General features: G+C 46.0%; 56 protein-coding genes and 4 pseudogenes. 42 read left to right on the forward strand and 18 right to left on the reverse strand.

Annotated elements, in window-relative coordinates; genetic code table 11:
* The first annotated feature begins 241 nt into the window (after nucleotides 1-241).
* The 4 genes from QZ331_RS06805 to QZ331_RS06820 all read left to right on the forward strand — a co-directional run bounded on the left by QZ331_RS06805 (nucleotide 242) and on the right by QZ331_RS06820 (nucleotide 7,908).
* On the forward strand, nucleotides 242-3,244 hold the full coding sequence (locus QZ331_RS06805; protein ID WP_294629252.1) for a TonB-dependent receptor: 3,003 nt from the start codon (nucleotides 242-244) through the stop codon (nucleotides 3,242-3,244).
* Between the two features lie 26 nt (nucleotides 3,245-3,270).
* Nucleotides 3,271-4,899, forward strand: a complete 1,629-nt coding sequence (locus QZ331_RS06810; protein ID WP_294629201.1) for a RagB/SusD family nutrient uptake outer membrane protein — start codon at nucleotides 3,271-3,273, stop codon at nucleotides 4,897-4,899.
* Between the two features lie 97 nt (nucleotides 4,900-4,996).
* Nucleotides 4,997-6,472: a DUF6057 family protein gene (locus tag QZ331_RS06815; RefSeq protein ID WP_294629202.1), complete on the forward strand. Its 1,476-nt coding sequence runs from the start codon at nucleotides 4,997-4,999 to the stop codon at nucleotides 6,470-6,472.
* A gap of 11 nt (nucleotides 6,473-6,483) precedes the next feature.
* Nucleotides 6,484-7,908: a cytochrome C biosynthesis protein gene (locus tag QZ331_RS06820; RefSeq protein WP_294629203.1), complete on the forward strand. Its 1,425-nt coding sequence runs from the start codon at nucleotides 6,484-6,486 to the stop codon at nucleotides 7,906-7,908.
* A 3-nt stretch (nucleotides 7,909-7,911) separates the two neighbouring features.
* On the opposite strand, the gene QZ331_RS06825 is transcribed toward QZ331_RS06820, so the two are convergent.
* Nucleotides 7,912-8,781, reverse strand: a complete 870-nt coding sequence (locus QZ331_RS06825) for an NAD kinase (RefSeq protein WP_294629204.1) — start codon at nucleotides 8,779-8,781, stop codon at nucleotides 7,912-7,914.
* 149 nt (nucleotides 8,782-8,930) lie between these two features.
* On the opposite strand from QZ331_RS06825, the gene QZ331_RS06830 reads away from it, so the two are divergent.
* The 14 genes from QZ331_RS06830 (at nucleotide 8,931) to folE (ending at nucleotide 20,583) form a co-directional block, all read left to right on the forward strand.
* Nucleotides 8,931-9,644 carry a pyridoxine 5'-phosphate synthase gene (locus QZ331_RS06830; protein ID WP_294629205.1) on the forward strand — a complete coding sequence of 238 codons (714 nt, stop codon included), beginning with the start codon at nucleotides 8,931-8,933 and terminating at the stop codon, nucleotides 9,642-9,644.
* Nucleotides 9,644-10,357 carry a MotA/TolQ/ExbB proton channel family protein gene (locus tag QZ331_RS06835; RefSeq protein ID WP_294629206.1) on the forward strand — a complete coding sequence of 238 codons (714 nt, stop codon included), beginning with the start codon at nucleotides 9,644-9,646 and terminating at the stop codon, nucleotides 10,355-10,357. The genes QZ331_RS06830 and QZ331_RS06835 overlap by 1 nt, the downstream gene beginning before the upstream one ends.
* A gap of 60 nt (nucleotides 10,358-10,417) precedes the next feature.
* Nucleotides 10,418-10,834, forward strand: a complete 417-nt coding sequence (locus tag QZ331_RS06840) for a biopolymer transporter ExbD (protein ID WP_294629207.1) — start codon at nucleotides 10,418-10,420, stop codon at nucleotides 10,832-10,834.
* 7 nt (nucleotides 10,835-10,841) lie between these two features.
* Nucleotides 10,842-11,714: a TonB family protein gene (locus QZ331_RS06845; RefSeq protein WP_294629208.1), complete on the forward strand. Its 873-nt coding sequence runs from the start codon at nucleotides 10,842-10,844 to the stop codon at nucleotides 11,712-11,714.
* 29 nt (nucleotides 11,715-11,743) lie between these two features.
* Nucleotides 11,744-12,295, forward strand: a complete 552-nt coding sequence (locus QZ331_RS06850; protein WP_294629209.1) for a DJ-1 family glyoxalase III — start codon at nucleotides 11,744-11,746, stop codon at nucleotides 12,293-12,295.
* A gap of 11 nt (nucleotides 12,296-12,306) precedes the next feature.
* A complete protein-coding gene (locus QZ331_RS06855; protein WP_294629210.1) occupies nucleotides 12,307-12,966 on the forward strand; it encodes a 2-C-methyl-D-erythritol 4-phosphate cytidylyltransferase in 660 nt (219 codons plus the stop codon).
* Nucleotides 12,967-15,063 (forward strand): ATP-dependent DNA helicase RecG, encoded by a 2,097-nt coding sequence (gene recG, locus QZ331_RS06860; protein ID WP_294629211.1) that lies wholly within the window; start codon nucleotides 12,967-12,969, stop codon nucleotides 15,061-15,063.
* Nucleotides 15,064-15,286: 223 nt separating this feature from the next.
* A complete protein-coding gene (ndk, locus tag QZ331_RS06865) occupies nucleotides 15,287-15,751 on the forward strand; it encodes a nucleoside-diphosphate kinase (RefSeq protein WP_294629212.1) in 465 nt (154 codons plus the stop codon).
* A 19-nt stretch (nucleotides 15,752-15,770) separates the two neighbouring features.
* Nucleotides 15,771-16,643, forward strand: coding sequence for a M23 family metallopeptidase (locus QZ331_RS06870; protein WP_294629213.1), 873 nt, complete (start codon nucleotides 15,771-15,773; stop codon nucleotides 16,641-16,643).
* 125 nt (nucleotides 16,644-16,768) lie between these two features.
* Entirely contained in the window at nucleotides 16,769-17,311 is a 543-nt protein-coding gene (locus QZ331_RS06875; protein ID WP_294629214.1) for a DUF1599 domain-containing protein, read from the forward strand.
* Nucleotides 17,301-18,626 carry a BT_3928 family protein gene (locus QZ331_RS06880; RefSeq protein WP_294629215.1) on the forward strand — a complete coding sequence of 442 codons (1,326 nt, stop codon included), beginning with the start codon at nucleotides 17,301-17,303 and terminating at the stop codon, nucleotides 18,624-18,626. The genes QZ331_RS06875 and QZ331_RS06880 overlap by 11 nt, the downstream gene beginning before the upstream one ends.
* A 31-nt stretch (nucleotides 18,627-18,657) precedes the next feature.
* Entirely contained in the window at nucleotides 18,658-19,416 is a 759-nt protein-coding gene (tpiA, locus tag QZ331_RS06885; protein ID WP_294629216.1) for a triose-phosphate isomerase, read from the forward strand.
* Between the two features lie 116 nt (nucleotides 19,417-19,532).
* A complete protein-coding gene (locus tag QZ331_RS06890; protein ID WP_294629217.1) occupies nucleotides 19,533-19,985 on the forward strand; it encodes an SPOR domain-containing protein in 453 nt (150 codons plus the stop codon).
* A 7-nt stretch (nucleotides 19,986-19,992) separates the two neighbouring features.
* Nucleotides 19,993-20,583 carry a GTP cyclohydrolase I FolE gene (gene folE, locus QZ331_RS06895; protein WP_294629218.1) on the forward strand — a complete coding sequence of 197 codons (591 nt, stop codon included), beginning with the start codon at nucleotides 19,993-19,995 and terminating at the stop codon, nucleotides 20,581-20,583.
* A 27-nt stretch (nucleotides 20,584-20,610) separates the two neighbouring features.
* Here folE and dnaG read toward each other — a convergent pair whose 3' ends face one another.
* The 9 genes from dnaG to QZ331_RS06940 all read right to left on the reverse strand — a co-directional run bounded on the left by dnaG (nucleotide 20,611) and on the right by QZ331_RS06940 (nucleotide 32,649).
* Complete coding sequence (gene dnaG, locus QZ331_RS06900; protein WP_294629219.1) at nucleotides 20,611-22,704, reverse strand: DNA primase; 2,094 nt, start codon at nucleotides 22,702-22,704, stop codon at nucleotides 20,611-20,613.
* 123 nt (nucleotides 22,705-22,827) lie between these two features.
* Entirely contained in the window at nucleotides 22,828-23,601 is a 774-nt protein-coding gene (locus tag QZ331_RS06905) for a prephenate dehydrogenase/arogenate dehydrogenase family protein (RefSeq protein ID WP_294629220.1), read from the reverse strand.
* 52 nt (nucleotides 23,602-23,653) lie between these two features.
* A complete protein-coding gene (locus tag QZ331_RS06910) occupies nucleotides 23,654-24,715 on the reverse strand; it encodes a bifunctional 3-deoxy-7-phosphoheptulonate synthase/chorismate mutase type II (protein WP_294629221.1) in 1,062 nt (353 codons plus the stop codon).
* A 55-nt stretch (nucleotides 24,716-24,770) separates the two neighbouring features.
* On the reverse strand, nucleotides 24,771-25,949 hold the full coding sequence (locus QZ331_RS06915) for an aminotransferase class I/II-fold pyridoxal phosphate-dependent enzyme (RefSeq protein WP_294629222.1): 1,179 nt from the start codon (nucleotides 25,947-25,949) through the stop codon (nucleotides 24,771-24,773).
* Nucleotides 25,924-26,772: a prephenate dehydratase gene (locus tag QZ331_RS06920; protein WP_294629223.1), complete on the reverse strand. Its 849-nt coding sequence runs from the start codon at nucleotides 26,770-26,772 to the stop codon at nucleotides 25,924-25,926. The genes QZ331_RS06915 and QZ331_RS06920 overlap by 26 nt, the downstream gene beginning before the upstream one ends.
* Nucleotides 26,773-27,408: 636 nt before the next feature.
* Entirely contained in the window at nucleotides 27,409-28,371 is a 963-nt protein-coding gene (locus tag QZ331_RS06925; protein ID WP_294629224.1) for a tetratricopeptide repeat protein, read from the reverse strand.
* Between the two features lie 38 nt (nucleotides 28,372-28,409).
* The gene (locus QZ331_RS06930) at nucleotides 28,410-30,314 is read right to left on the reverse strand and encodes an ATP-dependent DNA helicase RecQ (protein ID WP_294629225.1); all 1,905 of its coding nucleotides are present in this window, start codon (nucleotides 30,312-30,314) and stop codon (nucleotides 28,410-28,412) included.
* Nucleotides 30,307-32,025: a single-stranded-DNA-specific exonuclease RecJ gene (gene recJ / locus QZ331_RS06935; RefSeq protein WP_294629226.1), complete on the reverse strand. Its 1,719-nt coding sequence runs from the start codon at nucleotides 32,023-32,025 to the stop codon at nucleotides 30,307-30,309. Before recJ ends, QZ331_RS06930 begins: the two co-directional genes overlap by 8 nt.
* Nucleotides 32,026-32,223: 198 nt before the next feature.
* Entirely contained in the window at nucleotides 32,224-32,649 is a 426-nt protein-coding gene (locus tag QZ331_RS06940; RefSeq protein WP_294629227.1) for an acyl-CoA thioesterase, read from the reverse strand.
* A gap of 78 nt (nucleotides 32,650-32,727) precedes the next feature.
* Between QZ331_RS06940 and QZ331_RS06945 the strand changes: the two genes are divergently transcribed.
* From QZ331_RS06945 to QZ331_RS07030, 18 genes and pseudogenes are all read left to right on the forward strand, one after another.
* Nucleotides 32,728-33,291 (forward strand): L-threonylcarbamoyladenylate synthase, encoded by a 564-nt coding sequence (locus QZ331_RS06945; RefSeq protein ID WP_135038072.1) that lies wholly within the window; start codon nucleotides 32,728-32,730, stop codon nucleotides 33,289-33,291.
* Nucleotides 33,291-35,084, forward strand: a complete 1,794-nt coding sequence (locus QZ331_RS06950; protein WP_294629228.1) for a chloride channel protein — start codon at nucleotides 33,291-33,293, stop codon at nucleotides 35,082-35,084. The genes QZ331_RS06945 and QZ331_RS06950 overlap by 1 nt, the downstream gene beginning before the upstream one ends.
* A 26-nt stretch (nucleotides 35,085-35,110) precedes the next feature.
* The gene (gene fmt, locus QZ331_RS06955; protein ID WP_294629229.1) at nucleotides 35,111-36,079 is read left to right on the forward strand and encodes a methionyl-tRNA formyltransferase; all 969 of its coding nucleotides are present in this window, start codon (nucleotides 35,111-35,113) and stop codon (nucleotides 36,077-36,079) included.
* A 23-nt stretch (nucleotides 36,080-36,102) separates the two neighbouring features.
* Nucleotides 36,103-36,753 (forward strand): ribulose-phosphate 3-epimerase, encoded by a 651-nt coding sequence (gene rpe, locus QZ331_RS06960; protein ID WP_294629230.1) that lies wholly within the window; start codon nucleotides 36,103-36,105, stop codon nucleotides 36,751-36,753.
* Nucleotides 36,754-36,796: 43 nt separating this feature from the next.
* Complete coding sequence (locus QZ331_RS06965) at nucleotides 36,797-38,956, forward strand: ComEC/Rec2 family competence protein (RefSeq protein WP_294629231.1); 2,160 nt, start codon at nucleotides 36,797-36,799, stop codon at nucleotides 38,954-38,956.
* 46 nt (nucleotides 38,957-39,002) lie between these two features.
* The gene (locus QZ331_RS06970) at nucleotides 39,003-40,040 is read left to right on the forward strand and encodes a DHH family phosphoesterase (RefSeq protein WP_294629232.1); all 1,038 of its coding nucleotides are present in this window, start codon (nucleotides 39,003-39,005) and stop codon (nucleotides 40,038-40,040) included.
* A 118-nt stretch (nucleotides 40,041-40,158) separates the two neighbouring features.
* Nucleotides 40,159-40,845 carry a DUF4827 domain-containing protein gene (locus QZ331_RS06975; RefSeq protein ID WP_294629233.1) on the forward strand — a complete coding sequence of 229 codons (687 nt, stop codon included), beginning with the start codon at nucleotides 40,159-40,161 and terminating at the stop codon, nucleotides 40,843-40,845.
* Between the two features lie 39 nt (nucleotides 40,846-40,884).
* Nucleotides 40,885-42,273: a phosphoglucosamine mutase gene (glmM, locus tag QZ331_RS06980; RefSeq protein WP_294629234.1), complete on the forward strand. Its 1,389-nt coding sequence runs from the start codon at nucleotides 40,885-40,887 to the stop codon at nucleotides 42,271-42,273.
* A gap of 195 nt (nucleotides 42,274-42,468) precedes the next feature.
* Nucleotides 42,469-46,416 carry a helix-turn-helix domain-containing protein gene (locus tag QZ331_RS06985; protein ID WP_294629235.1) on the forward strand — a complete coding sequence of 1,316 codons (3,948 nt, stop codon included), beginning with the start codon at nucleotides 42,469-42,471 and terminating at the stop codon, nucleotides 46,414-46,416.
* A 630-nt stretch (nucleotides 46,417-47,046) separates the two neighbouring features.
* On the forward strand, nucleotides 47,047-50,199 hold the full coding sequence (locus tag QZ331_RS06990) for a TonB-dependent receptor (protein WP_294629236.1): 3,153 nt from the start codon (nucleotides 47,047-47,049) through the stop codon (nucleotides 50,197-50,199).
* Nucleotides 50,200-50,223: 24 nt separating this feature from the next.
* Nucleotides 50,224-52,188 carry a RagB/SusD family nutrient uptake outer membrane protein gene (locus QZ331_RS06995; protein ID WP_294629237.1) on the forward strand — a complete coding sequence of 655 codons (1,965 nt, stop codon included), beginning with the start codon at nucleotides 50,224-50,226 and terminating at the stop codon, nucleotides 52,186-52,188.
* A 96-nt stretch (nucleotides 52,189-52,284) separates the two neighbouring features.
* A complete protein-coding gene (locus tag QZ331_RS07000) occupies nucleotides 52,285-53,775 on the forward strand; it encodes a C2 family cysteine protease (RefSeq protein WP_294629238.1) in 1,491 nt (496 codons plus the stop codon).
* A gap of 26 nt (nucleotides 53,776-53,801) precedes the next feature.
* Nucleotides 53,802-55,031, forward strand: coding sequence for a hypothetical protein (locus QZ331_RS07005; protein ID WP_294629239.1), 1,230 nt, complete (start codon nucleotides 53,802-53,804; stop codon nucleotides 55,029-55,031).
* A gap of 283 nt (nucleotides 55,032-55,314) precedes the next feature.
* Nucleotides 55,315-57,600: a GH92 family glycosyl hydrolase gene (locus QZ331_RS07010; protein ID WP_121765431.1), complete on the forward strand. Its 2,286-nt coding sequence runs from the start codon at nucleotides 55,315-55,317 to the stop codon at nucleotides 57,598-57,600.
* Nucleotides 57,601-57,605: 5 nt separating this feature from the next.
* Nucleotides 57,606-59,954 carry a GH92 family glycosyl hydrolase gene (locus QZ331_RS07015; protein WP_294629240.1) on the forward strand — a complete coding sequence of 783 codons (2,349 nt, stop codon included), beginning with the start codon at nucleotides 57,606-57,608 and terminating at the stop codon, nucleotides 59,952-59,954.
* Nucleotides 59,955-59,977: 23 nt separating this feature from the next.
* The gene (locus tag QZ331_RS07020) at nucleotides 59,978-60,772 is read left to right on the forward strand and encodes a basic secretory family protein (RefSeq protein ID WP_294629241.1); all 795 of its coding nucleotides are present in this window, start codon (nucleotides 59,978-59,980) and stop codon (nucleotides 60,770-60,772) included.
* A gap of 232 nt (nucleotides 60,773-61,004) precedes the next feature.
* Nucleotides 61,005-63,326, forward strand: a pseudogene (locus QZ331_RS07025) (GH92 family glycosyl hydrolase); the annotation flags it as partial.
* Entirely contained in the window at nucleotides 63,315-64,262 is a 948-nt protein-coding gene (locus QZ331_RS07030; protein WP_294629253.1) for a glycoside hydrolase family 43 protein, read from the forward strand. The pseudogene QZ331_RS07025 and the gene QZ331_RS07030, both read left to right, overlap by 12 nt.
* Here the strand turns inward: QZ331_RS07030 and QZ331_RS07035 are convergent.
* The 8 genes and pseudogenes from QZ331_RS07035 to QZ331_RS07070 form a co-directional block, all read right to left on the reverse strand.
* A complete protein-coding gene (locus QZ331_RS07035) occupies nucleotides 64,246-64,761 on the reverse strand; it encodes an NUDIX domain-containing protein (protein WP_294629242.1) in 516 nt (171 codons plus the stop codon). The two genes, QZ331_RS07030 and QZ331_RS07035, sit on opposite strands and share 17 nt — an antisense overlap.
* A gap of 23 nt (nucleotides 64,762-64,784) precedes the next feature.
* Entirely contained in the window at nucleotides 64,785-66,005 is a 1,221-nt protein-coding gene (locus QZ331_RS07040; protein WP_294629243.1) for an S-adenosylmethionine:tRNA ribosyltransferase-isomerase, read from the reverse strand.
* Between the two features lie 274 nt (nucleotides 66,006-66,279).
* Complete coding sequence (locus QZ331_RS07045) at nucleotides 66,280-67,821, reverse strand: arylsulfatase (protein ID WP_294629244.1); 1,542 nt, start codon at nucleotides 67,819-67,821, stop codon at nucleotides 66,280-66,282.
* Between the two features lie 18 nt (nucleotides 67,822-67,839).
* Nucleotides 67,840-68,745 carry a DUF4959 domain-containing protein gene (locus QZ331_RS07050; RefSeq protein WP_294629245.1) on the reverse strand — a complete coding sequence of 302 codons (906 nt, stop codon included), beginning with the start codon at nucleotides 68,743-68,745 and terminating at the stop codon, nucleotides 67,840-67,842.
* Nucleotides 68,746-68,758: 13 nt separating this feature from the next.
* On the reverse strand, nucleotides 68,759-70,678 hold the full coding sequence (locus QZ331_RS07055) for a RagB/SusD family nutrient uptake outer membrane protein (RefSeq protein WP_294629246.1): 1,920 nt from the start codon (nucleotides 70,676-70,678) through the stop codon (nucleotides 68,759-68,761).
* Between the two features lie 12 nt (nucleotides 70,679-70,690).
* Nucleotides 70,691-74,091 (reverse strand): annotated as a pseudogene (locus QZ331_RS07060) (TonB-dependent receptor).
* 153 nt (nucleotides 74,092-74,244) lie between these two features.
* Nucleotides 74,245-75,324: a FecR domain-containing protein gene (locus QZ331_RS07065; protein ID WP_294629247.1), complete on the reverse strand. Its 1,080-nt coding sequence runs from the start codon at nucleotides 75,322-75,324 to the stop codon at nucleotides 74,245-74,247.
* A 161-nt stretch (nucleotides 75,325-75,485) separates the two neighbouring features.
* Entirely contained in the window at nucleotides 75,486-76,070 is a 585-nt protein-coding gene (locus tag QZ331_RS07070; protein WP_294629248.1) for a sigma-70 family RNA polymerase sigma factor, read from the reverse strand.
* A 681-nt stretch (nucleotides 76,071-76,751) separates the two neighbouring features.
* Here QZ331_RS07070 and QZ331_RS07075 point away from each other — a divergent pair.
* The 6 genes and pseudogenes from QZ331_RS07075 to QZ331_RS07100 all read left to right on the forward strand — a co-directional run bounded on the left by QZ331_RS07075 (nucleotide 76,752) and on the right by QZ331_RS07100 (nucleotide 84,091).
* Nucleotides 76,752-77,876, forward strand: a complete 1,125-nt coding sequence (locus QZ331_RS07075) for a hypothetical protein (protein WP_294629249.1) — start codon at nucleotides 76,752-76,754, stop codon at nucleotides 77,874-77,876.
* On the forward strand, nucleotides 77,873-79,123 hold the full coding sequence (locus QZ331_RS07080) for a hypothetical protein (protein ID WP_294629250.1): 1,251 nt from the start codon (nucleotides 77,873-77,875) through the stop codon (nucleotides 79,121-79,123). The genes QZ331_RS07075 and QZ331_RS07080 overlap by 4 nt, the downstream gene beginning before the upstream one ends.
* Before the next feature lie 646 nt (nucleotides 79,124-79,769).
* Nucleotides 79,770-80,900 (forward strand): annotated as a pseudogene (locus QZ331_RS07085) (SusC/RagA family TonB-linked outer membrane protein); the annotation flags it as partial.
* 8 nt (nucleotides 80,901-80,908) lie between these two features.
* Nucleotides 80,909-82,537 (forward strand): annotated as a pseudogene (locus tag QZ331_RS07090) (glycoside hydrolase family 2 TIM barrel-domain containing protein); the annotation flags it as partial.
* Between the two features lie 29 nt (nucleotides 82,538-82,566).
* A complete protein-coding gene (locus QZ331_RS07095; protein WP_294629251.1) occupies nucleotides 82,567-82,770 on the forward strand; it encodes a hypothetical protein in 204 nt (67 codons plus the stop codon).
* Entirely contained in the window at nucleotides 82,733-84,091 is a 1,359-nt protein-coding gene (locus QZ331_RS07100) for a C2 family cysteine protease (protein WP_294629254.1), read from the forward strand. The genes QZ331_RS07095 and QZ331_RS07100 overlap by 38 nt, the downstream gene beginning before the upstream one ends.
* The last annotated feature ends 277 nt before the right edge of the window (nucleotides 84,092-84,368 follow it).

Genomic DNA, 84,368 nt, shown 5'->3' on the forward strand with positions numbered 1-84,368 from the left:
GTGTGCAACTTTTTCATTTGTAAATATTTAGATTCTTAATTCAACCAACGAGTATTAGATTATCATTTTTTTAAATATATATGTATATTTGCGCCGCTATTATAACTATTCATTCAAAGAGGCGTCTTAGAATGATTGCTTGATAGTAGCTTATTTATTATCTTTAAATTAATACTTTATGTTGAAAAAAGTCAAGTCGGTCAGTATGTTGCTTTTTCTCATGGTAGCATCTACCGGAAGCATGAGCGCTGCTTCATTCCCGGCAAAAGCGAATGCAAAAGCCATCGAGCAGCAGACCGAAACCTGTAAGGGAATTGTTAAAGATGCTACGGGCGAAACTGTGATAGGTGCATCTGTAGTAGTGAAGGGCACAACAAACGGTACGATAACCGGGGTCAATGGTGATTTTACGTTGAACGGGGTATCCAAAGGAAGTACACTTGTTGTTTCCTACGTGGGCTATGTCACTCAAGAGGTAAAATTCAACGGACAACCCATTACTGTCACCCTAAAGGAAGATAGCCAGGCGTTGGACGAAGTCGTTGTAGTAGGTTACGGTGTCCAGAAAAAAGCCAACCTGACAGGTTCGGTTGCCACCGTGAATGCCAAAGCGCTGGAAACCCGTCCTGTGTCCAGTGTTTCTGCTGCCATAGCAGGACAAATGCCGGGCGTCACTGCCATTCAGAATTCCGGTGCACCGGGTGGTCAGGCTGCATCTATCACCATTCGCGGTAAGAACTCCATCAATGCTGCAAGTCCGTTGGTCATCGTAGACGGAGTGCCGGGCAGCATGAATACCATCGACCCGAATGACATCGAATCGTTCACAGTACTGAAAGATGCGGCTTCTGCTGCCATCTATGGTGTGCAGGCTGCCAATGGTGTCATTCTGATTACCACCAAGCAGGGGCAGAAGGGAGAGAAAACACGCGTAAACTACTCGGGCAATGTCTCTTGGTCGTCGCCGGTGGCAAAACGCGACTTGGTGAATGCATACGAATATGCCGTTCTGTATAATGAAGCGACTCTGAATGAAAACCCCAATGCAACGGTGATGTTCTCGCCCGAAGAGATAGAAGGCTATCGCACGGGAGCGTTGTCAAGCACCGATTGGTATAAAGAAGCGATTAAACGCAGTGCCATCGAAACCATGCACAATATCTCTATCAACGGGGGAACTGACAAGACAACCTACAACGCTTCTTTGGGTTATATCTATCAGGACGGTCTGACAGCCGACAATGATTACTCCCGGTTCAATGCCCGTATGAATTTGAATTCGGAAATCAACAAATACATCAAAGTAGGTGTCAATGCTTCCGGCTACAGAGGAGTCGCCAAAGATGCATGGAATGGCTTTGTTTCCGTTTTCCAGGGGGTGACCCGTGAAAAGCCGACCAATAAGGTGTATAACGAAGACGGTTCTTACGCCTATTCCGGTGTCGACAATCCGGTCGCTATTCAGGGCGACAAATCGGGCTTTACGCGTAATACGTCGCAAGAGATAAATCTTACCGGCCATGCAACCGTACAGATTTTGCCCGAATTGAGCGTGAAAGGTGTATACTCCGTGCGCAATTATACCAGCAATCAAGACGGATTTAAAAAGAATTTCACTTATGGCAGTGGTAGCAACGCTTACGACTCCGGCCTGCGTGAAGGATATGACAGATACTACAACCACAATTATTATACCGGCCAGGTCTTGATTAATTTCAATAAGAATTTCGGAAAACATAATGTGGGAGCACTGGCCGGACTCGAATCTTACGAACACATCTATAAATATACAGAAGCAAGCCGTCAGGGCGGCGGTAGCAATGAATTGACGGAATCTTTGAATACTTTGGACCAGTCTTCGCAAAAGAACAAAGACGGAGGATACGAAATGGCCCGTATGTCATACTTCGGACGTGTCCAGTACGATTATGCAGGCAAGTATCTGTTTGAGGCAAACTTGCGTGGTGATGCTTCCTCACGTTTCCCCAAGAATAACCGTTGGGGCGTATTCCCGGCCTTCTCAGCAGGATGGCGTATTTCGGAAGAGACTTTCGTCAAAGACAACCTTACATGGCTGAGCAACTTGAAGCTGCGTTTGGGTTATGGTAAAACCGGTAACGAGGAATTGAAATCCGACGATATCTATCCGGCAGTGCCGACATATACCTACAATATCGCCGACAACGCGACGAAATATCTGTTCAATAACACATTGTATTCGGCAATATACGAAGCCCGTTATGTGAACGACCAATTGAAATGGGCCACGGTGACCAACTATGAATTGGGTCTGGAAGCCGGTTTCCTGAACAATCTGATTAATTTCGAACTGTCCGTATATAAGAAGAAAACCAACGATATGTTGCTGTATCTCCCCATTCAGGGAGTAATCGGTATGTCGGCTCCGGCACAGAACGTAGGTAGTGTGCAGAATACCGGTTTCGACTTCCTGATTAATCACAGCAAGCAGATTAATAAAGATTGGAACTACTCGGTGTCTTTCAATGTCTCTTATGTGAAAAATGAGATTACAGATATGGCAGATACGGACGGGCCTACAAGCGACAGTAAAATCTGGAACCTGGAAGGATATCCTATCAATTCTTATTACGGTTATGTGGCTGATGGCTATTTCAACACGGAAAAAGACCTTGCCGAATGTCCGAAACGTTTGGCTGCCGGTCAGGAAAAGTTAGGCGACATCAAGTATAAAGACCTCAATGGCGACGGTCGAATCACAGATGAAGACCGTGCGGTGATTGGCAAGAACTTCCCCAGTTGGACGGGAGGATTGAATTTGAGTGTAGGTTATAAGAATTTCGACCTTTCTGCTTTGTTCCAGGGAGCATTCGATGTAGACGGATATTATACAGCTGAGGCTGCCTATGCATTCTATAATGGTGCGACTGCGTTGAAGAGACACATGGACCGTTGGACACCGGAACACCACAATGCTTCTTATCCCCGCGTGACGCGTTCCAGTCAAACAAACTTTGTGACCTCTTCTTTCTGGATTCAGGATGCATCGTACGTTCGTCTGAAAAACCTCACTATCGGTTATTCATTGCCCCAGGCCTGGTTGTCCCGCGCAGGAATATCCAGTGCGAAATTCTTCCTGACCGGTGAGAATCTCCTTACCTTCACAGGACTTGACGGCGGCATCGACCCGGAAGAAGGAAATTCCCGCGGATGGTCTTATGGAAACGTTAAGAAACTGTCTCTCGGAGTAAAACTGTCATTCTAATATTCATATCATATAGCATAAATCACATGAAGAGAAATATTTTACATATAGTAATCGCTTTGTTATTTACGGGATTCGCTTCTTCGTGTAGCGATTTCTTAGACCGTTATCCGTTGGATGAATTGTCCGATAAAAGTTTCTGGAAAACGGAAGACGACGCAATCAAGGCCGTAACCGATATTTATGGCTGTCTCCCTACTTGGGACCAGGACTTGGATATCAATTCGGACAATGCGGTAATGGGTATCAAATGGGCTGCCGGCAATATGTCCAGAGGGGTGTACGACCCTGCCGACCAAAGTTGGTCGGGCAGTTATTCCGCTATTCGCCAGTGCAACCTCGTGTTGGAAAAAACAAAGGATATCGAGATGGGAGACGAAGCGCGTAAAAAAATTGAAGGACAGGCCTATTTCTTCCGTGCATATCTGTATTTCGATTTGATTCGTTCGTATGGCGACGTTCCTTACATCAAGAAACCTCTCAACTTGTCGGATGTGGAAGATATCACCCGTACGCCGCGCGACGAAGTATATGGTAACGTTATGGCGGATTTCGACAAGGCGATAGAGTACTTGCCTGTAGAATGGGATGCTGCCAACACACCTCGTATCACCAAAGGCGCTGCATTGGCGATGAAAGCGAGAGCAGCTTTGTATTATGGCAATTGGCAAACGGCGGCAGATGCTTCGAAAGCCGTGATTGATTTGGGCGAATATGCGCTTTACGATGCCGAAAATACCGGTAAGTATCAAGAGTTGTTTTGGGAAAAGGCCGACGGCTGTGACGAGAACATTTTGTATGTGCAATTCAATTATCCCGATAAAACCCACTATCTGATTGGTTGGGAGTGTTTCCCCACAAAGGGCTGGGGAGGTATGAACCCCACTCAGAGTTTGGTCGACGCATTTGAAGACAAAGATGGTGCTCCCATCAGCAAATCTGTCATTTACGATGAAAAAGACCCGTTCAAAAACCGCGACCCGCGTCTGGAAGTCAACGTTCTGCACGACGGCGAAGAGATGTATGGTGTAACCATCAAAGTCAAACCGTTGAAATCGAGCGGAAATACCGGTATCGAACAACACGGTGATGCTACTGCTACCGGATATTATGGTCAGAAGTGGTTGGACCCGAGCATCGACCCTCAGAGCACAGGCTGGAATATGGGTAAAGACTGGGTGATAATTCGTTATGCCGAAGTCTTGCTGACGTATGCCGAAGCGATGAACGAACTCCATCCCTTGAGCGCGGACGCTTTTGATGCCGTCAACCAGGTGCGTGGACGTGTAGGTATGCCTGCTCTGCAAAATTCCGATGCAACGAAACCGACCTATTGCGCCACTCAGGACGAACTTCGCAAACGCATTCAAAACGAATGGCGTGTGGAATTTGCAATGGAAGGTGGAAAACGTATGTGGGACATTCGTCGTTGGGGTATTGCCAAAGAGGTGTTGAACGCACCGTTCTTAGGATTGAAGATGAGGCCGGTAAAAGGCGTTGAAGACGGCAAAGAGGTCATCGTGGATTATGTTCTTTATGAAGGTGAGAACGTGCAATTGGCAGGCAGCCATTATGAAGATCACAACTATCTGCTGCCCGTTCCGCAGGAAGAAATAGACTTGAATATTAAATTGACCCAGAACCCCGGATATTAACAGCTTGATAGCTGTAAACGGTAATTTAAGTGAGGACATTCCCTATGGATAGCAGGTGTCCTCACTTGCTTTTTATCATCACAAAAGAATATAGAATATGAAGCGACTGGTCTATGCCTTATTCGGATTTTTGTTTATCCTTTATTATATATGTTATCAAGGAGTATTGTCGCACGTGCTTTACTATAATGAGCAACATCATCTTTTTCTCTTCTCCAAGTCTTATTTTCAGCAATGTATCCGCTCCGAAGGGTGGCTGGAGTATGTTACTGATTTTATGATTCAATTTTTCTATTATCCGGCTTTGGGAAGTGCCCTGCTGGCGTTACTGTTGGCCTCCGTCTATTTGCTGGCAAGCGGTATCATAAAAATAATAACCGGAAGGTATGACCTGTTGCAATTGTCCGTTATTCCTTCTCTTTCGCTTTTTTTCTATACAATGGAGGTCGGTCATTCTCTGTCCGTAGTGCCGGGCAGTGTATTATGTCTGTCAGCGCTCTATGTCCTGTTGTTTCTTGTCAGGCGTTCGGGGCGGTTGTTCCCTCTTTTTGAACTTCCGGCGATAGGGGGGAAGAAACGGCGTATCTGGCTGGTTGCCGTCTTTCTGACGGGATACATTGGTGGTGGTAGTTACTATTTTTTTCGGAACTACAACAGAAGTGAACGTATGATGTTGAAAACCGAACAGTTTGTGAAAAACAAGGAGTGGGAGAAAGTTTTGGATTATACGAAAAGATATTTGGATACGGGACGGTACAACCGACTGATTTCTTATTTCTATCATTTGGCCCTGTATCACACAGGACAACTTCTTTATCATTTGTTGGATTATCCGCCCAGGAAAGGGGTTGAGGGGCTTTACTTCCCCTGGAACAGCGATAGTCGCGAGAGCGAATACGGACATATCTTGTATGAAGAGCTTGGGTATATAAACGAAGCGCAACGCTGGGAGTTTGAAGCAATGGTCGTGTGGGGAGAAACGGCTCCTCATCTCATCAATTTGGCAAAATACAACATAGTCAATCATCGGCCGTTGGTGGCGCGGCGGTTTATCAATAAGTTAAAGCAATCTTTGTTTTATAGGAAAGAGGCTTTGCAGCTTGAAGAATGGGTGGACGGGGGCAAAGTACCCGGACTGAAAAACGCATTGGAAGGGAAGACGGACACTCCGGCGCGATTTGCCAATGTGCTGAACATCGGGCCGGAACTGCAATACCTATGTGAGCGCGACAGCACCAACAGAATGGCTTTTGAGTATCTCATGAGCAATTTGTTGCTTAGCAATCATGTGGTTCGGTTTGTCAACAACCTGAAGCGGATGGAGTCCTTTTCTTATGCCGAACTGCCGTCGCTTTATGAAGAGGCTCTTTACATCTATAAATTGGGAGTGAGCGAAGAAGAGTTCTCAAAACTGGGAATCGGGATAAAACCGGAAACCGAACAACGGTTTAAACGGTATTATCAACTTGTACAAAAGAAACAGACGGGAGCTTTGCAAAAAGAATTTGGAAACACTTATTGGTTTTATTTGAATTATGTCAGTCCTTACGGCAATAAAGTGATAGTCGACTAATGAAGAACGATATGAAAATACAAAATCTGCTTTACTATGTGTGGGCGATTCTCCTGTTATCGGGATGCGCAGGATATCACCAGGCGGATAGCAAGAATGAAAAATTACCATTGATTTATCCGGATTATGCAGGGGTGACCTTTCCCGTTAATATTGCTCCTCCTAATTTTGAAATCCGGGAAGCAGGAGAGGCTTTCCAAACAGAGATAGGGTGTGAGGGAGGACAAACGGAGATTCTTATCCAAAGTGATGCTCCTGTTGTTTGCATACCGGCAGGCAAGTGGAAAGCGTTGCTGCAAAAAGCCGCAGGCGGAAATCTGTTTTTCAGAATAACGGTGAAGCAGCATGATAAATGGGTACGTTATGCCGATATACGGGATAGTGTGTCGGTGCATGAGATAGACCCTTTTTTGGTCTATCGTTTGCTCTATCCCGGATATGAACTCTGGAATGAAATGGGAATTTATCAACGCGACCTGACCACTTACGAACAGACGCCCATCGTAGAGAATCGGGATATCGGAAAGCAATGCATAAATTGTCATACTTTTCATCAAAATTCTCCCGAAACCATGATGATGCATATACGGGGCAAGCAAGGAGGGACGTTGATTTACCGTAACGGAAAAGTGGAAAAGGTCAGTCCCAGACTTGAAGGATATAAGCATGGTGCTACTTATCCGGCCTGGCATCCTTCGGGCAAATACATTGCTTTTTCTGCCAATGAGATACAACAGTTTTTTCATTCTTCCGGACAGAAACCGATAGAAGTGGCGGATATGGCGGCCGACTTGATGGTGTATGATGTGGAAAACCGCAAAGCATTTACCGATTCATTGGTTTGTGGTAACCGGTATATGGAGACTTTTCCTGCATGGACTCCGGATGGAAAAATGTTGTATTTCTGTCGTGCCGCAGGCTATCGGAAGGGTATGTCGTTGGACAGCATACGCTATGATTTGTATCGCATCCATTTTGACGGGAAACAACACAAATTGCATACATTGGAATGTGTATATGAAGCATCTGCCTGTCATAAATCCGTATCTTTCCCAAGAATATCACCGGATGGAAGGTTTCTGATGTTTACACAGTCCGATTATGGTAATTTTTCCATCTGGCATTCGGAAAGCGACCTGTATTTGCTTGATTTAGTTACGGGAGATATCAGAAATATAACCGAGGTGAATAGTGACAACGTAGATAGTTTCCACACATGGTCTTCAACGGGAAGATGGTTTGTGTTCAGCAGCAAACGTTTGGACGGATTATGGGCACGTCCTTATTTTGCCGCTTTTGATCCGGAAACGGGACGTTTTGGCAAACCATTCCTCTTGCCGCAGCAAGACCCCGTTTTTTATGACACGTTTACATATACTTATAACTTGCCGGAACTGATAAAATCGCCTATAAAGAATGATTTCCGGGAAAGATAGGAATCAACTTCTGCCATCCGCTCCCCACATCATCTTGCTGCGGAGCGTATCGAAAAATACATGATTAAACCGTTTCACCACTTTCACGCTATAGTCGGTACGGCGGATGGTGAGTTGGGTTGTTTCTTTGCAGGTCTCACTATTGCCGTCGATGGCAACCAGGAAATTGTGGCTGCGGCTTTCCACGTCTAACGTGATTTCCCAGTCGTCGCGGATAACAATCGGGCGGACATTGAGGCTGTGTGGAGCAACGGGGGTAATGACAACCGTATCGGAATGGGGAACCATAATGGGGCCGCCCACGCTTAAAGAATAGGCAGTAGACCCTGTGGGCGTGGCAATGACCAGTCCGTCGGCCTGATATGTATTCAAAAAAGCTCCGTTGATAGCAGTGCGGATACTAATCATGGAAGAACTGTCGCGCTTGAGCACTGCAATTTCGTTTAAGGCATAGGGAGATGCTTGCAGATGAGTGTCGTTGCAGAGAAGTTGCAACACGCTCCGTTCTTCCACGCTATACCGTCCGGCGTTGATTTCATCGAACGTCTCTTCCATCTCTTCGGGAGAAATGTCGGCGAGAAATCCCAGACGCCCTGTATTTATTCCGAGGATGGGAATCCCTTTTCTGCCTACCCGGCGGGCGGCTTTTAGGAAAGTGCCGTCTCCGCCGATGCTGATTACCATATCGGCTGTAAAATCATCGCCGTCAAATAGCTGGTCGGCTTCGACTTCCATGTGTTCCGAAATCAGAAATTGATAGAATTCTCTGCATACGCAGACTTCTGCTCCCCGTTGTCTCAACAATCGGAACAGGTTGGCGGCATGAGAGGACTTCCGTGCCTGATAGGTATTTCCGAAGATGGCAAATTTCATAAGCAATGTCATTGGTTCCGGTTGCAAATTTGGCATTTTTTTCTTGGATTTCTACTTTAAATAACCAAAAAAGAACCGAGAATGCGTTTCGTATTATTAGGCAACTAATGATAATATTTGTATTTTTGCGCCAAATATTACATAGAACCATGACTAAATTAAGTGTAAACATAAACAAGATTGCTACACTGAGAAATGCTCGCGGGGGGAATGTCCCTGATGTAGTAAAGATAGCGCTTGATTGTGAAACTTTTGGAGCGGACGGCATCACCGTTCATCCTCGTCCCGACGAACGCCACATTCGTCGCACGGATGTATATGATTTGCGTCCTTTGTTGCGGACAGAGTTCAACATCGAAGGCTATCCGTCGCCGGAATTTATCGATTTGGTACTGAAAGTGAAGCCGCATCAGGTAACTTTGGTTCCCGACGCCCCTTCGCAGATAACTTCCAACTCAGGCTGGGATACAAAAGCAAACCTGGAATTTCTGACCGAAGTTCTCGATAAATTCAACAGTGCAGGTATTCGTACCTCTGTCTTTGTGGCTGCCGACTCCGAAATGGTAGAGTATGCCGCTAAAGCCGGAGCCGACCGCGTTGAACTTTATACGGAACCCTATGCGGCAGAGTATCCCAAGAATCCCGAAGCGGCTGTCGCCCCTTTTATTGAGGCTGCACGGACTGCCCGCAAATTGGGTATCGGCCTGAACGCCGGCCACGATTTAAGCCTTGTGAATCTGAACTATTTCTATAAAAACATTCCGTGGGTAGACGAAGTATCTATCGGACACGCGTTGATTAGTGATGCGTTGTATTTGGGACTGGAACGTACTATTCAAGAATATAAAAACTGTTTACGCTGATGAATGTAATGATGTTGTTGGCCCAGGGGGCTGTGAATATGACCGACTCGTTGGCTACTGCCAATCCTGTTTTGACGGAGGTGAATGCTCCGGAAATGAATATGCTCGATATGGCTGTCAAGGGTGGTTGGATTATGGTTGTGTTAGGTATCCTGTCTGTAGTTTGCTTTTACATCCTTTTTGAACGTAATTACACGATTCGAAAGGCAGGCCAGGAAGACCCTATGTTCATGGAACGGATAAAAGACTACATTCATAGCGGTGAAATCAAAGCTGCCATTAACTATTGCCGTACGATGAACACTCCTTCGGCACGCATGATAGAGAAAGGTATCACTCGTTTGGGACGCCCTATCAACGACGTGCAGGCTGCCATCGAGAATGTGGGTAACATTGAAGTTGCCAAACTGGAGAAGGGCTTGACGGTGGTGGCTACCATCTCAGGCGGCGCTCCGATGCTCGGATTTCTTGGTACGGTGACTGGTATGGTACGTGCATTCTATGAAATGGCGAATGCAGGAAGCGGAAACATCGACATCACATTGCTCTCCGGAGGTATCTATGAAGCCATGATAACTACGGTTGGCGGTCTGATTGTCGGTATCATTGCCATGTTTGCCTACAACTATCTGGTGATGCTGGTAGACCGTGTGGTGAATAAAATGGAGTCTCGTACGATGGAATTTATGGACTTGCTGAACGAACCCACATAAGGAAAAAGCAAGGCCGGGAAAAAAGGAATCTCAATCACTAACCGCTAATTAAATATTAAGGTGGGATTAAAAAGAAGAAATAAAATATCGCCCAATTTCAGTATGGCTTCCATGACGGATGTCATATTTCTGTTGCTGATATTCTTTATGATAACCTCTACGGTGGTGTCGCCCAACGCCATAAAAGTGTTGTTGCCGCAAGGCAAGCAGCAGACCTCCGCCAAGCCGTTGGCAAGAGTTATTATCGATAAAGACTTGAACTATTATGCTGCTTTCGGTAATGAAAAGGAACGCCCTGTGGCCTTGAATGATTTGACCTCATTCCTACAGGAGTGTGCAGAGAAGGAGCCTGAAATGTATGTGGCCTTGTATGCGGACGAATCGGTCCCATATCGCGAAGTAGTAGGAGTGTTGAACATAGCTAACGAGAATCATTTTAAGATGGTGCTGGCTACGCGCCCTCCTGAAAAAAAGTAGAAGAACGATGGACGGAAGAAAAAAGGGTGAATATATAGGAGCGCTGGGGGCACTGCTGGTACATATGGCAGTGATTGCTCTTTTGATTCTGGTGAGTTTTACCATCCCCCAGCCGCATGAAGATGCAGGCGGAGTACCTGTGATGATAGGCGATGTGCAATCTGCACGCGGTTTCGACGACCCTTCATTGGTAGATGTGGATGTACTTGACGAAAGTGCGGCAGTTCCCGCAGAACCCGAACTGGAGTTGCTTTCCGAACAAGACCTGTTGACGCAGGCTGACGAAGAAACGGTTGTTTTGAAACCTAAAACAGAAAAGCCCAAAAAGGAACCTGTGAAACCAAAGGAAACGGTCACACCGAAAGAACCCGTGAAAAAGCCTGAGAAAACCGAAGCGGAAAAAGCTGCGGAAGCCAAACGGCTTGCCGAAGAAAAAGCCGAGCGCGAGCGCAAAGCTGCCGAGGAGGCTGCCCGAAAGAAAGTAGTCGGTGCTTTTGGAAAGGGAGCACAGATGGAAGGAAACAAAGGAACATCGGCAAGTGGTACGGGAACGGAAGGCAGCAAGGACGGAAATTCTTCTGTCGGAGCAAAGAGCGGGGCCGGCGGCTACGGAACATTCGATCTTGGCGGACGTTCTTTAGGCACGGGAAGTCTGCCGAAACCTGCATACAATGTGCAGGAAGAGGGACGCGTGGTAGTAAATATCACCGTTAATCCGGCAGGACAAGTGATAGCAACCGGCATCAATCCCCGGACGAATACCGTAAATTCCGCTTTGCGTAAAGCAGCCGAAGATGCGGCGAAGAAAGCCCGTTTCAATGCAGTGAGCGGGGTGACTAACCAGACGGGAACAATCACTTATGATTTTAAATTGAGATAGAAGTATCATTAACCAAAACAGATAACATTATGGCAACAGTGTACGCTTTTTTTGCAGATGGCTTTGAAGAAATCGAAGCCCTTGCCACGGTCGACATATTGAGACGTGTCGGATTGAACGTAAAAATTGTGTCCGTTACACCGGGCGAAATCGTAGTCGGCGCACATGACGTATCCGTTCTTTGTGATGTCAATTTTGAAAATTGCGATTTTTCCGATGCCGGACTTTTGTTTTTGCCGGGAGGAATGCCGGGAGCCGCTACGCTCGACGGGCACGAAGGACTGCGTAAATTACTTCTTGCCTTTGCCGGAGAAGAGAAACCTGTCGCAGCCATTTGTGCCGCTCCGATGGTGTTGGGCAAATTGGGATTGCTGAAAGGCAGAAAAGCGACTTGCTATCCGGGTTTTGAGCAATATCTGGAAGGTGCGGAATGTGTGAAAGAACACGCTGTGCGTGATGGAAATATAATTACCGGTATGGGACCGGGAGCTGTCACGGAGTTTGCTTTGGCCATTGTAGACCTGTTGGCAGGCAAAGAAAAAGTAGACGAACTGGTAGAAGCGATGTGTATAAAACGCTAAGGCGCCTGTCTATGAAGAAATATGTAATTGTTGTTGCCGGTGGAAAGGGTTTGCGTATGGGGAGCGAACTACCGAAACAATTCCTTCCCGTCGGTGACAGACCTGTGTTGATGCATACGCTGGAAGTATTTCGAAAGTATGACGCTTCCATTCGGATTATATTAGTGCTCCCCAAAGCACAGCAGGACTTTTGGAAAGAACTCTGTGCCGAACACCGTTTTGATGTTGAACATACGATTGCCGACGGTGGTGAGACACGTTTCCACTCGGTGAAGAACGGTTTGGTGCTGGTGCAGGATGCCGGACTGGTGGGAGTACACGATGGTGTCCGTCCGTTTGTCTCGGTCGAAGTGATTCAGCGTTGCTACAACCTGGCGGAACGGCAGAAGGCCGTGATTCCGGTGATTGATGTAGTGGAGACACTGCGTCATCTGACAAATGACGGCAGTGAAACGGTCAGCCGCAATGATTATAAGTTGGTGCAGACGCCGCAGGTCTTTGATGTTGCGTTGCTAAAGCAGGCTTATGCGCAAGAGTTTACTCCATTCTTTACAGACGATGCATCGGTCGTGGAAGCGATGGGGGTGCCGGTATATTTGGCGGAAGGCAATCGGGAAAATATAAAAATAACAACTCCTTTCGACTTGAAAGTGGGGAGTGCTCTGTTGTAAATGTTTGATTTAGTCACACGCGACATAAAATTTATTTCCGGTGTAGGTCCGCAGAAGGCTGCTGTATTGAACAAGGAGTTGGGAATCTACTCTTTGCACGATTTGCTTTATTATTTCCCTTATAAATATGTAGACCGGAGCCGCATCTATTACATTCACGAAATAGATGGCAATATGCCGTATATCCAATTGAAAGGCGAAATACTCGGCTTTGAAACAATCGGTGAAGGGCGGCAACGACGTCTAACCGCTCACTTCTCAGACGGGACGGGAATTGTCGATTTGGTTTGGTTTCAAGGGATAAAATATATCTTAGGCAAATATAAACTCCACGAAGAATATATTATTTTCGGTAAACCGACTGTTTTCAACGGCCGTATCAATGTGGCTCATCCTGATATGGACAAAGCAGACGAATTGAAACTTTCTTCCGTAGGGCTTCAACCTTATTATAATACGACAGAGAAAATGAAACGCAGCTTCCTCAACTCTCACGCGATTGAGAAGATGATGGCAACTGTGATTCAGCAAATACAGGAACCCCTGCCCGAAACGCTTTCGCCCCAACTATTGGCTGAGCATCACTTGATGCCGCTGACGGAGGCTCTTCGGAATATCCACTTCCCGACAAATCCCGATTTGCTTCGCAGAGCGCAGTACCGCCTTAAATTCGAGGAATTGTTTTATGTACAGCTCAACATCCTTCGTTATGCAAAAGACAGGCAGCGAAGATATTATGGATACAATTTTGAAAAGGTAGGTGAAATATTCAACACGTTTTATGCGCAGAACCTGCCTTTCCAGCTTACCGGAGCGCAGAAACGTGTATTGAAAGAAATTCGCAACGATGTAGGTAGCGGCCGGCAGATGAACCGTCTTCTGCAAGGAGATGTTGGCAGTGGAAAGACACTTGTTGCCCTTATGAGTATGTTGCTCGCGCTGGATAACGGTTATCAGGCTTGCATGATGGCGCCTACCGAAATCCTGGCAAATCAGCATTACGAAACCATCAGGGAGTTGCTTTTCGGTATGGATATCCGTGTCGAACTGCTTACCGGTTCTGTTAAAGGAAAAAAGAGAGAAACCATTCTCGCCGGATTGCTGACCGGAGATGTGCACATTCTGATAGGAACTCATGCCGTCATTGAAGATACTGTCAATTTTTCTTCGTTGAGCTTTGTCGTCATCGATGAACAACATCGTTTCGGCGTCGCGCAACGTGCCCGGCTTTGGAGCAAGAACAGCCGGCCGCCTCATGTGCTTGTGATGACTGCGACCCCTATTCCCCGCACATTGGCAATGACCCTGTATGGCGATTTGGATGTCTCGGTGATAGACGAACTTCCTCCTGGAAGAAAACCGATAACTACTGTTCACCAGTTTGACAACCGCCGGGAAAGTATGTACCGTTTCGTACAGCAACAAATAGACGAAGGACGGCAGGTTTATATTGTGTATCCTTTGATAAAGGAGAGCGAAAAGATTGATTTGAAAAACCTTGAAGAAGGTTATCAGCATATTCTTGAAGAATTTCCCAAATGCAAGGTTTGTAAAGTGCATGGAAAGATGAAGGCTGTCGAGAAAGATGAGCAGATGCAGCTTTTCATTTCGGGAGAAGCGCAGATAATGGTGGCCACCACCGTCATCGAAGTAGGAGTGAACGTACCCAACGCTTCGGTGATGATTATTGAAAATGCCGAACGTTTCGGGTTGTCTCAGTTACATCAGTTGCGTGGTAGGGTAGGACGTGGAGCCGAACAATCTTATTGCATTTTAGTCACCAATTATAAATTGAGCGAAGACACCCGCAAGCGGCTTGAAATCATGGTACGTACCAACGATGGTTTTGAAATAGCGGAAGCCGATTTGAAACTGCGTGGTCCCGGCGACCTCGAAGGAACTCAGCAAAGCGGTGTCGCTTTCGATTTGAAGATTGCCGATATTGCCCGCGACGGACAATTGTTACAGTATGTCCGCTCCATCGCCGAAACCATTGTTGAACAAGACCCCACAGCGCAAAAACCGGAGAACGAAATACTGTGGAGACAGCTCAAATCGCTGCGGAAAACGAATGTTAACTGGGCGGCAATTAGTTGAAAAACGGTTAAACATACGATTTATTTACGTAAGTATGTTGCATAACATATTTTGTCCCTATTCCCCCTATTTATAGGAGTTTAGAGGAGGAATAATACTCTCTTTCGATGCTAAACGTCTGAAAAATAGTTAATAGTATTCTTGCCGTTTCTGAGGAAAACACTATCTTTGGACGAATTTTCTAAGGAAATGTATCGTTTAACCATTTGAAAAGTCGAGTATTATGCTTGAAAAAACGCTGGTCATTTTAAAACCATGTACTCTTCAACGGGGATTGATTGGAGAGATTGTTCATCGTTTCGAACGGAAAGGATTGCGGTTGGCCGGCATGAAGATGATGCTACTGACAGACGAATTGTTAAGCGAACATTACGCCCATCTCAGCAGCAAACCTTTCTTTCAGCGTGTGAAAGATTCAATGATGGCAGCTCCTGTTATTGTTTGTTGTGTGGAAGGTGTGGATGCTATTCAAACAGTCCGTACGTTGGCGGGACCGACCAACGGACGTCTCGCTGCACCGGGAACCATTCGTGGGGATTACAGCATGAGCTTTCAGGAGAATATAGTTCACGCTTCTGATTCTCCGGAGACGGCAGCAGTCGAGTTAACAAGATTTTTTAAACCGGAAGAGATATTCGGATATAAACAGGTGACTTTTGACTACCTATATGCAAACGACGAATATTAAATGAATTGACAAAAGACGAATGAATTTTAACAGCATTATCAAAACTGGATTGGTGGTGGTAGCGGCTATGGTTAGTCTGAGTGCTTTCTCTCAAGACCTGATTGCCCGCCAGGCACCGATAGACAAAAAATTAAAATCTGTAGATTCTTTGGCGTTGCAGAAGCAGATTCGTGCCGAACAGTCCGAATATCCTGCTTTGAGCCTCTATCCTAACTGGAACAACCAGTATGTTCATGCTTACGGAAATGCTATAATTCCCGAAACTTATACGATTGACCTGACAGGTTTCTGTATGCCTACTTCAAGCACGAAAATAACTTCTCCATTCGGACCCCGTTGGAGGAGAATGCACAATGGTCTGGATTTGAAAGTGAACATAGGCGACACGATTGTGGCTGCTTTCGATGGTAAAGTGCGTATTGTCAAATACGAACGTAGAGGATATGGAAAATACGTGGTTATCCGTCACGACAATGGATTGGAAACGGTCTACGGACACTTGTCCAAGCAGTTGGTTGAAGAAAACCAGTTGGTGAAGGCAGGAGAAGTAATCGGTTTGGGTGGTAATACCGGGCGTTCCACAGGTTCGCACCTGCACTTTGAAACCCGTTTCTTAGGCGTTGCAATCAATCCCGTTTATATGTTTGACTTCCCGAAACAGGATATTGTTGCCGATACGTACACGTTCCGCAAGACAAAGGGCGTGAAACGTGCAGGTTCGCATGATGTGCAGGTTGCCGACGGCACTATCCGTTACCATAAGGTGAAAAGCGGAGATACTTTGTCGCGTATTGCCAAGTTGCGCGGTGTATCGGTCAGCACGCTTTGCAAGTTGAACCGCATCAAGCCGACTACGACTTTGCGTATCGGACAGGTTTTGCGTTGTTCGTAACTTATTCCCTTGCTTATAAAACAGTAATACAATAGCTTTGGAAGAGGGCACTTTAATATAATTTAGAGTGCCCTCTTTCTCTTTTTACTTAATTATTGTTACCTTTGCACACTATTTGGAAGAAAATGAAAGATACCAAACAACAATTTGAATATGTCATCGCTCTGTGCCGTGACTTATTTTCCAAGAAACTACACGATTACGGGCCTGCTTGGCGTATCCTTCGTCCGGCTTCGGTAACCGATCAGATTTTTATTAAAGCCAATCGGATTCGCAGCATTGAAGTCAAGGGGGTGACCTTGATTGACGAGGGAATCCGTTCGGAATTTATTGCTATAGTCAATTACGGTATCATCGGACTTATCCAGTTGGAATTGGGATATGCCGAATCTGCCGACATCAGCAACGAGGAAGCGATGGCTTTGTATGATAAGCACGCCAAAGCAGCTTTGGAACTGATGCTTGCCAAAAATCATGATTATGATGAGGCTTGGAGAAGTATGCGTGTTAGCTCTTATACGGATTTGATTTTGATGAAGATATACCGCACCAAGCAGATTGAGAGCTTGTCCGGCAACACGTTGGTATCCGAAGGAATTGACGCCAATTACATGGATATGATAAATTACTCTGTTTTCGGATTGATAAAGATAGAATTTGAAGGCTAAGAACTTACATATCATTCAGGAAGTGGTGGCAAACACTGGTCGCTTTCTTTTGGCGGCTTCGTTCATCTTCTCCGGATTTGTGAAAGCAGTTGATCCGTTGGGCTTCCAATATAAGATACAGGATTATCTGGCTGCATTCGGGATGGCTTCCTGGTTTCCTTCCTTCTTTTCCTTACTGAGTGGCATCGTACTCTCTGCCATTGAGTTTTTTATCGGTATTTCCTTGTTTTTTGGCACGCGGCGGACGCTTGCCTCTTTTCTGGCTTTGGCGCTGATGATATTCATGACACCGTTGACACTCTATCTTGCCTTGTTCGACCCGGTTTCGGATTGCGGTTGTTTCGGCGATGCGTGGGTGCTTACGAATTGGGAAACGTTTGGCAAAAACATCATACTATTGCTTGCGGCAGTCGTCGTGTTCCGTTACAGGAAGATGCTGATTCGCTTTATCAGTGTAAAAATGGAATGGCTGCTTTCTTTATATACATTGTTTTTTGTATTTGCCTTGTCGTTCTATTGTTTTGACCGTTTGCCTATTTTGGATTTTCGACCCTATAAGATAGGCAAGAACATTCCTGAAGGAATGGAGATGCCCGAAGGAGCGAAACCGAGCGTATATGAGAGTATTTTTATATTGGAAAAGAACGGGGAGCAAAAAGAGTTTACGCTGGAGAACTACCCCGACAGCACATGGACATTTGTCGATACGCGTACGGTGCTCAAGGAAAAAGGTTATGAGCCGGCTATCCATGACTTTTCGATGATAGACTTGAGTACGGGAAATGATATAACGGAAAATGTGCTGACCGATATGGGATATACTTTCCTGTTAGTTGCCCACCGGATTGAGGAGGCGGATGACAGTAATATCGACTTGATTAATGAAATATACGATTACTCGGTGGAGCATGGTTACGGATTCTATTGCTTGACTTCTTCGCCCGAGGAACAGATAGAACTTTGGAAAGACAAGACCGGAGCGGAATATCCTTTCTGCCAGATGGACGACATAACACTGAAAACGATGATTCGTTCCAATCCGGGATTGATGCTGATAAAGAACGGAACGATTCTGAATAAATGGAGCGACGAGGACATACCGGACGAATATGTATTGACCGACAAACTGGAAAATCTGTCGTTGGGACAGCAGAAAGTGAAAAGTGATGTCCACACGATAGGATATGTATTCTTGTGGTTTATAATTCCGTTGCTGCTGATATTGGGAACCGATGTTCTGATTGTCCGTCGCAAAGAACGGAAATCCGTCAGCCCTAAACCGTCGGAGAGTGAAACGGAAATAAAAGAACAGTAAATTTATTAACCCTTTAAATAAAGAAAACAAAATGAGAAAGAACATTGTTGCAGGAAACTGGAAAATGAACAAAACCCTTCAAGAGGGTATCGCTTTGGCTAAAGAACTGAACGAAGCATTGGCTAACGAAAAGCCCAACTGTGATGTAATCATCTGTACTCCGTTTATCCACCTGGCTTCTGTTACTCCGTTGGTAGACGCTGCTAAAATCGGTGTAGGTGCTGAAAACTGTGCAGACAAGGTATCCGGTGCATATACAGGTGAAGTTTCTGCTGAAATGGTAGCTTCTACCGGTGCTAAATATGTAATTCTGGGTCACTCGGAACGTCGTGCATATTATGGCGAAACTGTTGCTATCCTCGAAGAGAAAGTAAAATTGGCTTTGGCTAACGGCCTGACTCCGATTTTCTGTATCGGTGAGGTTTTGGAAGAACGCGAAGCTAACAAGCAGAACGAAGTGGTTGCCGCTCAGATGGAATCTGTATTCTCTCTGTCTGCCGAAGACTTCTCTAAGGTTATCCTGGCTTACGAACCGGTTTGGGCTATCGGTACAGGCAAGACTGCTACTCCTGAGCAGGCACAGGAAATCCACGCTTTCATCCGTTCGATTGTTGCTGACAAGTACGGCAAAGAAATTGCAGACAATACTTCTATCCTTTACGGTGGTAGCTGCAAGCCTTCTAACGCTAAAGAATTGTTTGCTAATTCGGACGTTGACGGTGGTTTGATTGGTGGTGCTGCTCTGAAAGTATCCGACTTCAAAGGTATCATCGATGCATTTAACGCATAATTAACTTTCACTTTTTTCACCACGGATTACACGGATTCGCGCAGATTTCTTTCTTCCTGTTATGGATAATCCGTGTCAATCTGTGCAATCTGTGGTGAAACCAGTTCTTTTATAAAATGAAAAAAATAGCTTTACTTACTTTATTGTTGGTCTTGACGGCAAGTGCCGGTCTGCAAGCACAAAGCATTGTCAAAAGTTTGGAACGTGCAGTGCCGGGCCAGGGAAAAGTGACCATTCATCAAGACCCTCGTATCGGAGCTTTGATAGGTGTGGAGCGTTCTGCGACGGGTGAACATAAAGTAATAAAAACTTCCGGCTACCGGATACAGGCGTATGCCGGTAACAATACCCGTCAGGCCAAGAACGATGCTCATCATGTAGCTGCACGCATCAAACAGCATTTTCCGGAATTGCCGATATATACCTCGTTCACTCCGCCCCGTTGGCTTTGCCGCGTAGGCGATTTCAGAAGCATTGAAGAAGCGGATGCGATGATGCGTCGGTTGAAGGCTACCGGTTTGTTTAAAGAAGTTTCTATTGTAAGAGCTCAGATTAATATCCCTTTATAAATCTATCATGTTAGGAAAAGAAGAAATTGTCTCTCCGAATCTGGAAGAGTTGAAAAATCATTATCACAGTATTATAACCTTGTTGGGTGAAGATGCCGGACGGGAAGGGTTGTTGAAAACGCCCGAACGGGTGGCCAAAGCGATGTTGAGCTTGACGAAAGGTTACCATATGGACCCTCACGAAGTGCTCCGTTCCGCCAAATTCAAGGAAGAATACAGTCAGATGGTGATTGTCAAAGACATTGATTTTTTTTCTCTTTGCGAACATCATATGTTGCCTTTCTACGGAAAAGCGCACGTGGCTTACATCCCCAACGGCTACATCACCGGACTTAGCAAGATAGCCCGCGTAGTCGATATCTTCTCTCACCGCCTGCAAGTGCAGGAGCGCATGACGCTGCAAATCAAAGAGTGCATCCAGGAAACGCTCAATCCATTGGGAGTAATGGTTGTGGTAGAAGCTAAGCATATGTGTATGCAGATGCGTGGGGTGGAAAAACAGAATTCCATTACGACTACTTCAGACTTTACCGGTGCTTTCAATCAGGCAAAGACGCGTGAAGAATTTATGAATCTTATTCGGCACGGGCGGGTATAAACAGGTTTCCCGCCTTAAGAGGGGGGATTAGCGCAAAACAACGCGGTCGCCCAGACGTTTTGCCATGATGTTTTGCACCGCTCTCAGGTCATTATAGCGCGACATTAGCGAATCGCACTTCTCATTATCGTGAGCCAAAGCCGGGTCTTGCAAGGCTTGGAGCATATGCTTTAACTCCTCCTTCACGATGGCATATTTGAAATTAATCATCAGTGTGGGAACCAACTCGTAGAGCCGTTCCTCGTCCGTTACAATCTTTTGCGACTTGGAGTGGTATTTGCTGAGCTGATAGCGGACATTAATCAGGTCGACACTCAGTTTGCTGATTACCGGGTCGGGGTGTGCCAGGAAATAACGTTCCGCGATGAAGCCCGAATCATGCATATGTGCCGCTGCTTCCGACAACATCTGGCGGTGCAACGGATTGTGGAAAGCCAAATCATCCTCCTTCAAATCGTTGACAACATACTCTATGACGGTTACCGGAATTTCGTTTCCCTCTTCATCCGTCAGGTTGCACATGACTTTCTCACCGTGGCGCACTACCGCCTGCAATATCAGCCGTTCAAATTTATAGAACTCCTGTCCCTCTTTTCCTTCCTGAGGGATAAAAGAAGCATAGTTGTCTGCTTGTGGCGGGAAAGATGCTTCGGTATATCCGGCTTCGGCAACTTCCGGCGGCAACGGAGTATTGCTGTCGAGTGCGGGTGTGTTTCCATTGGCCGGCTCTGCCTGTCCTTGCTGTGCCGTTGAAGCATTCCTTTGCGCAATCCGGCGGTCGCGCTCGTGCTGCTCGGCTCGTTTCTCGGCTTGTGTTTCCCGTCTTTTGGCAACTTCCGATACGAGCAGTTTATCTTCCACGTGCAGCAGTTGGGCACACTCTTTGATGTAGACATCGCGTACAATCGCTTCCGGTATGACAGAGATGCTTTGTACTAAGTTGCCAATCAGTTCTGCCCGCTTGATAGGGTCTCTGCCCGCATCTTCCAGCAGCAAGTTGGTTTTGAAGCGGATAAAGTCCGTCTCATGTTCCGATATGAAGGCTTGGAATTCCGCCGAGTTGTGTTTGCGGGCGAAAGAGTCCGGGTCATCGCCGTCGGGTAGCAGGCAGACTTTAATGTTCATCCCCTCCTCGAGCAGCATATCGATACCTCGGATAGAAGCCTTGATACCCGCCGCATCGCCGTCGTAGAGCACCGTCATGTTGTTGGTGAACCGGTGAATCATACGGATTTGCCCCGGCGTAAGAGCAGTTCCCGAAGAAGCGACAACGTTCTCTATACCCGATTGGTGCATGGAAATAACATCCGTGTAACCCTCAACCAAGAAACAACGGTCTTGTTTTACAATCGCCTGCTTGGCAAAGTAGATACCGTATAATTCGTTGCTCTTATGATAAATATCCGATTCGGGCGAGTTGACGTATTTCACTTTCACCCCTTTGGTGGCGCTGGCAAGCACACGTCCGCCAAAGGCAACCACCTTGCCGGAAAGCGTATGAACGGGAAAGATGACACGTCCCCAAAAACGGTCGCGCAAGCGATGGTCGTCCGTCTCGTAGCAAAGCCCGGTCTTTACCAGATACTCCTTCTTATATCCTTTCCGTATGGCCTCGTTGGCAAAGGCGTCGTGACTGTCGGTACAGTAGCCCAACTGGAACTTCTCGATAATATCGTCGCGGAAGCCCCGGTTGCGGAAGTAAGCCATACCGATGCTGCGGCCGTCGATATGGTTCTTCAGAATATGCTGAAAGTAATCGCGTGCGAAGTTATTGACAATAAACAGACTTTCGCGTTCGCTTTCTGCAAACTTCTCCTCATCGCTCAGTTCCCGTTCCTTGACTTCGATGTTGTATTTCTTGGCAAGGTATTTCAGGGCTTCGGGATAAGACATCTGTTCGTGTTCCATGATGAAGTGCACTGCGTTTCCGCCTTTGCCGCAAGCAAAGCATTTGCAAAGCCCTTTGGCGGGCGAAACGTAGAAAGAAGGCGTCTTGTCACTGTGGAACGGACACAGACCAACGTAGTTGACACCACGCTTGCGCAGGGTGACAAAGTCCGAAACGACATCCATAATCTGTGCCGCGTCCAATATCCGGTCGATGGTAACTTGGTCTATCATTCTTCCTTTTCTTCTGTGATTTCATTTTGGCGACCGCAAAGTTACATATAAAAATATATATAAAAAGCGGAAAGTACGGTTCTTTTAGACTTTGTTGCAAGGAACATGAAACACGCTGTGCTGCTATTTAATCTTTTCCCGGATTTTCGTCAGATACTTTTTCATTCCTTCCGCATCCCTGTTCTCGATGATTTCAAGAAGGTTCTTCAACTCGGTACGGATATTTGCCACCTGTCCCGGAGTGCGTGGGTTGAACAGGATTTCCTGAAGCAGATAGTCGTCTTCGCCCAGCAGGCCTTTGGCGATAGCCATATGCTTCTTGAACGTGGTTCCTGGAGCTTCCTGATGTTTCATTACCGCAGCAAATACAAAGGTCGACACGAACGGGATGGAGAGCGAGTAGGCCACCGTCTCGTCGTGCTCGTCGAATGTATATTCGAAGATATTCAGCCGCAATGTTTGGTAGAGGTCTTTGAAGAAAACCTTTCCCAAGTGGTCGCCTTCGCTGATGATGATGGCGTTTTCGCTGCTCAGGTTACTGAGGCTGGCAAAGGTGGGGCCGAACATCGGGTGGCTCGAAACAAAACGGAAGCCGCTCTCTTCGTAGAACTTTTTCAGCCCTGTCTTTACAGAGGCGATGTCGCTGATGATGCAGTCTTTGGGTAATACGGGCAGTACGTTGCGGAAAGCATCCAATGTATATTTCACTGTGACGGCGTTGATGACCAGTTCCGGTTCGAACTCCTTGATTTCTTCCAGCGTCGTGAAACGGTAGGTGTTGTAGACGAAACGCAACTGGTGCGGATTGACATCGTACACTGCCGTTTCGTGCTGGAAACTTACTATGTCGGTAAAGAAGGAGCCCATTTTTCCGGCTCCGAGGATTAATATTCTCACGTTGGGTAATGATTAACGGTTGGTTATGGGTGATTGGCTGTCCATCCCCCTTTCACTTGTTGATAATCTCTATCTGTTGGCGGACGGATTCTTCGTGAATGGCTTCGAAGATTTTCTTCATAAACTCAGCGTCCATTCCGCATTGTTCTCCCTGCATTCCGCGTTTTTCGAGAATTTCGTTGTAACGTCCCGCCTGCAACACCGTGATGTTGTGCTCTTTCTTGAACGTACCGATTTCGCGGGCAATGCGCATTCTCTTCGAAAGTTCCTGGATGATGTTGTCGTCGCACTCGTCAATCTGCTTGCGCAGCAGGCTCAGGCTCTCCGTCGACTGGGTTTCCGTGCGGATAACCAACATATTGAGGATGTAGTCGAGCACATCCGGCGTCACCTGTTGCGAAGCATCGCTCCACGCACAGTCCGGGTTGCAGTGGCTTTCTACAATCAGACCGTCGAAATTCAAGTCCATTGCCTGCTGGCAAAGCGGAGCTACCAGTTCGCGTTTGCCGCCTATGTGGCTCGGGTCGCAGAAGATGGGCAGGTTGGGGATGCGGCGGCGCAGTTCGATGGGAATGTGCCATTGGGGAAGATTGCGGTAAATCTTCTTGTCGTAGCTGCTGAAGCCGCGATGGATGGCGCCCAGGCGTTTCAGGCCTGCGTTGTTGATGCGTTCCAGCGCACCAATCCACAGTTCCAGGTCGGGATTGACGGGATTCTTGACCAATACGGGGATATCGACACCTTTCAGCGCATCGGCGATTTCCTGTACGGCGAAAGGATTGGCGGTGGTGCGTGCGCCTACCCAAAGAATATCGATACCTGCCTTCAAGGCCTCGTAGACGTGCTTGGCAGTTGCCACTTCGGTAGCGACGTACATTCCCGTCTCCTTTTTCACCCGTTTCAGCCAGGCGAGTCCCTCTACGCCGATTCCTTCAAAACCACCCGGTTTGGTACGCGGTTTCCAGATTCCGGCGCGGAATATCTTTTGCCCTTTGGCTGCCAGTTGTCTGGCGGTGTCCATCACTTGTTCTTCGGTTTCCGCGCTACACGGGCCGGCAATCACAACCGGTCTTTTGGTTTCGAGACCCGGTAATAAAATTGATTCGAGTTCCATATGCTTAGTTGTTTTTATTGTTGTACGAAATGATTGTTTGAGCGGCGGGAAGCGGTCAGAGCCTTTTGATTCTTTCCAGTGCTTCCGCCAGTTTGTCCTCTTTGCAGCAGAGAGAAATGCGGATGTATCTCGCTCCGTTGCTGCCGAAGATAAATCCCGGTGTGATGAATACCCTTGCCTGGTGCAATACCTTCTCCGTCAGCTCCTCCACGTCCTTGCAGGATACAGGGATTTTCCCCCAGAGGAACATTCCCACTTGCTGTTCGTCGTAGGTGCAGCCCAATGTCTGCATAATCTCTCCGGCGAGTTGGCGGCGGTTGCGGTAGTTGGCGTTGTTGGCTTCGTACCAGTCGGTCTCCGCTTCGAGCGCAGTTGCCGCAGCCAGTTGCATGGCGCGGAACATTCCACTGTCGATGTTGCTTTTCACCTTCAGTATCCATTGCACGAATTCCGCATTGGAAGCCAACATACCGATGCGCCAGCCCGGCATATTGTGGCTCTTGCTCATGGAGTTGAATTCGATGCAACACTCCTTCGCTCCCGGCACACTGAGAATGCTGGCGGGGTGGTCGTTGAGTATGAAGCTGTACGGATTGTCGTTCACAATCACGATATTCTTCCGGCGGGCGAAGTCGACAAGACGCTCGTACAGTCCGGGCGTTGCGTTTGCGCCTGTCGGCATATTCGGATAATTGGTCCACATCAGTTTCACGCGGCTTAAATCCATCTTTTCCAGTGTCTCGAAGTCGGGCATCCAGCCGTCGTCCTCTTTCAAGTCGTAGTGGATGACTTCGGCGCCGAGTATCCTGCTCAGTGAAGTGTAGGTAGGATACCCCGGATTCGGAACCAACACCTGTTCGCCCGGGTTCACAAAAGCCAGCGTGACGTGGAGGATTCCCTCTTTCGAGCCAATCAACGGCTGTATTTCCGTATTCGGGTTCAGCTCGACTCCATACCAGCGACGGTACCAGGCTGCAAACCCTTTGCGAAGTTCGGGAATACCCACATACGGCTGATACCCGTGGGCGTTGGGGTCGCGGGCGTTGTCGCACAAGGTTTCGATGGTCTTTTCCGAAGGCGGCATATCGGGACTGCCGATACCCAGGCTGATGACCTCTTTCCCTTCCGCATTCATCTGTGCTACCTCTTTCAGTTTCTTTGAGAAGTAGTATTCGCTTACGCTTGCCAGCCGTTCGGCGGGAGCGATTCTATAGGTTTGATTTTCCTTCTGCATATTCGCCTAATAATTTAAGTTCTTTGGTCAGTGGAGTGATGGCTGCAATGGATTGCTTGTATCTCAGATAGTCGTTGAAGGTCACGTCGACGTAAAACTGATATTCCCATTCGCGTCCGATAATCGGCAACGACTGTATCTTGGTGAGGTTGATGTTGTAGAACGAGAGGATGGAGAGCACTTGCGACAGGCTGCCTTCCGTGTGCGGCAGTGTGAACACCATGTTTGCCTTGTTGGCAGTGGCGGCGTGGTGCTGCCGCAGTTCGTCCGCCTGCCAGGGGTCGGCAACGACGAGGAAACGGGTGAAGTTGTGCTTGTTTGTCTCGATGCCCTCCTGCAACACTTTCATTCCGTAGCGCTCGGCAGCTGCTTTGGAGCAGATGGCGGCGTGTCCTTTCAGGTTACCGTTCTTGATGGTCTCTGCGCTGCGTGCCGTGTCTTCGCCTTCCACCACTTTCAGTTGCGGGTGCTGGTTCAGGAAATCGCGGCACTGCATCAGGGCGATGGGGTGGGAGTTGACTTCCGTCAGGTCTTCCCAGCTTTCGTCGGGCAGGCAGACGAAGCTGTGCGAGATGCGCAGTTTGTATTCGCCGATAATCTGCGTGCCGCTCTGCCTCAGCAACTCGTTGTTGTGTAGCAGGCTTCCGGCAATCGTATTCTCGATGGCGAGCATCCCGATGACCTGGCTGTCTCTGCGTATGGAGGCAAACACGTCTTCGAAGGTGGCGCAACAGATTAGCTCTATCTCTTCTCCTTCGAAATATTTGTGTGCGGCGATGTCGTGATAAGAGCCGAGTGTTCCTTGAATAGCTATCTTTTTCATTGTCTTGACGATGTATTATAAAAAAATCCCGCGTCCGTATCGGAGCGGGATTCATATGATTGATTTCTTTATTCTGTCCTTAAGCATCACTGTCACTTGATACATACAAACTCCCGCTCTACTTTGCTGCTAAAGTAAAAGTAAAAAAAGAAGTAATATGCATAAGTAAATGATTTCATACGAACTTTGTTTTTTATTTCGGGGGCAAAAGTAACGCTTTTATCTTATTGTGCAAATAAAAAAACGTTTTTTATTTGCAATTTTCATCGGAAGTTTGTCTTTTTTGTGGGGAATTGATAGAAATATGTCGTTCAAATCGCTTATTTGATTGCATTTCTACTCCCGTCGTCGGACACGGCGACTGGCAGCCGGCGCTCTTCGGAGGCCGGCGTGTACGTCCGATATACGTTAAGGCGTGTTGCGAAATAGGAGTTTCACGTTTGTTTCGTCCGTATGGAACTAAAGTTTCATACGGGTTGAAACTCTGGTTTCATAAGGGAGAAACTTTAGTTCCATCCCTGTTGAAACTACAGTTTCAAGCCTTGAAACTGCCGAAGGAACCGCTTGGGTGAAACAGAAAAGCCTGTCCAAATAAAAATTGGACAGGCTTTCGGAGGGGAGGAGAGTACAATATCTTTAAAAGATACCCGGAATCGCCTCTTGCTTTATTCCTTGAGTCCTGAATTCTCCGTTCAGTACGGCTTCTTCTTTCGGATTCAGTTCGAGCGATTTCTTCATGTCTTCCACCGAGCCGTCTTTATCTCCGTTCAGCAGCCTGGCACGCCCGCGTTCTTTGTAGGCTTCTGCGAAATTCGGATTCAGTTCGATGGCCTCGTCAAAGAGCCCGATAGCTTCCGGCAGTCTGTCTTGGTTGATATAGAGCTGCCCTGCATAGAGATAGGCCTGCTCGTTGAAAGGATTTATTTCCGTCACAAGGTGATAGTCCGCTTCCGCTTCCTCCGTCTGCCCGTTGGCTTCTTTCACTTTTCCCCGCAGGAGGATGGCGGTTTCCTCTTCCGGATTCAATGCAAGGACTGCATCAACGTCCTCCATTGTTTCGTTGTACTGTCTTAGTTGCAGCAACGTCTCCGCACGCAGCAGGCGGGCTTCGATGAAATCGTCTTTCAGGGTGATTGCTTTGGTGAGGTGGGCGATAGTCATCAGTGCGTCGTTCTGCCCCTTGCGGGCTTTGCCTATGAGGTAATGCGCCACGGCGTTCTCTGCTTCAAGGGCAACCGCCTTGTTGGCAGCCTCCTCCATCGCCCGGTAATCTTCCAGGATAAAGCATACGTTTGCCAGTGTCAGGAAAGTATGGGCGATGTGCGGTTCCATCTCGACCATTTGCTCCAGCAGTTGGCGTGCTTCGGTTGTCTCCCCTGTCTGGATGTGGAGTTGCGCGAGATAGCCCATCGTCTCGAAATCCTTTTCGATGGCAAGCGCTTCGGTGAAACATTTTGCGGCATAATCCGGACGTCCCATGCGTTGTGCACGCAGACCGTCGTATTTGAAAATCTCGAATCTTTTCTGTTCGTTTTTCTGCTTTTCGCTTTCCGGAGTTTCCGTTTTTCCGGAGAAGAAAGATTTAAAGAAGTTCGGCATGATATGTTGTTTTTGAGTTTGTCTGCAAATGTAGTAACTTATTTCGAAATATGTAATATTCCGTCCTCCATCTTCAAAGTGCCCTCGTCCAACAGGCTGCGGATGGCCTCGGCAACGTCCTCTCTTTCTGCTGTTAATTGAACGGCTATCTCTTTGGGAGATGACGGGCGCTGGAGGAGCAATGCGCTGATTTGCTGCTTCAGTTCTTCAAAGGCGACTTCGGAGGAAGCATTCGTCGCACGGTGGCTGAGGCAGACATCGCATTGCCCGCAGTTGTGCTTGTTTTCCTCTCCGAAATAGCGGAGCAGCATCCGGCTGCGGCATACATTCTCTGAGCCGACATACGTTTCCATTGCCTGGATGCGTGCTTCGTAGCGTGCCTTGCGCTCTTCATAGACCGAGGGGGGGATGTGTACGAAACGAAGCTCCTGCCGCTCGCGCGCGTATATAATATAAGGTGTCTTTTTGCGAGGAATGTAATCTACGATGCGCCGTTTGGTCAGCGTCACCAATATGTTGTAGATTTGCTCGCGAGTCAGTCCGGTGCGGAGGGCGAGGGATGCTTCGTTGATATAAGCATAATCCGTAAATACCCCTGTGTACATACGGAGGATGATTTGTATCAACGCTTCCGCTTCCGGCCCCATTTCGTACAACTTGTACAACTCATCCCGGCGAAGCGTGAAAAGGATGCGCGAAGCGTTGTCCTGCTCGTCTGTGTATTCCAGGTAACCGGCTTGAGTCAATATCTTCAGTGCACTGTCTACCGGGACCGGGAAGTATTTGAACTTCCGGCAAAACTCTTCGAGGTTGAATTCGCGCACACACTGGAAGCCGTCTCCCATTGCCATCTGGTAATAATATTGCAGATGCTCGTAGACATCGAGTATGTACGTTTTGTCGGGGAAAGTATCCGCTATCCGTTTGTGCAGGGTTGTCTTGTCCGACTTGGCGTATAGGATGACGGCATAGGCCTTCTTACCGTCTCTTCCCGCACGTCCCGCCTCCTGGAAGTAGGCTTCGGGCGAATCGGGCAAGTCGAGGTGCAGCACAATGCGGACATCGGGCTTGTCGATACCCATCCCGAAGGCGTTTGTTGCCACCATCACGCGGACTTCCCCGTTTTGCCAACGCTTTTGCCGGAGGTCTTTTACGGCATTGTCGAGCCCGGCATGGTAGAAGTCGGCAGTAATATCTTCGTTCACCAACAGTTCGGTGATTTCTTTGGTGCGCCGTCTGTTGCGCACATAGACAATGGCGCTGCCTTCTATTTTTCGCAGGATATGCAGCAGTTCGCTTGTCTTGTTGTCTGTCTTGCGGACGATGTATGCTAAATTCTTCCGTTCGAAACTCATGCGGAAGACATTCCCTTTCTCGAAATTCAGCCGTTCCTGGATGTCTTTTACCACTGCCGGAGTTGCGGTCGCGGTGAGTGCCAGCACCGGAACTCCCGGCAGAAGTTCCCGTATTTCCGCTATCTTCAGGTAGGCGGGGCGGAAATCGTATCCCCATTGCGAGATACAGTGGCTTTCGTCTACCGTTATCATGGAGACTTTCATGGAACGGAGCTTGGTGCGGAATATTTCCGTATCCAAACGTTCCGGAGAGATATAGAGGAATTTGTAGTTGCCGAAGATGCAGTTTTCGAGTGCGGTGATAATCTCCTGCCGGGTCATACCCGAATATACGGCGAGTGCCTTGATACCGCGTTTGCGCAGATTGTGTACCTGGTCTTTCATCAGGGCGATGAGGGGAGTGATGACGATACAAATCCCCTCTTGGGCGAGGGCGGGAACCTGAAAGGTGATGGACTTTCCGCCGCCGGTAGGCATCAGTCCCAACGTATCTCTGCCTTCGCCGATACTGGTAATGATCTCTTCCTGCAAGTCGCGGAAAGAGTCATAACCCCAGTATTGTTTTAATATCTCCTGATACTTACTCAATCGGTTTGATGTCTTCGATTTGAAGTTGTACTTCACCCCGTTTGTGGGTGTTCTCTTCGATGGTGTAGCAGATGTCGAACGAACGTTTGGTCTTGATGTACCGCACGTGCGAACTTTGCCCGAATGCGATACCGTTCATGACGTTGTTCGATTTGTTATCCACCAGTTCGAGCTTGATGTGTTCCTGGTCGCGTCCTACCACTTTGCTTGTTCCGTAGTCATACACATGGTGCGTGCAGAAGATAGGTTTGATGTTGTCGGGACCGAAAGGATTGAATTTTTTCAGGTCGTTGAAGAACCTGGGAGAGATGTCTCTGAAATCAATCTCGGCATCAATGTCAATGACGGCACTCGTCTGTTCCGGTAGGATATGCTGTGAGACATATTCCTCAAACCGCTTGGTGAAGGCAGCCACATTCTCCACTTTCATGGATAATCCGGCAGCATAAGTGTGTCCGCCGAAGTTCTCCAACAGGTCGCGGCAATGCTCAATCGCTTTGTACACATCGAAACCGGAGACGGAACGTGCCGACCCCGTTGCCATATCGTCCGTGCGGGTCAGCACCACGGCAGGACGATAGTAGACTTCCGTCAGGCGGGAAGCCACGATACCGATTACACCTTTGTGCCACTCTTCGTTATAAAGAACGATAGAGCGGCGGTCGGCCAGTCCTTCCAAATGGGCGACGATTCTGTTTGCCTCTTCCGTCATGCTCTTGTCGAGGTCTTTCCGTGTCTCGTTATACTGATTGATTTGTCCGGCTTTCTCAAGTGCAGCCGAGAAGTCTTTCTCCGTCAGCAGGTCGACCGCCTCTTTTCCGTTTTGGATACGTCCCGATGCATTGATGCGCGGACCGATTTTGAACACGATATCGCTGACTGTAATTTCTTTTTCGGAAAGTCCGCATACATCGATAATGGCTTTCATCCCGATGCTCGGATTGCTGTTCAACTGCTTCAACCCGTGAAAAGCAAGAATGCGGTTCTCGCCCATAATCGGAACGATGTCTGATGCAATGCTGACCGCCACAATGTCAAGCAACGGAATCAGGTGGTGAAACTCGATACCGTTACTGATAGCGAAGGCTTGCATGAACTTGAAACCGACGCCGCATCCTGAAAGGTGCGTGTACGGATAGGTGTTGTCCGGGCGTTTGGCGTTCAGAATAGCTACGGCAGGCGGGAGTATATCGTCCGGCACATGGTGGTCGCAGATGATAAAATCAATACCTTTCTCTTTGGCATACGTCACTTCCTCTACTGCTTTTATTCCACAGTCGAGCACAATAATTAAGCCTACGCCGGTTTCTGCGGCATAGTCCACTCCCTTTTTAGAAATCCCATACCCCTCGTTGTAACGGTCGGGTATGTAATAATCAAGGTTCGAATAGAACTGTTGGATAAACTTGTAGACCAGTGCCACGGCGGTAGTACCGTCTACGTCATAATCTCCATAAATTAGAATACGTTCTTTCTTTCCCATCGCCCTGTTCAGACGTTCTACTGCAATATCCATATCCCTCATCAGGAATGGGTCATGCAGGTCGGGCAATTGCGGGCGGAAGAATTTCTTGGCATCTGTTGGCTTTGTAATTCCCCGTTGCACCAAAAGTTGTCCGAGTATCGGGCTAATCCCCAATTCTTGTGCCAATGTCTGGCTTATTTCTGTCTGTTCGGGTGTAATGGGTCGATAATTCCATTTGTGATTCATTCTTATATATTGCTTTTTTCTTTTCTGTTCTCAAGGGTTGAGAAAGGCACTTCTTTTCAACGAGGGGTAAAAGTACGAAAAAAACCGGAAGTGGGAGAAGATATGATGAAAATATTTCGTGGGCAACTTATAATGGCTTTATCTTCGGGCTATATATGGACTGCTGCTTTACCGCCCAATAAGGCTCAGACGGAATGTTTATCGCAAATCCCGTTCTTCGTATTTGCATATCGCCTCTATCCACTCCTCAGTCAGTGGCATAGACTCATGCTTTTCCAAGTCGAAAGTCACCATGACAGACTTGCAGATGCATTTTATCTCGTTCGTTTCCGTATCAATCACCCGTTGGACCAGATGAAAACTCTTGGTGCCTATCTTGGAGACGGCCGTTTGCACGGCAATATGGTCTGATGCGAAAATCTGCTTGACGAAGTCCGCTTCGATATGAACGACAACGATACCCATCTTCTCCCAATCTACGCCCGGACATACCGAGGCGAAGTATTCGGTCTTTCCCAAATCATAAAAAGAGAAATAAACGGTGTTGTTGACGTGCCCGAATTTATCTACGTCATTGAAGCGCAACTGAATAGGTAATGTGTGGTGAAATACGATTTCTTCCATTGTTTTCACTTAATCTTTTTGAATTCGGCGCAAAATTAGTACTTTTGCGTGTTATTCTCAACAGAAATTAACCAAGAAATGATAGAAGATATTAAAAAAGCCTGTCAGGTGATGAATGAAGGGGGAGTCATCCTTTATCCTACTGATACCGTTTGGGGAATAGGCTGCGACGCGACTAACGAAGAGGCGGTGCGTCGTGTATATGAGATAAAGAAACGTGCGGACAGCAAGGCGATGCTTGTGTTGGTAGATACTCCTGTGAAGGTGGATTTTTATGTACAGGATGTACCCAATGTAGCATGGGACTTGATTGAAGTTGCCGACAAGCCGTTGACGATAATTTATTCTGGTGCACGTAATTTGGCTCCGAATCTGTTGGCGGAAGACGGAAGTGTGGGCATACGCGTCACAAACGAGGAGTTCTCAAAACGCCTCTGTCAACGGTTCCGTAAAGCGATTGTCTCTACATCGGCGAATGTGAGCGGGCAGCCCGGTGCTGCCAATTTCAGCGAAATCAGCGATGAAATCAAATCGGCGGTAGATTATATCGTAAGCTTCCGTCAGGATGATATGAACCGGCCGAAACCTTCAAGTATTATTAAGTTGGACAAAGGTGGAGTGATTAAGATAATTCGTGAATAATGAAAGAGGAAAAACAGAGTTTATTACAGCGTTGCATCAAGTGGCGGGAAGCTAATATAAAGGAAAAGCAGTTTATCCTGATATTAAGTTTCCTGGTCGGAATCTTCACAGCGTTTGCAGCTTTGATATTGAAGTTCTTTATCCATCAGATACAGAATTTCTTGACTGATAATTTTAATGTAACGGAAGCCAACTACCTGTATCTGGTATATCCGGTTGTCGGAATTTTCCTGGCGGGCTGGTTTGTGCGCAACATTGTCAAGGACGATATCAGTCATGGAGTTACCAAGATTTTATATGCAATTTCCCGCAGAAAGGGGCGAATCAAGCGGCATAACATATGGTCGTCTATCATTGCCAGTGCGATTACCATCGGGTTCGGTGGTTCGGTAGGAGCGGAGGCGCCGATTGTTTTGACGGGTTCTGCCATCGGCTCCAATTTGGGAAGCATATTCAAGATGGAGCACCGTACGCTGATGTTACTTGTCGGTTGCGGAGCGGCAGGTGCCGTTGCCGGTATCTTTAAAGCCCCGATTGCCGGACTGGTATTTACGCTGGAAGTGCTGATGATCGACCTCACCATGTCTTCGTTGCTCCCTTTGCTGATTTCGGCTGTGACGGCGGCTACCGTTTCTTATATAACTACCGGTACGGAAGCCATGTTCAAGTTTCATCTCGACCAGCCGTTTGAGTTGGAACGTATTCCTTACGTTATTCTGTTGGGTATCTTTTGCGGACTGATTTCTCTCTACTTCACCCGTAGCATGAACTCGGTGGAAGGTGTTTTCGGCAAACTCAATAATCCTTATAAAAAATTAGCCTTCGGGGGTGCGATGTTGAGCGTGTTGATTTTCCTTTTCCCACCTCTCTACGGCGAAGGATACGACACGATTAATCTTCTGCTGAACGGTACGTCTGCCGAGGAGTGGGATACGGTCATGAACAATTCGATATTCTATGGCTATGGTAGTCTGCTCTTGGTATATCTGATGCTGATTATTCTGCTGAAAGTGTTTGCATCCAGCGCAACGAACGGTGGTGGCGGTTGTGGAGGTATCTTTGCTCCTTCGCTTTACCTGGGGTGTATTGCCGGATTTGTGTTCTCGCATTTTAGTAATGACTTTGCGTTCTCTGTCTATTTGCCCGAGAAGAATTTTGCTTTGATGGGAATGGCAGGGGTAATGAGCGGCGTTATGCACGCACCTTTGACCGGAGTGTTTCTGATAGCCGAACTGACCGGCGGATATGATTTGTTCCTTCCGTTGATGATTGTATCCGTCAGCTCGTATCTGACGATTATCGCGTTTGAACCTCATAGTATTTACTCCATGCGTTTGGCAAAGAGGGGGCAATTGCTGACACATCACAAAGACAAGGCGGTGCTGACACTGATGAAAATGGAGAATGTGGTGGAAAAGGATTTTGTGGTTGTGCATCCCGAAATGGATTTGGGCGAATTGGTGAAAGGCATTGCTGCTTCTCATCGGAATGTGTTCCCCGTGACGGATAAGAAAACTGGCGAACTGTTGGGTATTGTCCTGCTTGACGATATCCGTAACATTATGTTCCGGCAAGAACTTTACCATCGTTTTACCGTCAATAAATTGATGACATCCGCTCCTGCCAAGATATACAATACGGATGGGATGGAACAAGTGATGCAGACGTTTGACGATACTAAAGCCTGGAATCTTCCGGTTGTGGATGAGGAAGGACGTTACGAGGGATTTGTCTCTAAATCGAAAATATTCAACTCATACCGGCAAGTGCTGGTGCATTTCTCGGAAGACTAACCCGTATCTATAACATTGTTAAGATTATGAAGAAAGAAGATTTAAGAATAGTATATATGGGTACTCCCGATTTTGCGGTAGAAGCCCTGAAACAGTTAGTAGAAGGTGGTTATAATGTGGTGGGTGTGATAACCATGCCCGACAAACCGGCAGGACGCGGACATAAAATACAATACTCTCCGGTTAAGCAATACGCACTTGAACAGAATTTGCCATTGCTCCAACCGGAGAAGCTAAAAGATGAGGCGTTTGTGGAGGCGTTGCGTGAATGGAAAGCCGATTTACAGATTGTAGTCGCCTTCCGTATGTTGCCGGAAGTAGTGTGGAATATGCCACGGTTAGGAACTTTCAATCTCCATGCGTCTTTGCTTCCTCAATATCGCGGAGCCGCCCCCATCAACTGGGCAGTGATAAACGGCGATACGGAAACAGGTATCACTACTTTCTTCCTGAAACATGAGATAGACACCGGGGAAGTGATTCAGCAAGTCCGTGTGCCTATTGCGGATACGGATAATGTGGAAGTGGTGCACGATAAACTGATGCTGTTAGGCGGAAAGTTGGTTGTTGAAACGGTTGATGCAATCTTGGAAGGCACGGTAAAGTCGATACCTCAAGAAGAAATGGCTGTGGTGGGCGAACTTCGTCCGGCTCCGAAGATATTTAAAGACACCTGCCGGATTGACTGGAACCGACCGGTGAAGAATGTCTATGACTTTATTCGCGGACTCTCTCCTTATCCTGCCGCCTGGAGCGAACTGAACACTCCCGAAGGTGAAACTGTAGTCGTGAAAATCTTCGAGACGGAAAAGATTGTCGAACTGCATCAGTTGCCGGCCGGAACAGTCATGACGGATGGAAAGAAATACATAAAAGTGGCTGTATCGGACGGTTTTATATCTATCCTTTCACTACAGTTCCCCGGCAAAAAACGTCTGAAAACGGATGAACTGCTTCGCGGATACCGTCTGACAGATGGAAGTAAAATGAAATAAACTGAACCTAAAATAAAAGAGTTATGAAACCAATTATCGCTCCTTCCATTCTTTCCGCCGATTTCGGAAATTTGGCGAAAGATATTGAGATGGTAAACCGTAGCGAAGCGGGATGGGTACATATTGATATTATGGACGGGGTATTTGTCCCGAATATATCATTCGGTTTTCCGGTATTGAAGTATGTAGCGAAGCTGAGTAAGAAACCTTTGGATGTACATCTGATGATTGTTAATCCGGAGAAGTTCATTCCCGAAGTGAAAGCGTTGGGTGCTCATATAATGAATGTGCATTATGAAGCGTGCCCACACCTGCACAGGGTGATTCAGCAAATCAAGGAAGCTGGAATGCAACCTGCTGTGACAATCAACCCGGCAACTCCGGTAGCTATGCTCCAAGACATTATTCAAGATGTATATATGGTGCTTGTCATGAGTGTTAATCCGGGATTCGGCGGACAGAAGTTCATAGAACATTCGGTAGAGAAAGTTAGGGAACTGCGTGCGTTGATAGAACGGACAGGTTCAAAAGCCTTAATTGAAGTGGACGGTGGCGTCAATATCGAAACAGGAGCACGTTTGGTTGAGGCGGGAGCCGATGCTTTGGTGGCAGGTAATGCTGTTTTTGGAGTTCCCGATCCTGAAGAGATGATTTGCCAATTGCACAACTTGTAGTTATGAACAGGATTTATGACCGCGTACCTCAACCACTGACGCGTTGAGTACGTTCTATCTTCATAAATACTCATCCATACGCCTGATTATTCCGTGGATAGCAGGCGTTTTTTGTGGCGACCGTTTATTTGAATGTTCGCCGGGAGTCTTTTGGGGAATTCTCGCCTTTTGCCTTTTGGCTTGTGTGTCCATAGGCTTTTATTTTATTGAACGTTATTCATTACGCTGGTGCTTCGCGGTGCCTGTCTTTGCTTTCTGTTTTGTAGGCGGATGGATTAGCATAACTTGGCAACTGCAACAAGTGACCGATTATACTTTTCCGAAAGAGGAAGCCGTTTACCGTGTGCTGATAACAGGCACGCCTCAAACGAAAGAACGTACTTATTTGTGTCAGGTTCTATTAAAGGAACATTGGAATTCGATAGGTGTTTATCCGGTAGGACGGAAATCAATCCTTTATCTGCAACGTGATTCGGCGGCTTCCCGATTAAAGAGCGGAGACGAATTGTTGGTCTCCGCTCGTATTTCTCCTCCTGCCAACCATAAAAACTTTGATGAATTCGATTATGCCCGTTATCTGATAAGGAAAGGAATTAGTGGAACAGGCTATGTAGCATCCGGAAAGTGGACTTTACTGTCTTTCCATTCACCATCCGATTCTTTATTATTCTTACCAGACGGAGAAAAGGCATATGGTTTCGGCTTGAATACCCTTTATTGGGGAAATACAGCCGTTTATTGCCGGGAAAAAATAATCTCTCTTTATCGCAGATTAGGGTTTGAAGGCGATGAACTGACAGTACTTTCCGCATTGACTGTAGGTGATAAGACGGAATTGAGCGAATCGGTTCGTGAAAGTTATTCGGTAGCAGGTGCAAGTCATATTCTCGCTCTTTCCGGTTTGCATATCGGACTTTTGTCGGCTTTGCTTCTTTTTCTTTTGAAACCTGTGACCGGAAGAGGAGAGGTGGGGCGGTGCATACGTATCGTTTTTCTTTGTATTTTGTTGTGGCTTTTTGCCTTTCTTACAGGTTTCTCACCATCGGTCGTCCGTGCGGTAACTATGTTTTCTTTGTGGGCGATAATCAGTCTGTTCGGTCGCCAACCCGTCTCTTTGAATACACTGACGGCCACTGCATGGCTGATGTTGTTGTGCCATCCGGCGTGGGTATTCGATGTCGGCTTTCAACTCTCTTTTGTCGCATTGATTTTTATTCTGCTTGTTCAGCCTCCCCTTTATCACTTGTTTACCATAAAAAATAGGATAGGCAGGTACGTTTGGGGAGTGATGAGTATGTCTCTTGTTGCGCAAATAGGGACGGCTCCATTAGTTATGTTGTACTTCTCCCGTTTCTCTACCCACTTTTTGTTGACTAATCTGGTTGTTGTTCCTTTAGTGACTATCATTCTCTATGCTGCCCTTTTTATGTTGTTGCTTACTCCGTTCTCTTGGATTCAGACAGAACTGGCGGAGGGAGTGAAAAAACTTTTGGAATTTCTCAATCTTTTTGTACGGTGGGTAGAACAACTCCCTTTTTCATCGGTTGACGGAATATGGCTTTATCCGTTGGAAGTGTTCGGATTTTACGTTTTTCTGTCACTCTTAATTTATTATTATATAAATCGGCGATACAAAAATCTGATACTCGGTCTTTCTTTTATGCTTTTATTGAGTCTTGTTCATGTAACTCTGTTTTGGGTAGACCGTCCCCGTTTGAGTCTTGTCTTTTATAATGTACGTGGTTGCCCGGCAGTTCATTGCATTGGGGGTGACAGACGTTCTTGGATAAATTATGCCGATACGCTACCCGACAAAAAACTTTTGAAACGGGTTGCTGCTAACTATTGGAATCACCACCGTCTTTTATTGCCGGAAGAAATAACCGGTGATTGTTGTACCGATGCACTCTTTCGTAGACAACAAATATTATCCTATCATGGGTGTCGCGTATGTATGGTGACAGACAATCGCTGGCGGAACAAATCGGCGGTTTCTGCGTTATTTACAATCGATTATCTTTACTTATGCAAAGGTTTTGACGGCCGTCTGGAAGAACTGGTCAAACTTTTTGCTCCCGGTTGTATCCTGTTGGATGCTTCTCTCCCGGAATACCGCAGAAAGAGTCTTGAAGAAGAGTGCAGGCAATTCGGTTTACGTTTTATCTCTTTGTCCGAAGAAGGTTCTGTTTGCTTTTTGCTCTAAGTACAAAGATTTATCGTACATTTGCACCCCGATAAAGTATAAGCGTATGTTGACAAAAGTAATAGAACAAGCCAAGATAGACCATTTTGCTAAATGGTTTGAACGAGCTGACAAAATAGTAATTGTATCTCATGTGTCTCCGGACGGAGATGCCATCGGTTCTTCGTTGGGATTATATCATTTTCTGAATTCACAGGAAAAGAGTGTAAATGTTATTGTTCCCAATGCTTTCCCTGATTTTCTGCGGTGGATGCCTGGTAGCAAGGACATTCTTCTGTACGACCGTTACAAGGATTTTGCAGACAAACTGATTGCCGAAGCGGATGTAATCTGTTGCTTGGATTTCAACGCATTGAAACGCATTGATGATATGGCTGATGCCGTAGCAGCTTCTTCTGCCCGTAAGATAATGATCGACCATCATCTGTATCCTGAGGAATTCTGCAAGATAACCATGTCTTATCCTAAAATATCCTCTACTTCCGAACTGGTATTCCGGTTGATTTGCCGGATGGGTTATTTCAGCGATATCTCTAAGCAAGGCGCCGAATGCATTTATACAGGTATGATGACAGATACCGGCGGTTTTACCTATAACTCGAACAATCGGGAGATTTATTTCATCATCAGTGAACTTCTTTCCAAAGGAATTGATAAGGATGATATTTACCGTAAGGTTTACAACACTTATTCCGAAAGCCGTTTGCGCCTGATGGGCTATGTATTGTCGAACATGACTGTTTACTCGAATTGCAACGCTGCGCTCATTACACTAACAAAAGCTGAGCAAGGTAAGTTTAATTACATCAAAGGCGATAGCGAAGGTTTTGTCAATATTCCTCTTACCATCAAGAATGTCTGTTTCTCCTGTTTCCTGCGCGAAGATACCGAGAAGCCAATGATAAAGATTTCCCTTCGTTCCGTGGGTACTTTCCCGTGTAATCAGTTGGCTGCCGAGTTTTTTAATGGGGGCGGTCATTTGAATGCGTCCGGCGGCGAGTTTTTCGGAACGATGGAAGAAGCAAAAGCTGTTTTTGAGAAAGCATTGGAGAAGTATAAATCGTTACTAACAGCCAAAAGCTAAAGGTGGAAGGTTAAAAGTGAATGTGGAAAGGTTAAAAGATACGAACTTTCAACTCCCCCTTTTCAACTTTTAATGAATTTGAGATACATTTGTACAGAATATAGCTAAATAACAGATAATGAAGAAACTTTTATTTTTATTTCTCTCCCTCTTTATCGCCGGAAGTTTATTCCAGGCCTGTGACGATTCAAAGACTTATGCAGAACAGTTGGAGGATGAGAAAAATGCTGTAGAGAGATTCATCAAAGACAGTGCGATTCATGTGATTTCCGTGTCGGAGTTCGAACAGAACGACTCTGTGACGAAAGCGAGAGCAAACGGTGATGCTTATGATGAATTCGTCTTCTTCTCCGGCGAAGGAGTATATATGCAGATTATAGACCGGGGCAATGATGATAAGGTAAATTATACAGACGAGGAAAAAGAAAAAGATAAGTTTGTAGATGGCAATAACATCTGTACCCGTTATGCGGAGACAAATATCGAAACGCGCGAACTGGCGGCTTTCAACATTCCTGTTGAGGGATATATGGATGCCGGAACACTGTATGCCTATCCTGCTGTGTTCCGTTATGTAAAAACTGAAACTTACTCGGCTGGCACATTTACCGAAATGGATTATGCGTGGGGGCAATATTATGCAAGTACCGCAGTGCCGCAAGGGTGGCTTTTGTCATTGCCTTATCTGCGCGATAACGCTCATGTACGCCTTATCGTTCCTTCCAAAATGGGACATAATTCCGCACAGAAGTACGTGACTCCTTATTTCTACGACATTACGGAGTTCCGTAAGGCACGAAGCTAAGACACTAACATTTAAATAAATATTTATAGTAAAACACTTATGACTCTAATCAAATCTATCTCTGGCATCCGCGGAACCATTGGCGGAGGCGCGGGTGAAGGGCTGAATCCGCTTGACATTGTAAAATTCACCTCGGCTTATGCTACTTTGATTCGTAAGACTTGCAAAGTGCAGAGCAACAAAATTGTAGTGGGACGCGACGCTCGCATCTCCGGTGAAATGGTGAAAAACGTAGTAGTCGGCACCTTGATGGGAATGGGCTGGGATGTTGTAGACATAGACTTGGCTTCTACTCCGACTACAGAATTGGCTGTAACGATGGAAGGCGCTTGTGGCGGTATCATCCTGACAGCTTCTCATAACCCGAAACAATGGAATGCATTGAAATTGCTGAATGAATACGGCGAATTCCTTAATGCAGCCGAAGGTAACGAAGTACTCCGGATAGCCGAAGCCGAAGAGTTCGATTATGCCGATATAGACCACTTGGGTTCTTATCGCAAAGACCTTACTTACAATCAGAAACATATCGACAGCGTACTGGCTCTTGACTTGGTAGATGTTGAAGCGATTAAAAAAGCGGATTTCCGTGTAGCTATTGACTGTGTAAACTCTGTGGGCGGTATCATCCTTCCCGAACTTTTGGAACGTTTGGGTGTGAAGCACGTAGAAAAACTCTATTGTGAACCTACTGGAAACTTCCAGCACAATCCCGAACCGCTTGAAAAGAATCTCGGTGACATCATGGACTTGATGAAGGGCGGAAAAGCAGATGTGGCATTTGTGGTAGACCCCGATGTCGACCGTTTGGCAATGATTTGCGAAGACGGTGTGATGTATGGTGAGGAATATACTTTGGTTACTGTTGCCGACTATGTATTGAAACATACGCCGGGCAACACAGTATCCAACTTGAGTTCTACCCGTGCTTTGCGCGATGTGACCCGCAAATACGGTATGGAATACAATGCTTCTGCCGTAGGCGAAGTAAATGTAGTAACAAAGATGAAAGCAACCAATGCTGTTATCGGTGGTGAAGGAAATGGTGGAGTTATCTATCCTGCCAGCCACTATGGACGTGATGCACTGGTAGGTATCGCTTTGTTCCTAAGTCATCTGGCTCACGAAGGAAAGAAAGTGAGCGAACTTCGTGCTACTTATCCTCCGTATTTCATCGCAAAGAACCGTGTAGACTTGACACCGGAAATTGATGTGGATGCCATTCTTGCTAAAGTAAAGGAAATCTATAAAGACGAAGAGGTCAATGACATCGATGGTGTGAAGATTGACTTTGTCGACAAATGGGTACACTTACGCAAGAGTAATACCGAACCGATTATCCGTGTATATAGCGAAGCATCTACAATGGAAGCTGCCGAAGAAATCGGTCAGAAGATTATGAATGTGATTAATGAATTAGTTAAGTAAACAACGCGCTTTGTTTGTTGTGAAGATATAGAGAAAGGAGAACTTATTTGTAAGTTCTCCTTTTTTATGCTTTCCATTTTCGTCAAAACGGTTAATATAGAAGTTGGCTTGGCGAAGATAGAAGAAATTTTTGGAAAATTGCGGCTGAAAATATACCTTTGTCACATTATACACCTATATAGTTATCAATATGCTATGAAAAAATACTTGATCCTCGTCTTTGTTATCTTGATTCGTTCATTTGCTGTCTTGGCTGATTCGGGTAAAGACGCTTATCTTTTCCGTAAAGTAGATTATCAACAAGGGCTTTCCAATAGTGCTGTGCTTTGTCTCTATCAGGATAAAGCAGGCTTGATGTGGTTTGGCACTTACGATGGCGTCAATTGTTACGATGGCAAAAGTATGGAAACCTTTCGTTCGGACTTTTCGGAACCAAAGACGCTGAGCAACAATGTCATTCATTCTATCCAGCAGGCAGACAGTAGTTGTTTGTGGATTACTACCCATTTGGGAGTCAATCGTTTTTCGCAAGATTCGCGTCAGGTAGTGCGATATTATGATTTTACAGGCGATTATCATCTGCATTCCAATCCGAAAGGAGATACCTGGATAATAAGAAATGAAGGAATCTTCTATTACAATACTTATCATAAGAAGTTTGTCCGTTTCAATGATATGGAGATTTCTACCGGGCATATGAACCGGCGTTCCTTTGTCACGGACGATGGCGTCTTATGGATTTTTCCACAAAATACAGGTCGTCTGATTCAATGCTCGTTAGACGGTTTCGACCGGGATACATTGTCTGTCCATCCTGCTGTTTCATCTTCCGACTTTCATGCAAAACCTATCGATGATGTATTTTATCAGAACGGTATCCTCTGTTTCGTGGATGCGGAGCAGGAACTTTATGTATATGACATTTCCAGAAGGTCTAAAATCTATATTCGTAACCTCTCTTCGTTGGTACAGCAATACGGGAAAGTTGTGGGAATCGTTCCCTTTTATGAAGACATTATCATTGCATTTCAAGCCAATGGTTTAGTACGTTTGCGCTCTTCGAAAAGGTACGAAGAGGAAGTGGTAGACCGTAATGTACGTATATATGATATTTTCCGCGATCCTCATCAGAATATTCTTTGGGTGGCTTCGGACGGACAGGGAGCCGTCATGTATGCAAAGAAGTATTCGATAGCTACCAATCTGATGCTCGGCAAACTGTCCTCCAACTTAAGTCGGCAGGTGCGTTCGGTCATGACAGACAAATATGGCGGAATGTGGTTTGGCACGAAAGGAGATGGACTTTTGCATATACACGACTATGAAGGCGGCATGATTGCTTCTGCTACTACAGTTTACTCTTCCGTCGGCAGACAGGACGCTTCGTCTTATACCCGTTGGAATAGAGAGTTTCAGGCCTACTCATTGAAGCAAAGCCGTTATATGGATGGCTTTTGGGTAGGGTCGGGCAATCCCGGACTGTTTTACTATTCTTTTGCAGACAAAGCCTTGCATTGTGTGGAGGATAAGTCGGCAGACCCGGTTATCGAAATACATGATATTTATGAAGAGAATGACAGCGTACTCTATGCGGTTACGGCCGGGGTCGGATTTCGTAAGTTGATATTAGAGAAGAAACAAGGGCAGATTCATCTCAAGTCGCAAAAGCGTTATCACTTCTTTTACGAACAGAAAGAGATAACCATGTTCTATCCGATGTTGGCCGAAGGCGATTCCATTCTTTGGTTGGGAAGCCGGGAGAAAGGATTGATTCGGTTTAACAAAGCGACAGAAGAATATAAAGTCATCTCTTTGAAAGAAATACTGCATAAATCGGTTGATGATGTACTCAGTCTGCATCGTGCTAAAGATGGGAGGATGTATGTAGGCACAACGTCGGGACTTGTGTGTCTGGCTTTCGACAAGCAACAAATCAGTGCCACCTATATCGGTAGAGAACAAGGATTGCTTAATGATATGATTCATGGCATATTGGAAGATGCAAACGGTTTCTTATGGCTTGGCACCAATCGTGGACTTATTAAATATAACCCCCAAAATACCTCTTCGCATACTTATTATTATGCTGCCGGAGTGCAGGTAGGCGAGTTTAGCGACGACGCCTATTATCAGTGTCCTTACACCGGACGACTTTTCTTCGGAGGCATTGACGGTTTGCTTTATCTCGATAAAGAGGTGGCGACAGCTCCGGAATTCTATCCGAACATCTTATTGCGTAAGCTAACGGTTGGCCGCAAAGAGGTCAATCTGGGTGATTATTATACCGACGGTGGCAAAGCGTTAACTTTTAAAGGAGCGAAAGTCTCTTTTTCCCTTTCTTTTGTGGTTCCCGACTTTCTTACCGGAGGTGATGTCGAATACTCCTATATGCTGGACGGGTTTGATAAAGACTGGACCTCGTTTAGCAGCATCAATGAAGCATCGTACATGGAAATCCCTTCGGGCAGCTATGTTTTAAAGGTACGTTACAAGAAAGACGTATTCAATACGGAATACAAGGTCTTTTCCATTCCCGTGTACATTCTTCCGCCGTGGTATCGTTCTGCGGCAGCCTATGTCATTTACTTGCTGTTTTTCATACTGATAGCCGGTTATCTGATTCGTTTGTTCAGAAAATATTTTCTTCAGAAGCGTGCCGTGCAGCGGTTGTTGACGGCAGAAAGCAATGAAGCGCTGCCCGAGTCTGCCAGCCTTAATCGTGAACTGCTGAATCGCTTTACGTCCATTTATCGCTCCTGCGACCAGTTGCGTGCGGAAAATCTCCCTTATGAACAACGTCTCAGAATCATGGAGCAGGTGCACGAGACAGTCGTTGCCACTCTTTTCCGTCCGGGAACTTTGGCTGTAGAAGAACTTAAGTCGTTTTTCCCTACCGAATATGCGATTACCGGTTGTATGTGCATGAAAGAACTCTCTGTAGAAGTCTTGAATGTACTGGAAGGACAAGGCGTTGATGTATCTTCTGTAAAATTGGCTATACCGGAACATTTTGTTTATCCTGTTTATAAGAATGCCTTGCGCTGTATGCTCTATTGGTGTTACCTTTACGTTGCCGGAGCAAAAAGTAAGTCGGACTTTGTAGTGGACGCCAAAGAAGAGGAAGGGCGGATGTTACTACAATTCTCTGCTGCGGACGATACCGTGAAGGAATTGTACAAGCAGCTTTCCGGTTCGGAAGAAGACGGGAGAAGAGACAGCAAAGAGACAGAAGAAGCAATCACTACCCGGCGATTGCTGTTCTCCGTGCAAGCCGCTTTGAGACAGCTAAATGTCGCACTCCACTACGCCGACAGCGAAAAAAAGCATTTGCTGACATTAACCTTTGCACCGGCTGTTATTAAAGAAACCGAGGAACATGGAAAGAAAACGGTGCTTCTGCTGGAGGATAGGGATGAAATGGTGTGGCTGATAAGTGACTTGTTGGCCGATGAATTCATAGTCTGTCCGGTAAAGAGCGTGCAGCTTGCGTTTGAAGAAATACGTCGCTCGGCTCCAGCTTTGTTGCTGGTTGATATGTTGATGTATGCAAAAGCAGAGAGCGACTTCCTGGAATATGTGAATAAGAATCGCAGCCAGCTTTCGAAAACAGCTTTTATTCCGATGCTAAGCTGGAAAGTAAGTTCGTCCATGCAGCGCGAACTGATTAAGTGGGCCGATTCGTACATAGTGCTTCCTTACGATATCATCTTCTTGAAGGAAGCGGTCAATAAAGCCATTTACGGTGCTCGCGAAGCAAAGCAAATCTATATGGAAGAGCTTGGTGACTGGGCGGGGCGCATTGTCTGTACGACCGAAGAACAGGCCGACTTTATCCGCAAACTATTGCAAGTGATAGAACAGAATCTCGACCAGGAAGAGCTGGGCTCCACCTTAATTGCCGACCGCATGGCGATGAGTCCGCGTCAATTCTACCGCAAGTTTAAAGAAATATCCAATGCGGCTCCCAGCGACCTGATAAAGAGTTATCGGATGGAGAAGGCTGCGCGATTGCTACGGAATGAAGAACTCTCTATTCAGGACGTTATCGCTGAGGTGGGTATTTCCAGCCGTTCCTATTTTTATAAAGAGTTTACCCGCCGGTTCGGAATGACACCGAAAGATTATCGGGAACAACTCCGATAATGCTGTTGCAACTCTCTTATTCTTTATTCATTGATTTTCGGGGGGATGTATTCTTCATTCCTTCTGTTTTTTGCTTGCTTGGATGACAACTATATTCGGGCTCAGGTATGCGTGATTTTTATTTGTCTGATTAATAGCTGTTTATCACTCGCTCTGTAACCGATTTGCAGGACATATATATCCTGTTTCCAGCATCTATATGTCCTACTTCCAGCATCTATATGTCCTGCAACCAGCATCCATATATCCTGTAAATGGCAGAAAATGAAGCTGTACGTACTTCCTTCATTTGGCAGATGGAGAACAGGCAACTGATAATCATTTTTATTTATTACCGCTTGCGGACAAACGTTTTAATTAAAGTGCCCCAAAAGCGGTTGATGTAGCATGATGCAATGTGCGCAAACTTGTGCTCTATTTGTGCATAGATAAGTACTATTTGCTGATATATAGCAGTTTATCTTGTGCTTTATTTCTCTTTTCTGTTCTTTGAATGAGCGTTTCCATTTTGACGTAATTTTGTCACTACTGCGGAATCTTCTTAGTACTAAAAGTTTTTAATTTGCCGCATCTATAAGAATTTTATGGATAAATGATAACCTTAGTATTAATTAAAAAAAACAAAGTAACATGAATTTGTTTGAGATGGAAAAACATCACACAAAGACATTGTGGCTATTGGCATTACTGCTAACATTCAGTACAGTAGTGTGGGCGCAAGGTACTCCCGTAACAGGGCGTGTGTCTGATGAAAAAGGAGAATTGCTCATTGGAGTGAGCGTTCAGGAAAAAGGTACTGCAAACGGTACCATAACAGATACTAATGGTCAGTATAATCTGAAACTGACAGGTAGTAATCCCATTCTTATCGTATCCTATATAGGGTATAAATCACAGGAAGTGAAAGTTGGCAAACAGAAAGTGTTGGACATCATTCTTGCCGAAGATGTATCGTCACTGGACGAAGTAGTGGTTGTGGCTTACGGACATCAGCGTAAAGTATCGGTAGTAGGTGCGCAGTCGTCCATGAAAATAGAAGATATAAAGATGCCGACGGCCAATTTGTCTTCTGCCATTGCCGGACGTCTGCCGGGTGTGGTAGCCGTGCAACGCTCGGGAGAACCGGGACATGACGATTCCGACCTTTGGATTCGTGGTATTTCCACGCTGGCAGGACAGAACTCCAAACCGCTGGTATTGGTAGATGGTGTGGAACGTAGTTTCAACAATATCGACCCTGAAGACATTGAGTCGTTTACGGTATTGAAAGACGCTTCTGCTACAGCCGTATATGGAGTACGCGGTGCCAATGGCGTCATTCTCATCAAGACCAAACCGGGTAAGGTGGGCAAGCCGCAATTCTCTGTAGACTACTATGAAGGTTTCGTTACATTGACAAAGAAACCCGAAATGGCAGATGCCTTTACCTATATGGATGCTGCCAATGAAGCCTATATGGATACCAGAGGCAGTATGTTGTATTCTCCTCAATACATTGAAGCCACGAAGAAAGCGCATGGATTACTGCCGAATGATAATCCGCTGATGTTCAACTCATACTTGTATCCGAACGTTGACTGGATGAACGAATTGTTCAACGACTGGGGACATAATCGCCGTGTCAATGTAAGCGTGCGCGGCGGTGTGCCCAATGCCACTTACTACGTTTCATTGAGCTATTATAATGAAAAAGGTCTGACACGTACCGCCGAAATGGAGAACTATGATGCCAACATCCGTTACGACCGTTACAATTATACAGCCAATTTGAACCTGAAGCCGACAGAAACTACTACCATCGATTTGGGCTTCAATGGTTTCCTTTCTATGGGCAACTATCCGCAGCAATCTACCGGCGACCTGTTCGCCTCGGCTATGGAGATTAATCCGGTCTACTTGCCGTTGATGATGCCCGACGGTTCCATACCGGGTATCTCTACCAATGGCGACCTCCGTAACCCGTATGCCGATTTGACCCGCCGTGGTTACAAAAACGAAGCAAGAAATCAGTTGAACTCCAATATCCGTTTGACGCAAGACCTCGGCTTCTGGAAGTGGAGTAAAGGGTTTACCGCCTCTGCCATGTTGGCTTTCGACGTGCACAACAGCCGCGACCTGAAGTATAACAAGCGCGAAGATACTTACAATTTTGCCGGAACAAAAGACGAAAACGGGCTGTGGAATGACGATGTTTTTGATGCCGACGGCAATTACCGCTATGCACTGACCTATACAGGACATAAGGACCTTGCATTCGAACAAGGCGCTTCCGACTCCAGAAGTACTTACTTTGAAGCCTCTTTAAATTACGACCGTTCGTTCGGTTTGCACCGGGTAGGTGGTCTTTTGCTTTATAATCAGAAGATTTACCGTTCAAGCGCTGGCGATTTGATTGGTTCTTTACCCTATAAGCAACAAGGTTTGGCCGCCCGTGCCACTTATTCCTGGAACGACCGTTACTTCTTCGAAGCAAACCTCGGATATAACGGTTCCGAAAACTTCAGTCCGGAAAAGCGTTTCGGATTCTTCCCCGCATTTGGTCTTGGCTGGGCCATTTCTAATGAATCTTGGTGGGAATCTTTGCAAAAAACAGTTTCTTATTTTAAAGTACGCTATACAGACGGTTTAGTTGGTACGGATGCCGTAACAGGACGGCGCTTTATGTACTTAGACCAAATGGCAAGTGTAGGTGGTTATCGTTTTGGCGACCAGAATAACGCTGTCGGTGGCTGGGGATTTAGCAAGTACGGAGCCAATGTAGGCTGGTCTACTTCGCGCAAGCAAGACTTGGGTGTCGACTTGAAGTTTTTCAAAGACAATCTTTCGCTGACATTGGATATCTTTAAGGAACATCGTAAAGACATCTTTATTACCAGACGTGTTATTCCTGATTATTCCGGATTCGTAGAAATGCCTTATGCCAACTTGGGAGTAGTAGACAACAAAGGATTTGAAGCTACGTTGGAATATACACAACAACTCGGCAAGAAATGTTTCCTGACCGTTCGGGGCAACTTCTCATGGAATGAAGACGAAATTGTAGAGAACGATGATCCCCGCGTGCAGTATCCGTGGATGGAAAAGAGAGGAACGAACGTCAACGGACGCTGGGGATGGATTGCCGAAGGACTATTCACCAGCGAAGAAGAAATCATGGACCACGCCAAGCAGTTTGGCGAAGGATATCCGGGACAGATATCGAAAGTCGGCGATATCAAATACAAGGACTTAAACGGTGACGGAGTTATCGACGACTATGATAAATGTCTGATAGGCCAGGGCGACGTGCCTAAGATTTATTATGGTTTCGGTGCAGATTTGCAAGTAGGTGATTTCTCTATCGGTGCACTCTTTGCCGGAAATGCCCAAGCCGACCGTTGCTTGGGAGGTAACGCCTTGTATCCTTTTAACGATGGTTCGGGTATTACCAACCTGTATGCAAACATTACCGACAGATGGTCGGCCGACAATCCGACCAATGAGGATGTATTCTATCCTCGTTTGCATCATGGAAACAATGCGAACCAGAATAATATGAAAACCAGCACATGGTGGCAGAAAGATGTAAGTTTCCTGCGTCTGAAACAGTTGACTGTCGCTTACCAGCTCCCGAAGAAGTTGATTAACCGGACATTCCTGAAGAGTGCGCGTATTTATGTGATGGGTACCAACCTGTTGACATTCTCCAAGTTCAAATTGTGGGACCCGGAGTTGAACACCAACAACGGTACTGCTTACCCCAACGTGCGTACTTATTCAATGGGTGTGAATGTGAGTTTTTAATAATAATCAGTTAGCAAGAAGGATATGAAAAATATATTTAAAATAGGAACTTTGGCACTGTGTTTGGCAGTCGGACTTAGTTCGTGCAATGATTTCTTCGATGCAATCCCCGGTGAACAATATGACCTGGAGGATACGTTTACCAATCGCTCGAAGACAGAACAGTTTTTGAATAACGTATATAATTATGTGCCCGACGAAACATTGGAACGTTCTGCAAGGAATACAATGTCGGGAATTTGGACAACCGGTTCGTTGGAATGCAAACTTTCATGGGACGGAAATAACGGTAGCGAATGGGCTTCCGGAGCTACCTATGCAGGTTCCTCATGGATTAATTTCTGGTACATCGAATATTATAAAGGAATCTCTCGCGCCAGTACGTTTATCATGAATGTAGACCGTTGTCTGGAGGCTTCGGCCGCACAACGCAAACAGTGGAAAGCACAAGCCAGAGCTTTGCGCGCTTTCTATTACTTCATGATTTTCCGTTCCTACGGTCCGTTTGTTATTTTGGGTGAAGAACCGATTTCATTGGATATTTCTACTGCTGACCTTCTGAAAGAGCGCAATACGGTAGACGAATGTGTGGATTTTATGGTGAAGGAATTTGACGATGCGGCAAGTGAACTTCCTGATAGATACGACGGCTCCAACCTGGGACGTATAGACAGAGCTGCGTGTAAAGCTTTCAAAGCGAAAATGCTGTTGTATGCGGCAAGTCCGTTATTCAATTGCAATGCCGATTATGCCTCCATCGTTAATCCGGAAAGCGGTAAGCAACTCTTCCCGCAAGATAAATCGCAGGAACAAGCGAAATGGGAAGCTGCACGCAGTGCTTACAAAGAATTCTTTGATGAATACGGCAACACCTTCTCTTTATATATGGAGAAAACAGCCGAAGGAAAGATTGATTTCTATGAATCTTATAGAAAAGTGACATCGGGAGTTTTGTACGGTACGGAAAACAAAGAGCAGATTTTCATTCGCTTGGCCGACCATGATTACCGAGCTTACGAAACCACTCCTTTTCATAAAGGCTACGATGATAATAGCGGTGCTTTGAGAGGCGGTCTCGGATTTGGTGTACCCCAGGAAATGGTAGACTTGTACTTTATGAAAGATGGCCGACGGATTGTTGACGACGAGAATTATAAAGAATATGAGGGTGTGCCTTCCAATGAACATCTGGGATGGCCGAATGACTATAATGACGAAGTAGTTCCCTCCAGAACCTATTTCAAGAGCAATTCGAATCAGACTTTGAAACAATGGGCTAATCGCGAACCGCGTTTTTATACAAACATTACATTCAATGGTTCTACTTGGTTGAAGACAGATACTCCGCGTGAGAAAATAACTACAGAATTGACGTTTAACGGTAATTCCGGTTATGCTCATGCCAATTGGGATACTCCCTACACAGGCTATGGTATGCGTAAAATGGCTCCTAAAGAGGGACGTAGCGGTGCCAACAGACATTGTGCGACTTTGCTTCGTCTGGCTGATATGTATTTGGGATATGCTGAAACACTGAGCGCTTGCGGCCAACGTGATGAAGCGATTGAGTATGTAAATAAGATACGGGCCCGTGCCGGTATTCCCGGATATGGCGCAGCAGGCACCACGGACGATAATGGATTTGAATGCATTCCTTATGAAGATACACGCGACGGAGTAGACAAGCGTATTCATCGCGAACGTTTGGTTGAGTTGATGTTCGAATGGAATCATTTCTTTGATGTACGCCGTTGGAAAGTAGCCGATATGCCCGTAGGCGATGATTGGATTTATCCCAAATATCACAGAGGCGGAGAAGGCGGCCCCATTCATGGTATGGCTTTCCGTTCGGATGCTCCTGCATTTTTTGAAAAGGTAGTAGTGGAAACACGTACATTCTTGCCTAAACATTACCTCTTCCCGATTCCCGACGAAGATGTACGCCGTAATCCGAAGATGGTACAAAATTTAGGATGGACAACGGAGTAATATACTCCGGATGTCCGGTTTGTGAACGAACGAAAGAATTTAATGAGAAGAAAAACAATGAATATATCTCAAATAAGATGTAGAGAAGTAGATGCAGTGAAAAGAATCATTTTTCTTTTAGTACTGCTGATTCCTTTTGGTCTGGCAGGATGTTCGTCTGACGATGATGGCGGAAATGACAACGGAGAAGAACCGAACGAAGATGCTCCGGTTTCTTATGTGCTTGGTTCGGGCAACGCGAATATGCCCTCCAGTGGTACAATTATAGCGCAATATGCCGATGCTCCCGCCGGTTCGGAAATCAGACGTTTGGTAGACGATAATGCTGACACGAAGTATGTCACTCATCACAGTAGCTTCAACATCACTTGGAATGGAAACAGCAGTAAGGCCGTCACTTCCTATTCGTTGACTTCGGCTGCCGATACTCCCGAAATGGACCCGAAAGCCTGGACACTCTACGGCTCTAATGATAATACTACGTGGACAGAACTGGACGCGCAGGCAAACCAGCTTTTTACAGCGAGAAAAGAAGAGAAAAGTTATGAAGTGGATAATGCTACTTCCTATCGTTACTATAGACTTTCTGTTGAAGCGAACAATGGAGGTACTGCCACGCAGATAGCCGAATGGAAACTGGTGGCAGTGCGTTCATACACGGAGAATATCAACGACTTGATTTCCAGCAAAGGTTCCAGTACGTTTAGTGCGATTACTCCGATGGGCAGACAGCACGAGAATGACCGTGAAGCTACTGCTGCCGATTTGGAATGGCTTGCCGACCCGGCGGAAGAACCGGAAGCCTTCGGCGACAACGGCTCTAAGATGGCGTGGAATACGTTTAATGTCGTTTCCATCTATCCCAACAATGGTATGCCGGCCCTGTCGGACGTCAACCAACGCTGGATAGGCGACTGTTGTCTTTGTGCCGTCTGTGCTTCGATGGCTTATCTTTATCCCCGTTTCATCAAGCATATTATCAAGGATAACCAAGATAAGACTTACACGGTTACGATGTACGACCCGAAAGGAAAGCAGATATCAGTCGGTGTGGGCGGTGATTATTTCGTTGGCAACAGTGGCGACTTAGGTGCTTTGGGAGGACGCAACAAGGAGGTCACCTGGGCTACGATTCTTGAGAAAGCAGTAGTAAAATGGCATCAGGTGTACAAAGGTACTTCCAATATCAACGGTATTGGTACGGAATACGTTGCCGCCATTTTTACTGGTAATGGAGAAAGTTACGGCTTCGGTGCAGGTGCCTTAGTGTCCGACGATTTGAAGCGTGCGGTAGAAGTATCGCTCAAACAGGGACGGATGGTCATCGGCGGCTTTTTGAGAAGTGACGAGCCGGTAGATGAAAACTGGGTGTCGACCAGTGGACACGCTTTCACGTTTATTCTCCCCGATGATGATTCGCATCTGTTCAAAATGCGTAATCCCTGGGGTGGCAAAACCGACGGAGTGATGAAAGTGAAGGACGACAACCGTATTCCACCGATGATCGATTTGCGTATCTGCGTGCCCGGTGCTGCCAAAAACTATGGTGTTGGTCCCGACTTGGGAGGATATATACCGAATTTTTAATTTCAACTATTAGAAGAAAAAGTATAATGAAAAAAATAACTTATATACTGATGTCTTTGTGCTGCCTGGCGTTGTATAGTTGCGGCATGACAGAACCCTGGAAAGATTGGGAAAATGAAGGAAACTTGGGCGAGGATCGTCTGCGCCCTTCGGAAGTGAAAAGAGTGCTGTGCGGAGCGGATGGATGGAAGATGACTTATGAAGACGTCACTTTCTACTTCCGGTTCGGTGAGGAAGGAACGGCAGATTCCGACTCGGATGAGAAAATATTGGAAAATTCTGTAAAGACTGACTATAAACTGGATTTTCAAGGGGGAGAAATCGTGTTGCTTACTCTGTCAAACGGGGGGATGATGCGCTATCTGAGCGATAATCAGGAAAGCACGTTTGTCATTACCGGTTATTCGGATACGCAAATCACTGCCAAAGGACAGACCTATGGAAAACCGATGACTTTGGTTACAGTCACCGATGCGGAGATGAAGCAGGCAAAAGATAAAAAAGAACAGTTTATAATAGCCCAAAACAAGAAACAGGCGATTGAAAAACTGAAGTCGGAATTGGGCAACGGCGAACTTCGCAGTGCAAACAATGCATTCTATGCACACTATTCAATTGCCTGCAACGATGATGTGTGGAAGATTAAGATTTCACATCTGGACGGCAAAGTGTTGAAGCATACCGAGTATGCGATGACATTGACTACTTCCGATGATGTAAAGGCTGTATTGGATATTGAAGGATTGACGGTAAACGGCGAGGCGGTCAAAGCGATTTATTTCGATTATGCTACAAGCGGCCTGACAACGGATAATCCGGCTGTGAAGGTAACTTTGAACAAGAGTTCGGACATTGTAGACCGATATAACTCTTCTTGGAAAACACACATCGTCGACCGCGATTATATCTGTGATAAGTTTGCCGGAATGCCTGCTCAGGTGGAATTTGACGACCGTTCTCCCCGACATATTGTAGTTTGTCCGGGTTCAAATGATTCGGGACAGTGGCATTACATCTTCTTTATTTTGCAGGCAACGGCAGATGTACAGGCTGGTCGTGTGCATTTTGAAGACAGAGGGGTGGAATATCTCTTTGGAAATTATGGGGATGATGCCGGATTGGTAAGGCAAATAGAAGCGGTTGATAATTTCTTGAATTTCAATTACGCACAAAGCGGTTTCTGGATGCTTGAGGATGGAGAATATCTCTATGCCCTTAGCACCGATTCCGATGAGTGGTTCAGAATGAAACAATAACGACCCGTTAAAATCGAGCAAGAAAGATAGCAGTTTTTTTACTTGCTTTCTTTCTTGCTTCTGTTTCTTATTTGTACGCTGTTTCTCTCTTGCTGTTTTTAATTGATTGATTGTTAAAAGAATAATTTGTGCTCTATTTGACTTGTAGTTCTCTACTCTGACATTTTTGTCCGGGTGTGCTTTTTGTCACGCCAGAGTATATTTCCTAATTTAATATTGCGTTAATTTGTCATGCGAATAACAATACTCGCTAATCTAATATTAATAGTTTAATTCTTATATCATGAATAAACAGAAACTACTGTCTGTCACAATGGCCCTACTATTGGGAGTCTCTTCTGCCTTTGCGCAAAAGCAACCGGTGGACTACGTAAATCCCCTGATGGGAACCGACTCTAAAATTTCACTTTCCAACGGAAACACTTATCCTGCCATCGCACTGCCCTGGGGGATGAACTTCTGGATGCCACAGACCGGAAAGATGGGAGACGGTTGGGCTTACACATATGCTTCTGACAAAATCAGAGGTTTCAAGCAGACTCATCAGCCCAGTCCGTGGATTAACGACTACGGACAGTTTTCCATCATGCCGATGACCAAACAACTGAAGATTGATCAGGATAGTCGTGCCTGTTGGTTTTCGCATAAGGCGGAGAAAGCAACTCCTTATTATTATAGTGTTTATTTGTCGGAGTATAACATGACAACGGAGATTGCCCCGACGGAGCGTTGTGCATATTTTCGTTTTACTTTCCCCGAAGCGTCCGATGCTTATGTGGTAGTCGATGCTTTCGACCGTGGTTCGTATGTGAAGGTGATTCCCGAAGAAAACAAGATTGTAGGTTATACGACGCGCAACAGTGGCGGCGTTCCGCAGAACTTCAGAAACTACTTTGTGATAGAGTTTGACAAGCCTTTTACCTTTAATAAAGTATGGGCAGACTATCATTTGGTAGAGACACATCTTGAACTCCAATCCAATCACGTAGGTGCTGCCATCGGTTTTTCGACAAAGAAAGGCGAGCAGGTGCACGCCAAAGTGGCTTCCTCGTTCATCAGCCCCGAACAGGCGGAACTGAATCTGAAAGAAATCGGAAACAAAACATTCGAACAGACCCGGGAAGCCGGACGGAAGGCCTGGAATGATGTATTGGGACGTATCAGCGTCGAAGACAACGATGAAAACCGGATGCGTACCTTCTATTCCTGCCTATATCGTTCGGTATTGTTCCCCCGTATGTTCCACGAAGTGAATGCGAAAGGCGAAACGGTACATTACAGCCCTTATAACGGTGAGATTCGTCCGGGATATATGTTTACCGATACCGGGTTCTGGGATACGTTCCGTTGCCTGTTTCCATTTGTCAATCTGGTATATCCTTCGATGGGAGCGAAGATGCAAGAAGGACTGTTGAATACATACCTTGAAAGCGGTTTCTTCCCCGAATGGGCGAGTCCGGGACATCGCGGCTGTATGGTCGGAAACAATTCGGCTTCCGTAGTGGCAGATGCTTTTATGAAGAATGTGACCAAAGCGGATGCTGAGAAAATGTATGAAGGTCTGCTCAGAGGAGCCAACAGCGTACATCCGAGAGTATCTACAACAGGGCGCCGTGGATACGAATATTATAATAAATTAGGTTATGTGCCCTACGATGTGAAGATTAACGAGAATGCTGCGCGTACATTGGAGTATGCATACGATGACTGGTGCATCTACCGTATGGGTGAAAAGTTGGGCCGTCCGGCAGAAGAACTCGAACTCTACAAGAGCAGAAGTCAGAACTACCGCAACCTGTTCGACCCCGAAACAAAACTGATGCGCGGTAAAAACGCCGACGGAACCTTCCAGACTCCTTTCAACCCGTTCAAGTGGGGAGATGCATTTACCGAAGGAAACAGTTGGCATTATACGTGGTCTGTATTCCACGATGTGCAGGGATTGGCCGATTTGATGGGCGGCAGAAAGATGTTTGTCAGTATGCTCGATTCCGTATTCAGCCTTCCGCCGGTATTTGACGACAGCTATTACGGAGGGGTGATTCATGAAATCCGTGAAATGGAGATTGCCAATATGGGTAACTATGCGCACGGCAACCAGCCTATCCAGCATATGATTTACCTCTACAACTATGCAGGCGAGCCCTGGAAAGCCCAGTACTGGTTGCGTGAAGTGATGAACCGCCTTTACTTTGCCACTCCCGACGGTTATTGTGGCGACGAGGACAACGGCCAGACCTCTGCCTGGTATGTGTTTACAGCTTTAGGTTTCTATCCGGTATGCCCGGGTAGCAATGAATATGTGATGGGCGCCCCTTATTTCAAAAAAGCGACAATCGCCCTGGAGAACGGCAAGAAGTTGGAAATCTCCGCTCCTAAAAACAGCGACGCCAATCGTTACATCCGTTCGATGAGTTATAACGGTAAGAATTATACAAAGAATTACCTCAATCACTTCGACCTGCTGAAAGGCGGACGTCTGGTATTTGATATGGATAATAAACCGAATAAGGGAAGAGGCGTCAACGAATCCGATTTTCCCTATTCCTTCTCTCGTGATAAAAAGTAAGCAGCATGAATAAGATGAAAAAGAGAGCATTGATGATGGCTATGGCGGCGGCAACCTTGTCCGCCATAGCCCAGCAACCGGCAGATTACGTGAATCCGATTATCGGGACAAACGGGATGGGACATACTTTCCCTGGTGCTTGTACTCCTTTTGGATGGGTACAGTTGAGTCCGGACACAGACACAATTCCGCACAATGTGAATGGCGCTTATCAGAAGAATGCGTATGAGTATTGTGCCGGCTACCAGTATCGGGATAAAACCATCGTAGGTTTCAGCCACACGCACCTTAGCGGTACGGGACATTCCGACTTGGGAGACATCCTGCTGATGCCTGCCGTGGGCGATGTGAAGTTGAATCCCGGACGGGCGGACTATCCGGAAGAGGGATACCGTTCGCGTTTCGACCATGCTACGGAAAAAGCCACTCCCGGATACTACGAAGTGATGCTGGACGACTATGGAATTAAAGCGCAACTGACAGCTACACAGCGGACGGGCGTACATAAATACACCTTTCCGAAAGGAACGGACGGTCATCTGATTCTGGACTTGGTGCATGGCATTTACAATTACGACGGCAAAGTATTGTGGGCAAACCTACGGGTGGAGAACGATACGCTGCTCACGGGATACCGCATCACCAACGGATGGGCACGTACGAATTATACCTATTTTGCCATCTCCTTGTCGCAGCCCATCAAGGAGTACGGATATAAGGATAAGGAAAAGGTATTGTACAACGGCTTTTGGCGTCGTTTCAAGTTGGAGAAGAACTTCCCCGAAATTACCGGCCGGAAGATTGCGGCCTACTTCCACTTCGATACGGCTCAAAACCCCGAATTGGTTGTAAAGGTAGCCTTGTCGGCAGTCAGCACGGAAGGCGCTCTGAAGAACCTGCGTGCCGAGGCTTCCGGAAAGAGTTTCGAGCAGTTGGCCGAAGCAGCCCGAACGGATTGGAACAGCGAACTGGACCATTTCGAGATTGAAGGAACACGCGACCAGAAGGCGATGTTCTACACCTCGCTTTATCACACCATGATTAACCCGTCGGTATATATGGACGTAGACGGTGCTTATCGCGGACTGGACCATAACATACATCAGGCGAAAGGATTTACCAACTACACGATATTTTCGCTTTGGGATACATACCGTGCGGAACATCCGTTCCTCAACCTGTTGAAGCCCGAGCGCAATGCCGATATGGTGGAATCAATGATTAAGCATGAGCAGCAGAGCGTGCATGGTATGCTGCCGATATGGAGCCTGATGGGAAACGAGAACTGGTGCATGAGCGGCTATCATGCGGTGTCCGTGCTGGCGGATGCCATCGCCAAAGGAGTCTTTACCCATGTGGATGAGGCCTTGCCGGCAATGGTGAGCACATCCACCGTTCCTTACTATGAGGGGGTTGCCGATTATATGAAGTTAGGCTATATCCCGTTGGATAAAAGCGGTACGGCAGCTTCTACTACGCTGGAATATGCATATGATGACTGGACCATTTATCAGACAGCCTTGAAAGCCGGCAACAAGGAGATAGCGGACACTTACCGCAAGCGTGCTCTCAACTACCGTAACATTTACGATACGAGCATCGGCTTTGCCCGTCCCCGTTACAGTGACGGCACATTCAAAAAAGAGTTTGATGTGTTACAAACCTATGGTGAAGGATTCATCGAAGGCAATTCATGGAATTTCTCCTTCCACGTGCCGCACGATGTGTTCGGTATGATTGACCTGATGGGAGGGGAAAAGACATTCGTACGGAAACTGGACGAGCTCTTCTCCATGCATCTGCCGGAGAAGTACTACGAGCATAACGAAGACATCACCGAAGAGTGCCTGGTGGGCGGATACGTACATGGCAATGAGCCGAGCCATCATGTCCCTTATTTATACGCATGGACTTCCCAACCGTGGAAAACCCAATACTGGCTGCGCGAAATCCTGAACAAGATGTACAAGAACGACATCAACGGCTTAGGCGGCAACGACGACTGCGGACAGATGTCGGCCTGGTATCTTTTCTCTGTGATGGGCTTCTATCCGGTTTGTCCGGGCACAGACCAGTATGTATTGGGAGCTCCCTACCTGCCTTACCTGAAGCTGACACTTCCCAACGGGAAGACACTGGAAATCAAAGCGCCGGGCGTGAGCGACAAGAAGCGGTACGTACAGTCGTTGAAACTCAACGGCGAGGCTTACGGCAGAATGTACATCACACACGAGGACATTCTGAAAGGGGGCGTATGGGAATTTACAATGTCGGCCTCGCCCAACAAGCGTCGCGGAGTGTCGGCGCAAGACAAACCTTATTCATTGACCGACGGAATCAAACAACAGCATTAATAAAATAAAATCAAGAAAAGAAGATGAAAAAGAGACATTTGGTATATGCAGTGAGCCTGATGGTGGGTCTGGGAGCTTGTGCCGCAAGTGCGAAGAAGCAAGCCGAAGCCAGCGCCGACGCATGGAAAAGTTACAATGTAGGAACAATCCTGTTTGAAGATAAAGCACCGGAGACGAAAGGTTCCGATATTTATCACCGCATCATTCCCGATGCGGAATCTTACATCAAAGAGCAGGCACGAACTGTATTGGCTACGCTTTACAATTCGCCCGAAGACAGCATTACGCCGGTGAACAAGATACATTATACGCTGGAAGACATTGATGGAGTTTCTGCCAAAGGCGGCAGCAACGGCGACGTCAGCATCTTCTACAGCACGCGCCACATCGAGAAATCGTTTGCGGAAAACGATACGGCAAAGTTGTTCTTCGAAACGCGCGGGGTACTGTTGCACGAGTTGACGCACGCTTACCAGTTGGAGCCGCAAGGGATAGGCTCCTACGGAACCAGCCGTGTCGTATGGGCCTTTATAGAAGGAATGGCCGATGCGGTGCGTGTAGCCAACGGTGGTTTCGACGGCCCGAATGCACGTCCGAAAGGAGGAAATTACATGGACGGTTACCGGACGGCAGGTTATTTCTTCGTTTGGTTGCGCGACAATAAAGACCCCGAATTCCTGCGTAAGTTCAACCGCAGCACGCTTGAAGTGGTACCCTGGTCGTTCGACGGAGCCATCAAGCACATCTTGGGAGAAGAGTACAGTATCGATGAATTATGGCATGAATATCAGATTGCCGTAGGCGACATACAGGTATAATACGAATGATTGCCCGCTTCTCTCCCTTTGCCCGTCAGACGGTGTGCTTATGGCTTTAAAATCAACTTGTTACAGCGCATATATAAGCTGCGTGCAGGACATATAGATGCTGGACGCAGGAGATATAGATGCTACAGATTGGACATATATGTGCTGGAAACAGGAGATATAGATGCTGGAAATCGGTCATGTGGCGAGTGCGGATAGCGGGCAATGAAAGCAACAATTGAATATGGTTAATAAAGTTGGTAGAAAAAGGTTGTTTTTGGTTTGGTCGTGCCTGGCGAGTATTTTGCCGGGCATGGCTCAGACCGAGAAACTGACCGATTATGTGAATCCGTTTGTAGGTACAGACGGTTATGGCAATGTGTATCCCGGAGCGCAGATTCCTTTCGGTGGAATCCAGATAAGCCCCGATACGGACAGCCGTTTCTATGACGCAGCTTCCGGATACAAATACAATCATCTCACATTGATGGGATTCAGCCTTACGCACCTTAGCGGAACAGGCATCCCCGACCTGGGAGATTTCCTGTTTATCCCCGGAACGGGCGACATGAAGTTGGAACCCGGCACGCACGAAGACCCCGACAAAGGCTATCGTTCGCGTTACTCACACGACAAGGAATGGGCTTCCCCAAATTACTACGCCGTCGAACTGGCAGACTATGGAGTAAAAGCCGAAATGACCTCCGGCGTGCGTAGCGGTATGTTCCGCTTTACGTATCCGGAGTCCGACAATGCGTTCATCCTGATTGATATGAACCACACCCTTTGGCAATCCTGCGAATGGGCCAATCTCCGCATGGTCAATGACTCTACCATCACCGGCTACAAACTGGTGAAAGGGTGGGGGCCGGAGCGCCATGTCTATTTCACGGCTACTTTCTCCAAGAAGCTCACAGGACTGCGCTTCGTGCAAGACAAAAAGCCGGTTATTTATAACACCTCCCGCTTCCGCAGCTCGTACGAAGCCTGGGGAAAGAATCTGATGGCTTGCATCTCCTTTGCTACCAAACCCGGAGAGGAAGTGACAGTGAAAACAGCCATCTCCGCCGTAAGCACGGACGGAGCACGGAACAATATGAAGGAACTCGACGGACTGACATTCGACGGCCTGAAGGCGAAAGGCGAAGCCCTTTGGGAGAAGGAACTCGGAAAATATACGCTGACTGCCGACCGCCGCACAAAGGAGACGTTTTATACATCCGCCTACCACGCCGCCCTGCACCCGTTTGTCTTTCAGGATGCCGACGGACAGTTCCGAGGCTTGGACAAGAACATCGAGAAGGCGGAGGGATTCACCAACTACACGGTCTTCTCCCTTTGGGATACTTACAGGGCCTTGCATCCGTGGTTCAATCTGGTTCAGCAGGAGGTGAATGCCGATGTTGCCAACTCCATGCTGGCCCATTACGACAAAAGTGTGGAGAAAATGCTTCCCATTTGGTCGTTCTACGGCAATGAGACCTGGTGCATGATTGGCTATCATGCCGTTTCCGTATTGGCGGATATGATTGTGAAAGGCGTGAAAGGGTTCGATTACGAACGGGCGTATAAAGCCATGCGTGCAACGGCTATGAATCCCAACTACGACTGCCTGCCGGAGTATCGCGCAATGGGATACGTTCCTTTCGACAAAGAAGCCGAATCGGTCTCCAAGACATTGGAATATGCCTATGATGACTATTGCATGGCACAGGCGGCAAAGGCCTTAGGCAAAGAGGACGATTACCGCTACTTCATCAACCGTGCACTCTCTTATCAGACGTTGATTGACCCCGAAACGAAGTATATGCGTGGCAGAGACAGCCGGGGAAACTGGCGTACGCCGTTCACTCCGGTAGCTTATCAAGGCCCCGGTTCCGTTCATGGCTGGGGAGATATAACGGAAGGATTCACGGTGCAGTACACTTGGTATGTGCCGCAGGATGTGCAGGGCTATATCAACGAAGCCGGCAAGAAGTGGTTCCGCAACCGGCTCGACGAACTGTTTACCGTAGAGTTGCCCGATGATATTCCGGGAGCGCACGATATACAGGGGCGTATCGGCGCCTACTGGCATGGCAACGAACCGTGCCATCATGTCGCTTATCTGTATAATTACCTGAAAGAGCCGTGGAAATGTCAGAAGTGGGTTCGCACCATTGCCGATCGTTTCTATGGCAATACCCCGGATGCTTTGAGCGGCAATGACGATTGCGGGCAGATGTCGGCCTGGTATATGTTCAACTGCATCGGATTCTATCCGGTGGCTCCTTCGAGCAACGTCTATAATATAGGTTCCCCATGCGTGGAGGCGCTGACCGTGCGTATGAGCAACGGGAAGAGTATAGAAATGGTTGCCGACAACTGGTCGCCGAAGAATGTGTATGTGAAGGAACTTTATGTAAACGGGCGCAAGCACGATAAGTCTTACCTTACTTACGACGATATTCGCGATGGCGTGAAGTTGCGTTTCGTAATGAGCGAAAAGCCTAACTACAAACGTGCCGTTTCGGACGAATCGGTTCCTCCTTCCTTGTCGTCGCCGGGCAAGACGATGAAATATCAGACCGGGCTTCCGGCGCCGGTGAAGAGCGGCAATCCTGTTTTTGAAGGCTGGTATGCCGATCCCGAAGGCGTGGTATTAGGCAATGAATATTGGATATATCCCACCTATTCGACCAACTACGACGACCAGACTTTTATGGACGCTTTCTCTTCTTCCGACCTGGTGAACTGGAAGAAACATCCCAAAGTCTTGTCGAAAGAGAACGTAAGTTGGCTGCGTCGCGCTCTCTGGGCGCCTGCGGTGCTCGCTGCCAACGGAAAATATTACCTCTTCTTCGGAGCGAACGACATTCAGAACAACGACGAACAGGGGGGAATCGGTGTAGCCGTGTCGGATACTCCTATGGGGCCTTTCAAGGACGCTTTAGGCAAACCGTTGATTGATAAAATAGTCAACGGCGCCCAGCCTATCGACCAGTTTGTTTTCAAAGACGACGATGGACAGTATTATATGTACTATGGCGGCTGGAGACATTGCAATATGGTGAAGTTGGCTCCCGATTTGTTGAGCCTTGTACCTTTCGACGACGGAACAATGTACAAGGAGGTCACTCCCGAAAACTACGTGGAAGGCCCGTTCATGTTGAAACGCAAAGGAAAATACTATTTCATGTGGTCGGAAGGAGGCTGGGGGCTTCCCAATTATAGTGTGGCGTATGCCATTGCGGATTCTCCTTTCGGCCCGTTCAAAAGAGTGGGTAAAATATTGCAGCAAGACCTTGCGGTAGCTACGGGAGCAGGACACCACTCTGTGATAAAAGGAGCCGGCGATGACGAATGGTACATTGTGTATCACCGCCGTCCGTTGGGCGAAACTGCGGCAAATAGCCGTGCCACTTGTATCGACCGGATGTATTTTGACGAAAACGGATACATCAAACCGGTGAAGATGACATTTGAAGGCGTATCGCCCAGCCCGCTCAATCAAGCGGAATGAGAGATACTTTTTTCAGTTCGCCTTCCAGGTTGGGAGTGAAGATACCTTTTCCTAAGTTGTCTTTTATTTCCTCGATGCTCCAAAAACGTCCGCCGTCCAGCTCCTCGCTGGGATGTATTTCACCGTCGTAGACGGTTTTATGGACAAAGACAAGCTCTTTCTCGCGGTCGGACTCGAATACATAATTGGTCAGAAGTTCGGGAGTAAAGTCCGTGATGCCTAATTCTTCACGGACTTCCCGCTTCAGGGCTATCTCTACGCTTTCTCCCAAATCGATATGTCCGCCCACGGCTGTGTCCCATTTGCCAGGCTGGATGTCTTTCCATTCGGGACGCTTTTGCAGATACAAATCTCCTTTCGTATTGAATACGTGCAGGTGGACAACCGGGTGAAGTAGTTTGCTGCCGTTATGACATTCGCCGCGGGTGGCAGCTCCGGTGATGTTTCCCTGTTCGTCGACAATGGGAAACATCTCTTGGTGATTATCGTTTACTGTCATTGTTTCTGTTTGCAATATCTTTTTTACGGTATTAATAAAGAAGAGTCGCCATAACTCAGGAAGCGGAAGTCGTGGCTCAGTGCATAATCATAAATCGTGCGCCAGTCTCCTTTCACAAAAGCCGATACCAAAAGCAGCAGCGTGCTTTGCGGCTGGTGGAAGTTGGTGACTATTGCTTTCACGATTTGGTAGTCGTAGCCGGGCACTATGATTATCTGCGTACTGGAGTGAAGGGTTTCCAAGCTGTTTCTGTCAAGGTATTCCAATATCTGTTGCAGTGCCTCTACCGGTGAAATCCGAAGTCGGTTTTCGTAGGGTTGCCATTGTTTTACGTGCAGTTCCTCTTCTGTGGCATCCGGATTGTTAGCCAGAGTGACTCCGATATGGTACAGACTTTCGAGCGTACGTACGGAAGTCGTTCCTACGGCAACTGCGCAACCGCCATGTTCGATAAGTTTCCTGACAGTACTTCGGTTGACGGAGATATACTCCGTATGCATCTCGTGTCCTTCTATTTCTTCGCTTTTTACAGGCTTGAAAGTACCTGCGCCTACGTGCAGGGTCAGTTCTTCAAGTTCTACCCCTTTCTCTTGCAGTGCGTTCAGTACGCGTGGCGTGAAGTGCAGTCCGGCGGTAGGTGCGGCTACCGAACCTTTAATCTTCGAATACACCGTCTGATATGTCTCCTTGTCGCTCTCTTCCGTTTCCCGGTTTAAGTAGGGAGGGATGGGGAGTTCGCCGAATACTTCGAGAATATCGGCGAAAGTCACTTCCGGATTATTCCACGAAAAATCTACCCAATGGCTGGTGCCCCTGCTTTCCCCTCTTGTCGCGGTCAGCGTGATTGATACACCTTTTACAGTCATTTCCCGTTTCAGGGTTCCGTCTTTCCACTTTTTCAGGTTGCCAATCATGCAAAGCCATGCGGAGTGTGCCGTTTGTTGGAAGTTCAGCACATAGTCGTTGGGCTGAATTGGTTCGAGACAGAATACTTCAATCAGCGCTCCTGTTTCCTTGCGGAAGTGTAGCCTTGCTTGAATTACTTTCGTATTGTTGAATACCATCAAAGCACCTTCGGGCAGGTAGTCGGGCAACGAAGTGAAGGTAGCTTGGCTTACTTCACCGTGGCGGTATATCAGTAGTTTCGAGTGGTCGCGAACAGTCAGAGGAAATTTGGCAATGCGTTCGTCCGGCAATGGGTAATGGTATTCGCTGATGTGGATATGTTTCGGATTCTCTTTCATGATGGTATATTGCTTGGTGATATATAACCCGGTATTGTTTGCTTTCTTTCTGCTTTATGCTATATACACGTTGTTTCAGATTGGGCGCAAAGATAATGAATTAAATTGTTTCCTAAACTGCTTTGTTTGCCTAAATATAGATGCGTTATTGTAAACCTCTATGTTTTTGTGCAATATTAAAACAACAAAAATCGACATATATCCAATTGTATATTGGCAATATATGTCGATTTAGAGAAGAACGGTTAAGAGTACTTTTTATTAATCGGAACTTTTATAATTCTGGCATATTAAATCTCTTTATCTCTGCATCTGTATGTTCCTTGTTCATTATTTTTTTTATTTTTTCCACTATATCAGGATGATACTTGGCTACATTCGTTTGTTCGCGCGGGTCCAGGCTCAAGTCATAAAGTTCGATTGTTTTATTTCCTTTAAACAGATTGGGTATGAACGCTTTCCATTTACCCATACGAACGGCTTTCTGCCCATCTAAATCAGGATATTCCCAATACAGAAACTCATGCTTTTGTTGTTTGCGTGATTTTCCCAGCATTTCCGGTAAAATGCTGATACCATCCGTCGGAGGAGAAGGGAGACCGGCTATTTCGCAGAAAGTAGGTATCATATCCCCAAAAGCAGAGATTAATTCACTGTGACTGTCTGGCTTTACTTTTTGGGGCCAGGAAACAATCAGCAGAGCACGGATACCACCTTCCCGCAGAGAACATTTCACCCATCCCATATCGTTTTTGAAAGGCTTGGCACTATCGAACCAGGGAGAGTCGGAACCACCGTTAAATGTCGGCCCGTTGTCACTTGTAAACATAATAATCGTGTTTTCATAAATACCTTGCCTTTTCAGTTCTGCAATTAAGCCACCTATCTGCTCGTCCCAATAACTGACCATCGCCGCATAAGTGGCGCGTGGGTACTGGCAGGGGAAATATCCTCTCTCTCCTTTATACGGAGCTTCATCGCCAAATTTGTCAACATAATGTTTCACCCAGCGTTCCGGCGCTTGGAGGGGGATGTGCGGAATAGGAGTAATCCAAAATAACACAAAAGGTTTGTCCTTTGAACGGTCTACGAATCGGATAATTTCCTCATACATCAAATCGGGAGAATAAACCTTCTGAGTATATTTGGCATAGCTTTTTTCGTCTTTCGGATCGGTTCCCTTGTCAAGACGGGTGTTGGGGACAGGATGAACGTCGTTCGGAAGATATTCACGACTTTCATTCCTGTAAAGGAATGGCGGATAAAAGGTATGTGCTTGACGTTGACAGTTGTATCCGTAAAAGAAATCGAACCCCATTTTGTTAGGAGTGCTTGCAGAACCGGGATATCCTAATCCCCACTTTCCGATGCAAGTGGTAGTATATCCCGCCTTTTTCATCATTGCAGGAATCATTACCGTAGTGGCAGGTACGGGAACTTGTCCTTCAAGAGTGGAGTCGGCAAGCATTGCTTCATGGCTCCATACATTGCCACGGGAAGTAAGCTCCTCGTTTCCACGGATATAAGTATGTCCGGTATGCAATCCGGTAAACAACACACAGCGTGAAGGAGCAGATACGGCAGTACCCGAATAGTGATTGACAAATGTCATTCCGCTTTTTGCCAAAGTGTCAAGATTGGGAGTCTCGATAAGTTGTTGTCCATAGCACCCCAACTCGGCACGTCCTAAATCATCTGCAAGGATATAGATAATATTAGGTTTGCGTTGTGTTTTGGCTTTCGCCTGTGCATTTCCTATAACGGGAAATGCACAGGCGAAAGTTGTTAGCTTTAATAAGAGGTTAGTAGAATTCATTGGTATAAAATTAATTGATTACTGTTCTTCGGGCGACATGATGGCATACTTGTATATTTCCAACTCTGCCATAGCAAAAAAAGGATTTCCGTTTGTGGTTTCTTTCACTTCAAACCATAGCCAACGTACAGGAGTTGTTGCCGAAATAATTTCAGAATTAAATGTTTCACCTGGCGTACCCGACAAATCGGTATACGAAGCCAGTTCTATAACTCCCCCTTCGCTGATGTCAACAGAATTTCCATCTACAAATTTTACCTCATCGAAAAATCTTTCCGGATCATAGCTACTACTGCCATATACTTTCAATGTTTTCCATGAACCGTCGTTTGGCCGGTTGCTATTAATCGACTTAAACGAGAATGCGCTATATGCTTGCCCAAGGTCAATAATAACATAATGGGGTAATGCCACAGTCGTTTGCCATTGTGTATGGAAAAACGTGGTTTCGTCATTATCTATCAAAGCAGAAAACGGACGTGTAGCAAAGGGAGCATTGGTATACATGGCTGATGCATTCAAAGGAATCCTCTCGGGATTGGAGAAAATAGGCAATGCACTTTCCGCACGGGCAGAGATGGTAAAAATATTTCCTCCTGTATTACCTGCATTATAGGTTTGCAGTTTGAATTCGATTTCACCATACCTGTGTAGCAGGTTATCTATCAGAAGAGAGTTTGCTAAGGTACTTACTTGTCTCCGGTAGGCTTTTCCTGTTTCGGGAATAGTGTAACTGATTTCCACATACTTCAAGTTCTCATCTTCGGGAAGCGTCCAGCTAAGAAGAATACTTCCAGGAGACGATTCTGCTTTTATATCTGAGATATCCGAAGGTACCGGATATTTGTTCTCATCTCCTGAGCACGACATCAATCCACAAACGCTGCAATATATGCATACTATGATAAATATTATCTTTTTCATATTCTATAAAGTTTTAATATCCGGGATTTTGAATCATATTAGGGTTCTTTGTAATTTCGGAACTCGGTATCGGTAACAGATATTGCCGAGGAGCGTCAAATCTTCGCTGATCTTGCAATTCTACTATTTGTGCAAAATCCTGAAGATTGGTAGCTTGAATATTAAGACCTCTCATCGGAACATTGAAATAAACCTCTCCCAGTTTCCAACGGCGAATATCCCAGAAATTATGATTTTCCATATACAATTCTACCATACGTTCCTGACGGACGATGTCGGTAAGTGGTCCGTTGAGTCCCCCCTTTCCGTCAGAATAATCCAACAGCGGATGATGCTTCGCTTTCGCCCAACTATCTTTTACGTCCGGAATTCCGGCGTGTCTTCTTACTAAATCCAAATAATGCATTCCTTTAGCCGGATAACCTTCTTTGTCGTACCCTACACACGCCTCAGCATAATTAAGATAAAGTTCCGACAGGCGAATCACGGGCCACGGGTATTCGTAATTGTTTGGTTTAGTACTTTCGGCTGCCGCGTGTCCGGGATGTACCGATTTCTTGTTCAGATATCCGGTCTTGGAATAATTGTTTGTACGATTATCAAATAATCCGCAATTTTCATTTTTCAGGAATCCGGTGAGCCATTTGTTTCCATTTGAACGCTTTGCGTTAAAGCTGGCAGCATATGCATCCTTTTCTCTTTCAGTCCGGCATTCATAATATCCGTTCTGGAAAGCTATCCACGCATAAAAACGAGGTTCGCGATCAAGGTGCATACGCAATGTCTGTTTACCGGCTTCTGCAAATTCCATATCTTCTGGTATAGTGACAATATCAAGTCGGTTGGTATAATCAAATTCTGGATCTTCCTCAATGGGTAAACCGTTTTTTGTATAGAAACGGTCAATCATCGTTATTGTTGGAGCGATACCGTTCCAACCTCCTCCTTTCAACCAGGGAATCGATTTACGCTGAATACCTATCCCACCGGCTTTTCTTGTTTCTGCAAAAATCACTTCATGGCAATTTTCCTTATCCATATAAGAGAAACGCAGCGTACGTACAGTCGGATTCTGAGGTTCTGGAAAGTTGGCATAACTACCTGGTAACATTTCGTAAAGTTTATAGTTCTTTTCGGCAAGTTGAATAGCTTCCAATGCAGCGTCGGCCGCCAGTTTCCATTTGTTAGGGTCATATGTCTGATTAATTAGAGGTGTTCCCTCCTGGTTCTTGAATTCGCTATAATCACTGTTACCATTAAATAAAGGAGAAGCGGCGTAAAGCAACAAACGTCCCTTGAATGCTTTGGCTGCCGTAGAAGTGGCAAGTCCATATTCGTTTCCCGTACGCGTTTCGGGAAGTCTTTTCGCAACTTCATCAAACAAATTTGCTACCCATGCAACGCATTCGTCGTAAGGCGACCGCGAAAGGTAATTTTCGCGTGGTGTATCAAATTTAGGAGTCTCTTTCACTAAGACAGTAGGTCCATAGCATTTTATCAGCAGCATATGAAAATAGGCAATCAGAAAGTCGGCTTGCGCTATATAATCTTCCATTACTGCAGGCTCCAAACCGGGAACGGTATGGATATTGTCTTTCAGCAAATAGCACTGACGGATACCTTGAAACAACGTATTCCAATAACTTATGACGGTATTGTTCGCGTCGTAGTTACCCTCTGCAAACTTTACGTATGCGCATTGATTAAAAGGACTGATTGTTTCGTCACCCGCAAAATCCAGACAGTTATCGACATAGTTGGACTGAGGGAGATAACCATAGCATGAGTATAGATATTTCTCTGCCGCTTTAGAGTTAACAAACACATCTTTTTCTGTAGCTACCTCATCGGGAACAATGTCCAGATAATTGCAAGAATTCAGTAATACTGCCGCAAACAGGAAACTAAGAATATATTTTAATGTCTTTTTCATAATACATCACTTTTATTTATTATTAAACGTCATCTGGAAACCGATATTGAATACACGTTGTGTCGGATATTTAAGTCCGCTACCTCCTCCCTGTTCGGGGTCCCATAGGTCGAATTTGGAGAATGTCAGCAGATTGCTGCCACTAACGTATAAACGCATATTTTTATATGTATATCCTATTTCCGCATTTTTCAGTTTCAGGAAAGCGCCGTTTCTCATCCAGTAATCAGATGTCTTAATATTGTTTTCATTTGTATTTTTGGATAAACGAGGATAACCGGCATTGCAATTCTGATTATCTGGCGACCAACGTTCGTCTGCCACCCATTGCAGTACATTACGCAATGAACTGTCGCCAAACGGGTGGAAGCCATTAATGAACAAGGATGTTTTGGCTACGCCTTGAAAAAAGAATGAGAAATCCAGTTGTTTCCATTTGAATGAAGGACCGAAGCCATACACAATCTCAGGTACAGTCGGGTTGCCCAACCACACCCAGTCATTTGTATCAATAATATCGTCATCATAACCATGCATTCTCGATGCATTCTTATATTTGATGTCTCCTGCCTTTACCACTTGTCCTAATTGTTGATTATAATTGTCAGCTTCTGCCTGGTCTATAAACAGACCGTCCGAAAGATATCCGCTATTCATGTTACGGCTTACACCTACTTTGGACTGATAAGGATACTTGGGAGATTCGTCGCAAGCAACGATTTCGTTGTGAGCATACGTAAAGGTTCCTTTGAGATTGACAAAAAAGTCCTTAGACAATTTTTTATTATATCCCAGGGATAGGTCAACGCCGTGATTTTTCATTTTTGCCAAATTGCCGTATACGGCGGTGGAGGCGGTTCCCAAATAGTTCGGGATGGTAGTTTGCTGCTGGAAAATATCTTTTCTGTTTTCCCGGAAATATTCAACTGTGAGGTTCAACGAACGGAATAACTGCATATCTATTCCGACATTAAACTTAGCTCCTACTTCCCATGTAATGTCTTCATTGGCATAACGGTTATAAGTAGGTCCGTTCAATGCATAGTTCTGTTCAATACCGGTGGTGAATCCTTTGCCGCCTAAGTTAATTTGCGACATATAGATAAAACGTTGACCTCCAATCTGATCGTTACCAACCAAACCATACGAAGAACGTATCTTAAGTTTTGATACGACATTCCTCAAAGGTTTAAAAAGTTTTCTTCACTGATATTATACCCTATTGCAACCGAAGGAAACAATCCGAAACGATGTCCTTTGGCGAAATTTTCGGAGCCGTTGTAACCGACATTGGCTTCGATCATATACTTTTGGTCGTAAACATAAGAAGCACGTGCGGCGATTCCTTGCTTACGCTGAGGAAGCGAATTTATCAGATTGTTTCCCGGTGAGTTGTTTACCAGTTCGTCCTGATTGTAAATAAACATGGCATTTACATCATGCTTGCCGAAAACGCGGCTATAGTCTATCATTGCTTCAAAATACACCCGGCGTCTTCCCGAGTTGGAACTATTGATACCCATTGTGGTAGCTACCTCTTCTCCGATGCGGCTTACGTTATAGTCATAACTTCCATCCTCATTTTGAGTATAGTCGGTAATCATGAACTTATTCCATTTTGAAGAACGTGCATTGTTCGTTTGTGCCCAGTTTCTAAACGATGCAAGTGCTTTAAAGCGCAAACCTTTGGTGATGAAATTCAGTTTCTGCTCGTATTCAAGCGAGGCGATAACCGTACTTTCAAAATAATCATTATAGTTTGTTGTAGCCTGTGCTACCGGGTTAGGATATTGACCGATTAAACGTTGTGTACTGCCCCATTTTACATAGTCTGTGATTCCGTCAGGTTCGTAAAAGACCGGAAATTCGACAGGAGAAGTATCTATCGTGTTTTGGAAGATATCGTCCATTCCCATATTAGGTCGTATACCGTCTCTCAATTGTACATTGAGACGAAGCATTAACTTTGCAGTTGAGCTCAGATTGGCATTGATGTTGTTTTGGAAGTTGTAACGCATAATGTTGATGTTATTATCATACGAAAAGAAATCTTTCGAACGATTCTTCAACATACCGTCTTCATGCACTACCGTGATACCGGAGAAGTAATTCACCCGTTTGCCTCCTCCCCGGATATTGAAATGAATTTTTTCTGTAAAAGAGGTCTTCTTGAATAGTTCATTGTACCAATTCACATCCGGATAAACATATGGATTCCTCCGTTCTCTTGTGCCGGCTATCTTATCGGCACTATACAGTACATCTCCACTCCCATCATTGATAACAGCTTCGTTGAACAACTCCATATAGGTGGCTCCGTCTACAAACTTCGGAATGCTGGTAGGCCGTTGCATTTGTCCTTCAATGCGGAAATTAATAATCGGTCGGTCAACATTGTATCCCGATTTGGTAGTGACAATCATTACACCGTTTGCTCCACGGCTACCATACATGGCCGTGGCCGTAGCATCTTTCAAGATAGAAAAGCTTTCAATAATCTCGGGATCAAGATTATTCAAATCACTTGCCGATATCTGTACCCCGTCCAATATAATCAAGGGGTCGGTTGCATCACTTAAAGTAGCAATACCTCTAATCCAGAAACTTGCTCCGTCTGCACCGGGTTGTCCGCTGCGCTGAACAGCAACGACACCTGCGAGCCTTCCGGCAAAAGCAGTTGAAAGATTGGCTGCGGGAACTTTCAGTTCCGCCGGACGAACGGCTTCAACTGAACCTACCATACTTGCCTTCTTCTGTCCGGTTCCATAGGCTGTAACTACTACTTCTTCTATTTCTTTTACCGATTCTTTCAGTGTAATTGTCACATTGGAGCGATTGCCGACTTCTATTTCCTGAGGGATGTATCCGATAAATGAAACCTTAAGAACAACTTTTGATGAAGCAACGACAATAGAGTATAGTCCATCTATATTGGTAATCGTCCCGATGTCTGTTCCCGCTACTTGCACCGATGCTCCTATAATTGCATCTCCATGCTCATCTTTCACTAGACCGACAATTGTTCTTTTCCCTTGTTGCTGAGGATTGGGTGCAGATGATTTTATGTTTTTCAGAATGATTTGCCGGTCATTGATTTCATAGCTTACCGATAATCCTTTCAATAAGATGTCTAATACCTCGTCAACTTGTTTGTCTTTAACTTTGACATCTACTTTTTTGTTATTATCGAGTACTCCGCCATAATATAGGAATACAAACTCACTTTCTTTTTCGATATAATTCAAGATGCTTTTTATGGAAACATTGTTAAATTCGAATGTAAACTTTTTATTTTGCACGTATCCTGGTTGTGCATAGGCTGAAAGCGATATTGGAGTAAATAAAAATACTGTAAGGAGTATGATTTTTGATAAATTAGTAATCATACCCACATTAATCTGATTGTTTTTCATAACTTTGTGGAGTTTAAAGTATAACCATTATAAATTGGTTTAAATTTTTATTACTTATAAGCCGGATGGTACTGCAATACTGTCTGGCTTTTTTTTAGTGTCTCTTTCTTTATATCATAGGCTTCATTGTTTTAGTGGATTAAATTTGGGGTGTTATTCTCTCTTTTCTATATAGAATCCGGTTTCCGTCTCTTTATAACAAATCGGAGCTGTCACAGATATCCGTCGCAATATTTCGGCAAGCGGATGGTTTAAGTCGAGGTTACCATACATCGGCAATTCTTTCACAGAAGGATGGAAAGAAATATGCGTGTCGAAGTAACGTTCCAACTTTTGCAACACTGTTCCCAACGGTTCGGCATTCAATACCAACAAACCTCGCGTCCATGCTATGTAATCGGAAGCGACTACGGCGTGTTTCCCTTGAATGGCTCCTTCACAAACGGTTCCTAATTCATCAGGTGCAAGGAGTAATGTCTTTCTTGACGAATCTTTAATTCTTACTGCCCCGCGAAGCAAAGCAATTTCCGAAACCGAATTCTCGCTGTAAGCATTTACATTGAAGGCCGTACCCAAAACCTCTACTTCAAAACGTGTTGTTTTCACGATGAAAGGGGCCGATTCGTTCCGTTGTACATCAATGTATATTTCTCCGTCGACAAATATTTCTCTTCGTTTTCCGGAGAAAGCTCGTGGATATACCACTCGGCTACCGGAGTTTATATGCAATACCGAACCATCTGCCAACTGTAACTGAGTATGTTTTCCTTTAGGTACGATGAGTTGGTTATATTGATTTTCCTGTTCTGCTTCATCATTGTTGTTGTCCGATACTTTTTTCTTATCTATTAAAATAGAACCATCAGATGAATAAATGACATTATCCGCCTTTTGGAGTGAGATTTTTTTCTGAGACGACATGATAAGTTGAATCTCGTTCTCTGTATTTTCTATTTTTGGTAAGTTGGATGCCATATCTAAAATATCTTTTTCTCCTTTATATTTATTGGCGATTGCAAGTCCGAAAACCAACAATAGAACAGCAGCGGCAGAAACGGAAACTGCTATTCTGAAAAGATATCGACGCCGAATGGACTTGTCGGTTTGTTCAATCTTTTTGCTGACAGAATCCCACATTCTATCTATTTCGTTGGTAGAAGGCTCGATTTCTTGCGCTTTGAAATAGAAGATAAGTCCTCTGATAATGCGATATATGTTATGTTTATTATCCATCTTGCATTTATTTTTAATTAATACGGAATTATAGGAAAATACTACTCACTTTTTTGAAGAAATATTTAGCGATTATCTGTTTTTTTTGATGATAGTCGGAGTTGGAAAGCTATAAGAAACTCCTTATCTGTACTTGCTAAAGTGTAGATTTATAGCTTGTTTTATATTCGTAAGAGGAGCATGAACAATAAATTGCTGTTTTTCATCAAGCCACGCAGTTTTATTAATGCTCTACTCGCTAAGTTCATTGACGACTGCACATTGATATTCATAATCTCTGCAATCTCTTTGTGAGACAATTCTTTGACAAAGCGAAGATATAGAATTGTTTTCTGATTGGAAGGGAGCGAAGAGAGAGCCTTCAGTAATTGCTTGCTTAATTGTAAATCTTCGTCGTTTTTTAAGAACAGTGACTCAAACAGGTCATTCGATTCCGAAATATGAAAAGCAAATTCATCTAAGTTCGCAGTCTCTTTAGATAAAAGTAAATGGTCGTATAATGTATTGCGTAAGGCCTTTAACAGATAGGCGCGGGGACTGACTGTCTGCGAAAGCTCCTTGCTCTTATGTAATTTTACAAACACATCTTGGATACAGTCTTTAGTCAGTTCTATGTCCTGACAAAACTTTAGGCCGTAATTAAGCAATAAAGCATAATGCCTTTTGTATATTGTTTCTAATGCACATAAGTTACCTTCAATCAGTAAAGACCATAACGTTATATCATCCAATTCGTTGAAGTTCATTTCGGCTTGATGCTTTTTGTGTTACAATAACACGAATTAATTGTTCAAAAACAGAATGTCTAACAAATTTTTTAAAAGCAGTATAAAATAAATATGAAACAGTTCTTGTCGTTTCATATTTATACGCGGAAGAAAGAGCGATTCTTTTCATACCGCAAATATAAGCGATTTGTTTGTAAGAGTTTCCTTCTTTGGAGAGAAATATTTGTCTTAAATGCATTTATTATTGTCTGATGGATTTATGTGGGCGATACTGGTGCCATAACAGAGATTTGAGGAGTCGAATCCATAAAATGAGGCAAGGAAGAGGTTGAGTTGGGAGAGAGCCTACAGTGCTTCTCTATATATTTTTCTTTATTTTTTGAGAAATCATAGATAAAGCATTATCTTTGCTTATGTTAATTGCGGAATAATTTTTATACTATGAGTGTGAAACGTAGTGCTATACAAGAAAAAAGAATATATATCATCTCTGTCTTATGTCTGTTAGGGACGTTGTTGGGAGGAAATTCTCATTGTCTGGCACAGGGGCTTCTTTTCTACGGGAATGAGAAGAAAATAATAGAAAGATCTTCTTATCAGGTTTTTGCAGACAACAAGCTGCCCGATTTCTCCAATGAAATAAGAATCAGTTTTGCGTGTTCGATACAAAACATATAGAGCCCCGGCTATATTCTCCTCTTGAAAGACACTTGTAACAACAAGTCTTATAACCTGACCTATCTGTGTAGTGCGAAAGAAGCCTTCTTTATATTCTCGGAAGATGGTAAGAAATCCTATTACTCGACGTCGTATGCGATAGACTCATTGAAAAATAAAAAAGTGATTCCCGTCTCTTTGCATTTGTCGGTATCGCACAACCGGGCGGAAATCAAGATTGGTGAAGATAGTGTGTCGCTTGCGGGAGTAGGTCTCGAAGATGGGCGCTTTTCACCGATGGTATATTTCGGAATGTGCGATTACATCCTCGAAACAGCCTCTTTCTCCATATCCGACCTTTCGGTATCCAACGGCAAGAAGACTTGGAAGATGCCTTTGGACGAAGTCAGTGGCGAAGACGTGCACAACGACAGGGGAGAGGTAATCGGGCGGGTAAAACAACCGGTCTGGCTGATTAATCGCTCGTACCATTGGAAATCCGAGTTCTGCTATAACTCTTCCACTCCGGTTGGAGTGAATTTCAGCGAAAGAGAACAGAGGCTTTATATCTACAATAAGGATTCTCTGATTTACTACGACATACAAGCCGCGGCGTTGGAAGCCGGGGCTTATGGAAACCTTTCCGCTTTTCCGGGAGAACTTTGTTTGGGGATGAACTTTATCGACGACCAGTCTGGTAAGATTTATGCATATGAGCTGACCCGTGAGAAAAAGGTGGCGGAACTTTCGCTGGATACGATGCAATGGAGCGTTGCTTCGGCTGATTCTCTTGCTACTTACATCTGCCTGCATCATCATTGCGGCTTTTATCATCCTCATCAGAAGAAATTCATGCTCTTTGGCGGCTATGGCCTGAGACGATATAGCGATTGCTTTTTGTCGTATGAGGTGGAGAAAGCCCGTTGGGATACTATCCGGTTTGCCGGCGACCACATTCCTCCCCGTTTTTTTGCAGGGATGGCAGTTGCCGATAATTATAAGCGCGCCTATATTTACGGTGGAAAAGGCAATGAGGCGGGCGACCAGAATATCGGAGTACAATATTATTATGACCTTTATCGGGTTGACTTGGAGCGGCAGTCTGTCCGGAAGTTGTGGGAACAGAAACCGATGTCGCGCAATAACCGGGTGTGGCACGTAGCATGATTTTGTCTGAAGACGAGCAGTCGATTTATTTTTTGGGCTATCCCGAATACCTGCCTCAAACGTACGCGTTGCTTTATCGGATGAATATAGTCGATGGAAGTTACGAAGAGTTGGGCGATAGCATTCCCTTTGTTTCGGAAGAGATTGCTACGAACATCAATTTATATTACAGCCACAAACGGAAAGAGTTTTATTGTCTGGTGCAGGAGTTCGAGAAGCAAGGCGAAGCAAGCGTCAGGATGTATTCTTTGCAAGCTCCACCTGTTTCGCTGAACGAGATGAGGCGTTATGAGTTGAAAGCAGCCAGCGAGCGGTGGAAAGTGTATGCTGCCATCGGAATAGGGGTATTAATCGTTTTAGGCGTATGCTGGCGCGTGGCATACAAGAAGAAAAGGCGCGTGGCGAAGAGCGCTGGTGTACCTTCAGTCTCATCCACCGACGCAGGCATCGAAGCGGACGGAAAGGTCGGTAAGGCAGCGAAAGCAGAAGTCCCCGGCCTGACGGAAATCCGTTATAGGGAGCGGAATGCAATCTATCTTTTCGGCACCTTCTCCGTGCTCGACCGCGAAGGAAAGGATATTGCATATATGTTCTCTCCGAAGTTGCGTACCATTTTCCTCTATATCTTGTTGCACAGCATTTGGGACGACGGTGTTTTCTCTTCTGCCATGAATGAGATATTCTGGCCCGAGAAAACCAATGACAAGATTAAGAACCTGAAAGGAGTTGCCATCAACCACATTCGGAAGATATTGCAGGAAATCGACGGAATTGAACTTATACACGTGCACGAAAGCGGCCGTTTTGTCTTGAACACCTGCGATGATTTCTATTGCGACTATGCGAGTTTTGCCCATATGCTTCGTTCGGGCAGCCGTCCGTTGGATGCGGAAGCGGTCGGCCGGCTTCTGAAAATATGGATTCGCGGCTGTTTCCTGAATGCGACGGACCATGAACTGTTCGACGGTTATAAGTATAAAGTAGAGGAGACCATCCTGACCATCGTTCCCGTTGAGGTGGACAAGGCATATCGTGCGGCTAATTTTGCGTTGGTCGTTAAACTCTGTAATGTGTGGGCATACGCCGACCCGTTGAGTGAGCAGGGATTAAGCTATACCGTATGCGCCTATCGCAAGATGGGAAATCCGGAAGAGGCGTTGAGACGCTACAGCTCTTTTGCCGGTCTCTATAAGAAAACGATGAACGCCAACTATTCCATAGCCTATGAATCGATAAAACTTCCCTGATTCTGTCATTTCCTTTCGCTGCATACATTCCCATTATCTTGTCGGCCTTTCGACGGCTTATGCATAAAGCCTGAGCGACCGACAACGGGATTGTCGTCACTTCATGGAGTTTCAGTTTCGTTTCCTCCGTGTGAAACTTTAGTTCCATATAGGTTGAAACTCTGGTTTCACCAGGGAGAAACTTTAGTTCCATCCGCATTGGAACTAAAGTTTCAATGAATGGAAACTAAAGTTTCAAGCAATGGATACGCAAGTGCCACGCCTTGAAACGGCCGAAATCCCAAGTTAAGCCGAAACAGCGACAACTGCCTCTCTTTTTACCTCTCCTCTTTCTCTGAAAATGCAATACGCTTGTAAAGAACGATTTATAGGTGGGTTAATAAAAAAAAGACAGGGTTAATAAATTTATTAACCCATATTCGGACATCCCATTAACACCTCTTAAATATATTCGTGTCAGCTTCTTCCGGCCGGAGGAGGCGGACTGATTCGATGATATAAAATACTAAAACGATGGATGCACACGGTAATACCTCATGATGAACGGATGTGATTGTTCGTGAAAGAAAGTCAGATTGAAATCTTACATCATATCAATGATGACAAGGGATATATTTAAGTTCTAATCTAATTTATTATGTAAAGCATGGGAAAATACAAATTGCTTAACAAAACGGGCTGGCTGAAACGCCCGCTTTTCTGCTTGTTGCTCACTTATCCTCTGATGGCTGCGGCCGACGAGACTCCTTTGGAGACAGTGGTAAAGGAAACGGTAGAAATGGAAGCCACACAGCAAAAGAAAGTAGAAACGCGTACGCTGGTAGGAATCATTGTCGATAACTCTGATAATACGCCCGTGATAGGAGCCAATATCCGGATTAAAGACGAAAAAGTCGGAGTAATCAGCGATGTGGACGGACGCTTCTCCATCCAGATACCACGGGGAAAACACGTCACTCTCGAAATCAGTTACATCGGTTATGCGACCCAGACAATCTATATCACCGACCAGGGCGAGGTGAACATCAAGTTAGTGTCCGACGACAAGATACTGGAAGAAGTGGTCATTGTAGGAGCCGGAACACAAAAGAAAGTATCCGTGACGGGCGCCATCACCTCTATCAAAGGCGCCGTCCTCCATGCTCCCTCTTCTTCGCTTACCAATAACATTGCGGGCAAACTGGCCGGTGTAATATCCACCACCAGCAGCGGTGAGCCGGGTTCTTCTTCCGAATTCTACATTCGCGGCATCGGAACCTTCGGCGGACGTGCCACGCCGCTTATCTTATTGGACGGAGTGGAAATCTCTTCGAGCGACCTTAACCGCATCCCGGCAGAGAGTATCGAGAGTTTCTCTCTCTTAAAGGATGCTTCTGCCACCGCCATCTACGGTGCGCGCGGAGCCAACGGAGTGATGATGGTTACGACCAAAGAGGGAGAGCTGAATCAGAAAGCCAAAATCAACGTATCGGCAGAAGCCTCCATGCAGAGAAGTATGAAGTTCGTCGAGTATGTCGACGGGGCGCAATGGATGGAAGTGTATAACGAAGCCGCTATGGCAAGAGATAAAAACCCGATATACACGGCCGAAGAGATAGACCTTACCCGAAGTGGGAAATATCCGTACCGCTATCCGAGCGTAGACTGGCAGGATGTGATGTTCAAGAAGGCGACATGGAATGAACGTGCCAACATCAACATCTCCGGAGGCGGTTCGAAAGTCACTTACTACATGAGCTTGCAGGCTTCGCACGATACCGGTATGCTGAATATTCCGAAAACAGCGGGCGCAACTTTGAGGCTTCTTATAAGGCGATAAGAGCATTGGACGACAGACTGATACACTATGAAGGGATGAATGATGTGGCAGACATCGATTCGCGTATGTACCCTTCCATCGAAAGCATGATAGAGCAGGACAGGCAAGACCGTAACAAAACGTTTTTCTTGTGTGAATATGCCCATGCTATGGGAAATGCGGTAGGAAACCTCGAAGAGTACTGGGATTATATCGAGAATCATTCCAACCGTATGATTGGCGGATGTATCTGGGATTGGGTAGACCAGGGTATCAATATGCCCGGACAAAGTGCCGACAGATACTATTTCGGCGGCAGCTTCGGCGATTATCCCAACGACAATGACTTCTGCTGCAACGGACTGATTACTCCCGACCGGCGCGTGACTGCCAAACTGTGGGAGGTGAAGAAAGTCTATCAGTATATCACCTTCGACAAGAACGGCGAAAACAGCATCGGGCTGCGCAATCACTATTGTGTGTACAATCTGCACGATTTCAATCTCCGTTACACCTTGTTGAAGAACGGAGTTCCGTTCAGAGAAGAAGAATTCTCGCTACCCGACGGCAAGCCAGGAGAGCACAGAGCGGTACAGGTGTTGTATGAACGCTATCTGACGGAGGATGCCGGCTACCATATCAACCTGGAGGTGAAACTGAAAGAAGATTGTGTATGGGCAAAGGCCGGCCATGTGGTGGCTACCGAACAGTTCGAACTTAAGAAAGGTTCCGGAAAAGACATCGTCCCCGCACAGCAGGCAGGCGCCGGAGGTGAGATTAAGGTGGTCGAAGAAAGAGAACATCGCGTCTATTTCCGCGGGAATGCGTTTGAAGTCGCGTTCGATTCTAAAGAGGGAAAAATGACCGCTTTGAGATATCATGGCAAGAACATGATACACCAGCGCGAAGGCTGGGCTTTCAACGGATACCGCTCTATAAGTAACGACCCGCGCGAGTGGATGGATTCGCAAAAAGAGCTTACATCCTTTCAATGGGAGATGGCAGAAGACCGGCAATCGGCGACGGTTACCGTTCAGTTGGTGGAAAAGTTCGGCAAACAAGACGTGGCTTACTCCGTATCCTATCGCATACACGGAGACGGAAAAGTGCTTGTCGATGCTTCCTTCCAAACAGAACCCGGCTTTGACTTGCCGCGTCTCTCGTTGCAGAGTTTCCTGAATCCCGAATTGGAAAATATCGAATGGTACGGACGTGGCCCGATAGAGAACTATCCCGACCGTAAGAATGCCGCTTACATCGGCCGGTATAAGAGCACCGTTGCCGACATGGGCGAGTATTACACACGTTCGCAAACAATGGGCGGACGCACCGACACACGCTGGGTTGCACTGACTGCCGACAACGGAAAAGGACTTAAGATTACTTCGGCAGATGTTTTCAGTTTCAGCGCTTTACATTATACCGACAGGGATTTGTGGGAAGTGAAATACGGACACGACCTGGAGGATGTCCGCCGTTCCGAAGTTGTGCTTAATTTAGACTGCGTGCAACGCGGATTGGGCAATGCCAGTTGCGGCCCGGGACCCCGCCCGCAGTATGAGATAAAGAAAGATACGCTATATCGCTACTCTTTCTGCATAGAACCCGTTGAATGACAGGCAGTAACTTAAAATAGAATGGTGAAATGAAACATATCAATAAAGTCTTATGGTCATTCCTCTTGAGCAGCTCCTTGTTGGGCTGCTCTGAGGAGAAAGATGATTCGGTAAGCGACAAGGAATTGCCGTATGCCATCATAGGAGAGAACTCCAATATGCCTTCGGGCGGAATTATCATCGCCGAATTTGACGATGCCCCCCCCGGGAGAGGGAATTGCCCGAATGGTTGATGCCGATGCAGATACCAAATACACCACGGGCCACAACGCGTTTTCCATCGTATGGAATGGCGATCAGAGAGCCGCCGTGTCCAGCTATTCCTTGACCTCTGCCGCCGAGTCTGCCGGAAAAGACCCGAAGTCGTGGACACTTTCCGCATCAAACGATAACAAAATATGGATTACGCTCGATTCGAAAGAAGGAGAGACCTTCAAGGAAAGAAAGGAGACGAGAGTTTTCCATATTGAAAATGCCACAGCCTACAAGTATTACAAACTCGACATCAAAGACAATCACGGAAGCACTCAAACGCAAATTGCAGAGTGGACATTGAATCAGGAGGAAGCCATTATCAATATCGACGACTTAATCGAGAGACATGGCAGCGGTTTTACCTATAGCGACTCCAATCCAATGGGAACCCAGTACGAAAACAAGCATACGACCACCAAGCAAGACCGCGAATGGCTGGCAAATCCCGCGAATGAGCCGTTGCTGCTTCCGGATACGCCGGGGCTGACCCAATTCAAGGAGTTTTCTGTCAATCTGTATCCGTTTGGCGACCCCGTTCCGGCAGATGTCAACCAGTACGCTATCGGCGACTGTTGGGCTTTGGCCATCTTTGCGTCTTTCGCCTATCAGTGCCCCGATTTTATCAAATCCATTATTACAAAGAACGCGGACAATACATTTACCGTAAGGATGTTCGACCCTCAGGGGGAACGGGTGGATGTCTGTATCAAGCCCACCTTCCTGGCAGACGCTTCCGGCAACATTGGAGCGGTCACAGGAAAAAGGAATGTCCCGACATGGGCCACCGTATTGGAAAAGGCAATGATGAAATGGAAAAAGATATACCAGGTAAATCCGGACATCAACGGCATAGGCGGCTATCTGGTATCGCCCATGTTTACCGGTGCCGGAGGCTGTTTCGCCTTTGACCCCGGCAAATTTAAGCCGGCAGAGCTTGAACGGGTGGCAAAAGCGTGCCTGCAACAAAGGAAAATTGCGGGAGGCGGCTTTAATGTGGCGGATTTGCCTGCCGGACCGCTGACTACGGTAACCTATCATGCTTTCACGCTCATGCACTCGGCCGACCCCGACGCCCTGTTCTCCATGCGCAATCCGTGGGGGGTAGATGCGGCCAACGGCGATAAAGTTGACGGAGTCTTGAATATATACGACGACGGTGTTGTACCTCCGACTGTTGATTTTAGCATCATTGAACCCGGAATAGCTATCAATTATATGAAAAAGAACTTGGGAGCGTATATTCCTCCCCGCTACTCCTACGTCCCCATATACAAGGCATTGTCTTATGAAGTAAAATAGGAAATGATTATCCGCTATCTTTTCCCCTGCCTGCCAAATGACTTAATTATAACCTTATAATCAACTGTTTACAGCGCATATATTAACTGGACATTGGATATATATGCGCTGGACATTGGATATATGGATGCTGGAAATAGGCTATATATGCGCTGGAAGTTGGCTATATATGTGCTGTAAATCAGCTCTACGGAGAGGGAAATAACGAGACAGTAGAAAATCCGGGTCAGTCCAAAAACCCTGTGGATATGTTATGTTAATACTCGAAAGTGCACTA

The sequence above is a fragment of the uncultured Bacteroides sp. genome, from assembly GCF_910586915.1.
GTDB lineage: Bacteria > Bacteroidota > Bacteroidia > Bacteroidales > Bacteroidaceae > Bacteroides.

What these genes read in the sequence shown, in the direction of transcription:
- recG (WP_294629211.1), top strand. Translation starts at nt 12,967, where the DNA reads ATGTTTGATTTAGTCACACGCGACATAAAATTTATTTCCGGTGTAGGT.
- ndk (WP_294629212.1), top strand. Translation starts at nt 15,287, where the DNA reads ATGCTTGAAAAAACGCTGGTCATTTTAAAACCATGTACTCTTCAACGG.
- QZ331_RS06890 (WP_294629217.1), top strand. Translation starts at nt 19,533, where the DNA reads ATGAAAAAAATAGCTTTACTTACTTTATTGTTGGTCTTGACGGCAAGT.
- QZ331_RS07065 (WP_294629247.1), bottom strand. Translation starts at nt 75,324, where the DNA reads ATGGATAATAAACATAACATATATCGCATTATCAGAGGACTTATCTTC.
- QZ331_RS07045 (WP_294629244.1), bottom strand. Translation starts at nt 67,821, where the DNA reads ATGAATTCTACTAACCTCTTATTAAAGCTAACAACTTTCGCCTGTGCA.
- QZ331_RS06825 (WP_294629204.1), bottom strand. Translation starts at nt 8,781, where the DNA reads ATGAAATTTGCCATCTTCGGAAATACCTATCAGGCACGGAAGTCCTCT.
- QZ331_RS07010 (WP_121765431.1), top strand. Translation starts at nt 55,315, where the DNA reads ATGAATAAACAGAAACTACTGTCTGTCACAATGGCCCTACTATTGGGA.
- tpiA (WP_294629216.1), top strand. Translation starts at nt 18,658, where the DNA reads ATGAGAAAGAACATTGTTGCAGGAAACTGGAAAATGAACAAAACCCTT.
- QZ331_RS06920 (WP_294629223.1), bottom strand. Translation starts at nt 26,772, where the DNA reads ATGAAAAAGATAGCTATTCAAGGAACACTCGGCTCTTATCACGACATC.
- QZ331_RS07070 (WP_294629248.1), bottom strand. Translation starts at nt 76,070, where the DNA reads ATGAACTTCAACGAATTGGATGATATAACGTTATGGTCTTTACTGATT.
- QZ331_RS06985 (WP_294629235.1), top strand. Translation starts at nt 42,469, where the DNA reads ATGAAAAAATACTTGATCCTCGTCTTTGTTATCTTGATTCGTTCATTT.
- QZ331_RS07100 (WP_294629254.1), top strand. Translation starts at nt 82,733, where the DNA reads ATGCCCCCCCCGGGAGAGGGAATTGCCCGAATGGTTGATGCCGATGCA.
- QZ331_RS06925 (WP_294629224.1), bottom strand. Translation starts at nt 28,371, where the DNA reads ATGCCGAACTTCTTTAAATCTTTCTTCTCCGGAAAAACGGAAACTCCG.
- folE (WP_294629218.1), top strand. Translation starts at nt 19,993, where the DNA reads ATGTTAGGAAAAGAAGAAATTGTCTCTCCGAATCTGGAAGAGTTGAAA.
- QZ331_RS06870 (WP_294629213.1), top strand. Translation starts at nt 15,771, where the DNA reads ATGAATTTTAACAGCATTATCAAAACTGGATTGGTGGTGGTAGCGGCT.
- QZ331_RS07020 (WP_294629241.1), top strand. Translation starts at nt 59,978, where the DNA reads ATGAAAAAGAGACATTTGGTATATGCAGTGAGCCTGATGGTGGGTCTG.
- fmt (WP_294629229.1), top strand. Translation starts at nt 35,111, where the DNA reads ATGAAGAAAGAAGATTTAAGAATAGTATATATGGGTACTCCCGATTTT.
- dnaG (WP_294629219.1), bottom strand. Translation starts at nt 22,704, where the DNA reads ATGATAGACCAAGTTACCATCGACCGGATATTGGACGCGGCACAGATT.
- QZ331_RS06810 (WP_294629201.1), top strand. Translation starts at nt 3,271, where the DNA reads ATGAAGAGAAATATTTTACATATAGTAATCGCTTTGTTATTTACGGGA.
- QZ331_RS06970 (WP_294629232.1), top strand. Translation starts at nt 39,003, where the DNA reads ATGTTGACAAAAGTAATAGAACAAGCCAAGATAGACCATTTTGCTAAA.
- QZ331_RS07035 (WP_294629242.1), bottom strand. Translation starts at nt 64,761, where the DNA reads ATGACAGTAAACGATAATCACCAAGAGATGTTTCCCATTGTCGACGAA.
- QZ331_RS06850 (WP_294629209.1), top strand. Translation starts at nt 11,744, where the DNA reads ATGGCAACAGTGTACGCTTTTTTTGCAGATGGCTTTGAAGAAATCGAA.
- QZ331_RS06950 (WP_294629228.1), top strand. Translation starts at nt 33,291, where the DNA reads ATGAAAGAGGAAAAACAGAGTTTATTACAGCGTTGCATCAAGTGGCGG.
- QZ331_RS06830 (WP_294629205.1), top strand. Translation starts at nt 8,931, where the DNA reads ATGACTAAATTAAGTGTAAACATAAACAAGATTGCTACACTGAGAAAT.
- QZ331_RS06835 (WP_294629206.1), top strand. Translation starts at nt 9,644, where the DNA reads ATGAATGTAATGATGTTGTTGGCCCAGGGGGCTGTGAATATGACCGAC.
- QZ331_RS07080 (WP_294629250.1), top strand. Translation starts at nt 77,873, where the DNA reads ATGATTTTGTCTGAAGACGAGCAGTCGATTTATTTTTTGGGCTATCCC.
- QZ331_RS07095 (WP_294629251.1), top strand. Translation starts at nt 82,567, where the DNA reads ATGAAACATATCAATAAAGTCTTATGGTCATTCCTCTTGAGCAGCTCC.
- QZ331_RS06875 (WP_294629214.1), top strand. Translation starts at nt 16,769, where the DNA reads ATGAAAGATACCAAACAACAATTTGAATATGTCATCGCTCTGTGCCGT.
- QZ331_RS06805 (WP_294629252.1), top strand. Translation starts at nt 242, where the DNA reads ATGAGCGCTGCTTCATTCCCGGCAAAAGCGAATGCAAAAGCCATCGAG.
- QZ331_RS06910 (WP_294629221.1), bottom strand. Translation starts at nt 24,715, where the DNA reads ATGGAACTCGAATCAATTTTATTACCGGGTCTCGAAACCAAAAGACCG.
- recJ (WP_294629226.1), bottom strand. Translation starts at nt 32,025, where the DNA reads ATGAATCACAAATGGAATTATCGACCCATTACACCCGAACAGACAGAA.
- QZ331_RS06820 (WP_294629203.1), top strand. Translation starts at nt 6,484, where the DNA reads ATGAAAATACAAAATCTGCTTTACTATGTGTGGGCGATTCTCCTGTTA.
- QZ331_RS06855 (WP_294629210.1), top strand. Translation starts at nt 12,307, where the DNA reads ATGAAGAAATATGTAATTGTTGTTGCCGGTGGAAAGGGTTTGCGTATG.
- QZ331_RS07040 (WP_294629243.1), bottom strand. Translation starts at nt 66,005, where the DNA reads ATGAAAGAGAATCCGAAACATATCCACATCAGCGAATACCATTACCCA.
- QZ331_RS07005 (WP_294629239.1), top strand. Translation starts at nt 53,802, where the DNA reads ATGAAAAAAATAACTTATATACTGATGTCTTTGTGCTGCCTGGCGTTG.
- QZ331_RS06945 (WP_135038072.1), top strand. Translation starts at nt 32,728, where the DNA reads ATGATAGAAGATATTAAAAAAGCCTGTCAGGTGATGAATGAAGGGGGA.
- QZ331_RS06990 (WP_294629236.1), top strand. Translation starts at nt 47,047, where the DNA reads ATGAATTTGTTTGAGATGGAAAAACATCACACAAAGACATTGTGGCTA.
- QZ331_RS07015 (WP_294629240.1), top strand. Translation starts at nt 57,606, where the DNA reads ATGAATAAGATGAAAAAGAGAGCATTGATGATGGCTATGGCGGCGGCA.
- QZ331_RS06915 (WP_294629222.1), bottom strand. Translation starts at nt 25,949, where the DNA reads ATGCAGAAGGAAAATCAAACCTATAGAATCGCTCCCGCCGAACGGCTG.
- QZ331_RS07055 (WP_294629246.1), bottom strand. Translation starts at nt 70,678, where the DNA reads ATGAAAAAGACATTAAAATATATTCTTAGTTTCCTGTTTGCGGCAGTA.
- QZ331_RS07030 (WP_294629253.1), top strand. Translation starts at nt 63,315, where the DNA reads ATGAAATATCAGACCGGGCTTCCGGCGCCGGTGAAGAGCGGCAATCCT.
- QZ331_RS06940 (WP_294629227.1), bottom strand. Translation starts at nt 32,649, where the DNA reads ATGGAAGAAATCGTATTTCACCACACATTACCTATTCAGTTGCGCTTC.
- QZ331_RS07050 (WP_294629245.1), bottom strand. Translation starts at nt 68,745, where the DNA reads ATGAAAAAGATAATATTTATCATAGTATGCATATATTGCAGCGTTTGT.
- rpe (WP_294629230.1), top strand. Translation starts at nt 36,103, where the DNA reads ATGAAACCAATTATCGCTCCTTCCATTCTTTCCGCCGATTTCGGAAAT.
- QZ331_RS06995 (WP_294629237.1), top strand. Translation starts at nt 50,224, where the DNA reads ATGAAAAATATATTTAAAATAGGAACTTTGGCACTGTGTTTGGCAGTC.
- QZ331_RS06975 (WP_294629233.1), top strand. Translation starts at nt 40,159, where the DNA reads ATGAAGAAACTTTTATTTTTATTTCTCTCCCTCTTTATCGCCGGAAGT.
- glmM (WP_294629234.1), top strand. Translation starts at nt 40,885, where the DNA reads ATGACTCTAATCAAATCTATCTCTGGCATCCGCGGAACCATTGGCGGA.
- QZ331_RS06815 (WP_294629202.1), top strand. Translation starts at nt 4,997, where the DNA reads ATGAAGCGACTGGTCTATGCCTTATTCGGATTTTTGTTTATCCTTTAT.
- QZ331_RS06845 (WP_294629208.1), top strand. Translation starts at nt 10,842, where the DNA reads ATGGACGGAAGAAAAAAGGGTGAATATATAGGAGCGCTGGGGGCACTG.